At 69.8% G+C, this 91,816-nt stretch carries 80 protein-coding genes, 1 tRNA gene and 1 pseudogene; 38 read left to right on the top strand and 44 right to left on the bottom strand.

Annotated elements, in window-relative coordinates:
* Nucleotides 1–724 (bottom strand): ABC transporter substrate-binding protein (locus VGX25_RS16345; RefSeq protein WP_326918642.1); only part of this gene is annotated, 724 nt, incomplete at its 3' end.
* Nucleotides 725–928: 204 nt separating this feature from the next.
* On the opposite strand from VGX25_RS16345, the gene VGX25_RS16340 reads away from it, so the two are divergent.
* Entirely contained in the window at nt 929–2,227 is a 1,299-nt protein-coding gene (locus tag VGX25_RS16340; protein ID WP_326918641.1) for an NB-ARC domain-containing protein, read from the top strand.
* Here the strand turns inward: VGX25_RS16340 and VGX25_RS16335 are convergent.
* The 12 genes from VGX25_RS16335 to VGX25_RS16280 all read right to left on the bottom strand — a co-directional run bounded on the left by VGX25_RS16335 (nt 2,224) and on the right by VGX25_RS16280 (nt 15,180).
* The gene (locus VGX25_RS16335; RefSeq protein WP_326918640.1) at nt 2,224–3,411 is read right to left on the bottom strand and encodes a GNAT family N-acetyltransferase; all 1,188 of its coding nucleotides are present in this window, start codon (nt 3,409–3,411) and stop codon (nt 2,224–2,226) included. The genes VGX25_RS16340 and VGX25_RS16335 overlap by 4 nt on opposite strands.
* A complete protein-coding gene (locus VGX25_RS16330) occupies nt 3,408–3,935 on the bottom strand; it encodes a flavin reductase family protein (protein WP_326918639.1) in 528 nt (175 codons plus the stop codon). The genes VGX25_RS16335 and VGX25_RS16330 overlap by 4 nt, the downstream gene beginning before the upstream one ends.
* Nucleotides 3,936–3,981: 46 nt before the next feature.
* A complete protein-coding gene (locus VGX25_RS16325; RefSeq protein WP_326918638.1) occupies nt 3,982–5,337 on the bottom strand; it encodes an FAD-binding oxidoreductase in 1,356 nt (451 codons plus the stop codon).
* Nucleotides 5,334–5,696, bottom strand: a complete 363-nt coding sequence (locus tag VGX25_RS16320) for a hypothetical protein (protein WP_326918637.1) — start codon at nt 5,694–5,696, stop codon at nt 5,334–5,336. The genes VGX25_RS16325 and VGX25_RS16320 overlap by 4 nt, the downstream gene beginning before the upstream one ends.
* On the bottom strand, nt 5,693–6,991 hold the full coding sequence (locus tag VGX25_RS16315) for an ATP-grasp domain-containing protein (protein WP_326918636.1): 1,299 nt from the start codon (nt 6,989–6,991) through the stop codon (nt 5,693–5,695). Before VGX25_RS16315 ends, VGX25_RS16320 begins: the two co-directional genes overlap by 4 nt.
* A complete protein-coding gene (locus tag VGX25_RS16310) occupies nt 6,988–8,127 on the bottom strand; it encodes an NAD(P)/FAD-dependent oxidoreductase (protein ID WP_326918635.1) in 1,140 nt (379 codons plus the stop codon). Before VGX25_RS16310 ends, VGX25_RS16315 begins: the two co-directional genes overlap by 4 nt.
* A 1-nt stretch (nt 8,128) precedes the next feature.
* Complete coding sequence (locus VGX25_RS16305; RefSeq protein WP_326918634.1) at nt 8,129–9,670, bottom strand: class I tRNA ligase family protein; 1,542 nt, start codon at nt 9,668–9,670, stop codon at nt 8,129–8,131.
* Nucleotides 9,667–10,038, bottom strand: coding sequence for a cupin domain-containing protein (locus tag VGX25_RS16300; RefSeq protein WP_326918633.1), 372 nt, complete (start codon nt 10,036–10,038; stop codon nt 9,667–9,669). Before VGX25_RS16300 ends, VGX25_RS16305 begins: the two co-directional genes overlap by 4 nt.
* A gap of 5 nt (nt 10,039–10,043) precedes the next feature.
* Nucleotides 10,044–11,303: a lysine N(6)-hydroxylase/L-ornithine N(5)-oxygenase family protein gene (locus VGX25_RS16295; RefSeq protein ID WP_326918650.1), complete on the bottom strand. Its 1,260-nt coding sequence runs from the start codon at nt 11,301–11,303 to the stop codon at nt 10,044–10,046.
* 191 nt (nt 11,304–11,494) lie between these two features.
* Nucleotides 11,495–12,688 carry an acyl-CoA dehydrogenase family protein gene (locus VGX25_RS16290; RefSeq protein ID WP_326918632.1) on the bottom strand — a complete coding sequence of 398 codons (1,194 nt, stop codon included), beginning with the start codon at nt 12,686–12,688 and terminating at the stop codon, nt 11,495–11,497.
* A gap of 162 nt (nt 12,689–12,850) precedes the next feature.
* On the bottom strand, nt 12,851–13,684 hold the full coding sequence (locus tag VGX25_RS16285; RefSeq protein WP_326918631.1) for an isocitrate lyase/phosphoenolpyruvate mutase family protein: 834 nt from the start codon (nt 13,682–13,684) through the stop codon (nt 12,851–12,853).
* Nucleotides 13,685–13,797: 113 nt separating this feature from the next.
* Nucleotides 13,798–15,180 carry an AlkA N-terminal domain-containing protein gene (locus VGX25_RS16280; protein WP_326918630.1) on the bottom strand — a complete coding sequence of 461 codons (1,383 nt, stop codon included), beginning with the start codon at nt 15,178–15,180 and terminating at the stop codon, nt 13,798–13,800.
* A gap of 149 nt (nt 15,181–15,329) precedes the next feature.
* On the opposite strand from VGX25_RS16280, the gene VGX25_RS16275 reads away from it, so the two are divergent.
* The gene (locus VGX25_RS16275; protein WP_326918629.1) at nt 15,330–15,626 is read left to right on the top strand and encodes a putative quinol monooxygenase; all 297 of its coding nucleotides are present in this window, start codon (nt 15,330–15,332) and stop codon (nt 15,624–15,626) included.
* Nucleotides 15,627–16,015: 389 nt separating this feature from the next.
* Nucleotides 16,016–17,383 carry an NB-ARC domain-containing protein gene (locus VGX25_RS16270; RefSeq protein WP_326918628.1) on the top strand — a complete coding sequence of 456 codons (1,368 nt, stop codon included), beginning with the start codon at nt 16,016–16,018 and terminating at the stop codon, nt 17,381–17,383.
* Nucleotides 17,384–17,448: 65 nt separating this feature from the next.
* On the opposite strand, the gene VGX25_RS16265 is transcribed toward VGX25_RS16270, so the two are convergent.
* The gene (locus tag VGX25_RS16265; RefSeq protein WP_326918627.1) at nt 17,449–17,898 is read right to left on the bottom strand and encodes a hypothetical protein; all 450 of its coding nucleotides are present in this window, start codon (nt 17,896–17,898) and stop codon (nt 17,449–17,451) included.
* Nucleotides 17,899–18,051: 153 nt separating this feature from the next.
* Entirely contained in the window at nt 18,052–18,273 is a 222-nt protein-coding gene (locus VGX25_RS16260) for a hypothetical protein (RefSeq protein WP_326918626.1), read from the bottom strand.
* 355 nt (nt 18,274–18,628) lie between these two features.
* On the opposite strand from VGX25_RS16260, the gene VGX25_RS16255 reads away from it, so the two are divergent.
* Nucleotides 18,629–19,849 (top strand): hypothetical protein, encoded by a 1,221-nt coding sequence (locus VGX25_RS16255; RefSeq protein WP_326918625.1) that lies wholly within the window; start codon nt 18,629–18,631, stop codon nt 19,847–19,849.
* 183 nt (nt 19,850–20,032) lie between these two features.
* On the opposite strand, the gene VGX25_RS16250 is transcribed toward VGX25_RS16255, so the two are convergent.
* The gene (locus tag VGX25_RS16250; protein WP_326918624.1) at nt 20,033–21,160 is read right to left on the bottom strand and encodes a hypothetical protein; all 1,128 of its coding nucleotides are present in this window, start codon (nt 21,158–21,160) and stop codon (nt 20,033–20,035) included.
* Between the two features lie 679 nt (nt 21,161–21,839).
* On the opposite strand from VGX25_RS16250, the gene VGX25_RS16245 reads away from it, so the two are divergent.
* Entirely contained in the window at nt 21,840–22,448 is a 609-nt protein-coding gene (locus tag VGX25_RS16245; RefSeq protein WP_326918623.1) for a hypothetical protein, read from the top strand.
* 310 nt (nt 22,449–22,758) lie between these two features.
* On the opposite strand, the gene VGX25_RS16240 is transcribed toward VGX25_RS16245, so the two are convergent.
* Nucleotides 22,759–22,902 (bottom strand): hypothetical protein, encoded by a 144-nt coding sequence (locus VGX25_RS16240; RefSeq protein WP_326918622.1) that lies wholly within the window; start codon nt 22,900–22,902, stop codon nt 22,759–22,761.
* Nucleotides 22,903–23,763: 861 nt separating this feature from the next.
* Here VGX25_RS16240 and VGX25_RS16235 point away from each other — a divergent pair.
* Complete coding sequence (locus tag VGX25_RS16235; protein ID WP_326918621.1) at nt 23,764–25,161, top strand: hypothetical protein; 1,398 nt, start codon at nt 23,764–23,766, stop codon at nt 25,159–25,161.
* A gap of 273 nt (nt 25,162–25,434) precedes the next feature.
* Here the strand turns inward: VGX25_RS16235 and VGX25_RS16230 are convergent, their stop codons facing one another.
* From VGX25_RS16230 to VGX25_RS16215, 4 genes are all read right to left on the bottom strand, one after another.
* Nucleotides 25,435–26,778, bottom strand: a complete 1,344-nt coding sequence (locus VGX25_RS16230; protein WP_326918620.1) for a D-alanyl-D-alanine carboxypeptidase family protein — start codon at nt 26,776–26,778, stop codon at nt 25,435–25,437.
* Nucleotides 26,775–27,599, bottom strand: a complete 825-nt coding sequence (locus tag VGX25_RS16225; protein WP_326918619.1) for a hypothetical protein — start codon at nt 27,597–27,599, stop codon at nt 26,775–26,777. The genes VGX25_RS16230 and VGX25_RS16225 overlap by 4 nt, the downstream gene beginning before the upstream one ends.
* Nucleotides 27,596–27,877: a hypothetical protein gene (locus VGX25_RS16220; protein WP_326918618.1), complete on the bottom strand. Its 282-nt coding sequence runs from the start codon at nt 27,875–27,877 to the stop codon at nt 27,596–27,598. The genes VGX25_RS16225 and VGX25_RS16220 overlap by 4 nt, the downstream gene beginning before the upstream one ends.
* Nucleotides 27,878–28,000: 123 nt before the next feature.
* Entirely contained in the window at nt 28,001–30,505 is a 2,505-nt protein-coding gene (locus VGX25_RS16215) for a hypothetical protein (RefSeq protein WP_326918617.1), read from the bottom strand.
* A 125-nt stretch (nt 30,506–30,630) separates the two neighbouring features.
* Here VGX25_RS16215 and VGX25_RS16210 point away from each other — a divergent pair, with 125 nt between their 5' ends.
* The 9 genes from VGX25_RS16210 (at nt 30,631) to VGX25_RS16170 (ending at nt 45,553) form a co-directional block, all read left to right on the top strand.
* On the top strand, nt 30,631–31,302 hold the full coding sequence (locus VGX25_RS16210; RefSeq protein WP_326918616.1) for an FHA domain-containing protein: 672 nt from the start codon (nt 30,631–30,633) through the stop codon (nt 31,300–31,302).
* 81 nt (nt 31,303–31,383) lie between these two features.
* The gene (locus VGX25_RS16205; RefSeq protein WP_326918615.1) at nt 31,384–31,644 is read left to right on the top strand and encodes a WXG100 family type VII secretion target; all 261 of its coding nucleotides are present in this window, start codon (nt 31,384–31,386) and stop codon (nt 31,642–31,644) included.
* Between the two features lie 5 nt (nt 31,645–31,649).
* Nucleotides 31,650–36,092 (top strand): FtsK/SpoIIIE domain-containing protein, encoded by a 4,443-nt coding sequence (locus VGX25_RS16200; RefSeq protein WP_326918614.1) that lies wholly within the window; start codon nt 31,650–31,652, stop codon nt 36,090–36,092.
* 107 nt (nt 36,093–36,199) lie between these two features.
* Nucleotides 36,200–38,449, top strand: a complete 2,250-nt coding sequence (locus VGX25_RS16195; RefSeq protein WP_326918613.1) for a serine/threonine-protein kinase — start codon at nt 36,200–36,202, stop codon at nt 38,447–38,449.
* 77 nt (nt 38,450–38,526) lie between these two features.
* Nucleotides 38,527–39,471 carry a MoxR family ATPase gene (locus VGX25_RS16190; RefSeq protein ID WP_326918649.1) on the top strand — a complete coding sequence of 315 codons (945 nt, stop codon included), beginning with the start codon at nt 38,527–38,529 and terminating at the stop codon, nt 39,469–39,471.
* Nucleotides 39,472–39,473: 2 nt separating this feature from the next.
* Nucleotides 39,474–40,643 (top strand): DUF58 domain-containing protein, encoded by a 1,170-nt coding sequence (locus VGX25_RS16185; RefSeq protein WP_326918612.1) that lies wholly within the window; start codon nt 39,474–39,476, stop codon nt 40,641–40,643.
* Between the two features lie 317 nt (nt 40,644–40,960).
* Nucleotides 40,961–42,775, top strand: a complete 1,815-nt coding sequence (locus VGX25_RS16180; RefSeq protein ID WP_326918611.1) for a DUF3488 and transglutaminase-like domain-containing protein — start codon at nt 40,961–40,963, stop codon at nt 42,773–42,775.
* Between the two features lie 836 nt (nt 42,776–43,611).
* A complete protein-coding gene (locus tag VGX25_RS16175; protein ID WP_326918610.1) occupies nt 43,612–44,421 on the top strand; it encodes a DinB family protein in 810 nt (269 codons plus the stop codon).
* A gap of 142 nt (nt 44,422–44,563) precedes the next feature.
* Entirely contained in the window at nt 44,564–45,553 is a 990-nt protein-coding gene (locus tag VGX25_RS16170) for an NAD(P)-dependent alcohol dehydrogenase (protein ID WP_326918609.1), read from the top strand.
* On the opposite strand, the gene VGX25_RS16165 is transcribed toward VGX25_RS16170, so the two are convergent.
* The 5 genes from VGX25_RS16165 to VGX25_RS16145 all read right to left on the bottom strand — a co-directional run bounded on the left by VGX25_RS16165 (nt 45,550) and on the right by VGX25_RS16145 (nt 47,182).
* Complete coding sequence (locus VGX25_RS16165) at nt 45,550–45,720, bottom strand: hypothetical protein (protein ID WP_326918608.1); 171 nt, start codon at nt 45,718–45,720, stop codon at nt 45,550–45,552. The genes VGX25_RS16170 and VGX25_RS16165 overlap by 4 nt on opposite strands.
* Nucleotides 45,721–45,916: 196 nt before the next feature.
* Nucleotides 45,917–46,045: a hypothetical protein gene (locus tag VGX25_RS16160; RefSeq protein ID WP_326918607.1), complete on the bottom strand. Its 129-nt coding sequence runs from the start codon at nt 46,043–46,045 to the stop codon at nt 45,917–45,919.
* A gap of 81 nt (nt 46,046–46,126) precedes the next feature.
* Nucleotides 46,127–46,201 (bottom strand) — tRNA-Val (locus VGX25_RS16155).
* A gap of 6 nt (nt 46,202–46,207) precedes the next feature.
* The gene (locus VGX25_RS16150) at nt 46,208–46,672 is read right to left on the bottom strand and encodes a peroxiredoxin (RefSeq protein WP_326918606.1); all 465 of its coding nucleotides are present in this window, start codon (nt 46,670–46,672) and stop codon (nt 46,208–46,210) included.
* Between the two features lie 78 nt (nt 46,673–46,750).
* Nucleotides 46,751–47,182 (bottom strand): DUF3052 domain-containing protein, encoded by a 432-nt coding sequence (locus tag VGX25_RS16145; RefSeq protein WP_326918648.1) that lies wholly within the window; start codon nt 47,180–47,182, stop codon nt 46,751–46,753.
* Between the two features lie 245 nt (nt 47,183–47,427).
* On the opposite strand from VGX25_RS16145, the gene aceE reads away from it, so the two are divergent.
* The 11 genes from aceE (at nt 47,428) to VGX25_RS16090 (ending at nt 60,720) form a co-directional block, all read left to right on the top strand.
* Complete coding sequence (aceE, locus tag VGX25_RS16140; protein WP_326918605.1) at nt 47,428–50,202, top strand: pyruvate dehydrogenase (acetyl-transferring), homodimeric type; 2,775 nt, start codon at nt 47,428–47,430, stop codon at nt 50,200–50,202.
* Nucleotides 50,203–50,214: 12 nt separating this feature from the next.
* Nucleotides 50,215–50,949 carry a phosphotransferase gene (locus VGX25_RS16135; protein ID WP_326918604.1) on the top strand — a complete coding sequence of 245 codons (735 nt, stop codon included), beginning with the start codon at nt 50,215–50,217 and terminating at the stop codon, nt 50,947–50,949.
* Between the two features lie 616 nt (nt 50,950–51,565).
* The gene (locus VGX25_RS16130) at nt 51,566–52,756 is read left to right on the top strand and encodes a PucR family transcriptional regulator (protein ID WP_326918603.1); all 1,191 of its coding nucleotides are present in this window, start codon (nt 51,566–51,568) and stop codon (nt 52,754–52,756) included.
* Between the two features lie 143 nt (nt 52,757–52,899).
* Nucleotides 52,900–53,829 carry an ACP S-malonyltransferase gene (locus tag VGX25_RS16125; RefSeq protein ID WP_326918602.1) on the top strand — a complete coding sequence of 310 codons (930 nt, stop codon included), beginning with the start codon at nt 52,900–52,902 and terminating at the stop codon, nt 53,827–53,829.
* Entirely contained in the window at nt 53,826–54,800 is a 975-nt protein-coding gene (locus VGX25_RS16120) for a beta-ketoacyl-ACP synthase III (RefSeq protein ID WP_326918601.1), read from the top strand. Before VGX25_RS16125 ends, VGX25_RS16120 begins: the two co-directional genes overlap by 4 nt.
* A gap of 76 nt (nt 54,801–54,876) precedes the next feature.
* Entirely contained in the window at nt 54,877–55,143 is a 267-nt protein-coding gene (locus tag VGX25_RS16115; RefSeq protein ID WP_326918600.1) for an acyl carrier protein, read from the top strand.
* Nucleotides 55,144–55,165: 22 nt separating this feature from the next.
* Entirely contained in the window at nt 55,166–56,410 is a 1,245-nt protein-coding gene (locus tag VGX25_RS16110) for a beta-ketoacyl-ACP synthase II (protein WP_326918599.1), read from the top strand.
* Between the two features lie 37 nt (nt 56,411–56,447).
* Complete coding sequence (locus VGX25_RS16105; protein ID WP_326918598.1) at nt 56,448–57,875, top strand: acyl-CoA carboxylase subunit beta; 1,428 nt, start codon at nt 56,448–56,450, stop codon at nt 57,873–57,875.
* 1,017 nt (nt 57,876–58,892) lie between these two features.
* The gene (locus VGX25_RS16100) at nt 58,893–59,567 is read left to right on the top strand and encodes a Crp/Fnr family transcriptional regulator (RefSeq protein WP_326918597.1); all 675 of its coding nucleotides are present in this window, start codon (nt 58,893–58,895) and stop codon (nt 59,565–59,567) included.
* Between the two features lie 7 nt (nt 59,568–59,574).
* A complete protein-coding gene (locus VGX25_RS16095) occupies nt 59,575–60,042 on the top strand; it encodes a hypothetical protein (protein WP_326918596.1) in 468 nt (155 codons plus the stop codon).
* A gap of 90 nt (nt 60,043–60,132) precedes the next feature.
* Entirely contained in the window at nt 60,133–60,720 is a 588-nt protein-coding gene (locus tag VGX25_RS16090; protein ID WP_326918647.1) for a GrpB family protein, read from the top strand.
* Here VGX25_RS16090 and VGX25_RS35690 read toward each other — a convergent pair.
* The 6 genes from VGX25_RS35690 to VGX25_RS16055 form a co-directional block, all read right to left on the bottom strand.
* Nucleotides 60,703–61,245 (bottom strand): ClpX C4-type zinc finger protein, encoded by a 543-nt coding sequence (locus VGX25_RS35690; RefSeq protein ID WP_414635831.1) that lies wholly within the window; start codon nt 61,243–61,245, stop codon nt 60,703–60,705. The two genes, VGX25_RS16090 and VGX25_RS35690, sit on opposite strands and share 18 nt — an antisense overlap.
* A 51-nt stretch (nt 61,246–61,296) precedes the next feature.
* On the bottom strand, nt 61,297–61,500 hold the full coding sequence (locus VGX25_RS16075; protein WP_326918595.1) for a hypothetical protein: 204 nt from the start codon (nt 61,498–61,500) through the stop codon (nt 61,297–61,299).
* Between the two features lie 44 nt (nt 61,501–61,544).
* The gene (locus VGX25_RS16070) at nt 61,545–62,918 is read right to left on the bottom strand and encodes an NAD(P)(+) transhydrogenase (Re/Si-specific) subunit beta (RefSeq protein WP_326918594.1); all 1,374 of its coding nucleotides are present in this window, start codon (nt 62,916–62,918) and stop codon (nt 61,545–61,547) included.
* Nucleotides 62,919–63,009: 91 nt separating this feature from the next.
* The gene (locus VGX25_RS16065) at nt 63,010–63,315 is read right to left on the bottom strand and encodes an NAD(P) transhydrogenase subunit alpha (RefSeq protein ID WP_326918593.1); all 306 of its coding nucleotides are present in this window, start codon (nt 63,313–63,315) and stop codon (nt 63,010–63,012) included.
* A complete protein-coding gene (locus VGX25_RS16060; protein ID WP_326918592.1) occupies nt 63,315–64,442 on the bottom strand; it encodes a Re/Si-specific NAD(P)(+) transhydrogenase subunit alpha in 1,128 nt (375 codons plus the stop codon). Before VGX25_RS16060 ends, VGX25_RS16065 begins: the two co-directional genes overlap by 1 nt.
* 350 nt (nt 64,443–64,792) lie before the next feature.
* Nucleotides 64,793–65,128 (bottom strand): Lsr2 family protein, encoded by a 336-nt coding sequence (locus tag VGX25_RS16055; RefSeq protein ID WP_326918591.1) that lies wholly within the window; start codon nt 65,126–65,128, stop codon nt 64,793–64,795.
* A 116-nt stretch (nt 65,129–65,244) separates the two neighbouring features.
* Between VGX25_RS16055 and VGX25_RS16050 the strand changes: the two genes are divergently transcribed.
* The 3 genes from VGX25_RS16050 to VGX25_RS16040 are packed head-to-tail and all read left to right on the top strand — an operon-like array spanning nt 65,245 to nt 67,116.
* Nucleotides 65,245–65,733, top strand: a complete 489-nt coding sequence (locus VGX25_RS16050; RefSeq protein ID WP_326918590.1) for a CrcB family protein — start codon at nt 65,245–65,247, stop codon at nt 65,731–65,733.
* Entirely contained in the window at nt 65,730–66,098 is a 369-nt protein-coding gene (gene crcB / locus VGX25_RS16045; RefSeq protein ID WP_326918589.1) for a fluoride efflux transporter CrcB, read from the top strand. The genes VGX25_RS16050 and crcB overlap by 4 nt, the downstream gene beginning before the upstream one ends.
* 10 nt (nt 66,099–66,108) lie before the next feature.
* Entirely contained in the window at nt 66,109–67,116 is a 1,008-nt protein-coding gene (locus tag VGX25_RS16040; protein ID WP_326918588.1) for a D-cysteine desulfhydrase family protein, read from the top strand.
* Here the strand turns inward: VGX25_RS16040 and VGX25_RS16035 are convergent.
* Nucleotides 67,113–68,411, bottom strand: coding sequence for a hypothetical protein (locus VGX25_RS16035; protein ID WP_326918587.1), 1,299 nt, complete (start codon nt 68,409–68,411; stop codon nt 67,113–67,115). The two genes, VGX25_RS16040 and VGX25_RS16035, sit on opposite strands and share 4 nt — an antisense overlap.
* 168 nt (nt 68,412–68,579) lie before the next feature.
* Between VGX25_RS16035 and VGX25_RS16030 the strand changes: the two genes are divergently transcribed.
* The 3 genes from VGX25_RS16030 to VGX25_RS16020 all read left to right on the top strand — a co-directional run bounded on the left by VGX25_RS16030 (nt 68,580) and on the right by VGX25_RS16020 (nt 71,238).
* The gene (locus VGX25_RS16030) at nt 68,580–70,055 is read left to right on the top strand and encodes a S8 family peptidase (protein ID WP_326918586.1); all 1,476 of its coding nucleotides are present in this window, start codon (nt 68,580–68,582) and stop codon (nt 70,053–70,055) included.
* Between the two features lie 106 nt (nt 70,056–70,161).
* Nucleotides 70,162–70,665 carry a DUF3145 domain-containing protein gene (locus VGX25_RS16025; RefSeq protein WP_326918585.1) on the top strand — a complete coding sequence of 168 codons (504 nt, stop codon included), beginning with the start codon at nt 70,162–70,164 and terminating at the stop codon, nt 70,663–70,665.
* A 15-nt stretch (nt 70,666–70,680) separates the two neighbouring features.
* Nucleotides 70,681–71,238, top strand: coding sequence for a hypothetical protein (locus VGX25_RS16020; RefSeq protein WP_326918584.1), 558 nt, complete (start codon nt 70,681–70,683; stop codon nt 71,236–71,238).
* A gap of 48 nt (nt 71,239–71,286) precedes the next feature.
* Here the strand turns inward: VGX25_RS16020 and VGX25_RS16015 are convergent, their stop codons facing one another.
* Genes VGX25_RS16015 through VGX25_RS16005 form a run of 3 tightly spaced genes read right to left on the bottom strand, consistent with a single transcriptional unit; the run spans nt 71,287 to nt 73,996 of the window.
* Complete coding sequence (locus VGX25_RS16015) at nt 71,287–72,018, bottom strand: glutamine amidotransferase (RefSeq protein WP_326918583.1); 732 nt, start codon at nt 72,016–72,018, stop codon at nt 71,287–71,289.
* Nucleotides 72,019–72,029: 11 nt separating this feature from the next.
* A complete protein-coding gene (locus VGX25_RS16010) occupies nt 72,030–73,043 on the bottom strand; it encodes a PDR/VanB family oxidoreductase (protein ID WP_326918582.1) in 1,014 nt (337 codons plus the stop codon).
* Nucleotides 73,040–73,996 carry a diiron oxygenase gene (locus VGX25_RS16005; protein ID WP_326918645.1) on the bottom strand — a complete coding sequence of 319 codons (957 nt, stop codon included), beginning with the start codon at nt 73,994–73,996 and terminating at the stop codon, nt 73,040–73,042. Before VGX25_RS16005 ends, VGX25_RS16010 begins: the two co-directional genes overlap by 4 nt.
* 349 nt (nt 73,997–74,345) lie before the next feature.
* Between VGX25_RS16005 and VGX25_RS16000 the strand changes: the two genes are divergently transcribed.
* Entirely contained in the window at nt 74,346–74,957 is a 612-nt protein-coding gene (locus tag VGX25_RS16000; protein WP_326918581.1) for a helix-turn-helix domain-containing protein, read from the top strand.
* A gap of 565 nt (nt 74,958–75,522) precedes the next feature.
* Here the strand turns inward: VGX25_RS16000 and VGX25_RS15995 are convergent.
* The 4 genes from VGX25_RS15995 to VGX25_RS15980 all read right to left on the bottom strand — a co-directional run bounded on the left by VGX25_RS15995 (nt 75,523) and on the right by VGX25_RS15980 (nt 80,090).
* Nucleotides 75,523–77,076 carry an acetolactate synthase large subunit gene (locus VGX25_RS15995; RefSeq protein WP_326918644.1) on the bottom strand — a complete coding sequence of 518 codons (1,554 nt, stop codon included), beginning with the start codon at nt 77,074–77,076 and terminating at the stop codon, nt 75,523–75,525.
* A 22-nt stretch (nt 77,077–77,098) separates the two neighbouring features.
* Complete coding sequence (locus VGX25_RS15990; RefSeq protein WP_326918580.1) at nt 77,099–78,472, bottom strand: FAD-binding oxidoreductase; 1,374 nt, start codon at nt 78,470–78,472, stop codon at nt 77,099–77,101.
* Between the two features lie 66 nt (nt 78,473–78,538).
* Nucleotides 78,539–79,114 (bottom strand): TIGR03086 family metal-binding protein, encoded by a 576-nt coding sequence (locus VGX25_RS15985; protein ID WP_326918579.1) that lies wholly within the window; start codon nt 79,112–79,114, stop codon nt 78,539–78,541.
* A gap of 10 nt (nt 79,115–79,124) precedes the next feature.
* The gene (locus VGX25_RS15980) at nt 79,125–80,090 is read right to left on the bottom strand and encodes a LysR family transcriptional regulator (RefSeq protein ID WP_326918578.1); all 966 of its coding nucleotides are present in this window, start codon (nt 80,088–80,090) and stop codon (nt 79,125–79,127) included.
* A gap of 80 nt (nt 80,091–80,170) precedes the next feature.
* Between VGX25_RS15980 and VGX25_RS15975 the strand changes: the two genes are divergently transcribed.
* The 4 genes from VGX25_RS15975 (at nt 80,171) to VGX25_RS15960 (ending at nt 82,886) form a co-directional block, all read left to right on the top strand.
* Entirely contained in the window at nt 80,171–80,983 is an 813-nt protein-coding gene (locus VGX25_RS15975) for an NAD(P)-dependent oxidoreductase (RefSeq protein WP_326918577.1), read from the top strand.
* A 10-nt stretch (nt 80,984–80,993) separates the two neighbouring features.
* The gene (locus VGX25_RS15970) at nt 80,994–81,401 is read left to right on the top strand and encodes a RidA family protein (RefSeq protein ID WP_326918576.1); all 408 of its coding nucleotides are present in this window, start codon (nt 80,994–80,996) and stop codon (nt 81,399–81,401) included.
* 9 nt (nt 81,402–81,410) lie between these two features.
* A complete protein-coding gene (locus tag VGX25_RS15965) occupies nt 81,411–81,554 on the top strand; it encodes a hypothetical protein (protein ID WP_326918575.1) in 144 nt (47 codons plus the stop codon).
* A gap of 309 nt (nt 81,555–81,863) precedes the next feature.
* Nucleotides 81,864–82,886 (top strand): FAD-binding oxidoreductase, encoded by a 1,023-nt coding sequence (locus VGX25_RS15960; protein ID WP_326918574.1) that lies wholly within the window; start codon nt 81,864–81,866, stop codon nt 82,884–82,886.
* Here the strand turns inward: VGX25_RS15960 and VGX25_RS15955 are convergent.
* The 3 genes and pseudogenes from VGX25_RS15955 to VGX25_RS15945 all read right to left on the bottom strand — a co-directional run.
* Nucleotides 82,883–83,266: pseudogene (locus tag VGX25_RS15955) on the bottom strand (transposase); the annotation flags it as partial. The gene VGX25_RS15960 and the pseudogene VGX25_RS15955 sit on opposite strands and share 4 nt — an antisense overlap.
* A gap of 534 nt (nt 83,267–83,800) precedes the next feature.
* Nucleotides 83,801–86,623: an AfsR/SARP family transcriptional regulator gene (locus VGX25_RS15950; RefSeq protein WP_326918573.1), complete on the bottom strand. Its 2,823-nt coding sequence runs from the start codon at nt 86,621–86,623 to the stop codon at nt 83,801–83,803.
* A 405-nt stretch (nt 86,624–87,028) separates the two neighbouring features.
* Nucleotides 87,029–87,406: a hypothetical protein gene (locus VGX25_RS15945; protein ID WP_326918572.1), complete on the bottom strand. Its 378-nt coding sequence runs from the start codon at nt 87,404–87,406 to the stop codon at nt 87,029–87,031.
* A 558-nt stretch (nt 87,407–87,964) separates the two neighbouring features.
* Between VGX25_RS15945 and VGX25_RS15940 the strand changes: the two genes are divergently transcribed.
* The gene (locus tag VGX25_RS15940) at nt 87,965–90,160 is read left to right on the top strand and encodes an RICIN domain-containing protein (RefSeq protein WP_326918571.1); all 2,196 of its coding nucleotides are present in this window, start codon (nt 87,965–87,967) and stop codon (nt 90,158–90,160) included.
* 281 nt (nt 90,161–90,441) lie between these two features.
* On the opposite strand, the gene VGX25_RS15935 is transcribed toward VGX25_RS15940, so the two are convergent.
* Nucleotides 90,442–91,221 (bottom strand): transposase, encoded by a 780-nt coding sequence (locus tag VGX25_RS15935; protein ID WP_326918643.1) that lies wholly within the window; start codon nt 91,219–91,221, stop codon nt 90,442–90,444.
* Nucleotides 91,222–91,816 lie beyond the last annotated feature (595 nt).

The raw sequence follows: 91,816 nt of genomic DNA, 5'->3' as shown, positions 1-91,816 counted from the left end.
GCGCCCAGAACGGCGTGACATCGAGGTAGTCGAGCCGGTCCGCCATCACGTCGTGGTAGGCGTCTTCCAGGCTGGCGTAGATCCGGAAGTCGACGCCGCCGATGTGGGGTTTGTCGTCCCCGGCGTACTTGTCGTAGCGCTCGAGCAGGATGTTCTTCTCGGGCTCCCGGGAGACGAACCTGAACGCGCCGTTGCCGATCGGGTGTGCCTCGTACGCCGCCCGGTCCTCGAAAAATGCCTTCGGCAACGGGAAGAACGCGCTGCAGCCGAGCGTGACGGGGAACTCGGAGAACGGCGCCGACAGGGTCACCACGAAGGTGTGGTCATCGACCACCTTCAGGCCGGACAGCTCCGTGACCGTCGAGTCGGGGGCGTTCACCTCGCCAAAGCCCTCGATGTGCGACAGGAAACTGGCCGCCTGCATCGCGTTCGGGCCGTATGCGGTGTAGTTCCAGGCGTCGACGAAGCTGTTCGCGGTGACCGGTGTGCCGTCGTGGAATGTCCAGCCGCGCTTCAGCTTGACGGTGAACACCGTGGAGTCGGTGGTCTCGATGGACTCCGCGACCGCGTTCCTCGGGTGGGCGTCGATCGGGTCGTAGGAGACCAGTCCGCGGAACAGGGCGGCGATCACCTTGACCCCGCCGGATTCCGTGGTGTGGCCGGGGATCAGTGCGTTCTCCGGCTCCGTGCCGTGGTAGCTGATGATCGCGCCCGATGATCGCACACTTCCTCCGTAGGCCTTGTCCTGTCGATGACGCCGGATTCGCGCACGGCCGCGGAGCGTGCGCGCCGACCAAGAGTTCAACAGAACGTCGGATTGGCTGCCATCCTCGGGAATCGAAACAATCAACCAGATCAACCGACTCACCTGGCCGCCCGTCAGGAGGTAGCATCCGGTGGGTAGCAGGATCTCTCTGGGGGGCACTAAATGGGGCGACCCGAACGGCCGCTGGACGCGTCCGGCGGGCCGGTCCCGGCATTCGCACACGACCTGCGGGCGCTACGGCACCGGGCGGGCAATCCGAGCTACCGGAGGCTCGCGGGCGACGCCCTGTTCTCGCCGTCGGTGCTGTCGAGCGCGGCGGGCGGATGGCGGCTGCCGACGCTGGCGGTGACCATGGCGTTCGTGTCCGCCTGCGGAGGAGACCGGGTGCAATGGGAACGGCGGTGGCGGGAGATCGCCGAGCGATCGGCGGTCGTCCGGGATGACCGGCCGTACGCACCGGACGCCGGCACCTTCGTCCGTCCGGCCCAGTTGCCGATGGCCGCGGGCAGCTTCGTGGGCCGTGCCGACGTCATCGCCGACGCGGGCCGCCTGATCGGTTCGTCCGCCGACGCGCGGACACCGATCCTCATCAGTGGTCTGGCCGGAGTTGGCAAGTCCGCGCTGGCGCTGCGGCTGGCTGAGCAGCCCGCGAGCCGGTTCCCGGACGGACAGCTCTATGTCGATCTCGCCACCGACAGGTCGGACGGCGCGGCGGTACCGGCGATCGTGCGGGACTTCCTGCTCGCGCTCGGCGTGCCCGCTGAGCACGTGTCCGACAACCCGATGCAGCGAATCGGGCTGTACCGGTCGCTGCTGGCGCAGCGCAAGGTCTTCGTCCTGCTCGCCAACGTGCGACGCGAGGCCCAGGTCCGACCGCTGCTCGCGCAGAGCGCACACAGCCAGGTCGTGCTCACCAGCAGGGCCCGGCTGCTCGGCCTGTGCGGCACGTACCGGGTCCACCTGGACGTGTTCAGCCGTGCGGAGTCCCTGGCCCTGCTCCGCCGGCTGGCCGGGTCGGCGCGGGTGCGGGCCGAGTACGAGGCCGCCGATGCCATCGCCGAGCTGTGTGGGGACCTGCCGCTGGCCGTCAGCATCGTCGGCAGAAGGATCGCCGCGCGTCCACAGAGGACGATCGCGGACACCGCCGGCCAGCTCACCGACCGCCGCCGCCTGCTGGACATCCTGGCCGTCGGCGACATGACGGTGCGGGAGCGGTTCGCCTCGGCATACCAGAGGCTTTCGGCGCCGGCGCGCGCGGTCGTCCGCCGACTGGGTTCGAACGGTGCGCGGTCGACGACGGCGATCGGAGTGGCCACCGCGATGAACGTCCCGGTGGACACCACGGACGAACTGCTTGAGTCGCTGGTGGACGCCGGGTTGGTGCGCCACTCCGCGGTTGCGGGCAGATATGACATCCCGGCGCTGGTCAGCGTGTTCGCCGGCGAGATGCGTCAGATCTAGCCCTTGCCGAAGGCGTGTGGCGTGTGCCGGGGCAGGAGGGCACGCAGCTCGACCGCCGCACCCTCGGAGATCTCACCCAGACCGCGCGCGACGACGTCCACCGGGTCCAGTACGCCGTAGGCCAGCCCCGAAAGCCCGGCGGCGGTGAGGGTGGCCTTCTCCCCGGCCGTCCCGGTGGTGGTGACGTCGATCGTCCCGCCGGTGCCGTCCAGCAGATACCGTCCGGCGAGAAGTTGGTCGTCGACCAGCTCGATCTCCACCCGTCCGGCGCCGCAGCGCACGCCCCGAAGCGCATCCATCGACAGCAGCCGCACCATCATGGCCGGCGACGTGGGAAAAGCCGACTCGGCCTCGGTCCGGACGGTGATGCTGGTCGCCCAGGTCTCGGGGAACTCGTCGGGCGCGACGGTGATCACGATCCGCGAGACGTGGTACGCGTGCTGGGCGAGGAACTGCAGCAGCAGTGCCCGTCCGAGCGCGGTGGTGTAGAGCAGCTCGTCGGCGTGGAGGCGGCCGCCGTAGCCGTCGACGCGGTACGTGAGCAGGCCGACCACTTCCCCGTCGACCGTGGCGGTGGCCAGCCAGCGGTCGGCCGAGTCGCGTGCCCTGGCGGCCCGGAAGTCGGGAGTGAACATGAAACCGTGCCGCTCCGACAGCACGCGCCGCAGGAATGCCCGATAGACCTCGAAACCGTCCCGGATGTTCTGCCAGGACACCTCGCCGGGAAGTGTGACGTCCAGCAGTGGCGCCAGTCCCTCGGGCGGGAATGTCGCCGTGCGGTTGAGCAGCAACCCGACATAGCCGAATTTCTCGTAGAACGACGGGTGAAATGGGTAGAGCGCGGCCAGCAGGTGTCCCTTGTCGAGCATGTCACTGTGCATCTGGTGCATCAGTCGGCGGCTGTGGCCTCGCCGGCGGGCACCGGGATGGGTTGCGACCCAGGCGATGGCCGCCATGCCCAGAACGGTCCCACGCAGGTTCTGTTGCATCGGGATCGCGGCCGCCGTGGCAATCGTCCGGCCGTTTTCCTCGACGATCAGGGTGTGGTTGTCCTCATGAAATGGCAGGGTGTCGCGCAGCTCCTCGGCCGCGCCGGCGGACGGTGTCTCGCCGAAGGCGTACGGATAGAGGGTGAAGGCGGTGTGCAACCGCTCCTCGCCGGAGACCTGGCGGATGTTGCTCATCTGGCCTGACCTTTCGTCCCTGTGGGCCGTGAAATTTGTTCGTCCAGTGCGTGGTAACGACCGTGCAGGAAGACCAGGGCGGGACCACGCCGCTGCTCGCGCGCGGCGACGGCCTCGCCCACGACGAGGGTGTGGTCACCCAGGTCGAAGCTGTCCCACAGGACGCACTCCAGCCAGCTCGCGGAGTCGAGCAACAGCGCGCCGGTGTGCCACCCCGGTGACGCGGGCAGCGCGCGCACCGCGGGGGCCCGGGTCGCCCGGTCCTTGGCGAGCTGCCTTGCGACGTCACGGGCCTCGCTGTCCAGGATGGAAACCGCCCACTTCTTGGTAGCCAGCAGGTCGGCCAGGAACGCCGAGTCCAGCCGCAGGCACAGCGACACCAGCGGCGGGTCGAGCGAGATCGAGGTCAGCGAGTTGACCGTCACCGCGTCGTGGTGCCTGCCGTCCGCTTGTTCGCTGTAGGTCGTCGCCACGCACACGCCGGTGGCGAAGTTCCGCATAAAACCACGCAGGTCGGGTGGCATTCCGATCGCTCCTTCGAGAAGCGTCAGCTCGGGTGGCGGGCACGGGTCAGATCGCCTGGGAGAAGGAGAAGACGCGATCGGGGTCGTAGTGGCGTTTGACCTCCGCCAGCCGCGCGGCGTTGGGGCCGTGGTACGCGGCACGCCAGTCATCGAGGTCCGGATCGGTGAAGTTCACGTAGGACGCGTCCGGGGCGAACTCCCCCATGTCCCGGTGCAGCGCGGTCAGCCAGTCCAGGTTCTCCCGCACGACCTCCGGCGGCTCGTCCGGCTGCCACGAGGTGTCCATCGAGACGAGGAACAGCACGTCCCGGTGGGGGAACGCGGTCTCGGACACCGGCACGTCGTTGATCGCACCGCCCCAGGTGAACAGGGCGGCCCCGGCGCCGTCGGGGTTGGCGCTGCCGGGCCACTTGTCCACCGCGGTCACGATGGTCCGCAGCCCGTCCTCGGCCAGTGGCGCCGGGGTGCACCGGGTGCGCACGGCGAACGCGCCGCCCGCGGTGGTGTGGTGCAGGTAGTCCGCGGCCTCCCAGTAGGTCCGGTCGGCGATGTCCGCCCGGGACGCCGGGGCGGCGGCCAACGCGGGGGCGAGCAGCTCCCGCAGCTCGGCCGCCGGGCCCAGGTGCTGCCCGATCACCGAGACGACACCGTCCTCGCCCGCCGCGCGGCTCACCCCGATCCGGGCGGCGAACCCGTTGGGGGCGCGGCGCATGACCTCCTGCATGGTGGCCAGCACGTCGATCGCGTGCGGCCAGTCCCACAGCACCAGGCAGGTGGACGTGGCCGGGACCGGTCGCGCCTGGAACGTGAACGAGGTGTTCACCCCGAAGTTGCCGCCGCCACCGCCCCGGCACGCCCAGAACAGGTCCGTGTGCTCGGTCTCGCTGCAGGTCACCGTGCTGCCGTCGGCCAGGACGACGTCGGTGGACACGAGCGAGTCGCAGGTGAGCCCCATCGCGCGGGACACCACGGAGACGCCGCCGCCGAGCACGAGGCCGCCGATGCCGACGTCGTCGGAGTTGCCGAGCGGAAAGATCAGGTCGTGCTCGCGCAACACCGCGTAGACCTTCCGCATCTGGGCGCCGCCGCCGACGGTGACCAGCGCGGTCGACGGGTCCACGTGGACACCGTCGATGTCCCGCAGGTCGAGCACCAGGCCCCGGTTGACGGAGTTGCCCGCGTAGCTGTGCCCGCCGCCCCTGGCCACGATGGGCACCCCGGTGTCCCTTGACCAACCGATCGCCCTGCTGACGTCGGCCGATCCGGCCACGGACAGCACCGCGGCCGGCCGCACGTCGCGGAAGCGCTCGTTGAACGGCCTGCTGGCCTCGTCGAACCCGCTGTCGCCAGGCAGTCGCAGCCGCCCGTCGACGAGGCCGCGCAGCCGCTCCCACCCGGTCATGCCCGCACTCCCGGCTGTGCCGCAACCGATGGCTCCGACAGCACCTCTTCCAAATAGGACACCCCGCTGGTGGCATGCTCGCCGTAGCGTTGCCACTCCTCGCGCAGCACCAGCCGCCCGTCTGGCTGCCACTGCGGCACGTTCACGGTGTGCCCGGAGATCACCTCACCGGTGTCCAGCACCATGGTGTACGCGAGTCGCAAGGTGCCGTCCGGTGAGCACGTCCCGGTGACCGTGCCGCGCCGCACCTTCCCGCCGGTGAAGTCCGCCCACACCAGGTCGCCGTCCTGGCGGTAGCGGGCGACGGTGCCGTCGCCCCCGCCCGCCTTGCGGAACAGCCTGCCCTCGTAGCTGATCATTCGTCCACGTCCAGCAGTCCGGCCGGCATCTCCAGCATGGCGCCCCGCGGCTTCGGCGCGACCTGCTCGGCGTCCACCTCGACCATCGCGGCCGCCGCGTCCAGCCGTTCCTCGCAGGTCTGCGGGTCGTCGGCGCGGCACACCACGAAGGAGTGCCGGGCGATGTAACCGCCGGGAGGCAGCCGCAGCGTGGTGCCGGGCTCGACCATCGGGGACGCCGTCACCAGGCCGGGCGCCTCGTCCGGCACCCGCACCGAGCGGACAAGGCAGTCGTGCTCCGGGTAGCCGAACCGGATGCCGACCGCGGCCCGCCTGGTCCGGGTGATGTCGGGCCGCTGTCCCAGCGCGACGTCCACCATGACCTCGCCGGGGTCGATGCCGGTAGCGACCTTGCCGAGGAACGGGATCAGGTCGCCGCCGACCCGGCCGTTGATCTCGATGATCAGCGGGCCGCGCTCGGTCAGCCGCACCTCCGAGTGCGTGATGCCGTCCTCGATGCCGAGCACCCGGTGCGCGCGCGCCAGGGTGTCCATCAGCACCGGGTCGTCCAGCAGCGGGTCGGACGCGTCGACGACGTGCCCGGTCTCCTCGAAGTACGGGTAGCAGCCGGTGCGCTTGCGGGCCACGAACATCGGCAGGTACTCGCCCTTGTGCACGGCGCCGTCGATGCTGATCTCCGGACCGACGGCGTACTCCTCGATGATGGCGCCGCCGCGGAACGGCTCGTCGCCGACCAGGCTGGCGTCGGACGCGACCTGGAAGGCGTCTTCCAGCTCCCGCTCGGTCCTGGCCAGCACCACGCCCATGCTGGCGCCGAGCGCGCGGGGCTTCGCCACGACGGGGTAGCCGATCCGCGCGGCGGCGATCCGTGCCTGCGCCAGGTTGGCCGTCAGCGCGAAGCCGGGCTGCAGCAGACCGCCTTCGGTCAACCGGGTCCGCGCGCTGTACTTGTCCCGGCAGCCGTGCACGCCGGGGATGCTCAGTCCCGGCACGCCGAACTCCACGGCCAGCTCCGCGGCCGGCATCACCAGCGGCTCGTCCCAGCACAGCAGGCCGACGACGGTGTGCCGGGCGGCGATCTCGCGGGCGGTCTTGGCCAGCAGCTCGTGGTCGAACACGTTGACCACGGTGATCTCGTCGAAGTACTCGTGCTGCCAGGTCGGCCGCAGGTTGTTGATCAGCACCAGCTCGTAGCCCGCCCGACGGGCCCTGGCCGAGGCGGAGCGGACCAGGTACTCGCGGTAGAGCTTGAGTCCGCTGCCGATCACCAGCAGCACGCTCTTGGAGCTGCTCATGTCGTGTTCCTTCCGGTTGAAATCCTCAGGGGTGACTGCGTGTGACGCAGCGCGTCCACGATTCGGTCGGCGACAAGGGGCGCGGTGCGGAACCCGTCGCCGCCGCTGGCCGCACGGGCCCAGACGGCCGGGCCGACGCGGACGAGATGTGCGGTGCCGGTGTGCGCGTCCACCGCGTAGTGGCACCGCTTCACCGCGGCGACGGTGTACCGGTCCATGTCGGTCAGGATGTCCGCCGCCATGATCCGCTCGCTCCAGCGGAGCTCGTCCTCGTCGGCCCTGTCGTCTACAGTGGACACTTCGCGGCACGCCGCGTCGGTGCTGATCTTCAGCACCGTTCCACCGCCGGATGGCAGCAGCCAGGCGCGGCCGTCGGCGCCGATGCGGCCCGCGCTGGGCGCGGTGTCCCACCACCGGGTCAGCTCGTCGGGCGAACGCAGGTAGACCATGGTCTGCCGGTGCAGCACGGTCGGCAGGTCCACGAGCGCCCTCGACCACGGACCACCGGCGATCAGGACCAGGTCGCCCCGCTCCACGGTGCCGTCAGCCAGCACCACCCGTCCCGTCTCGGTGTCCACTGAGGACACGGGACACCACGGGCGCAGCCGGGCCTCGGGGTGGCCGGCCAGCCACCGTGCCGCCGTCCACAGCACCCGGTCGGCGAGCAGCACGCCCGCGTCGAGCTCGAGCACACCGCGAAAGCCCACCGGGAACCGGATGTGCGGGAACTCGTCGGGTTCGACGAGCTTGACCGACAGCCCGGCGTGGGCCGCGACGGCGGCGGCCGCCGTGACCTCGTCGCCGGGCCACCCGGTCAGCACGCCGACCCGGCGGTAGAACCCGGTGCCCGGCCGGGACCCGCACAGCAGGGTTTCCAGCTCCAGCCACCGGTGATGGGCCAACGCGGCACGCCGGGTGCGCTCCGGGTCGGCGGGGTCGAGCGCCCGGATGGCCCGGTGCTGGTCGAAGGAGCTCGACCCCGGATGCGGGATCGCGCCCCGGTCCAGCACGGTCACCCGATGCCCGGCGAGCACGCACCGGACGGCGGTGATCAGCCCGGTGACGCCCGCGCCGACGACGACGACCCGCCGGCGCGAGGCCCGCCGCGCCGTTCCCGGCCGGGTGTCGGTGATCACCTCATCCCGCCCATGGGGTCAACCGCGGCAGGGTCACCGGTGTGACGGTCATCCGGTTCGTGCCCACCGGGATGCGCGTCTCCGGCAACGCCGCACCGGCCAGGTCGATCAGAATGGGTGCAGCGCACCGCAGCACCACATCGACCTCGTGGCAGAAGTCGCCCTCCTCGCCGGGGCGCACCGCCCACCGCGCCAGCCGGCCCAGCTGCTCGGTCAGCGTCTCCGCGGCCCGGGTGAGGCTGAAGCAGTCCAACTCGTAACAGGCGGCGAAACGTTCGATGATCCGGGCGGCCGCGGCGCGCGACCGCTCGGACACCGGCAGCGACCCACGGCCGGTGAACCGGTCCACCGTGTCCGCCACCCGGTTCCACGGCTCGACCAAGCGCGAGGTCGTCACCCGTGCCAGTGCGAGTCGGCTGAAGTCGGTGCGCTGGTTCTCCGGGCTGGTCGCGGCCAGGTGGAACCGGACAAGGTCGCGCGGCACCTCGGCGACCAGGTCCCGGCCCCACACCACGTGTCCCCTGCTGGTGGAGAACTTCGAGTTGTCCAGCTCGTAGAACTCGTTGGTGATGAACTCCTCGGGCAGCAGGTACCGCCCGTCGCTGGCCAGCAGCATCGCCACCGCCGCGACGGCGAACGGGTAGGTGTTGTCGAAGCCGAGGAAGTAGACCACCTTCGTGCCCGCCCCGGCGAGCCACAGCTCGTCGTCGGCGGCCAGCTTCATCCCACGGCGCTCGGCCGACAGCGCGGCGCAGTAGATGCTCCACGCCGCGGGCTCGGCGTTCGGGTTGATCGCCTGGCCGGCGACCTCCTGGAACGGCGCCGGAATGCCCCACGAGATCGGGTAGGTGATCGGGTAGTCCGGTAGCGGCCGGGACAGCATCTCCTCGATCGCCTGGACCATGTGCGGACGCATCGCCTTGCCGTGCTCGGCGAAGTGCGCGCGGATCCGCCCGCGGTACCGCTCCATGGGCAGCACGAGCACCTGTGCCTCGCGCAGCTCCACCGGGTCGTCGGGGTTCATCGTCGACTTCGGATCGATCAGGTCACCCGCGGCGATCGGGTTGCCGCAGCTTTCGCACAGTCCGGCGCACCCGTCGGCGAGGCAGAGCGGGCAGCCGCCCCGCGCGTAACCGTCCACAAGGTACTCACCGGTCGCCGGCGAGTACGGGAAGGTCATCGTGCGCAGCTCGAACTTGCCGGCGGCGTGCAACTGCTCCATGAACCCCAGCACCGTCTTGACGAACCGGTCCTCGTCGCCGGTGAACCCGTCGACGCCGACCCCGACCGCGGCCAGGGTCGTCTCGATCTGCTCCGCCGACCTGGCCACGAGCGCCTTCGGCGTCATGCCCAGCCGCCGCGCGGTGGTGACCACGTAGGTCGAGGTGTCCTGGAACCCCGTGGCCAGTAGGACGTTGCGGCCGGTGGCCCGCAGGTAGCGGGTGTGGACGTCGGCTGCGAGGAACGGGCCGGCGATGTGGCCGAGATGCAGATCGCCGTTGGCCGTGGGGGCCGGCGAGATGATCAGCGTCGTCCGGCTCATCTGGACTGCTCCTCGTGCATGGCGAGGAACTTCTCGGACATCTCGGTGTCCCACCAGATGCCGTAGTACTCGAAGTCGGCCGGGCTGTCGTTGACGACCTTGTGCGTGCAGCCCGGGGGCAGGTGCACGATGTCGCCGGCGACGAAGTCATACCGCTGCCCGTCGACGTCCAGTTGGGCGGCGCCCGACATCGCGATGAAGATCTCGTACTCGTGGTGGGAGTGCGGCGTGGACTCGTCGCCGGAGCGCAGGATGCACCACGCACCCTCGAACGGGGCGTTGAGCGCGGGCCAGGGCAACAGGCGCTGGGAGTCCAGGCCGTACGCCTTGGTGAGGTTGGCCCGGTCCAGGTTGCGGATCTCGATCATGTCGGTCACACCTCCACGGCGGCTTCGGCGACCGCCCGCCGGTCGAGCAGGTCCTCGGTGATCTCCTGGGAGCGGTGGGCCAGCACGCTGATCAGCGAGTCGGCGATGCCGTGGGTCTGCTCGTTGACCCCCTGCAGGTAGATCGCACCCCAGGCCGAGTCACCGAGGTCCACCCGGTAGCGCCGGCTGACGTTGATGTCCGCTATCCCGACCCGCTTCGCCAGGTCGGCCACCATGGCGGGCATCCGGGGGGCGTACCCGGTGCCGAGGAACACCACGTCGCAGCGCAGCGGCTCGATCTTGCCGGTCTTGCGGTCGCGCAGGTCGAGCACGACCTCGTCGTGGTCCATCCGGGCGCCGACGACCTCGGTCATGTGCCGCACCGTTGACCGCTGCCGGCCCAGCATCTTCTGCTGGTACAGCATCGAGTAGATCTCATCCAGGAACGGCGGCGCCAGGCCGGCGTAGTTGGTCAGGTGCATCTCGTCGAGCACCTGCATCCGCGTCTCCGGCGGCATGTTGTAGAACTCGTCGACGAACGACGGGTAGAACAGCTCGTTGACGAACTTGCTCGTCTGGTAGTTCTTCAGCCCGACCGACCGCATGATCATCGTGGGCTCGCAGTCCGGGATGTCCTGGTGCAGCGCCATGAACATCTCCGCGGCGCTCTGCGCACCACCGATGACCACCGGGCGCAGCGGCCGCTCGGTCGGCGCCAGCCGGGTGACCCTGCTGGCGTACCGGGTGCTGTGCACGACGCGGTCCGCGGGCACGTCGCGGAAGACCTCCGGGATGTGCACGTCCCTGCCGGTGCCGACGACCAGATCGCGGCAGCCGATGGTGTCGCCGTCGGACAGGGTGACGGTCCACCCGTTGATCGAGCCGTCCTCGGCGTACCGCGGGTCGATCCGCTCGGTGCGGGCATTGAAGCGGATCCGGACGTGCTCAAGGCTCTCGGCGACCCACTGCTGGTAGGCCGACAGCTGCCAGCGGTAGGGGTTGAAGGTGGACAGGTTCACGAAGTCGTCGAGCTGCCCCTGCTGGTGCAGGTAGTTCAGGAATGAGAAGCGGCTCCGCGGGTTCCGCAGGGTCACCAGGTCCTTGAGGAAGGACACCTGGCTGCGCGCCCACGGCAGCAGCAGGTCGCGCTGCCACTTGATGTCCGGATACTGCTCCAGCATCAGGGCGTTCTCAGCCACCTGGAGCGCACCGGACTCCTCGATCGCAACCGCGAGCGCCAGATTCGCCGGCCCTGCTCCGATCATCAGAACATCGACATCTTGCCCAGTCACATTCCCACCTGACTATTTGGTCGGCTCGCCCGCCGGGCGGCGAGCTCGCCGAGATCCTTGTGTCTGTACGGCGATCGCACATCTGTCCATTTGGGACGAACTATCTCGCCGACGATCGCCTTGTACTGAAAGGAATTGCGCGTCCGCCAAGGCGCCGTCCGGCGTCAGCGGCCGGTCGCCCCGGTGATGCCGAGCGACAGCGCGAACGAAGGCTTGCCGCCCAGCAGGTAGGCACCCGCAGACTGCAGGATGCGGTCCTGGGCCACGATGTGCTGGCACATCGTGTTCGTGTCCCGCAGCCACCGGTCCATCGGGGACCGCTGGTAGATCGAGGTGGTCTGGAGCAGGTCGTACAGCCGGGCCACGATCGAACGCGCGGTGCGGAAGGCGTGCCTACGGGACAGCGGGAGCGCGGCCCGCTCGTTCGGGGTGAGGTCCTCAAGCGTGCCGCCCGCGGCCAGCACGTCGTGCTGCCGGCGCATGGCGGCGTACACCGCGTGCCTGGTGGCGGCGAGGTCGGCCTCGCAGTCGGCGATGGTGACCTGGGTGCGGTAGTCGTCGGCCATCGCACCGGTCACCGGGCTCACGCGGGTGGCGGCGATCTCGCGGACGTGGTCCAACGCGGCACGGGCGACACCGAGCGGTACGCCAGGCATGTTGCGCATGTGCACCTCCGGCTGGGCGAGCGGCCCCGCGCCGTTGCGCACGGCGTCGAAGGTGACGGTGCGGCTCTCGGGCACGAACACATCGGTGATGGTGTAGTCGCAACTGCCGCTGCCGGCCAGGCCGGTGCTGTGCCAGGTGTCGATCACCTCGACGTCGGCGCTCGGCACGATGAACAGCTTCGAGTCGTGCGGGTCGCCGTCCGGGCCCGGCTCCGGCTGTCCGTCCCGGTAGATGAACGCCCCGGAGATCACCCAGTCGGCGTGCGTGATGCCGCTGCCGAACTGCCAGCGGCCGGTGAGCCGGTAACCGCCGGGGACCAGCTCGGCCCGGCCGGTGGGGAACAGCAGTCCCGCGGTGACCATGTCCAGGCTGGTGAACATCTCCTTGGCGACCGACTCGTCAAGAAACTGGGCGTACAACCCGGAGTCCGAGCCGATCATCGCGCACCAGCCGGCGGCCGCGTCCCCATAGGACAGTGCCTCGATCACCTCGGTCTGTTCCATCGAGCTCAGCTCGGGACCGCCCCAGCTCCGGCCGAACCCCATCCGGAACACGCCCGTGCCGCGCAGCATCTCCACCACGTCGGCAGGCAACCGCCGCTCGCGCTCGATTTCGGCTGCGCGCTCCCGCAGCAGCGGCGCGACTGCCTTGGCACGGGCCAGGATCTCCGCCGCGGACGAGGCAGGTGCCACCGGATCGGTACCTGCCCCGGCCGGGCTGGGCGGAACATATGTGGCTGTCATTCGATCGCTTTCCCTCGGCTGCGCTGATGTCTTCCGATTCAAGCCACCTGGCCGGTTGGCCGAAAGGATTGACCGAGCCGGACAATCAACCGAGGAAACGCCGTGGGCGGATCAGCGAGCGAAGAAGCCGTTCAGGGTGCCGAAGTCGAGTGCGCCGTCCAGTTCGTCGTACGTGCCCTTGGTCAGCGCCTCGGCGGCCGCGCGCTGGGCGAGGGTGTAGGCCGCCTGGGTGACGGCGGTGCCGAGGCTCACCCGGCGCACCCCCGCAGCCTCGAACTCGGCGACGGTCGGCGCGCCCGGCCACGCCATCACGTTGACCGGCAGGGAAGTCGCGTTCACCAGCGAGGCCAGCGCGTCCAGGTCGATCAGGCCGGGCACGAACAGGCAGTCCGCGCCCGCCTCCGCGTATCCGGCGGCCCTGGCGATCACGTCGTCCAGCCGGCCCGCCGGCTCGCCGATGCCGAACAGAAAGACGTCGGTGCGCACGTTGATCACCAGCTCGGGCAGCCCGGCCCGCCGCGCCGCGGCACGAGCCGCGCGCAGCCGCTCGGCCTGCTCCCGCACCTCGAACAGCGGCCCGCCGGGGGCACGCGAATCCTCGATGTTCACGCCCACCGCGCCGGCCTCGACGACCGCCTCGACGGTCTTGGCCACGTCATCGGGTGTCGGGCCGTACCCGCCCTCGACGTCGGCCGTCACCGGGACGTCCACCGCGCCCGCGATCCGCCGGACCTGCTCGACCATCTCCTCCCTGGTCAGCCCGTGTCCATCGGTGCGGCCCAGCGACCAGGCGACCCCACCGCTCGTCGTGGCGATCGCCTTCGCCCCGGCCGCCGCGATCACCGCCGCACTGCCCGCGTCCCACGCGTTGGGCAGAACGAGAACCCCGCTACCGTGCAGCGACCGCAACGACTCCGCCTTGGCTTGCTGCGCCTTGTCTACCACGCTTCTCTCCTCTGTGTTCTCACTCGACAACGTTCTTGCACGGCAACGCATGTCCGGCCCGTGCCCGGAAAATCGGTGCCATAGCGGCGTTTGGCGACTCTACGCTGGGTTCATCACCTGGCTCCGGCCGCGGCCCCGTAGGCGGTCAGGTGCGCCACCGCGACCGCGCGCCACGGCCGCCACCCCTCGGCGACCAGAACCGGTTCTAGGACGCCGAGTTCCCGCAACGCGCGGCGGACGTACGGAGCGCTGTGCGGGAACGCGTCCCGCTGGCCGAGGCGCAGCGCGATCTGCTCGGCGGCATCCGCGCCGATCCCCTCGATCGCGGACAGGCAGGACACCAGCTCGGCCGTGATGGCGCCGCTGTCAAGCACGACGTCCCCCGCGGCCACGTGCTCGGCCAGCGCCCGGACGGCAACGGCGGTGCGGTAAGGCAGGCCGAGCTCGGTGATGTCCGCACCCGCCAGCACCTCGGCCGACGGGAAAAGGTGGGTCAGCCCGTGGGTCAGGCCGGGCACCGGCTGTCCGAATCGCCGGACCAGCGCGCCCATCCGGCTCCTGGCCATCGGCAGGCCGCAGTGCTGGGCGATGACGGTGTGCACGGCCACCTCGAATTCGCCCCACGCGCCGGGTACCCGCAGCCCCGGCCGGGCGGACACCAGTGGCCCGATCACCGGATCTGCCGACAGAGCAGCCACCGCCGGGCCGTTGTCCACGTCGATCCCGACCATCCGGCTCGCCCGTTCCACGACGTGGATCAGCCCCTCCCAGTACGGCAGGTGCGCCCGCAGAACGAGATTGCCCTGGTCGCCCGGGTGCACCTCCAGCATGCCCGCATCGCCGTCCAGGCTGATCGTCCGCCGGTACCCGCGTCCGTCGACCGACTCGACACCCGGCACTGCCCGATCGGCAAGGTAGCCGAGGATGCCGTCCCAGTCGAATGGCGGTTGGAACGGCAACCGCATCGCCAGCCCGCCGTCGGCGGCCAGCCGGTCGGCCCGGCGCCTGCGCATCCGCAGCTCGCTCGGCGAGGCCAGGAACACTTGGCGCATCTCGCGGTTGAACTGCCGCAGGCTGCCGAACCCCGAGGCGAACGCCACGTCGGCGACGGCGAGGTCGGAGTCGTCCAGCAGCCGGCGGGCAAAGTGCGCGCGGCGCGACCGCGCGAGCTGGTCCGGGGTCACGCCGAGGTGGTCGTTGAACAGCCTGCGCAGGTGGCGCGGGGACACGGCCAGCCGAGCCCCGAGGGTGCCCTCGGTGCCGCCGTCGAGCACCCCGTCGAGGATCAGCCGCACCGCGCGGCAGATCAGTTCCGGCGAATCGGTGCTGACCGGACCGGCGACCCGGTACGGGCGGCAGCGCAGACAGGCGCGGTACCCGGCCGCCTCCGCGGTGGCGGCCAGCTCGAATGTGCGGACGTTCTCGGCGAGCGGCCTGGCCGCGCACCCGGGCCGGCAGTAGATGCCGGTGGTGACCACCGCCCTGAACGTCGCCATGTCGCAGACTTATCAAGGGACCGCCGCCGGCCCGCCAGCCATACCCGGACACCGCCGAGTTGTCCGCATCTGACCAGACACTTCCCTGCGGCTCGGCAATTCTATCGTCGTGTCCACGGCTCGTTGCGCGTCCTACCCAGGAGGATCCTGTGCTCACCAAGGTTCTATCGGTCCCGCTCAAGCCCGGCAAGCAGGCCGAGGCCGAGGAGCTCGTCCGGCAGTTCGCCCGGTGGGGCCCCGAGCAGGAGCCCGCGACGCTGTCCTTTCGGGTGTACCGCGATCCGGCGCGCCCGGATTACCTGCTGTTCGTCGAGAACTTCGCCGACCAGGAGGCCTATGACGTACATACCGGCTCCGCGGCGTACAAAGAGCTCATCGCGGGCCGGTTCGCCGAGCTCGCGGTGGAGATCGTGGAGATCGACCACGAGATGATCATCAACATCTGAGTTCCCGAATCTGTACGCGGTCGTGGTGACGAAAAACGCGACAATTACTCACGGCGATGTTGCGCCCGCCAATCCGCCGCCCGCGGGGTGACCCCGTGTCGCGGGTGGTTGCCGCGTTCCCGTCCTGACAACCACCTACGGTGATAGCGTGGTCGCAGCAACCGCCATGCGGGTGATTTCGTCGCCTTTGACGAGTCCGGCTTGGTTGATTGTTCGGGCCGATCAACCCTGCCGTTCAACGCCCCCATCGACTGGAATAGCCGGCGGTGCAATGATCGACAACAAGCCTGGGGGCAAATTTTTGTCAACTTTCATCCACGGGACCAATGGTATTGGTGGGTCCAGCGTCCGACGAAGCGTAGCCGGGTTGATGTGGAGGGGATTCCGTCATGGCGAGACCGGAGAAGCCTGTTGATGTCACCGGCGGGGTGGTGGCCAGTTTTGCCAACGAGCTGCGCGAACTGCGCGCACGGGCGGGCAACCCGACCTACCGGGACATGGCACGCTCAGCGTTGTTCTCCTCGTCCGTGTTGTCCAGCGCGGCAAGCGGCACACGATTACCGACGTTGCAGGTCACGCTCGGGTTCGTGGCGGCGTGCGGCGGTGACCGCGAGGAATGGCGGCGCCGCTGGATGCGCGCCGCGAGCCTCACCAACTCCGACGCCCCGACCCGCGGCCGATATAGGAACTCGCCTGCCGACCAGGCAATGCCCCGGCCGGCCCAACTACCGTTGCGGCCAAGCGGGTTCGTCGGCAGGCGGACCGAGCTGGACCGGCTCTCCGCACCCGCGCCGACCCCGGTGGTGATCACCGGTCCGGTCGGGATCGGCAAGAGCGACTTCGCACTGCACTACGCGCACCGCATCGCCGCCGACATGGTCGACGGCCAGTTGTACGCCGACCTCGGGCCGCTGACCGGCACCGCGGCGGACGCCGGGTACGTGCTCGACGGGTTCCTGCGCGCCCTGGGTGTGCCCGCCGATCAGCTGCCGGGCATGGTGGACCAGCGCGCCGGGCTGTACCGCTCCCTGTTGGCCGAGCGGAGGCTGCTGGTGCTGCTGGACAACGTTCGCGACGAGCGGCAGGTGCGCCCGCTGCTGGCCGAGTCGCGGCACAGCGTGACCCTGGTGATCAGCCGCAGGCCCCTGCTGGGGTTGGGCGGCGTCCGCCGCATCCGGCTGGACGTGCCGCCGCGGGCCGACTCGATCGCGATGATCACCGCAGCCGTACCCGAGCGGGCCGAGGCCGAGCCGCAGGAGTGCGACCGGCTCGCCGAGCTGTGCGGCGACCTGCCGCTGGCACTGGACATCGCGCTGCGCAAGCTGGTCGCGCGGCCCGACCTGCCGCTGTGCACGGCGACCGCCAAGCTGATGGAACGCGACGGGGCGCTGAACTGGCTACGCATCGGCGACCTGTCCCTGCGCGAGTCGCTGAGATCGGCGTACCAGGAGGTCAGCGACGCCGCCAAGACCCTGCTGAGGCGAGTCGCGCGGCTTCCGTTTCGCTGCGACCCGAACTCGGTCCTGCACGACGAGGGCGAGCTCGCCGACGAGTTGATGGACGCCGGCTTGCTGCGTCGCGGTGACCGGCCGGGCGCCTACCGGGTGGAGCGGCTGGTGCGGGCATTCGCGATCGAGGCCGGCGGGTCCCCGGACGACCACACCGCGATACCGCTGCGGATCAACGTGCCGCTGCAGACGTCGCGACTCGGCACACCGGTGGCCGGGACGCCGTCGTGCGCCGTATGCCGGAACTGACCGAGGGGTCACGGTCCTGATGAGGGCGCCCCTCTGGCGAGGGGCGCCCTCATCTGGCATACCTGCTACGGGCGGCGGGTGCCCATCTGGGCGAGGGCGATGATCCAGCCCGTGATCAGGCCGTATCCCGCACCGCTCAACGCCCACAGCAGCGCCGTGTAGAAACCGGCCTGTACCGAGAGAAAGGCGGTGAGGAAGCCGGCGAGAGCCGCCGCGAAGATCACGGCGCCCCACCCGCTGAACAGGTCGGCGAGAGTCCCGCGGGCCCGCGACAGCTCCGCCCCGGCGAGGAGGCTCACGAACAGGGCGACGAACACGATGAAGAGAATCGCCTTGAGGTCCTGCGCCAACACGTCCCGCACGGGCATGTCGGCGTCGAAGGACCAAGCCGGCCACGCCAGCGTTCGCAGGAACAGCCCGCCGGCGGTGTCGGCTCTGGTGTTGTCGTTGACCCAGTCCACGAAGATGGGGCTACCGAACACCAGAACGAGGAGGAAGGCCACAATCGTGGCCACACCGGTCGCGGTGCGGCGACGCGTTCTAGTGACAACCATGAACACGGGTTCCCGAAAAGCCCACTGTTCAAACGATCAGACGACCGCGGTCGGTGCTGCGGCGGCCCCGGCCGGTACGCATGCTTCGTCCGTACGGCCGGCGACACTCCGGCCTCATACGTAGCCGGATATCGGGGTGGGGCCGGGCCCGGTCCGGTGCGCGAACCGGTAGGCGTAGGTCCGGGTGCGGCCGGCGAGCACCCGGGCGAAGGCGCCGGGGCGCACCGCGGGTGGTCGGGTTGCGGGGCAGCGCCGGCACACCGCCGGTAGCCGCGCCGCGAACCACCCCGCTCTGCGCTGAGCTTGACTCGTCAACGCCTCGTTGATCTTGGGCATGCGGTCAAAGGTGATCGCGCCGGCCGTGGCGGACCGCAGTCACGGTCGATCTCGCCCGGGCGCGCTTCTGTTCGCTGTGCGGGTGACGTCACCCAATCTGGTGCATCTTCCTGGCCAAAAAGTTGCGCTCGTGCCCCTCAGGGGTCGCTGGACCGTGTCGCGGCTCGGGCAACGGCCGGCGCCGCGCGAAGTGTTGATGTTCGCGAGTCGGTCGTACGAGCCCTGACCTGGGAGAATAGACCAAAGGCCGGGATTGGCATCGAGTCCACGACTGGCCTAGCGCGCTTCTACGGAAGGTAGGTTTTCGTGTGACCCCGGTTTTCCGCCATAAATCGGAGTACGCGACGATCTGCGTGTGTTGGATAAGCAGCGGGCGGTGTTCCGCGGGCGACAGTTCTCTCTTGCCGATCGTGACGATCTCCCCGCGGCGGTGCGCCAGCGGAAGGCGTTTCTGCCGGACCCCCTGCCGTCCGGGATTGTCTTGCGGCCCAGCACGTACGGCGAGCTGATGGCGGCCCAGGAGGCGGTGGGGCGGCTGGATGCCGCGATGGCGCAGGTGCCGCATCGGGCGACGGTGTCGCGGATGCTGCAGGCGTTGGATACCCGGTCGTCGGCGGCGATGGATGGGGTGATCGTCGGTCGCCGTGAGGTGTTGGCCGCCGCGATGCCGGGGGCTGTGGCAGCCGATCCCCATCCGCGGTGGCCGGGCTACCAACGAGTGAGCGAGATGATCGTGGAGTTGGCGCGGTCCGACCGGTCTTTGGATCCCACCGTGTGGGCCAGGATGAGCGCGGCAATGTCGGGGTCGGATGTGCCGGACGACGCATTTGCCGAGGAGCTACCGTGGCGCAGGCACATCACCTGGACCAACTCTCCTGCCGGAGAGGATCTCATCGTTCACGCACCGCCGGGGGCGGAGTTGCGGGTGGCGACCGAACAGTGGTGCGTGTGGGTGAGGGAGCAGCGCGAGTTGCCGCCGTTGGTCACGATCATTTTGGCGCAGATCCAGTTCCTCCTCATTTCGCCGTTCCCGGGCAGCGCGCATCTGGCTCGGCAGTTCCCCATCCTGATGTTGATGCGCGCCGGCGTGTTGCGCGATCCGGTGTTGCCCTTGGCGACCTGGTTGCGGCGCCACGAGGAGCGGTACCTCGCGGTCATCCGCGGCGTGCTGGACCGGGGTGATCCCGACGAGTTGATGGTCATCGCGGCCGAGGCGATCCGCGAGGCCTGCTATCAGCAGATCGAGCTTGTCGCCGAGTTGACCGACGTGCACCGCGGTACGGTCGCCAAGGTCGCGCGGAGAACCGCGGCGGTGCGGTTGGCCGAGGCGCTGATCGACCGGCCCATGATCCTGGTCCGGGAGATCCCGGAGCTCTGTGGTGTGACCGGAAATCATGCAGTCGAGGTTGCTCGACGACTCCACAAGGAGGGTCTGGTGGAGTTTGTCGACCTGAAAACGCTGGGGTTTCAGGCAGAGGAGACGATTTCCGGGAAAGCGATCGTGGCCACCGATATCGCGCGCCTGCTCACGCTGGTTCCCTCGCCCGGCCCTGAACGTCAGTCATCAGCCGGCTGACCGTGTCACCGTGACCCATCATGATGAACCGAAAGGGATCGTTGTGACCAGAAGTCCACAAGGACGGCACCGCCGCTACACGAACCGAGGCCGTCGGCGTTTCCGTCGAGAATTCCGTTGGTTTCAGCCGGTCGCCGGCCTGATTCAAGTCGTGGCCGCCATCGTGAGCTTCTTGCGGCATTCCTAGCCGGTTTCGCTGTCTGCGCCAGGTTCTTCGCCGGGCAGAGTGTCAGCGTCGGTGCGGGTGTCGATCAGGGCTTGGACACGTGCGGCCGCCGCGGCGTCGACGTCGGTGAGAAGGTCGAGCGCTCGCTGAAAGCATTTTCGTGCCACAATCCGGTGTCCGAGACGCCATTGCGCCCGTCCCCACTGCTCGAGGATCCGCGCATGCCTCCTTGGCGACACGATATTTGCCGGTTGCTCATTGAGGATCTCGTCCGCTCTGGAGAAGTAGGCCTCGGCTCGGTTCGGCCGGTCAGCAGCCAGCATGATCTCACCGATCTCGGCCAGCGCCGCCGCCTCACCGACCGGGTTGCCGGCACGGTGCTGGGTGTCGCCCAGTTCTTGTAACGTGTCGAGCGCACCTTCCGGCCTCTTCCAGCGGCGATACAGCTCGATCAAGCCGGTCAGGGCCGCCACGATGCGGTCGTGGTCGGCGATTTCGAAGGCCAGCCGGCAGGCGCGCACCCGTTGAATCTCCGCGGCCGGCATGTCACCGGCATCGGCGTAGACGTCCGCGCTGCTGGTCAGCAGCCCGATCAAGGCAACGGTGTCGCCCGCCCTGGTGGCGGCGTCCTCCCCGTGCCGGGCCAACTGGTGCCACCACGCCGGGTTGGCAACCCGATCAGCCACCCGCCAGGCCGAAGCGGCCACCGCGGTCGCGGCCGCGTGCAACCCGGCCCGCACGCCCGCCCGGATCGCCCGGACGATCCCGTCGGCATGCCGGCGCGCCCATTCGACGATGTCGTCCGGTTCATGCCGGCCCGGGTCGAGTCCGGCGCCGACGTACGCCAGGAAACGTCCGGCGATCGCCGCGGCGGTAGGGGCATCGGGCCGCTCGGGCGCGTCATAGGTCAGCCAGATTCGCGCGGCCTCCCGCAACCGCGGGTCCGCGCCGGCCGCCTGCTCCTCGAACCATCCGGCCTGCTGCAACAACGCGACCGCGGCTTCGACGTCAGCCACTGGCACATCCAGTGCCGCGGCCAAGTCCGATGCGCAGACCGTGGTCGTGCCCAGGACGGTCAGAGCGGTGAGGACTTGAACGGGGTGGGCGGAAAGGTCGGCGTAGCGGTGGGCCCAGGACCTAGTCACCCAGCACCGATCCCTCCGGCCAGGCGAAACCCCGAGCAGTCCCGCACGACCCGCTCGTCCGTCCGGTGTTCCACGCACGAGATCGACCCGTCCCGCGCCGGCCCTACCGGCTCCCGCATCGTCCAGGATGGCCCATTCGGCCTAACTCTTGCCACCGCAGCAACCGAGGTATCCCCGTTCGGTCTAGTCACCCGACGCAAACCGCCCTTCCTGTCCACGAGCCCGCGGGACAACAGTTGATCATCGCGGACCCGGTGGCGTCCACACCATCGTGATGACGCCCGGACACGCAACTACCCAACCGAGGTCGTCTCGCCCACGGACGGTGTTTCCCACCCCGGCCCGGCGGGTGCCGCTACGGTCATCGGTGGTTTCTCGCAGCCCGCATCACAGGTCGATGTGTGTGGCGGTGGTTCTGGGACAAGATCCGTGATGCTGGCGCCGTCGCGAGTCCATGCACCAAGCCGGTCGAGCGCCGCCGCGCAGCGGACAGCGCCGTTGGACTCCGGTACTTGTGTTTGCCTATAGGCAGTGCACAAGCCCGCGGTATGCCAATCCGGAGACACCGTCGGCGGTCGGCATGCCGAGCATGGGGCGGTCTGGGTGAGGTCAGCCCTCAACGGCGGTGTGCCACAGGATCTACCCAACCACCGGCCGGGAAACCAGATAACCTGAGCCGATGCCCGGCCGGCTGGGGACAGCGCTCGCGATCGGGGCGGCGGTCGCCGCCGAGCTGGTACTCGGGGTGCTCCTGGTGATCACCGGGGGCGGCGCGCCGGAGGTGGTCAACCCGTGGCGGGTGGGCGACGGGTTTCCCCAGCCGCCACCCTGTTCCATGATCGACCGTTCGCGCGTGGCCGCCCTGCTCGGCGGTGCGGTCGGCGAGACCACACTCGAGGACAGCTACTTCGTCGAGGACAACGATCCCTCCCGGCGGTGCGTGTTCACCACACCCCGGTCACGGTTCACCAGCGTCGAGGTGACGATGCGCAGCCGGCTCGGCAACCACGGGTCGCTGGAGATCACCAACCGCGGCCTGTCCGACCTCACGATGAGCGACAACCTGTCCACCAAGGAGCTCAAGCGAATCAGCGACTACGTCAGTGCCGGCTTCCAGATCGACAACCTGGTGGTGGGCTGCTACCACACCAGACCCGGGATCCCCGGGCGGGAGCTGCCCGACGAGGAGACCGCCCGACGCATGCGCGACGACATGACCGCACTGGTACACGACATCACCGGCAAGCTCACCCCGCGCAACCGCACCACCCCGACAAACACTCGCTAGGACGAGTACGAGCCGCCCTCGTACCGGCCACCGCCATCGTGGCCGAACCGGGTGGGGCCGTCCGCGGGACGGTGGGCGACCCAGGTGTCGGCTCGGACGCCAGCGACATCGACGACGCCGGCATGATCGCTTCCAGCGTGCGGTGGGTGCGGCCCCGATGCCGAGCCCGAGGTCCTCACCGGAGTCCCCGGCGGCGGGCCCGTCACCCTGGCCGTTCAACGACCACCGGCCGCCTTTCTCCCCGGCCCTCGATGTGCGGCCGGGTTACCGACGTGCTGCGCTCGACCAGTCAGGGGTTGGCAGCCGCGGTTCAGAAACTCGAGTGCAGCGGGGCGGTGGGGTCCGGGATGTATGCGCAGCAGGTGCCGGTGTTGATCGCCTGGCGCAGATGCCCACCCAGGACTGGGTCGTGCGCCATGATGTGGGCGATGACCGACCTGATGGCTTTCGTCACGGCTGTGCGCGCTCGCTCGGCGTTCGAACCAAGTGGCTGCGCAGCGACGGTGCCGGCACCCCGGTGGAGCACATCGACTTCCCGGAACCCGGAACGAAAACGGTGCCGACCGGTGGCAGCGATGGGGCCAGCCCGGCGAGACACTCACCGGATGGGAACAAATCACCATTCCCACGCCGAGGAACGTCACCGGTGAGCGCCTCACCTTTCCCACACCTGCCCCAACGCCCCCGGCTGAGCACAGGTCGTCCAACGCTGCTCCCCGCCTGAGCAAGGTCGACGAGCTCCGGTCCGGGTTGCAGGAGCCGACAGTGCGCAGGTGCGGCCGTAGAAGACACAACGCGGCCAACAACCACGCGCCAAGCCTGCAAGTCCTCGTAATCGGCGACCAGAGATGCGGAACACCACGAAGTTGGTATCGGGGCGTTCCAACGTAATCTTCTGCCGCGAGTCACATGCCAGCATTGACGATGGTATAGAACTTGACCATATCTGTGGTCTGCAAGGATGGCCCCGCACTCGTGTGGTCCCGATGCTTGCGCGAACGCGCAATCGCTCTTGCCTTCGTGGCCGGCGGTACGAACATTGCAGGTTTGGACCGGCTGGATTGTCCTCGTAGATGTGGATGTGTCGCGCCGTCGGGAGGCCGGGAACGACTACGCGGGTACGAGACTGGTACGTCACGAATCCAAGGTGCCGATGCACCCTGTCGTGCGGCTTCAGCGAGATGCGGGGAATGCGGCGGTGGCTGGGCTGCTTGCGCCGTCAAGATCGGTGCGGCTCCAACGGGTCCGAGTCGATCTGCCGTCCGGCGGTGGGGTCGGCGACGCGCCCGCCACGAACCATCGTGAGGGTGTCCTGTTGGTGCTGGACCGGATGCATGTGCTGTGGGGCATCGAGAACGCCGACTACGACGCGATTTACCCGGCGGTCGTCGCGCTCGGCCCCGGCACCGCAGTGACCGATCCGGCTCACCTCGCGCTCCTGCGGCGCGCCCTGAGTCGGACCTTGGAGCCGGTGCTGCCCCGCGAGGTGGCCGCCGCGCAGTACGGCGTCAATCTGGGAGCCGCCGTGGGTGCCGGGCAACCGAACAATGCCGCCGACGTGCTCATGGTGCAGGACCTGCTGCATTCCCGGTGGCATCTGACTAATGACGACTACGTCACGGAACGGGCCGCGGCGAGCGGCGGCGGGCCCACACCCGAGACGATGGCGGGGATTTCCCGGCTCAAGGCGGCGACGTTGGCGGGAACCGGGAGGACCGGCTGGGCGCCCCTGATTCGTGCCGACGAGTCAGGCCCGGCCGGTCCGGGCGGCACCGACCGGCTCGCCGACCGGACGTTCACCTACGGTGAGTTCCTGGTTTTCGTGCCGGCCGGTGCGGCCGCCAGCCTTACCAACCATGTGCATGTCTTCTTTTCCGCCGCCGGTGTGATCGGCGGAAGCTCACATGTCGAGCACCACGGCCTACGCGGAGCGGCCGACGCGGGAAGCCAGATTCTCATCGGCGTGCGCGGAGAAGAGGGCCGAGCGTTCACCATCTCGCTTCAGCAGATCGTCGACGCGCTGGCGAGCACGGGACGTCCCGCAACCGTCTCGGCCATCACTATGAGCGCGCACAGCCGCGGCAACGCCGGCCTCGCCGCCACCCTGCGGCGGCGATTGATCCCCGCCTCGTTGATCCACCACATCACCATCCTCGATGCCAACGACCAAGCCCCGACGATCCTCGCCGGGATCCGGGCCAGCGGCGTCCCGCTGAGCAACGTGACCGCGGACATCGTCACCACCGGGCAATTCGGCACGTTCCCGGCTGGTATCCGCACCAGGTCGATGGACCCAGCGGCGATTCGCGCGATCGGCTACGCCCGATTGATCAACGACGCACAGGCGCTCAGCCGGGTAAGCCCCTTCCCACCGGCGATCGCGGCATTGGCCGCCGCACTGCCACTCCCGGCGCGGGGCAGCTTTACCACGGCGAACCCGGCCCCCAGCGGCAAAGTCAACATCAACGCGTTCACCCGAGATCCCACCCACGCCGCGGCGTTACGGGCGCTGAGGACGGGTGAACGCCGAGTGTCCGACGTCGGCGCGCTCGCCGGGTCGGAAGAGAGGTCCGCATACGCCTTCATCGAATGGAACGACCTGCTGAACCTCCGCAATCCCAACGACCCCAGATCTACCTGGCGGTCAGTGTCACCCGGTATCTACTCCCACCATCTGTTCGTGGCGGAGGTGGCCGGCGAGACTTTGGCTTGATGTCATCCAGAGACGATTAGGTGGCGGGGCTCACCCCACGCGAACGTCCGCTCTGGCATGCGGGACTGGTCTCCGACCGCGGTACAGCTCGGTAGCCTGGACTGTCGCTGTGAGGCCAGATGGCTCGGCCTGGCGCCGAATGTCGACGCCACCGCTGTGTGCTCTTGACGGCCGGCGAGATCAGGCGGCTTGAGGGGTTCGACGTCAAGTAGTGGTCATCACGGCGGGTCACCTTAACGGATACCTAGCCCTACCGGCCGTGGTACCCAGGTTTCACCTGTGCTGGTAGGTCCAGTGCCATGGCTCGCTCGCCACGTCGTTGACGAAGCCGTACTTCGCCGCGTTCTCGCGTAGCCAGGCCTGGACTCGTGGATTGGTGACGTTGATGTCGGCGGACAGTCCGAGCCCGTGCGTGCTTCGACCGGGTGGCGCCGCCAGGTTGCCGGTCCCGTTCTGGTAGTCGCGGTACAGCTGCGCTTGTTCGGCATAGCTTCGATATCCGGAATTGACATGGAGATCGAGGCCGGCGGCCCGGGCGGCGGCGTCCATCCGGCGAAACGCCCGGGCGACCGGCTCGAGCAGCTTCTCGCCGTCTCCGACGGAAGCCAGCCTGCTCGCCGGCACGTGGCCGTTACGCAGTCCCGATACGTCGACCCTGGCCGGTGTGCCGTCGCCGGACCGCGGTTCGTGGTCGCGGTCACGGTCACGGTGCAGGTGCTGCCGCAGGTCGCTGCGGCGGCGCACGATGGTGCCCATGATCAGGGCCTCGAGGACTGCCCGCTCGGCCCGGTCCGCGCGGCCCATGCCGGTGGCGAACCGCAGCGCGTCCGACCGGGTCCACTTGCCGTCGGCGCCGTCGGCGCGCTCGGCGAGGCGACGCACCCGCTCGGCGAACCGGGCGTGCCAGTCCATTCGTTCCTCGGCCTTGGGCAACATGGGAGGCGACTGGAGGAAGGCGAAGGCCTGCGTGATCAGGCCGGCCAGCGCGGTGTCGGTGAGCGCGGCCCTGGCCGGCTCCAGATCGCGTTCGATGTCGGCCACCACCCGCCGGACATGCCGGACCCGGTCGGCGCAGCGGTCGAAGAACGTGTGCAGCTCGCGCAGCTCGTGCAGGTCGAGCACGATCCGGTCGCTGGCCGGGCGAGCGTCGCCTCTTGCCGGCCGCCGGCGCCGTTCACCGTCCGACCGCTCACCGCCGGACTGCCCGCCGCCGCTGGAATGTCCGCCGCCGCCGGAGTGCCCGCCGGCAACCTGCTGCGCCGCCGCCCGCGCGGTGTCGAGATACCGCCGGTAGCTGCCGTTGGTGTAGGCCGACCACGGGGTCCAGTTGGTGCCATGATCGGAGATCGACCAGGCGTGCCGGGCGTTGGTGGCGGGGTCGAGGTTGGCCTTGGCGTCGCGCTCGTCGCCGGTGCCGTAGTCGGAGCGCAGCGAGCGGATCTGCCACAGGCCGATCGACGGACCCCATGTGCCGTCGGTGATCGTGGTATCCCCGCGGGCCTTGGGATTGCCGCCGGACTCGGCCAGCGCCACGGCGACCGCGGTGGTCAGCGCCTGACCGCGAAAGCCGGCCGCGTAGGCATGTTCGGCGATCTCACGCGCGGAGAGCCTGCTCATCCCGTCCACTCCGATCCGAGGATTTCCACCACGTCACGCACCTCGTCGCGCAGGGTGCCGGTGCTCACCGGCCGCAGCTTGGTGTGTCCCGCAAGGCCCGTCGGCGGCACGGCGGGGTCGACATCGGCCAGGGGGTCGTCGTCGGGTACGGCGAGCCAGACACCCGTCGAACCGGTCTCCAGCCAGGTGATCGCCGCGCATCGGGTGGTGGATCCGTTACGGTGCGAGGACCGCACGGTCACGGTCGTGCCCAGGTCGCCGAGCACCCGTGCCACGACCTCGGCGGTCCCGGGCGGCAAACCGCGCCGCACCAACATTCCACGCGTGTGCTCGGTGGCCCCGGTCGCCGACCGCCGCTCGGCCTCGGCGAGTAGATCGGTGGGCAGGGTCACGCCGGGGTGGGACGCCTCGGTGTCGGGTAGGTGATCGACCAGGTCGGCCACCAGCCGCTCGACCGGATCCGGGTCGGCTGGTTCGACCTGCCACAGGTCCGGTCCGTGCTCGGCGCAGCTGACCACTCCCGCCGCGCCCTTCGCGATCAGGCGGCGGCCCGGCCGAACCGCGCCATCTCGTTGCACGTCAACGAGAACACGGCCGGTCAGGAATGGTCCGAGGGCCAGCGAGAGGTCATCGGCCAGGCTGACGTCTCCCGCGCCGGAGCTCGCCAGCCCCCTAGCGAGCAGCCCGCGCAACGCGACCAGGTCGGCCACCGGCATGTCCTCTGTGGACCAGTCGGCCCGCAGCGCGGCCGGCACCGGAGCTCCCGCGACCGTGGTCGACACCCGAAGTTCGTCGGTGGTGAGCACGAGCGCCGCGGTCATGGCTGCACCCGCGTCGCGGCGTTGGTTACCTGGGCCGCCCGGATCAGCATCACCCGCAGCGACTCCATCAGTTCGCGGTTGTGCCCGGCCCGCACGGCCTGGTGCACGGCGTGCCGCCGGAAGGAGTCGGCGGAGCGACCGGTCCACCGCAGCTCCCGCAGCCGCCGCCGGACATCGTCACCGATGTCATCGAGGCGGCGGATCTCGGCGGCGATCCGCTCCGCCGCCTCCTCGAACCGCGCCCCCGCGCCATTTCGTGAAGGGTCCTTCTTGACCATCACCAGCCTCCTCGAGCCTCGTTCACCCGAAGTCTGGCCGGCTCGTCAGTACGATGAAACGGGAAAGGCTCCCCAAGAAGAAACCGCCTCGGACCACACGTCCGAGGCGGTCTCACCGAGCGGCTACGGCGCCCAGATACACCCTAGCCATTCTTCATAGTCATCCGGCCAGCCGTCTGGTCGACCTTCGCCGATAAAGTACCTTCGTCCATCATTGGCGTGATACTTGAAGCGGTACATGCGCCGCTGGCCGGGGGCGCATTGACCGTCGGGAGCCTGAATAAAGGCGCCCACGGCGTAGTGCTTGTCGAAGTTCGGAATGACTGGTTGATCATTCTTGGTGTAGTAGTGATTGCGCTCGAAGCCACCGCAGTTGCTGGGTTTGCCCGTACAGTAGAAGTCATTGATCGTCCACGTTCCACCGACCGCCGCGTTGTAGGCCCACCCGATATGGACGGGGTTCGCATAGCCTTCCACCGGGGCGTTGCCCAGCCGGACGATCCACACCGGGTCGTTGTTGGCGGCGCGGAAGCGGTACAGCGGTTGGAGTCCCGCGCCCTGGTTGTTCGAATAGTGCAGGATCACGTTGCCGCCCTGCTGTGGCGTGCCCGGTGGCGGCTCCTGGGACAGAACGACGTTGGGGGTGTTGGACAGCGGCACATCCGCGCGCGCGTCGCAGGTGTAGCCGGCGTTGCTCGCGGCCTGGCACGCCGCGTTGATCTCGGTTCCGACCATAGGTGGGACGCTGGGCGGCGGCGACGCGCCGTAGACGTCCAGCACGATCGAACCCCCGATCCCCACCGGGCTGCCTGGCGGTGGTGACTGCGACGCGACTTGGCCGGCCTGGTCGGGTGTGTGTCGCCCACTAGACAACTGCATGGTGCAAGTGACCCGGTTGCGGGAGGAGGCAATGACTCTCTGGCACTCGCTCTCGCCGTTGCGGCCGGCCAGGTTCTCCATGAGAACCGTGTTCCAGAACCGAATGGTGACCGTGGTGTCGAGCTCGACACGCGTGCCCGCCGCGGGGTTCTGCTCGGCGACGACGTCCAAATCGGACCACGTACGTCCGGTGCCGGGCATGGGTTCCTTGACGCACTTCAGTTGGCCACCGGCGCCGGGTTCCCCCGCGCCGCTCAGAATCTTCGCGCAGGCCGCGTCGGACAGCAGGTTGACGACGCTGGGCACCGAGACCGGCCCGTACACGAAGACCCGCACGACCGAGCCCTCGGGGACCCGGCTTCCGCCGAGCGGTTTGGTGTCGCGGACCGTTCCGGTGGGGCCGCCCGGGCCCACCTCGACGATGTCGCAACGCAAGCCGACGGCCCTGACGCGGTCGCAGGCGACATCCTGTTGAGTCCCACGCGCGATCTCGGGCACGGTGACCCGCGACGGTGGTGGATCGGTTGCCTCGGTGCTGGGTGGCGGAGCCGTCGTGGGGGGCGGCGGGACCGTGCTCGGCGGAGTGTCCTTGGGCGGCGCCTGGTCCTTGTGCTCGCCCTGGGTGGTGTCGCTCTGCACGCCCGGCCGGTCGCCCTTGTCGATCACCGCGGGCCGGCCATCGCGGCCGACCACCACGACACGGCGGTCGAACTGGTCGTTGGCCCACACGCGGTGGTCGCGCACCTCGAGGGTGAACCGCTCGTGCTCGCCGGGGACCGGGACATCGTCGTGCGGGGTGCCGCTCGGCAGCTCACGGACGAAGAGCCGGTGCTTGCGCGGGGCGTACTGCGGGATGTAGGCGCGGTCGTCGAGGATCACCGGCGCGCCGAGGCTGTTGGGCGAGTCGGTCGGCAGCGTGCCGATGTCATGAACGGCACGGGTTCGCGGGTCGACGGCGAACAGCCGGCCGTCCTTGCGATCCAGCACGAGGAGATAGCGGCCCGCCCCACGCGGGGACCCGACCACGACGCTCGGCCCGGACGGTACCGGACGGCTGGCGATCGCGCGCAGCGGCCGGGCGGCGATGTCGAGCGCCTCCCCCTTCGAGGTGATTCCCACCGGGCGCCCGTCGGCCACGCTGAGCTGCCTGATCGGGTCGGGGGCGGTGACCCGGTGGACGATGCGGTCACGCACGACGTGCACGGCCTTCTCGTCGTCGGTCAGCACCCAGATGCCGCCGGCCCCGTCGGGAACGGCGGTCCGGCTGGCGCCGCCGTCGATCTGTACCGGCGGCGGCGCCGGCCCGTCGACGCCGAGCTGCCGGACGGTGTTCCCGGTCGGATCGACGACGTAGCCCGAGTCCTTCCCGGCGACCACCGCGGGCTGCTCCCCCGGCGGTACCGGCTTGTCCTTGCCGGCCTGGGGTGGCGTCACGGTGGAGTCGGTTCCGAGGTCGCGCGGGTACACGCGCACCTCGCCCGTCCGGTTGTTCACCGCGGCGGCCCGGCCGTCCTGCAGCTCGACGACCTCGATCTCCTCCTTGCCGGTCGCCAACGCCCTGGCCTCGTTCTCAACGCGCTGCGTCTCGCTGTTCACCTGCGAGATGCCGTGGCCGTGCGGAACGTGGTTGGTGCCGTCGTTCAGTTCCGGCGTCGTCGCGCTGTAGCCCACCCCGAATGACGCGGCGAGAACGCCGGCGAGAAGCGTTCCGACCAGGACGGTCGACCCGGTCCTGCCTCGTCCGATCATTCTGCGCAGGATGGTCACGTCTTACTCCTGTGCCTCGGCGGCGGAAGACGTCCGGCAGAATACAAAAGCCGTTGCGGGGGTGTAACTAGGGAGCGCTTCCCAACTGGACGAGGAGTAACCGGAGCATGAGCGTGACGGTCCACGCGGAAATGGACAAATATGTCCTCCAGATTGGACACGAGTTCAGTTTCGGCAGGTCCACGCAGTGCACGCACTGCCTGGCCCCGGACGACGCCGCGATTTCCCGCACGGCCGGCATCATCCGGTCCGACAACGGAACGTGGTTTCTGGTGAACGTGAGCTCTACTCGCATGTTGGAAGTGGTCGACACGCACGGGATCCGCAGCGTGCTCGCGCCGGGCCGAAAATTCGCCCTGGAAGGCCGCATGCGTGTTCTGGTGCAGGGCAGCCGGCCCAAGCCGTACCTGCTCCGCGTGGACGCGCCGGAGCGCCGGACACCGCAGGTCGAGCTACCGGTCGACGGCGTGCCCACCACGATCGGCCAGGACGTGACGATCACACAGCAGGACCGGCTGGCGCTGATCGCCCTGTTCGCCGGCTACCTGGAGGAAGGCGACCGGTACGACCCGCACCCGCGCTCGTACGAGGCGGCCGCCAAACGGTTGGGGTGGGCTAGAACCACGCTCGTGAAGCGGATCGAGTACCTGCGCAGCCGGCTCGACAAGGCCGGTGTGCCCGCCATGACGGGCCCGAACGCGCTGAGCAACCTGGCCGAATACGCACTGACTAGCCGGCTGATCAACTCCGGCGATCTCCGGCTGCTGCCGGGCAGGTAGTGGGCAGGGCTTCCCATTTCCATTGCGGCGCAAGCCTCTTAGCGTCGAGCCGACCGGAACGAATCGACCCGAGGAGCTGCCATGATCAAGGCGGAGCTGGCCGAGCTGGAGACGCTGTCCCGCCGCTTGGGCGTGTGCGGTGGGGAGGTCACCGACCTGCAGCGCGCCCTCACCACGCTGATCAACACCACCACCTGGACCGGCGCGGCCGCGGACCGGTTCCGGCAGGCGTGGGAGAGCGAGTTCAACCCGGCGCTGCGCAACCTGGCCGATGAGCTCAGCCGCGCGGCGCAGGAGGTCGACCGGCGCAAGCACCTGATCGACCAGGCCGCCAACCACTGACGGCCATGACCGAGATCGAGCTGGTCTGTGTCGGCCCGGACGGCGTGTCGCGTCCGGTGGTCGTCACGGCCGCACCGTCCCACCGCATCGCGGACCTGACCGCGGCTCTGGCCGAGCACCTCGGCGACCGGGCCGCCGGTCCCCTGTATCTGGGGACCATGCCGGTACCGGGTGACGTGTCGGTGGCGGATTCGGGACTCGCCAACGGCGCCGTGGTCGGGGTCGGCCAACCGCTGCTGACCTCCGGCCACGGCGTGACCAGTGGGGAGATTCCGGAGATCTCGGTCGTCGGCGGCCTGCATGGCGGACCGAGCCGCCTGCTGTATCCCGGCACCGAACTGCGGTTGGGCCGCGGACCGGAGGCCGACCTGGCGATTGCCGATCCGGAGGTCAGCCGTGTCCACGCCACGATCTCGGTCGGCGCGGACGGTGTCGTATGGCTGGCGGATGCCAACTCCCACAACGGAATCCGCTGGCAGGGATGGCGGCTGACCGAACCGGCCCGGCTCGCCGTCGGCGACGTGGCCGGCCTGGGCGAGACGGTGCTCGGCCTGCGCCCGACGGTGCTTGCGGACGCGGACGTCACGGCCGAACCGGGAAACGGTACGCGCTGGTTCAACCGGCCGCCGCGGATCTCCATGCCGGAGCCGCCCCACGCGCTGCTGGTGCCGGTGGAACCGGACAAGCCCAGCGGTTTCCGGTTCCCGTGGATCGCCGTGCTGCTGCCGCTGCTGTTCGGCGGGGGGCTGTACGTCCTGCTGCCCAACGCCGGCTACTTCCTGCTGATCATGCTGCTCAGCCCGGTCATGGTGCTGGCCAACCTGATCGGGGACCGGCGTTCGGGGCGCCGGGAGTACGCGGCGCGGAAGAAGGAGTACGACCTGGCGCTCGAGACGTTCCGCGGCGCACTCGCCGCCGCGTGCGCCGCGGACGAGCGCCGGGCGCGTGCCGTCCACCCCGATCCGTCCTGGGTCGCCGCTGCCGCGTGCGCACCATCCGCACGGCTATGGGAAAGGCGCCCGAGCGATCCCGACTTCCTTCGGCTGCGGCTGGGCTTGCACGACCGGCAGGCCGAGCTGCGGCTGCGGTTCGATCCCCGCTATCCGCAACCCCGCGGTGGCTCGGCCGAGTTGCCCGCGGTGCCCACCGTGCGCGACGTTCCCGCGACGGTCGAGCTGCGCCGGGTCGGAGTCCTCGGCATGGCCGGGGAACGCCGTGGCCTGCTCGCCGCCGCGCGGGCAGTCGTGACCCAGGCGGGCGGGCTGCACGCGCCGCGGGACCTGGGCGTCGTCGTCATCACCGGGCAGGACGAATCCGCTGACTGGGAATGGGCGACCTGGCTGCCGCACACCCGGCCGTCCGGCCCGACGTTCGGCAGCTCTCGCCTGGTCGCCACGGACGGCGCCCAGGCCGAGTCGAGGCTGTCCGAACTGCGCGCACTGGTCGCGGAACGCCTTGTGCGGCAACGCTCCTCGCTGCGCACGGGACGCTCGGCCGGCCGGGAGTTCCTCGTCGTCGTGGACGGCGCCCGGCGGATGCGCGGACTGCCCGGGCTGGCCGAGCTGCTGGCCGACGGGCCCACCGCCGGTGTGTACGCCCTCTGCCTGGATGACGACGAGACGGCGCTGCCGGCGGAATGCGGCGCGACCGCCGTGCTGACCAGCCCGTCCGGAAGCCGGGCCCGGCTGCGTCGCGCCGACCTGCCGGTCATCGAGGACCTCCTGGTGGACGGCCTCGAGCCGGGCCACGCCATGCGGATGGCGCTGGCGCTGGCGCCGCTCGACACGCTCGGCGTGCCCGCGGGTGCGGAGGCGCTGCCGGAGCGGGTCCGGTTCACCGAGCTGGCCGGGCTGGCGATCTCGGGCCGGGAGACCGACGGCGAGCTGGTCCGCGCGGCGTGGGCGGGCTCACCCGAGGGCCGGTCCACCACGGCCGTGCTTGGCGTCGGCCCGTCCGGGCCGCTCACCGTCGACCTTCGCCGGGACGGCCCGCACGCGCTGATCGCCGGCACGTCGGGCGCCGGGAAATCCGAGCTGCTGCAGACCCTGATCGCGTCGCTGGCCGTGCGCAACATGCCCGACGCGCTGACCTTCGTCCTGGTCGACTACAAGGGCGGGAGCGCATTCGCCGCCTGCGCGGAGCTTCCACACTGCGTCGGGTTGATCACCGACCTCGACGGGCACCTGGTCGGCCGCGCGCTGGACTCGCTGTCGGCCGAGCTCCGCCGCCGGGAGAAGCTGCTCGCCGACGCCGAGGCGAAGGACATCGACGACTACTGGGCCCGCACCGGAGACCGGTTGCCCCGGCTGGTGATCGTGGTGGACGAGTTCGCCTCGCTGATCGAGGAGGTCCCGGAGTTCGTTCCGGGCGTGGTGGGCATCGGCATGCGCGGCCGAAGCCTCGGCGTGCACGTGGTGCTCGCCACCCAGCGTCCGGGCGGCGTGGTGACCGCCGACCTGCGGGCCAACCTCAACCTGAGGATCTGCTTGCGGGTCACCGCGGAGAGCGAGTCGGTGGACGTGATCGACGCACCGGATGCCGCCCGCATCACCTCGCGTCAACCGGGCCGGGCATACCTGCGCACCGGCCACGGCGACCTGACTGCCTTCCAGGCCGCCCGGGTCGGCTGGCCCAGGGCCGCCGATGCCGAGTCGCCGGGCCCGGAGCCGGTGTCCGTGCGCCCCCGGCGGACGACGGAGCTCGGCCGCTCGCCCAGGGCGGGCGCGAGCGCGGCCGCCGACGTGGACGCCGATGGGCACACCGATCTGACCGCCCTCGTGGCCGCGAGCCGAGTGGCCGCGCGGCAGCTGGGCCTGAGCAGTCCGCGGCGCCCGTGGCTGCCGCCGCTGCCCGACGTCGTCACCGCGGAACTCTCGCCGGGTTCCCAACGGCCGCCGCTCTGTGTCCTATTAGGACTCGTCGATCGGCCCACCGCGCAGGCACAGGACGCCTTCGAGCTCGATCTCGAGCGGACCGGGCCGATCGCAGTGGGTGGCACGGTGCGGACCGGTCGCTCCACCGCGTTGCGCGCCATCGCCGCCGGCCTGTGCGCGGCCACCGGACCGGACACCGTGCACATCTACGGCCTGGACTGCGGCAATCGGGCCCTGGCGCCGCTCGCCGAGCTGCCGCACAGCGGCGCCATTGTGGATGCCGAGGACTCGATGCGGGTGGCGCGCCTGCTGGACTGGCTGGACGGTGAGGTGCGCCGCCGGCAACGCGTGCTGGCCGGCGGGTACAGCGGTCTTGCCGAGCAACGCCGGGCCGCCGCGCCGGCGGACCGGTTGCCCTACCTGATCCTGCTGCTGGATCGGTTGGAGGGATTCCGATCCGCCTTCGACGAGCACGACGGCGGCCGCCTGGTGGAGCTGCTGGAGGGACTGCTGCGCCGGGGACCGGCCGTCGGGCTGGTGACGGTGCTGAGCACGGACCGCACCGCGTTCGGACCACGGATCGCCACCGCCATCGAGCACCGGTTGGTGCTGCGCCAGGCGGATCGGGACGACGTCGCGGTCTTCGGGCTTTCGCCGCGGGCCGTGCCGGCCCGGATGCCGGCGGGCCGGGCGATCTGGACGGCCGCCGGAGAGGAGGTCCAGCTCCCGCTCCTCGACGCAGACCCGTCCGGGGCCGCACAGATCCGGGCGCTGGCCGGGCTCGCCGCACGCCTGCGCGCCGCTGCGGACGACCTGGACCCGGCGTTGTTGCCGCACCGCATAGATCCGCTGCCGGACCGGATCTCCATCGCCGAGGCCGAGGCGCTCAGGGGAGCCACCCGGTCGCCGGCCGCCACCGTCTGCACTCCGGCCGTCGGCGGAGACCACGCGGGCCCGGTCGACGTCGATCTCGCCGAGGTCGGTGGAACGTTCGTCGTCGCCGGTCCTGGCCGATCGGGACGGTCCAGCACGCTGGCCACCATCGTGCACGGCCTTGCCGGCCGTCCCGACGGCCGGCTTCCGGTCGTGCTGGTGACACCGCGGCCGTCGCCGCTGCGGCAGGTGGCCGACCTGGCCGGTGTGCTCGGCGTGACCACCGGCGCGGCCCCGGCGGAGTTCGACGATCTGGTCCTGTCCGCCGGCGGTCCGGTCGCCGTGGTCGTTGACGACGGCGAGCTGGTCGACGAGCTTGCGCTGGGCGAGGCGTTGGAACGTTTCCTCCTCGAGGCACGGGAGACCGGGTCGGTGCTCGTGGCGGCGGCCACGACCGACGACCTGTTGATCAACCGGTATCGCGGGTGGCTGGCCCAGGCCCGCCGGGCGCGCAGCGGGCTGCTGCTCAACCCGGCGAGCCATCTCGCCGGCGAGGTCTTCGACGTGCGGCTGTCCCGGTCCATGGCGGGCGGCTGGCCACCCGGGCGCGGTCTACTGGTGCTTCGTGGACAGGCTACGTTGGCGCAGGTGCCGCTGCACCTGACCGAGGACCTGGTTGGTGGGCCGGGTGATGCCCGATGACCGCGACGATCGACCACCGGCCGCGGGTACTGTGTAACGGCCCGCACGCCGTGCGTGATGTGTTCGGCGTTGGTAGATCGACGTTTTCTCGTGGGGGTGGCGCAGGAGTGGCCGCCGGACCGCTTGACGGCTACCGCCTGTTGAGCGAACCAACCGACGACGGGTTGTTCGCGGTCGCTCCGGCGATCCGGGACGACGGAACCGAAGTCACCGTGCGAGTCGTCGTGGCCAAGCTGGACCGGACGCAGCTGCGGCGCGTTCGGGACGAGGCCGCGGCACTGGACAATGTGCTCGCCGTCAGCCGCAACCCCTTCGTTCTTCCGCTACTGCACCATGATCGGGATGCCGGCGGCCGCCCGGTTCTGGTCACCGCTCGACGAGGACGGTCGCTCGCCGACGAGCTCGCCGCCCGCGGGCCGCTCCCCGTCGCCGAGGCGCTGCAGGCCGTCCTGGCTGCCGCGAGCGGGCTGGAGTTGTTGCATCGCAACGACACCGTCCATCAGGCGATCAGCCCGGCCGCGCTGCTGCGTCAGCCCACCGGCCACGTCGTGCTGGACTGCCCGCTGCTGCCGGCGCTCGCCGAGATTGCCGCGGCCACCACGGAGGGCACCGGCCACGAGCCACCGGAGCAGCTCGCCGGGCAGGACTGGACGCCGGCCGGCGAGGTCTACGCCTTGGCCTCCACGCTGTGGACCCTGCTCAGCGGCCGGCCACCGTTCTCCGGCAGCCGGGCCGAGCGGGTGCTGTTCGCCGGGCAGAGCCCGGTGGGCCAGTTGCCCGAGGCCGCGGCGAAGTTCACCACCGCGTTGCGGTGGGCGCTGTCCAGCGAACCGGGCTCCCGACCACCGTCGGTGGCCGCTTTCGCCAAGCACCTGCGGGATCCGCAGTCCACAATAGACGTCCGGAGCACCGTGCCCTCGGAGCACCGTGGCGCCGAACTTCCGCGATCGCTGGGCGGCGAGTACGAGCTGCTGGCGAGGATCGGCGAGGGCGGCATGGGCACCGTGTGGCGGGCTCGGCGGCGAGCCGACGGGATGCTCGTGGCCGCCAAGCTGCTGCGTCCGGACCTGGTCACCGATCCCGACAGCCTGATGCGGCTGGTGCGCGAGGCATCGGTGGTGCAGGACCTGGACCACCCGCACCTGGTGCGGGTGCGTGACCTCTACATCGCCAAGGGCAAGGGCGAAGCGGCCGTCATCATGGACCTGGTCGAGGGCACCGACCTGCGGCGGCTGCTGGTGGCCGGGGAGCTCGACCGGGCCGAGGGCCTGCGGCTGCTGTCCGAGGTCGCCTCCGGGCTGACCGCCGTGCACGCGAGCGGCGTCGTCCATCGCGACCTCAAGCCGGCGAACATCCTGGTGTGCGAGCAGAATGGCCGGACTCGGGCACTGCTCACCGATTTCGGTCTGGTGAAGGCGGTCGACGGAGCCCCGGTCACCCAACTCGGCTATCTGCCCGGCTCACCGCCCTACATCGCACCCGAGCTGGTCAACCGGGAGTCGCCGACCCCGGCCAGCGACATCTACGCGCTGGGCATCACCACGTACGAGGTGCTGGCCGGACACCGCCCGTTCGCCGGCAGCACGGAGGACATCCTCCGGCAGCACCAGCTGCGCACGCCGCCCCGCCCGCCGGACCTGCCCGAGGCGGCGTGGTCGTTTCTCGCGGCGTGCCTGGCCAAGGATCCGCGCGGACGCCCCACCGCGCTCGAAGCCTCCGAGGTGCTCAGCGACCTGGCAAGGGAGCTCCTGCTGACGGGACCGGCTCAACCGGTCCCGGTCATCGACGCGGAGAGCACCGTGCGCATCGCCGTGCCGGCGGAACCGCCCTGGCTGAGCTCCCCCGACGTGGCGCCGCAGCCGGTCGACCCGCACGCCACCGTCCACTCCGGAGTGACGCCGACCGAGATCAGCGCCCATCCGCCGCATCCCCGTCCCGCCGAGCCGCCGGACCGCCGGCGGGCCCGGCGGCGCTGGCTGGTGCTGACCGCCATCGCCGGGCTGGTCGCCGCTCTGGGCATCGGCGTGGGAATCTGGGTCGGCCAGCGCGACTCCACCGATCGGATCACCCCGCCCCCCACCACGACCACGCTCCCCGGTACCGACCACAAGGTGCCGGTGCGGATCGACACCGCGGATGGGCGGGTCACGCTGTCCTGGCCGCCCGAATCCCGCGAGCTGCCTGGACTGACCTCGTTCGTCATCCTCCGCAATGGACAGTTGCTCGATTCGGTGCCCAGCGCCATCGTCAGCTTCCCGGACCTCGATCCGCTGCCATCCGCCTGCTACGTCGTGATCGCGCTCGGCGTGACCACTCCCTCCGAACCATCGGCCGGACCGGCCTGCCTGCCGCGCTGAAACCCCAACCAATCCCAAGGAAATCCGTGACCAACCAGCACACCGCGCCCGCCGTGATCCCGGGCGATCCGCAGCAGATGTTCCGCAGCGTGCACGACGCCGTGCTCGCGGAGGTCGAACGTGCCATCCGCGGCAAGACCGCGGCCGTCCGGCTGGCCCTGGCCTGCCTGTTCGCCAACGGCCACCTGCTGATCGAGGACGTGCCCGGCACCGGCAAGACGTCGCTGGCCAAGGCGCTGGCCACCAGCATCGCCGGCAGCTGGCAACGGATCCAGTTCACGCCCGACCTGCTGCCCGGTGACATCACCGGCGTCTCGGTCTGGAATCAGGGCGAGCAGGAGTTCACCTTCCGTCCCGGCCCGGTGTTCGCCAACATCGTGCTGGCCGACGAGATCAACCGGGCCAGTCCGAAGACGCAGTCCGCCCTGCTCGAGGTCATGGAGGAGGGCCAGGTGACGGTGGACGGGCGCGGCCGTCCGGTCCCCACCCCATTTCTCGTCGTCGCCACGCAGAATCCGATCGATCTCGAAGGCACCTACCAGCTCCCCGAGGCGCAGCTGGACCGGTTCCTCATGCGGATCTCGTTGGGCCACCCGAATCTGGACGTCGAAACCGAGATCCTGACCGGCCGCGCGCAGGCCGCCGCGCCCGCCGTGCGGTGCGTCGCCAGCCTCGACCAGATCGCCGCGCTGCAGCACCAGGTGGCCTCGTCGATCTACGCGGCGCCGGAGGTCGTCCGCTACGTGGCGTTGCTGGCGCACGCCACCCGGGAGCACAAGGCCCTGCGGCTGGGCATGAGCACCCGTGGCAGCCTCGCCCTGTTGCGCGCGGCCCAGGCGTTCGCGCTCGGCCTCGGTCGGCACTTCGTCGTGCCGGACGACGTGCGCGCGGTCGCCGCGCCCGTGCTCGCCCACCGGCTCGTGCTCACCGCACAGGCGGAGGTGCACGGCATCAAGACCGGCGACATCCTCGCCGAGATCATGGCCTCGGTCCCGGCCCCGGCGCCGGCGGCGGTCGGCTGATCATGAGCCGCCGGATTCCGCTGACCGGCAGCGGCTGGTGCGTCGTGGCCGCCGCCGTGATCTTGGGGCTGGTCGGTCGGGCCTGGGGGTACCCGGTGCTGGTGACGCTCGGCCTGACCGGCCTTGCCGTCCTCGCACTGGCCGGGGTCACCGTGGTGGTCCGGCCGAGCCTGCGGCTGACCCGAAGCGTGGCGCCGGACCGGATCAGCGTGGGCGAGCCCGCCGCGGGCCGGCTGGTCGTGCGCAACCTGGCCCGGTGGCCGTTGCCCGCCATGGTCGTGGTGGACCGGGTCGATGACCGTCCACATGGGATACAGGTGCCCGTCCTCCGAGCCGGCGGGTCCCGCACCGTGCACTACCCCATCCCCACCGATCGCCGGGGACGGTTGCCCCTGGGACCGTTGAGCGTCGAACGGCAGGATCCGTTCGGCCTGTTCCGCCGCGCGCAGCTGCATCGCGACACGGGCGTGCTCTGGGTGCATCCCCGGGTCCATCCGTCGTATCCCGTACCGGTGGGGACGGTGCCCGACTTCGAAGGCCGGGCCGAGCTGTCGAAGGCCGGCACGACCTGGTTCTCCTCGCTGCGGGAGTACGTCCCCGGCGATGATCCACGCCGGATCCACTGGCGCTCCACCGCCCACACCGGACAACTGATCGTGCGGGAGTCCACGGACACCATGGAGCCGGCGGTCACCATCGTCCTGGACACCCGGTCGTCGGTGCTCGACGCGGCGATGTTCGAACACGCCGTTGAGGTGGCCGCATCGGTGGCGCAGGGCACGGTCGACGGTGGCCGGCCGGCCCGGATCCAGATCCTCGGCGAGGATGTGCCCGCGGTGATCGCCGCCGGCGCGGTGTCGCTCTTGGACAGACTGGCCGCAGCGGTCCGCGAACCGGATGCCGAACCCGTGCACCTGCTGGAAGAGGTGGACCGAGCCGAACCGGGCGGTGCGCTGGTCGTCGTCACCGGAGCGGGCGAGCCGGCCGTGGTCGCCCGGCTGGCCGAACAGCGCCGCCGCTTCGCGCCGGTCGTCGTGATCACGGTCGTGGCCGCGGGCCTGCCGTTGCCGGCGCCGTACCGCCGGCCCGGGATGGTCGTGCTGAGCGGCCGAACCGGCGCCGAGGCGATGGCGGCATGGAACCATTTCGTGCTCGGTGGGGTGGCGGGCTGATGTCAGCGATGCTTGGCGGCCGGGGCATTGCCCTCGTCCGAGTCGTCCTCGCGGCCGGGCTGTCGGCACTGTCCGCCTGGTCATTCCGGGCCACCTTCGGCGACGGCGCGGAACCGCCGCTGCTCCTGGCGATCCTGGCGCCCGTCGCGGTGGCCGCCGGCTGGGGATGCCTTGCGGTGCCGCTCGGCCGGCGTGCCCTTGGCAACGGCCCGGTGGCGCTGGCCGTGCTGTCGGTGGCCATCGCGGTCGCGCTGGCGACCAGGCCGGGTGCGGACGTGCGGCTCGGACCGTCCCGGTTGCTGACCGGGACACTCCCGGTGGATCCATCCGGTCCGGAACTGGCAACCATTTCGACCATCGCCGGCTTCACCGCGCTGATCGCCGTCCGGCTGGCGCTGGGCCCGCGGAATGCCTGGCTGCCGCTGCTCCCCCCGCTGTGCTGCCTGCTGCTCGGTCTCGGGCTGAGCGCGACCGTCGGCGCACCGGCCGCATGGTACGGGCCGGTCTTCGCCGTCGTCGCCATGGCGGTCGTGCTGGCCGGCCGGGAAGCCGCGCTCGCGGGAGCACTCGGGAAAGGGCGACTGGTGACCGGCGCCGCGGTCGTGCTCATCGCGACCGCGTCCGGACTCGTGCTGGGGCCACTCGTCGCCGCCGACCGTCCCCCGACCAGCCTGCAGGCTCTGGTCGATGCGCCCGTGCTGCCCAAAGAGGACACGAATCCGATGGCGCGCTACCTCGCGCTGCGGGACAACCTCCTGCCATTGGAGATCGCCGGCACCGCGAGCGAGCGGCTCGAGCTCATCCGCATGGTGACGCTCGACCGGTTCGACGGCCAGACCTGGACGATCGGAGCCAGCTACCGGCGGGCCGGTACCCGGCTGTCCACTCCCGACTCCGCGGTCCCGACCCGGGACGTCTCACTCGACCTGCAAGTGCTGACGCCCGACAGCGTCGGATGGCTACCCCGCGTTGGCCGGCCGACCCAGATCAGCGTGGCGGACCTCGGATTCGACGCCACCAGCGGTGATGTCGTGGTGCCCGCCGACCGGAACACTCCCGCCGCCTACCGCATCACCGGCCGCGAGCCCATCCTCGAGGCGAACGACGTCGGCATCGACGACCCGGCCACCAGCGAAGCAAGCCGCCTGCCGCTGCCGCCCGAGGTGCTCGCGTTCGTCGACACCGCGACAGCCGGACGTTCCGCCGGTCTGGGTCAGTTGCTCGGCCTGTACCAGGCCATGACGAGCACCAGCGGCTTCAGCTACGACAACTCCCCGCAGGCCCGCGGCGGCCACGGGGTACGCCAGATCACCGACCTGGTGAACACCAAACGAGGCACCAGCGAGCAGTACGCCTCGATGTTCGCGCTGCTGAGTCGCCATCTAGGCTGGGACGCGCGCGTCGTCCTCGGATTCCGCCCGACCTGGGACGGAGACCGCCTACACATCCGTGGCGCGAACGTGTTCGCCTGGGCCGAGGTACGGTTCCAACGGCTGGGCTGGATTCCGGTCAACCCGAGCCCGACCCAATCCATTGATGGGCAAGGCAAGACCGTCCAGCAACCCACACCGGCCGACGCCCTCGACGACATACCATCGCCCGACCAGCAGGTTCCCGAGGAACCACCCGATGCCACCGCCGACGCCCAGGGCGATCTCTCTTCCCAGCCAGCCAACTCCATGTCCGGCTTGGCGACCCTCGCCACGATCGTCGCCATCGCGCTGGTCCTGTGCCTCGGGCTGATTCCGCTCGTCCGGATCGTGCGGCGACGACGGGCCCGTAACAACGGAACCCCGCGCCGCCGCACCATCGCGGCCTGGCGCGACACGATAGACGCTCTGCGTTGGGCCGGAATCCCCGTCGGCCCCCGGTCGACCACCGGCCAGGTGATCGGGGTCGTCCACGGTCCGCTGCAACCCTTTCTGCGGCCACTGGCCGAGATCGTGGACCGGGCTGCCTACTCCCCGGAAGGAATCCTCGACCACGCCGCGGAACTCGCCTGGCAATGCAACGACGCCATTCGCACCGAACTGCACAAGGGCATGAGTTTCGGCCGCCGCCTAAGCCGCCTCCTCGACCCGCGAACCCTGCTGCCAACCCGGACAATGCGCGAGTACCAAACGACTCCCTGATAATGGGATCCTCATCACTCCGGCTCGTCCGGCGCTGCGTCGGCAACCGCCGCACCATGGTGTCCATTCGTGGGATTCCCAGCACGGGTTGTCAACGTTCTCAGCCTCATGGCCGGCCTACATCAATGCTCACCTCGTGGTCGACAGCGGCAAGAACATCCACCGGGTGCCGGGCCGCCGCACAAGCAAACGCCCCGGGATTCTCGTGCGTGTGCCGAGCCGGTCGGAGGACATGTGGTTGCGGCGAAAAGCCTCAGCCGGCGCCCGGCCCGCTGTTCCCTCAGTCGATCGCGGTTCCGAGGACATCGCTGAGCAGCTCGGCAACACCAGGGCGGTGGCCGAGAAGCACTACATCGCACCGCCACGACGACCGAAACAGGCGCCGAGGTACTGGAGATGATCAAACCCCGACCGCGGGAGACGAGTTTCGACGGCAAATCGACGGTCGCGGGCAAGACGGGGCACGAACGGCGGATCCCAAAGGCGCCCACGACCTGCGAAACAGTCGGCCTTCTTATTGCTTGTTCCAACCGCTCCGACCTCCTGCATGAGCTGGGCGAAGCGCTCCGAGGACTTGAACGCGCCAGCGGCGATGAGCAGCCATCGGTACGTAGCGTGCGCTCACCGGAGCGTCGGAGCCAGGCACTGGCCCACCGGCTGAGCGACGCTGAGCAACGCCACGGGAGCGGGTCTGGGCAAGGCGGTAGGGGGTGTGCCGATCTCGATGATGTTGCCGCCGTAGGTGAGCCGGTCGACGATGGCCCGCGCACAAGTGTGGATCGGTGAAGGTCTTGGTCCATCCGCCAGAAGGATTCGTTGGAGGCGATCGCGAAGCTGTGGCGTTCTTCGCGCTCGGTCAGGATCTGGAAGAGGCCGTATCAAGCCGGGAGGCTGACTTGTCGGTGCTCGGACCTAGTATGCGGAGCATGACCCGGTATGTCGACGAGGATCTGTCCGGTGTGGAGTTCCGCGAGTGCGATCTGACCGGGGCACGCCTGATCGGCGTCGTCATGCAGGATGCCGTGATCGACGGGCTCATCACCAATCTCGTGGTGAACGGTGTCGAGGTCACCGAGTACGTCGAGGCGGAGCTCGACCGGCGTCATCCGGTGCGGGTGCTGATCCGCTCCGAGGACCCTGCCGATCTGCGCGAGGCAGCGCGTCAGCTCCATGCCGGCTGGGCCGCCACGATCGAGCGAATCCGCCGTACGCCCGGCATCGAGCGCCGCAGCGTGAACGACGAGTGGTCGGCGGTGCAGACGATGCGCCACCTGGTCTTCGTCCACGACTCGTGGTTCCGCCGCTGCTGCCTGGGCTCGACGGAGCTGTTCACGCCGATGGGCATCGGGACGACCGTCGAGCCCTACCGTGGAGCGCACGGGCTTGACCTCTCGCTCGATCCGGCCCTCGACGAGATCATCAGCGTGCGTGACGCACAGGCCGCCGAGCTCGAGGCCTGGCTCGACGAGGTCACCGCTGTGCAGCTCGCAGCGCCAGCGCCGGTGCCCGACGACGATGTCTGGCCGCCGTACGCCCGGGGCCGCTCGGTGCGGCAGTGCGTCGCCACGGTGCTCAACGAGACCTTCGAGCACCACCGCTTCTGCGTCCGCGACCTCGACCTGATCGAGGCACGGGGCCCTGAGTAGGGCCGGCTACGGACTGGAGCATCGTGCGGATGCGGGCATCGCTGATGCGTCTGCGCGGTGCCGAGCTGCTGGGCCCGAAGCTGGACACGGTACTTCTCGAGCATCCAGCGAGCCTGACCTGGGGCGGCGCTATCGTTGCGCGGTGAAGGCTGCGGTGCATACCAGGTACGGGCCGCCGGAGGTCGTGCGGATTCGGGAGGTGGACCGGCCGGCGGTGGGGGACCGGGACGTGCTCGTCCGGGTGTACGCGACGACGGTGAACCGGACGGACTGCGCCTACCGGGCGGCCAGGCCCTTCTTCATGCGACTACTGACCGGCCTCACCCGACCCCGGCGGACGATCATGGGGACCGAGTTCGCCGGTGTGGTCGAGGCGGTTGGCCGCGATGTCACGTCGTTCGCGGTCGGCGAGCGGGTGTTCGGGTACAACGAGGGAGCGTTCGGCGCGCACGCCGAGTACCTTTCGGTGCCGCAGGACGGTTCGATCGCGACCGTGCCGGAGGGGGTCACCTTCGAGCAGATCGCGCCCGCGACCGAGGGTGCGCACTACGCGCTCGCGTGCATCAGGCACGCGGGAACCCGGGCCGGGCACGACGTCCTCGTCTACGGCGCGACCGGTGGGATCGGTTCGGCGGCCGTGCAGTTGTTGAAGAGTCTCGACGTCACCGTGACCGCGGTGTGTGCCACCGAGAACCTGGCGCTGGTGCGGGGGTTGGGCGCCGACCGGGTCGTCGACTACACCGCCGGGGACTTCACCGCCGACGAGCAGACCTACGACGCGGTGTACGACGCGGTGGGCAAGAGCACGTTCGGCCGCTGCAAACGGCTGCTCAAGCCCGGCGGGGTGTACGTGTCCGCTGAGCTGGGTCCCTGGGCCCAGAACCCGATGCTGGCATTGGTCACCCCGCTGCTGCGCGGTAGGAAGGTCAAGTTCCCGTTCCCGCGGAACGACCAGGCCATCGTGCGCCACCTGCGGGAGCTGATCGAGTCCGGGAAGTTCAAGCCGGTCATCGACCGGCGGTACCCGCTGGACCGGATCGTCGACGCCTACCGGTACGTCGAGACCGGACAGAAGATCGGCAACGTCGTGATCACCGTCGCGCCGGAAAGCCCGGGGAGCCCGAAGAGCTAGGTGCTGGCCGGGCGGGCGGCCGTCGGGAGCGCGGCGAGCTGGTGGAGGTGCGCCGCCTGGAGGTCGGCGATGCGGTCCATCAGTGCGCGATCGGCGGCGATGGTCGTGTCCAGCTCGCGGCGCCGCTCGACGACGCCCTGAGGTAGACCGGGTAGCGCTCCCGTCAACCCTCCAGGTGGGGCCAATCAAACCGTCAGGTGCGGCCAAATCAAGCCGCTAAGCCAGCCATCCCCACAGACACAGGCAGAACCGCTTACCTCAAGCCGATCTTGCTGAGCTCACCTCAATGTACTGGTTATCCGGCCCACTGCGACTCGACTTCCGCCAGCGCGGCTCTGTCTGTTCCATTGTGCTCGCCTTCTTTCATGCCCATCCTCTGATGAAGTCCATGCTGTCGTGCTCGGACATGGCCTGATTTCTCAGCACGGCGAACCGTTCCGTCAGCGTGCCTACCGCCACCGGATCGTCAACCAACCGGTCCGCCAGCGGCATACTCCAGATAGCCAGCGGGCAGGCTGATCTGTCAGGTGTTGGCCCCGGCCCTTGCGGGACGGGGTTGGAGTCACGACGTGATGGTGGGCGCAGCAGGACTTGAACCTGCGACCGCTCGGGTGTAAACCGAGTGCTCTTCCGCTGAGCTATGCGCCCCGGGGGTCAGGGGGTGAGGGAGGCGATGGCGTTCTTCCAGGATTGTTGGTTGCGGGGTTCGCCGGGTGAGGTGGCTTCGGAGTAGCGGACGGTGCCGGTGGTGTCGATCAGGAAGGTGCCGCGCACGGCCAGGCCGGCTTTGTCGTTGAAGACGCCGTAGGTCTTGGCGACGGCGCCGTGCGGCCAGAAGTCGGAGAGCAGCGGGAACTTGTAGCCCTCCTGGTCGGCCCAGGCCTTCAGGGCGAACGGCGAGTCGACCGAGATGCCGAGGACCTGGACGTTGCGGGACGTGTAGTCGGCGAGCTCGTCGCGCACCTGGCAGAGCTCGCCGGTGCAGATGCGGCTGAAGGCGAAGGGGTAGAAGACGAGCAGCACGTTCTGCGCGCCCTGGAACGAGGACAGCGTGACGGGCTGCTTGTTGTAGTCGTTGAGGGTGAAGTCCGGTGCCTTCGTTCCGACCTCGACCGCCATGGCCACGATCCTCCCGCGGTGTCCGCCCCGATTGTCGACCAAACCCAGCCTAGGGCACGGCGCACGACGCGAGTGTGCTCAGCGCCTCGACTTGGCCGACTTGGGAGAGACCAGCCGGGTCGCCGTCCAGTCGTCGCTGATGCTCGTGGTGGAGGTCTGCGCCAGGCCGGCGGTGGGCACGGCCTCGGCGATCTCGCTCGGTTCGACGTGGCCCGGCCGCCCGGTCTTCGGTGTGAGCACCCAGATCACACCGTTCTCCGCCAGCGGGCTGATCGCATCCATCAGGGCGTCCACCAGGTCGCCGTCGTCCTCGCGCCACCAGAGGAGCACGACGTCGACGACCTCGTCGGTGTCCTCGTCGAGGAGGTCACCGCCGATCTTCTCCTCGATCGCGGCGCGCACGTCGTCGTCGACGTCCTCGTCCCAACCGATCTCCTGGACCACCATGTTCGGTTCGATCCCGAGCCTTTCGGCGACACCGATCTTGCCGGCGTCTTCCGCGGCGACCACGGTCTGCTCCTCCATCTGCGCATTGCGAAACAAGGTCTGGCGACAGCGAACACTGGCACAGCCCACCTGCGCAACCGTCCATACGCCGACACGCCGGAACTCGTGACCTACTCGCCGGAACGAGCGCTACTGGCCGGTAGGGATGACGCCCGGACCGATCAAGACGACGATGGAGAGAGACCACGTTGGCATGTCAGGCCGGAGCAGTAGCGTGGTTGTCAACACCGGAGGCAATGGAGATCCCTTTGGCTACCAACAGCAGTGCGAGCGGCGTCGGCAAACCGGAGCGGGTCCGGGTTATCCGCGACGGGCTGGCGGCCTACCTCCCGGACATCGATCCCGAGGAGACGGCCGAGTGGCTGGAGTCCTTCGACGGCGTGCTCGCCAGCGGCGGGCAGCAGCGCGCCAGGTACCTCATGCTCCGGCTGCTCGAGCGGGCCCGGGAGAGCCGGGTCGGCGTACCGGCGCTGACCAGCACGGACTACGTCAACACGATCCCGACCGACAGGGAGCCGTGGTTCCCCGGCGACGAGGAGGTGGAGCGCCGCTACCGGGCGTGGATCCGGTGGAACGCGGCCATGACCGTGCACCGCGCGCAGCGCCCCGGCGTCGGCGTCGGCGGGCACATCTCCACCTACGCCTCCTCCGCCACGCTCTACGAGGTCGGCTTCAACTGGTTCTTCCGCGGCAAGGACCACCCGGGCGGCGGCGACCAGATCTACATCCAGGGGCACGCCTCCCCCGGCATCTACGCTCGCGCCTTCCTTGAGGGCCGGCTGTCCACCGATCAGCTCGACGGGTTCCGCCAGGAGCTGTCGCACGCCGGCCCTGGTGGCGGGCTGCCGTCCTACCCGCATCCCCGGCTGATGCCGGACTTCTGGGAGTTCCCCACCGTGTCGATGGGGCTCGGTCCGATGAACGCGATCTTCCAGGCGCGGTTCAACCGGTACCTGCACGACCGGGGCATCAGGGACACCTCCGACCAGCGCGTCTGGGCCTTCCTCGGCGACGGCGAGATGGACGAGCCGGAGTCCCGCGGGCTGATCCAGGTCGCGGCCAACGAGGACCTGGACAACCTCACGTTCGTGATCAACTGCAACCTGCAGCGGCTCGACGGGCCGGTCCGCGGGAACGGGAAGATCATCCAGGAGCTGGAGTCGTTCTTCCGGGGCGCCGGCTGGAACGTGATCAAGGTGATCTGGGGCCGGGAGTGGGACGCGCTGCTGCACGCCGACCGGGACGGCGCGCTGATCAACCTGATGAACACCACCCCGGACGGCGACTACCAGACCTACAAGGCCAACGACGGCGCGTTCGTCCGCGAGCACTTCTTCGGGCGGGACCCCCGCACCAAGGAGCTGGTCGCGAACATGACCGACCAGGACATCTGGAACCTCAAGCGGGGCGGCCACGACTACCGCAAGGTGTACGCGGCCTACCAGGCGGCCACCGAGCACCACGGCCAGCCGACGGTGATCCTCGCCAAGACCATCAAGGGCTACGGGCTCGGGCCGCACTTCGAGGCGCGCAACGCCACCCACCAGATGAAGAAGATGGCGCTGGACGACCTGAAGCTGTTCCGGGACACGCTGCGCATCCCGATCTCCGACGCCGACCTCGAGCGCGACCCGTACCTGCCGCCGTACTACCACCCGGGCCCGGACGCGCCGGAGATCCAGTACCTGCTGGAGCGGCGCCGCCAGCTCGGCGGGTTCGTGCCGGAGCGCAGGGGCAAGTCCAAGGCGCTGGTGCTGCCCGGCGACAAGGTCTACGACGTGATCCGGCGCGGCTCGGGCAAGCAGGAGGTCGCCACCACGATGGCGTTCGTCCGGCTGGTCCGGGACCTGGCCAAGGACCCGGAGGTCGGCCCGCGGCTGGTGCCGATCATCCCGGACGAGGCGCGCACGTTCGGCATGGACTCCATGTTCCCGACCCAGAAGATCTACAACCCGCTCGGCCAGCTGTACACGTCGGTCGACGCGTCGCTGATGCTGTCCTACAAGGAGAGCGAGCAGGGCCAGATCCTGCACGAGGGGATCAACGAGGCCGGCTCCACGGCGTCGTTCATCGCGGCCGGCAGCGCGTACGCCACGCACGGCGAGCCGATGATCCCGATCTACATCTTCTACTCGATGTTCGGCTTCCAGCGCACCGGCGACGAGCTGTGGGCCGCCGCCGACCAGCAGGCCCGCGGGTTCCTGCTGGGCGCCACCGCCGGGCGGACCACGCTGACCGGCGAGGGGCTGCAGCACAACGACGGCCACTCGCTGCTGCTGGCGGCGTCCAACCCGGCGGTCGTGTCCTACGATCCCGCGTGGTCGTTCGAGATCGCGCACATCGTGCGGGACGGGCTGCGCCGGATGTACGGCGAGCAGGCCGAGGACATCTTCTACTACCTGACCGTCTACAACGAACCGTACGTCCAGCCGGCCGAGCCGGAGAACCTCGACGTGGAAGGGTTGCTGCGCGGGCTCTACCGGTACCGGCCGGCCGCCGACGGCGACGGGCCGCGGGCGCAGATCCTGGTGTCCGGCGTGACCATGCCGTCGGCGCTGAAGGCCCAGGAGCTGCTGGCCGGCGAGTGGGGCGTGCGGGCCGACGTGTGGTCCGCCACGTCGTGGTCGGAGCTGCGCCGGGACGCCGTCGAGGTGGACCGGCACAACCTGCTGCACCCCGAGGCCGAGCCCCGGGTGCCGTACGTGACCAGGACGCTGGCCGGAGCGTCCGGCCCGGTGATCGCGGTGTCGGACTGGATGCGTGCGGTGCCCGACCTGATCCGGCCGTGGGTGCCCACCGACATGGTCACGCTCGGCACCGACGGGTTCGGCTTCTCCGACACCCGCCCGGCGGCCCGGCGGCACTTCCTCGTCGACGCCGAGTCGATCACGGTCGGCACGCTGGCCGCGCTGGCCCGGCGGGGCGAGGTGGACCGGTCGGCGGTGGTGGACGCGGCCCGCCGGTACCGCATCGACGACGTGTCCGCCGCGGGTCCGCAGACCTCCGACCCCGGCGTCGCCTGACCCGCCGCCGCGGTGACCGAGCTTCCGCTGCCCGGTGGCTTCGTCAGCGACGTGGTCCGGGTCGGTGACACGGTGCGCCGCCGGCCGGGGCACCGCGCCGAGTTCGTCCACCGGTTGCTGCGGCATTTCGAGCGGCACGGATGGCCGGGCGCCCCGCGACTGCTCGGTGTGGACGCTCACGGCCGCGAGGTCCTGTCGTTCGTGGACGGCTACGTCGCCTGGCGGTCACCGACGGACGGGGTCTGCTCGACCAGGAGCCTGGTCACCGTCGCCCGGCTGGTCCGCCAGTTCCACGACCTGACGGCCGGGACCTCGCTGGCCGCGCCGCACGAGGTGGTGTGCCACAACGACCTGTCGCCCAAGAACACGGTGTACCGGGACGACGGCGGCCGGGGCCTGATCCCCGTCGCCTTCATCGACTGGGACATCGCCGCGCCCGGCGACCGCGTGCACGACGTGGCGCACATGTGCTGGACCTATCTCGACCTCGGCCCGTCCGTGACCGACCTCGGCGCGACCGTGAGCCGGTTGCGCGCGATGTGCGACGCCTACGGCCCGTTCGACCGGGCCCATCTGGTGGACACCATCCTGTGGTGGCAGGACCGCTGCTGGCGCGGCATCGAGGCCGGCGCGGCCAACGGCGACCCGGCAATGGCGCACCTGCGCGACTCCGGCGCGTCCGCCGCCGTGCACGCCGCCTACGACTGGGTCGCCGCACACCGCGCCCTGCTGCAGGGAGCCCTGTGAGGCAGGCGGAGGCGGCCCTCATCGCCGGGGAAGGCCACCTCCGCTCCCCCGACCCCGGCGGGCGCACAGCCGCCGCAGTCGCTGAATGAACCGTCGACCGCGATTCTTTGGCGGACACCATCCTGTGGTGGCAGGACCGCTGCTGGCGGAATCGAGGCTGGCGCACGCACGCGCCGGCTACGACTGGGTGGCCGCACACCGCGCCCTGCTGCAGGGAGCCCTGTAGGGCAGGCGAAGGCGGCCGCCATCGCAGGGAAGGCCACCTTCGCTCCCCGACCCCGATGCGGGTGCAGCGCAGTCGCAATTGCTGGGGCGTGCCGCCGCCGCGCGCAGCGCGCGGCGGCGCGCTTCAGCTTGGCGAGCTTCTCTCCGGCGCCCCGGGTGGCTCTGCGCCTCCTTGTCCACACTGGACACTCCGCCGAATGCCGGCCGGAACCCGGGGCCGGGCAAGGCGACATGCCACGATCGGGGGACGTGGGTGGCACGGTGATCAATATCCGTCCATAGTGGAGGAACCGGTGGGGACCGGGGAGATGGGCCGCCTGGCATCGAGCGCACCGAGTTCGCCAGGCGGCCTGTTCGGTCTCGACCGGGATGGGCCGCCTACGCTGGCCTTATGAGCGGTTCCGCGGGTGGGCTGTCGGCCGAGACGTTCGGGGCGCTCGATCATGCGTCCGGCAAGCTCGCCTCCGCCGCGGTGGCCGCCATGGACGAGCAGTTTCCGTGGTTCTCCCGGATGCCGGCCGATCAGCGGGCCAGCGTGCTGTTCATCGCGCAGACCGGGGTGGCCGGGTTCACCGCGTGGCTGCGCGATCAGCGTCAGGCGTTGAAGCTGACCGCGGACGCGTTCCGGGGGGCGGACGCCCAGGATCTGTCGCGGTGGATCAGCCTGCGGCAGACCGTGGAGCTGGTCCGGGTGGCGCTGGAGGTGTTCGAGCGCCAGGTGCCCGACCTGGCCGCGGACGAGACCGAGCGGCAGATCCTGTCCGAGGCGGTGCTGCGCTACGGCCGGGAGGTGGCGTTCACCTCGGCCATGTCCTACGCGAGCGCGGCCGAGGCGCGCGGCGCGTGGGACGCCCGGCTGGAGGCCTCGGTGGTCGACGGGATCGTGCGCGGCGACGCCGAGGAGTCGCTGCTGTCCCGGGCGGCCGCGCTGGGCTGGGAGATGGAGGCGGCGGCCACGGTGCTGGTCGGCAACCCGCCGTCGGACGACCCGCCGACGGTGATCTACGAGGTGCGCAGCCGGGCGGCCAGGGTGGGTCGGCCGGTGCTGCTCGGCGTGCAGGGCGCCCGGCTGGTGGTGCTGCTCGCCGGCCCGACCGAGCTGCCGGCCGACGCCAAGGTGCTGGCGAAGATGGGCAACTCGTTCGGCGGCGGGCCGGTGGTGGCCGGCCCGACCGTGTCGAGCATCGCCGACGCGCACCGCAGCGCGGCCGACGCGCTGTCCGGCCTGCGGGCCGTGGTGGCCTGGCCGGCGGCCCCGCGCCCGGTGCGCTCGACCGACCTGCTGCCCGAGCGGGCGCTTGCCGGCGACCCGGAGGCGGAGCGTCAGCTCATCGAGCGCGTCGCCAAACCCCTCGAGCAGGCCGGGGGCGGGCTGCTGGAGACCGTCGAGGCTTACCTTGAGACCGGCGGCGTGCTGGAGAGCTGCGCCCGCACCCTGTTCGTCCACCCGAACACGGTCCGCTACCGGTTGCGCAAGGCCGCGGAGCTGACCGGCTGCAACGCCAGCCAGCCCCGCGACGCGCTGGTGCTCCGCGTGGCGCTGGCGGTCGGGCGGCTGTCGCGGTCCCGCGGGATCTGGTAGCCAGGGGTACGCAGTGAACAACGTTTCTTGGTAAAGAAGGTTCATGCGACGGTAACCTTTGTAGGATACCTACAAGACGCCCGTACTAGATTTCGTACCTGTCGACATGGCTGGGTGCCGGGAGCAGCCGGGAGAGTGGACAGGTGCTCGCGTTGCTCGCGCCCGGTCAGGGCTCCCAGTCTCCCGGCATGCTCTCCCCTTGGCTCGAGCTGGAGGGGGCGCGCGACACGGTCATCAGGTGGTCCGAGCTCACCGGCCTTGACCTGATCCGCCTCGGCACCGAGGCGGACGCCGAGGAGATCAAGGACACCGCCGTCACCCAGCCGCTCGTGGTGGCTCTTGCGCTGCTCGCCTTCGGTGAGCTGGAGCGGCGGGTGACGCTGCCCGCGGACGTCGTCGTCGCCGGCCACTCGGTCGGCGAGCTGGCCGCCGCGGCCATGGCCGGGGTGCTCGGCCAGGACGACGCCGTGGCGCTGGCCGCCGTGCGGGGTCGCGAGATGGCGGCCGCGTGCGCGCTGGAGCCGACCGGGATGGCCGCCGTGATGGGCGGCGACCCGGACGAGGTCCAGGCGTGGCTGGGCGGGTTCGACCTGGTGGCCGCCAACCGCAACGGCGCGGGGCAGATCGTCGCGGCGGGTCCGCTTGACGCGCTTGACAAGATCGCCGAGGCCAAGGAGCGCCCGGCGTCCAAGATCATCAAACTGAAGGTGGCCGGCGCGTTCCACACCCGGTACATGGCGCCGGCGCGGGCCGCCATGGAGAAGCGGGCCAAGGACGTCCGGGTCGCCGATCCGACCAGGACCCTGCTGTCCAACGCCGACGGTCGGCCGGTGACCGGCGGCGCCGAGGTGCTCGGCCGGCTGGTCGCGCAGGTCACCAGCCCGGTGCGGTGGGACGCCTGCATGGCGACCATGGCGGAGCTGGGCGTCGACGCGATCGCCGAGCTGCCGCCCGCGGGCACGCTGACCGGACTGGCCAAGCGCGAGCTGAAGGGAACCCCGACCGTGGCGCTGAAGGTGCCCGATGACCTGGCCAAGGTGGCCGAGCTGACCAGCGAGGGGAGCGGAACGTGAGCACACTGCGGCTGGCGCGCGGGGCGCAGGCGACCAGGATCCTGGGGATCGGCAGCACCCAGCCGGAGCAGGTGGTCACCAACGAGGACCTGTCGAAGGTCATGGACACCACCGACCAGTGGATCCGCGAGCGGGTCGGCATCATCGAGCGCCGGTTCGCCGCCAAGGACGAGAGCGCCGAGGACATGGCCGTGGTCGCCGGTTCCAAGGCGCTCGCCGACGCCGGTCTCTCACCGTCCGATGTGGACACCGTGATCCTGGCCAACTGCACGTCGCTGACACCCATCCCCAACTACGCCGCGCCGGTCGCGGACCGGATCGGCATCAAGCGGGCCGGCGCCTTCGACCTCAACGCCGCCTGCGCCGGCTTCTGCTACGGCCTCGGGGTCGCCTCCGACCTGGTGCGCTGCGGATCGTCCAAGCGGACCCTGGTGATCGGGTCGGAGAAGCTGACCGACGTGGTGGACCCGGTGGATCGCAGCACCGCCATCATCTTCGCCGACGCGGCCGGCGCCGCGGTGGTCGGCCCGGCCGAGGAGCCGGGCATCGGCCCGGTGGTCTGGGGCACCGCGGGCGACCTGGTCGACATGATCTACATGCGGGACGGCAAGTACATCTTCCAGGAAGGCCAGTCGGTCTTCCGCTGGGCCACGACGCAGATCGCGCCGATCGCCCTGCGGGCGCTGGAGGCGGCCGGGCTGCAGCCGTCCGATGTGGACGTTCTGATCCCGCACCAGGCGAACCTGCGGATCGTGGAGGCGATCGCCAAGCGGCTGCGCAAGCAGGGCGCCCGGGACGACATGGTGGTCGCCGACGACATCGTGTACTCGGGCAACACCTCATCGGCATCCATCCCGATGGCCATGGACCACATGCGGGCCGCCGGGCGGATCCACTCCGGCGACGTCACCCTGCTGATCGGGTTCGGCGCCGGGCTGTCCTACGCGGGCCAGGTCGTGATCTGCCCGTAGCGCAACGCCAATGGCTCCGGCGGGTAGCTTACCCCGGTGGACGACCAGTAGTTACAAGCACGGAAGGGAAGACTCGATGGAGAACGAGAGCAGCGCCAAGGGCCTGAGCGAGGACGAGATCCTCGAGGGTCTGGCCGAGATCGTCGAGGAGGTCGCCGGCGTCGCGGTCGAGGACGTGACCGCCGAGAAGTCCTTCGTGGACGACCTGGACATCGACTCGCTGTCGATGGTCGAGATCGCCGTCCAGGCCGAGGACCGGTTCGGCGTGAAGATCCCGGACGACGAGCTCGCCAACCTCAAGACCGTCGGCGATGCGGTGAGTTACGTCTCCAAGAACGCATGAGTTTTCTCGCTACGGAGGGGCAGTGAGCGACGTCGAGGTTGTTGTCACCGGACTGGGCGCCACCACACCGCTCGGTGGGGATGTCCAGTCCACGTGGGACGGCATGCTTGCCGGGCGGAGCGGGGTGACCACTCTGGAAGACGAGTGGATCGACCGCTACGAGCTGCCGGTGCGCATCGCGGCCCGGCTCGCGGTGGAGCCGACAGAGGTCCTGCCGCGGGTCGAGGCACGCCGCCTTGACCGCTGCGAGCAGGTCGCGGTCGTCGCCGCGCGGCAGGCGTGGCGGCACGCCGGGCTCGGCGAGCCGGGCGATGTCGACCAGGTCGACCCCGACCGGCTCGGCGTGGTGATCGGCACCGGCATCGGCGGCGTGCTGACCGTGCTCGCCCAGGACGACCTGCTGGAGAACGCCGGCCTGCGCAAGGTGTCGCCGCTGACCGTGCCGATGCTCATGCCCAACGGGCCCGCCGCGCACGTCGGCCTCGACCTCAAGGCGCGTGCCGGGGTGCACGCCCCGGTGTCGGCCTGCGCGTCCGGGGCCGAGGCCCTCGCCTGGGGCTGGCGGATGATCCGCTCCGGCGAGGCCGACGTGGTGGTGGCCGGTGGCGCGGAGGCGGCCATCACCAGCATCACCCTGGCCGGCTTCGCCCAGGCCAGGACCATGAGCACGCGCAACGAGGAGCCGACGAAGGCGTCCCGGCCGTTCGACGTGCACCGGGACGGCTTCGTGCTCGGCGAGGGCGCGGGCGTCGTGGTGCTCGAGCGGGCCGACCACGCGGCGGCCCGCGGGGCCAAGGTGTACGCCAAGCTCGCCGGCATCGGCACCAGCGCGGACTCCTACCACATCACCGCCCCGGATCCCGAGGGCGTCGGCCAGTCCCGGGCCATCGCGTCGGCGCTGCGCAGCGGCGGGATCGACCCGGCCGACGTCGGCCACGTGAACTGCCACGCCACCGCGACCCCGGTCGGCGACGTGGCCGAGACCGTCGCCATCCGCAAGGCCATCGGCGACCACCCGGTGCTCACCGCGCCGAAGAGCTCGTTCGGGCACCTGCTTGGCGCCGCCGGCGCGGTCGAGGCGATCATCACGGTGCTGTCCATTCACGACGGGGTCGTTCCCGCCACGCTGAACCTGGACAACCTCGATCCGAAGGTGCTGCTCGACGTGGTGGCCGGCGAGCCGCGCAAGCTCGAGCTGTCCGCGGCGGTGAACGACTCGTTCGGCTTCGGCGGCCACAACGTCGCCCTGGCCTTCACCGCCGCCTGATCCGGTTGTGGATGTCCACTTATCCGAGGAGCACTTGATGACCGCAGTGGCCACGCGGCCCGGTGCGCGCCAGCTCGACCCCCGAGAACCGGAGGTCCGGCTCACCGCACTGCTCGACCCCGGCTCGATGGCACCGCTGCACCCGGCCGACTCGTCCGGGGTGTACGCGGTGCGTGGGCGCATCGACGGCACCAAGGTGATCGCCTACTGCACCGACGCCACCAAGATGGGTGGCGCGATGGGCACCGAGGGGTGCCGGCACATCGTCGAGGCGATCGACACCGCGGTGCGGGAGCGCTGCCCCGTGCTCGGGGTCTGGCACTGCGGCGGGGCGCGGCTGGCCGAGGGCGTGGAGTCGCTGGACGCGGTCGGCCAGGTGTTCGCCGCGATGATCCGGGCGTCCGGCCGGATCCCGCAGATCTCGGTGGTGGTCGGCCCGGCCGCCGGGGGCGCCGCCTACGGGCCGGCGCTGACCGACGTGGTGATCATGTCGCCGGAGGGGCGGGTGTTCGTCACCGGGCCGGACGTGGTACGCAGCGTCACCGGTGAGCAGATCGACCAGGAGGGCCTCGGCGGCGCCGAGGCGCACGGCCGGCGCTCCGGCGTGGTGCACGTGCTCGCCACCGACGAGGCTGACGCCTACCGGCGGGCCCGGCGGATCACCTCGCTGTTCGCCCGGCCCGGCCTGTTCGACCTGCACACCGTGCGCAAGGAGGAGAACCTGCGGGTGCTGCTGCCCGAGCAGGCCAACCGCGCATACGACGTCAAGCCGCTGCTGCGCGGCATCCTCGACCACGACGGCGACGTCTCCATGTTCGAGGAGCTGCAGGCCAAGTGGGCGCCCAACATCGTGGTCGGGCTCGGCCGGCTCGGCGGGCGCACCGTCGGCGTGATCGCCAACAACCCGCTGCGCAAGGGCGGCTGCCTCGACTCGCTGTCGGCCGAGAAGGCCGCCCGGTTCGTGCGCATGTGCGACTCGTTCGGCGTGCCACTGCTGGTCGTGGTGGACGTGCCCGGCTACCTTCCCGGCGTCGGCCAGGAGTGGGAAGGTGTGGTCCGGCGCGGCGCCAAGCTCCTGCACGCCTTCGCCGAGGCCGTCGTGCCCCGGGTGACGCTGGTGACCCGCAAGGCTTATGGCGGCGCGTACATCGCGATGAACTCCCGCGCGCTCGGCGCCACCACGGTGTTCGCCTGGCCGGAGGCCGAGGTCGCCGTCATGGGCGCCAAGGCCGCGGTCGGCATCCTGCACCGCAAGAAGCTCGCCGCCGCCCCCGAGGAGGAGCGCGAAGCCCTCCACGCCCGCCTCACCGAGGAGCACGAGATGATCGCCGGCGGCGTCGACCGCGCCATGGCCATCGGCGTCGTCGACGAGGTCATCGACCCCGCCCAAACCCGCCGCAAACTCGCCGAGGCCCTCGCCGCCGCCCCCGCCGGCCGCGGCGCCCACGGCAACATCCCCCTCTAGCCCATCCACACCCCCAGGCCCAACCCCGTTCGCGGCCGTGCGGTTGTTGTCGCGCCGCGCGCCGCGACAACAACCTCTCCCCCGCGGTCCGGGTCGGCAGGACCCGCGACGCCGGCTTTCGCGGTCGACGAGGCCATCAACCCGGCGCCCCTCAACTCGCCGAACCCTCGCCGGCCGCGCTCACGGGAGCATTCCCGGTAGCCATCCACGGGCGCGAACATGTTCGCGATCGTGAGGTTGTTTGCTGCGCCGCGCGCGCAGCGCGCTGCGCAGCACCAACCTCTTCACATGGCCTGGGTCGGCAGGGGGCGCGACGCCGCTCTCGTGGTGGACGAGGTCACCGGCCCGGTCCACACCCGCCGCAAGCTCGCCGCCGCCCACGCCGCCCACGGAACATTCGGCTGTAGCCATCCACACCACGGGCCCGAACCGTTCGCGGTCATGCGGTCGTTGCCGCGCCGCGCGCGGCGTGGCAACAGCCTCTCCCCACGGTCTGGGTCGGCAGGGACTCGACACCGGCTCTTGTGGTGGACGAGGTCATCGGCCCGGTCCACACCCGCCGCAAGTTCGCCGCCGCCTCCGCCGGCCGCGGCGCCCCACGGCAACATCCCCGTCTAGCCCATCCGCATCCCAGGCCCGAAACCGTTCGCGGTCATGAGGGTTGGTGTTGCGCCGCAGTCCGGGTCGGCAGGACCCGCGACGCCGGCTTTCGCGGTCGACGAGGCCATCAACCCGGCGCCCCTCGACTCGCCGAATCCTCGCCCGGCCGCGGTGCCCACTGAACATTCGGCTGTAGAGATTGGACAGTCTCACCCGCGGGGTCTTTCCGTTGCGATGGGGTCGGGCTGGCGGCCGATCGGTGGCGGCGCGTTGCCGATCTGCCCCGGCGGGAGCAAGCCCTGCTCGATCAGCTGGTTCCGCGCGCGTACTGGATTGATCTCTGGGGCGGAGTTCGGCCGCCATGATCCGGAAGCTGGACCTTGGCACCAAGCTAGGTGTAGGAGTACACTTAGCTGCATGGAGGATGTCGCCCATTATCAGCTAGACGTCCGCCTCACGGAGGAGGAAATCTCCACTTTGGAGGCGATAGGGGATGTGATCCGCTTTCCCAAGGGCAACATTCTCATGGGAGAAGGCGAGACGACGACCTTCGTCCTGCTTATTCGCAAGGGGCATGTCAAGGTCGTTGCCGGCTCTCCACGTCGAGTCGTCGCCATACGCGGTCCCGGTGATCTGGTCGGAGAGATGGCCGCAATTCGCAACAAGCCGCGATCGGCCAGTATTTTCGCCCTGGAAGAGGTTGAGGCACTCCATCTCTCGGCGACCAAGTGGTTGACTTTTCTGGAGAGCAATTTCCGCGCGACATTGGCCCTGGTCAACACCTTGCAGGAGCGACTGGCGGAGTCGACCCACATGACGGTCGAGTCGCAACTGGCCGGCGCCCAGAAACTGGCCAAGTCAATAGTCGACCTCTGGACAAGAGGCCTTGGAATTACCACCGGCGGGAAGAAGGTTCTCCGCTTCAGCCAAATCGACCTGGCCGAACTCGCCGGGATTTCAACTGATTCAGTGAAGAAGGTCGTTCGTCCCTTGAAAGCACGAGGCATACTCTCAGTAGGACGTCAGAGCATCACGATTCTTGACTTGGATACCCTGCAGTCAATCGCTCGTGGCGAAACTCCTACCTCTTAATTGAGCGATGAAGGAAGCGGTCATGTCGTCGAGTCGGGTGTCTTTCGATCCTACCGAACACTCCTTGTTCAACCGCCTGATCGAGCTGGATCTCGATCGGGATCACTTCGCCATCTTCGGTAGCGCACCACTCTACGTTCGCGGCATGATTCCGACCATCGGGGATCTGGATATCATTGCCCGGGGCCCCGCCTGGGATCGGGCGCGGCGGCTCGGCGTATCCGTTTTCGGACCCTTGCGTGGTATTCCGCTGATCCAGTTCTGGGGCGGCAAGATAGAAGTGTTCAGCGAGTGGTTACCGCGGTACTGGGAGACCGACCTGCTTATCGACCAGGCCGAGTGGCTGAGTGGATTTCGGTTTGTTCGGCTTGAGTGCGTACTTTACTACAAGTTCCTGCTTCAACGACCCAAGGACCTTGTCCACCTAGATCAGGTACGAAATTGCCTTACTGCCGACAACGGTTCGTCAGGCTAGATCGTGCGTCCTTCCAAGGTGCGACGACGCAGCCATTTGTCCACGCGATGGCCGCTCGTTGTCACCTGGTCAAGGTAGAGTGATGATGTGATGAATGGTCCTACTCCTGCATGGGCATATGAACGGCCTGAGGTGCATCCGCATGATCCTCGGTGGGCGGTCCGGGCGAGGGTGGAATCTGAACGGCTGACCGAGTTGCTGGGGCCATGGCTGGTCGATGGCGTCGAGCACATCGGATCCACGGCGGTCGCGGGGCTCGCCGCCAAGCCGATCATCGACCTGATGGCCTCGGTGGGCGATCTGAATCTGGTGGTTGACCAAGCATCGGAGTTACTCGCGGCGGACGGTTGGTGTTTAATACCTCCAGAACTGGATTGTCGACCGTGGCGGCGCTTCTTCGTCAAGCCGGACGCTTCGAAGCGACGGCGGAAGGCGCATTTGCACCTGGTCCGGGCCGGGGACCCCCAATGGGCGGAGATGGTCAGATTCCGGGACGCGCTACGTCGCGACGGCCAGCTCGCACAGCGGTACGTGGAACTGAAACGTCGGCTCGCTCAGCAGCACGGCGACGACCGAGAAGCGTATACGGCCGGCAAGACGGAGTTCGTGGAGAACGTGCTGAGGCGGCTGAGCATTCCCGAGCTCGACGATCGCCAAGGTTCACGACTGCGGTTCTGACGCGGCGAGGACGTCGTCGCACAGCTGCAGGCATTCGGCGCAAATGCGCACGCCCGGCCCGGCTATCAGGGTGGACGCCTTCGGCGCGGCCTTACCGCAGAACGAGCATTCCAGGCGACTGCCGGCCGGCACCGGATCCAGTCGGGTGCGGGAGGTTTCCACCGAACCGCTGCGGGCCCGGTGCACGAGGCGGACGCACTCGTCGCAGATGAACACGCCCGGTCCGGCGACGAGCTTGGTGACCTCGTCCTTGGGCAGGCCGCAGAAGCTGCACGCCAGGTCGGCGGTGGCCTTCTTGCGCGCCTTCCAGCCGCCGGTGCCGCCGGTCGCCTCGATGATCTGGTGCACCCGCTGGTGGCTGAGCTCGAGCGCGTCGGCGATCTCCCGCATGGACGCGCCGGCGAAGTGGAGCCGCCGCACCGCGTGGTGGTAGTCGGCCTTGGCGAGATCGGTCTGGCGCTGCGCGTCGGCCAGGCGTGCGGCGGCCTCGCGGGCCCGTCGGAGCAGCCCGTCATCGATCACCATGATGTCTAGGCTAACTAGACATCTCACATAATGTCTAGAACTGCTAGACGATTATTCGGGGTCGACGACGGTCTCGTCGGCGCGGCTGCGCTGGGCCGTGTCCCTCGCCTCGAGGATGTCGTTGGCCCAGCTGCCGAGTTCCTGCGCGATGTCCCGGACGGCTCCGGCGATGATCGACGCGATTCGGCCGAGATGGTCCACCGTCACGTCGGTGGCCACCTGGATGGTGTCCTTGACCTCGGACTCGTTCACCATGGATTGCCTGCCTCCCAGTAGCTCCGGATCATTACCGTACCCGCTCAGAGAGCCTTGACCGCGGCGACGAGGTTGGCCAGCGAGTCCTTGGCGTCGCCGAACAGCAGGGTGGTCTTGGGGCCGTGCAGCAGCTCGTTGTCGATGCCGGCGAAACCCGGGCGCAGCGACCGCTTGAGGAACACGATCGCGGCCGCGTCCTCGGCGGCCAGGATGGGCATGCCGTAGATCGGGGAGCCGGGGGTGGTGTGCGCGGCCGGGTTGACCACGTCGTTGGCGCCGACGACGAGCGCGACGTCCGCGGTCCGGAACTCCGGATTGATCACGGACATCTCCTTGAGCTTGTGGTACGGCACGTCGGCCTCGGCCAGCAGCACGTTCATGTGGCCGGGCATCCGGCCGGCGACCGGATGGATCGCGTACTCCACCGTCACCCCGCGCCGCTCCAGCTCGTCGGTGAGGTCCCGCAGGGTGTGCTGGGCCTGTGCGACCGCGAGCCCGTACCCGGGGGCCACGATCACCTTGCGGGCGTACCCGAGCAGGATCGCGATGTCCGCCGGGCCGGCCGAGCGGACCGGCCGGTCGGTCTCCACCGTACTGCCCAAAGTGGACGGTCCGGCGAACGCGCCGAACATGATGTTGACCAGCGACCGCCCCATGGCGTTGGCCATGAGCTTGGTCAGCAGCATGCCGGAGGCGCCGACCAGGGTGCCGGCCACGATCATCAGCACGTTGCCGAGCACGTAGCCGCTCGCGGTCACCGTGATGCCGCTGAACGCGTTCAGCAGTGAGATCACGATGGGCACGTCGGCGCCGCCGACCGGAAGCACCAGCAGCAGCCCGAGCCCGAGGCTGACGAAGGCCAGCAGCACCACCACGACTAGCGGGGTCCCGATCGGGACCAGGATCCCGGCGGCCAGCGCCCCGGCCACGGCCAGCGCGGCCACCGGGCGCATTCCCGGGAAGATCAGCGGCCGGCCGGTGACCAGCTCCTGCAGCTTGGCGAAGGTGAGCACCGAACCGGAGAACGTCACCGAGCCGATCAGCACGGTGAACGCCGCCACTGCCAGCTGGTCGACGTCGCCGCGGCCGCCGGTCTCGGCCAGCTCCAGCAGCGCGACGAGCGCGCCCGCCGCCCCGCCGACGCCGTTGAACAGCGCCACCATCTGCGGCATCGCGGTCATCCGCACGCGCTCGGCGGCGATCACCCCGATCGCCCCGCCCACCAGGATCGCCAGCAGGATCAGCGCCAGCCGGTCCGGCCGCGCGACGAGCGACACCACCACGACGGCGACCAGCGCGCCGGCCGCGCCGATCGCGTTGCCCAGCCGGGCCGACTTCGGCGAGGACAGGCCCTTGAGCGCGACGATGAAGCACACCGAGGCCAGCAGATAGCCCAGCGAGGCCCCGGTGGCGGTCACTCCCTCTCCTCGCAAGCTCGGTGATGGCAACCCCGTCGCCTCGTCCCTCGGCGACGGGGCAGCGTTGAATGGTTCGCTCCGCAAGCTCCGCTCACAGCTTGACGTTCTCCTCCCGGCGTTCCCGGCGGCCGCGGAACATCCGCAGCATCCGGTCGGTCACCACGAAGCCGCCGACCAGGTTCACCGCGGCCAGTGCCACGGCGACGAGCTCGAGCGCGAAGATCAGCTCCGACTCGGTGTGCGCGGCGACCGCGATCGTGCCGACCAGGATGATGCCGCTGATCGCGTTGGATCCGGACATCAGCGGCGTGTGCAGGGTCGACGACACCTTCGAGATGACCTCGTAGCCCACGAAGATCGCCAGCACGAACACGGTCAGCAGGGCGACCCCGTCCATCACTCGGCGTCCTCGCCGAGCAGCTCGCGGGTCGGGCCGTGCCGCACCTCGCCGGCGTGGGTGACGCAGCACCCGGCGAGCACCTCGTCGGACAGGTCGGGCTTGAGCTCACCGTCGGCGTTCATCAGCAGCAGCAGGTTGACCACGTTGGTGGCGTACAACCGGCTGGCCTGCCCCGGCATCTGGCTGGGTACGTTGCGCCCGCCCCAGACCCGGGCGTTGCCGACGGTCAGCTCCTCGCCCGGCTTCGAGCCCTCCACGTTGCCACCCGACTCCGCGGCCAGGTCCACCACGATCGAGCCCGGCTTCATGGCCTCCACCATCTCCCGGGTGACCAGCAGTGGCGCCGGCCGGCCCGGCACCGCGGCCGTGGTGATCAACGCGTCGGCGTCGGCCACGTGCGGCGCGAGCAGCTCCCGCTGCCGCCGAGCCCGCTCCTCGGTCGCCTCCCTGGCGTACCCGCCGGCGCCCTCCAACGTCGGCAGGTCCAGGTCGATGAACTCCGCGCCCACGCTGCGCACCTCCTCGGCCGCCGCCGCGCGCACGTCGTAGGCGCGCACGACCGCGCCGAGCCGGCGCGCGGTGGCGATGGCCTGCAACCCGGCCACGCCCGCGCCCAGCACGAGCACCCGCGCAGGCGGCACGGTGCCCGCGGCGGTCATCAGCAGCGGGAAGAACCGCGGCAGCCGCTCCGCGGCGATGAGAGCGGACCGGTACCCGGCGACGAGCGCCTGGGACGACAGGGCGTCCATCGCCTGCGCCCGCGACACCCTCGGCACCAGCTCCATGGCGAACGCCGTCGTCCCGGCATCGCGCAGCGCCCGCACCAGCTCCAGCTCACGGGCGGTCGGCAGGAACGAGATCGTGATCGCGTCCTTGTCGAGCCGGTGCACCTGCTCGATCGCGGGCGGTTGCACGCACAGCAGGGCCTGCGCCCCGTCCAGCGCGTCGGCTTCGACCGCGGCGCCGGCGGAACGGTAGGCATCATCGGAATAGCGAGCCGCCGCCCCGGCCGCGGGTTCCACCGCGACCTCGAGGCCGGCATCGGTCAGGCGGGAGACGAGCTCCGGCACGAGGGCGACCCGCCGCTCGCCCGGCATCGTCTCGGCAGGTACGGCGATCTTCACAAGGAGCAACCTTAATTCACGGTTTACTCCGCCGGACCCGCCGTCATGCTAAGACGCCCATGATCGCCATTCCGGCGCGAAAATGCCCGAACCGGCAATTCCCCGCCCGAACAGTGAGCACTGCGCCGGACCACGCTGGAACCCCGGCCCGACAACGCCACCAAACCACCCCGGAAACCAAGGGCCCCGGCAAGGTCGGCCACCGGAACGCGTCACACGGCTGCACGAGTGCCGAACCTGCCTGCGGGAAGGCGGACACGCCGGACTCCGCTGAAGCCCAACCCGCAGACGCCACCCGACCACCCCACAAACCAGGGCGCCCCCACCCGCCCCGCGGGGCGAAACCCCAGCTAGTTGCTGTGCGCTTCCTGGAACCGGGTCAGCAGATCGTGTGACAGGCGGCCGCGCTCGGCGACGGTCTCGCCCTGGTTGCGGGCCCACTCCCGGATCGCCTGAACGTCGGGCTTGTCGCCGTTGCGCCGCGTGCCGGCGCGACCCTTCTGGTTGTGGGATCCGACGCGGCGCGCGTGACCCACGTACTCCGCCAGGGTGTCGCGCAGCCGGGCGGCGTTCTCGCTCGACAGGTCGATGCGGAAGTCCACGCCATCGAGGGCGAAGAACACGGTCTCGGCGGCCTGTCCACCGTCGAGATCGTCGACCAGCTCGACAACGGTCTTCTGCGCCACGATGTCCCTCCAGGTGCATCCGGTTCACATGCCGGCACGCAGAATATCGGTCGGGCGGCGGGATGAGGGGCAAATGGCGCGGTGTGGCGGCATGGCCATCACTCGAAGGAGGCGAGTTGCCAGGTGATCACGACTGGGCCGGCGGGCCGGTCGACCCGGACATCGATCTGCACATCCCGGAGCAGCGCCAGGAGCTCGCCCGCACGCACGGCGCCGTGCTGGCCGTCATCTCGCTCGGCGGGGCGCTCGGCGCGCTCGGCCGCTACGCGCTGACCGCCGCGATCGCCGTGCCGCCCGGCGGGTTCCCGCTGGCCACCTTTCTGGTCAACGTGGGCGGCTGCCTGCTGATCGGCGCGCTCATGGTGCTGGTGACCGAGGTGTACCGGACGAGTCTGCTGCTGCGCCCGTTCCTCGGCGTCGGCGTGCTGGGCGGGTTCACCACGTTCTCCACCTATGCGGAGGACGTGCGTGCCCTGCTCCGTCCCGGATCGGAGCTCACCGGCCTCGCCTACCTGGCCGGCACGGTCGCCGCCGCGGTGCTGGCGGTCTGGGTGGGCGTCCACCTGACCCGCCTGGCCACCCGGCGCGCGGCGGTGGCCCGATGATCCTGCTGCTGGTGGCGCTCGGCGGTGCGGTCGGCGCGCCGCTGCGCTACCTGGCCGACCGGTTCGTCCAGCAGCGCCACGACTCGGTGTTTCCGTGGGGCACCACCACGGTCAACGTCGCCGGCGCCGCGCTGCTCGGGGTGCTCGCCGGGATCGGCACCGCGCTGCCCGGCAACCTGGCCGCGTTCCTCGGCACCGGCTTCTGCGGCGCGCTGACCACGTACAGCACCTTCGGCTACGAGACCGTCCGGCTGGCCCAGGAGCGGGCCCGGTTCCTCGCCGTGGCCAACGTGGCGTTCACCGTGGTGGCCGGCATCGGCGCGGCGGTCCTCGGCTACTCGACCACGGCTTCGTTCGCGACGTAAGGAGGTCCGAATGCCGGTCGACCTGTCCCGGTTCGCCCGGATCGCGCTGGGCGCCTGGCCGACCCCGCTCGAGGAGTGCCCGCGCCTGTCCGCGGCGCTGGGCGGGCCGCGGATCCTGGTCAAGCGGGACGACGTGAACGGGCTCGGCGTCGGCGGCAACAAGCTGCGCAAGCTGGAGTTCCTGCTTGGCGAGGCGGTGGAAGGCGGCGCGGACACGGTGATCACCTTCGGTGGGGTGCAGACCAACCACGGCCGGCAGACCGCGGCCGCCTGCGCCCGGCTCGGGCTGCGCTGCGAGCTGGTGCTCACCAGATCCGTGCCGCGTTCCGGGGAGGCCTACGAGCGCTCCGGCAACGTCGCGCTCGACCTGCTGTACGGCGCCGCCGTGCACATCTGCCAGGACGACGAGCAGACCGCGGCCACCTACCGGCGGGTGGTCGCCGAGGCGCGGGCCGCCGGGCGGTCCGTGGTCACGCTGCCGGTCGGCGGGTCCAACGGGGTCGGCGCGCTCGGCTACGTCGCCGCCGCGGCGGAGCTGCGGTCACAGGTGGGAGATCCGGGCCCGGACCGGATCGTGTGCCCGATCGGCAGCGCCGGCACCGCCGCCGGGCTCGCGCTCGGCACCGCGCTGCTGGACTGGCCGGTGCGCCTGGACGCCGCGTCGGTGTCGCACCCGCCAGACGAGTCGCTGGCCGACATCCGCCGCCTGGCCGCCGAATCCGCGGCCCTGCTCGGCGTGCCCGTCCCGGCGCTGGATCACGTGCGGGTGACCGACCGGGCGCTCGGCCCCGGCTACGGCGTGCCGACCGAGGCCGTGTGGGAGGCGATCCGGCTGTTCGGCCGCACGGAGGGCATCACCCTTGATCCGGTCTACACCGGCAAGGCCGCCGCCGCGCTGATCGACGCGGTCCGCTCCGGGGACATCGGCGCGAACGAGACCGTGGTGTTCCTGCACACCGGTGGCCTGCCCGGCCTGTTCGGCTACGCCCCCGAGCTGATCGCCGCGGTGCGCGGCTAGTCCTCCACCGGCAGCTGCAGCGCCCGTGTCGCCAGGCCTTTGAGCGTCTTGTCGTCCGGTGTGGACGGTTGGTCCATCCAGACCGCCTGCACCAGCTTGACGCTGGTGCCCTCCCGGCCGCTGGCGTAGGCGGCCGACTCGAAGAACGGCTTGCCGCCGTCGGGCCACGGGGTGCCCTCGACCGAGACGTCGGACACCGCGCCGCTGCCCGGCTTGTCCGCCACCGCGCGCAGCTCGTCGGCCGACGCGCTGTCCGGGAAGCGCAGCACCGCGACCAGGATCGCGGCCTTGTGGTTGTCCGAAGTGGATTCGTAGCGCAGCCGGATCAGCTGGCTGCACGTGCTGCGCTGCAGCCGGACCTGCAGGTCGCCGTAGGCGTGGTTGGCGCAGTCCTCGGCCCGGCTGCTGCCCTTGGGGTCGAACGACACGCCGTCGACCTGGATCCCGGTGGGCGTCGGCGGGGCCGTTGGCGCCGGTGGGTTGGTGGCGCCGGTCGCGCCCGACCCGGCGGACACCACCGCCACCACGATCCCGGTGAGCAGCAGCAGCGCCACCAGGATCGCCGCGCCCACCGGCAGCCAGCGCAGCTGACCGTTCGGGCGCACGGGACGGACCGGCGGCGGGAGCACCGGCTCGGGGTCGGTGACCTTCGGGATCAGCGTGGTGCTGGCCGCGGTCAGGTCCGGAGCGGCGGCGGTGGAGAAACCCTCCGCGGCCAGCTCGGCCGGATCCAGCTCGGCACCGGCGTCGAGCGCGGCCAGGATCCGCCGCGCCCCGTCGACCGAGCACCGCCCCTGGTACACGGCCAGCTCACGGGCGGCGCCAAGCAGCGTCATCGGCTCCGGGTGCAGAATCCGCACGCCGCGCAGCAGGTCGGCGGTCGGCTGGAACACCTGGGACACGTACGGGCCGACCGCGATCACCGTGCCGACCGGCAGCGGCTCGACCCTGGCCCGCTCCAGGTGGGCCCGGACCGCGTCGGCCACGGCCATGGCCTCGACCCCGGGATTCACCGCGCCGTCGCCGCGGACCAGCGGCCAGCCGTCGGTCTTCCACTGGCCGGACAGCGGAGCGTCCAGCCGGACCGCGGGATCGGGCAGGTCCACGCCGATCACGACGAGGATCCCGCGGGGCAGCACCACGATCGCCTCGACCGGGTGCGGGCAACCGGGCGGCCTGACCCCGGTGAGCGCGATCCCACCGACGACCGGGTCGCCGCGCCCCCACGAGGCCAGCGCCGCCCGCACGTCCACGCCGACGTCCGATGTCGCGTCGCCGAGCCGAATCAGCCGCACCGCGTACCTCCCAGACCCTCGCGTTGCCGGGTGGGCCGGCTCCCACGTTATCGCCGAGCCGCGATGAGTGCCGTATGGATTGGGCCGAATCACCTTCACTTTTCTCCGTCACCGGTCCGGGTGTCACTCGTTGAGTTGGACACCCCGGTTCCCGGTAAGGAGGACCCCATGCGCACCACGGTTGCCGCCCTGGCCACCGCGCTCGTCGCCGCCACGTTCGGCGCCGGCGTGCCCGCATCCGCCGCGCCCGGCCCGCTCGCGCCGGTGTCCGCCTCCCTGTCCGGGCTGCTGGCCACCGCGGCCGACGCCCTGCCGATGACCGTGCTCGTGCACGGCGCCGACCTCGCCGCGGCCGACGCCGCCGTCCGGGCAACCGGCCTGACCCGGGTGACCAGCTTCGACCGGATCGGCGTCGTGGCGGCCGGCGGCACCGCCGCCCAGGTGCGGGCCGCCCGCGCGCGGCCCGGCGTCCGGTACGTCGAGCACAACGACCCACTCCGGTTCTTCGCCAGCCCCGGCACCACGGCGACCAGGAGCCTGGCCGCGCAGCAGACCCTGCTCGGCGCAGACGGCCGCCCGCTGGACGGCCGCGGCGTGTCGGTCGCGGTGATCGACTCCGGCATCGACCCGACCCATCCGGCGTTCCGCGGGGCCGACGGCCAGACCCGCGTGGTGCGCAGCCTCAAGAGCGTCTGCGTCGACGAGAGCAGCACCGGCACCGGCTGCATCCTGGACGTGCCGACCACTGTGGACACCGACCTGCTCGCGCTCGGCGGGCACGGCACCCACGTCAACGGGATCGCCGCGGGCCGCCCGCTCACCCTGACCGACGGGACCAGGGTCGGCGGCTCCGCCCCGGGCGCCAAGATCGTGTCCATCTCCACCGGCGCGGTGATCGTGATCATCGGCGCGGACGCGGCGCTGAACTGGGTGCTGGAGAACCACCGGGCCCCGTGCGGCGCCGGGGTTCCGGCGGCCACCTGCCCGCCGATCAAGGTGATCAACAACTCCTACGGCCCGAGCGGCGGCGGCGAGTTCGACCCCAACTCCGCGACCGCCCGGCTGCAGCGCGCGCTGGCCGCGGAGGGCGTGGTCACCGTGTGGGCGAACGGCAACGACGGCGACAGTGCCCAAGACGGGACGGCCAACCTGTCCAACCCGCCCGGCCAGGACCCGACCCCGGGCATCCTGTCCGTCGCCTCGTACAACGACCTGAGCACCGGGACCCGCGACGGCCAGGTGTCGTCGTTCTCCTCGCGCGGCGACCGCACCCGGCCGCAGACCTGGCCGGACATCTCCGCGCCCGGCGAGAACATCATCTCCGCCTGCCGGCTGTACCTGCCGATCTGCTCGACGGGCCTGGACCCGCGCAACGGTCCGGGGCTGCTGGACATCGGCACGTACAACGTGATCAGCGGCACATCGATGGCCGCCCCGCAGATCACCGGGATCGTGGCGCAGCTGTTCCAGGCCAAGCCGGCGGCCACCCCCGCGGAGATCGAGGACGCGCTGAAGTCCACCGCGTACAAGTTCACCAACGGCGCCGCGTACCAACAGGTCGGGCCGTACACGTCGAGCTTCGACAAGGGGGTGGGGCTGGTCGACACGGTCGCCGCGGCTACCCTGCTCGGCGCACACGCGTGACCAATGTGGCCAAAGTGCAGGGTGGCAGGGCACAATAGGGCCTGACACCACGCCGCTCGTGAGGACGTAGGGGAAGACGATCCTCGTCGAGCAGCGGAGGTCAGCAGTGAGCACCCGTGGCAACACCCGAGGCGTGGTGTACGTCCACTCGTCGCCGGCTGCGGTATGTCCGCACGTCGAGTGGGCTATTTCGGGCACCCTTGGAACCCGGGTCGATCTACAGTGGACCGCCCAGCCGGCGGCCCCCGGCCAGCTGCGCGCCGAGTGCTCCTGGACCGCCGAGCCCGGCACCGCCGGCAAGCTGGTGTCCGCGCTCAAGGCCTGGCCGATGCTGCGCTTCGAGGTCACCGAGGAGCCCAGCCCCGGCGTGGACGGCGAGCGGTACTGCTTCGCGCCCACCCTCGGCCTGTGGCGGGCGCGCACCAGCGCCAACGGCGACATCGTGGTCGGCGAGGATCAGCTGCGCGCCCTTGCCGCGTCCAGCCGCGCCGGCGAGTCGTTCGCGCACAGCGTCGACGAGCTGCTCGGCGCCTCCTGGGACGCCGCGCTCGAGCCGTTCCGCCGGGCCGGCGACGGCGCCCCGGTCACCTGGCTGCACCGCGTCGGCTGACCGTACGCTCGGCCCATGCGCTGGGTGCTTCCCATGGTGCTGCTCGCGCTGCTGGCGGCGGCGGTCGGCGGCCTGGTCGCGCGGCAGGTCTACGCCTCGCCCGAGCCCGCCCCGCCCGCCGCGGCGGTGCCGAGCGCCGGCACGGTCCCGCCGAGCGACCAGCCCGGCAGCCCCACCGTGATGCCCACCGAGGAAGCCGCCGCGCACCCGCGCTACGAGACCGTCCGCGGCCTCCTGCAAACCTACTTCGACGCGATCAACGCCCGGGACTACGCCCGCTGGCGCACCGTGGTCAGCGACCGGCGCGCCGGCAACCAGCCCGAGCTCAAGTGGCGCACCGACTATCGGTCCACAAAGGATGGAAGCATCGCGATCTGGCGGATCGAGACGGGCCCCGCCGATGGCCGCGTGCTGATCAGCTTCACCAGCGTCCAGGACGTCGCCGACGCCCCCCTCGAGCTTCCCGAACCCTGCATCCACTGGCGGGTGGTCATCCCCCTCACCATGGAGGACGGCGCGTGGAAGCTCGACTCCGGCCCCTCCAGCTCCGCCCCCCAGCACGAGAAGTGCTAGCCACCCGGCCGGCCCAGGCACCGAGCGTGGCACGTCCGACACCGGCGCTCATTCCAGAAGCCGAGCATGCGTCAGGCAGTCGAGCCAGCGGCCGAAGAACAGACGGCCCTGCCGCCGCGGGATGCCGGCTTGCTCTCTGGCGGCCGCGCGCAGCCCGATTGCGGTCACCCCGGGGGTGTGTGCGATCTCGTGGGCGTGCCCGACCAGCCAGGGCTCCTGAGCGTCACTGGATACCTCGGGGTGGAACTGCACCCCCAGGACGTGCGGTCCGAGGGCGAAGGCCTGGTTCCGGTAGGCCGGCGTCGAGGCGAGGTGAATCGCCCCCTCGGGGAGGTCGAAGGTGTCGCCGTGCCAGTGCAGCACCGGCCCGGTCAGCTCGCCCAGCGGCGAGCCGGCTCCCGCCTCGGTGAGCTGCACCGGCGCCCAGCCGATCTCCTTCGGCCGCGCCGGGTACACCCGGGCGCCCAGCGCGGACGCGATCACCTGAGCGCCCAGGCAGATTCCCAGCAACGGCCGCCGGCGGGCCACCCGGTCCCGGACGAGTGCCTTCTCCGCCTTGAGGAACGGATAACTCTCGTCCTCATAGGCGCTGACCGGTCCGCCGAGCAGGACCAGCAACGACGGATCGCTCTCCCGGAGCTGCTGCAGGAGGTGATCGCGCGCGACATCCACGTACCTGACCCGAAAGCCGCGTTCGGTCAGCACCTCCTCGAACAGTCCCAGGTCCTCGAAAGCGACGTGCCGGACGGCGATGACCTCCCTCCTCGTCGTGTCCTTCATGAGCCCCTCCGTCAGAGGTCCAGTACCAGCTGTGCGCTCGACGAGCGTGAGACACAGATCATCATCGTCTGGCCGGCCTCCCGTTCGGCCGGGGTGAGCAGCGAGTCGCGGTGTTCCGGACGGCCGTCGACGACGACGGTCTCGCACGTCCCGCAAACGCCTTCGCGGCACACCGACAGGGCCGGGATGCCGGCCGCCTCGGCGACCTCGAGGATGGACCGGCCCGCGGGGACGTGCAGGGTGAGCCCGGAACGGTTGCACACCACGTCGAAGCCCGTGTCCCCCTGCCCGGAGGGATCGCGGCGGGCGGCGAACCGTTCGGTGCGCAGGATGCCGGGCGGCCAACCGGAGCACCAGTCCTCGATCGCCTTGAGCAACGGCTCGGGCCCGCAGCAGTAGACCAGGCAGTCCGGCAGCGCGACGGCAAGCGGGTTCTCGAGCTCAGCGGTGAGATCGAGGAGGAACGTGGCCAGCGGCAGCAGGCCCGCCTCGTCCTCCGGATGCACCCGCACCCGGTCGCCGTAGGCCGCAAGGTCCTCGAGGAAGGCCATCGACCGGCGGCTGCGCCCGCCGTACAGCAGCTCCCACGGCCGGCCGTCGGCCGTCACCGCCGCGATCATCGGCCGGATCGGGGTGATGCCGATGCCGCCGGCGATGAACAGGTAACGCTCGGCCGGGAGCAACGGGAAGTTGTTTCGCGGCCCCCGGACCTCGACGCTCGCGCCGACCTGGAGCGCCTCGTGCACGTACCGCGACCCGCCGCGGCCGTCCGGCTGCTGGAGCACGCCGATCTGCCACTCGGACCGGTCGGCCGGATCACCGCACAGCGAGTACTGCCGGGTCAGGTCGAGGTCCGGGAGGACGAGATCGATGTGTGCGCCCGGCGTCCAGGCGGGCAGGTCCCGCCCGGACGGGTCGGCGAGGGTCAGCAACAGGACACCGTCCGCCGCCGTGCGTCGCTGCCTGACCTCGAGAAGGGCGGTGCGCTCGTGCAGCGCCGTCGCGAACGCCGTGTCCGTCGTCACGGCGATCCCCCGCCGGACGGCCGAGGCGCCGGCACCGGCTGGGCGTCGAGCTCGAGGCCGCGGCGGAGAAACGCTTCACGGCAGGCCGCGTTCTCCAACATGCCCAACTCCCGCGCCATCGAGGTCACACCGGAGTAGTCCAGGGCGGTCAGGTCCACGGCGCCCGCGCCGCGGGTCTCCCGGATCATCTCTTCGGCGTTGGGAAACTCGATCTGCTCGAGCAGCGCCAGCCAGATGTCCAGCTCCCGATCCGCGAACCAGGTCACCGGCTCGGGCAGGAGCTCGGCGAACAGCGCCAGCTCGGCCGGTGTCAGCTCGGCCGTGAAGAGCTCGGTCAGCGACCGGAAGAGGGGGCCGTGCACCATCTCGTCGTGCCGGTGCGCGGCGGTGGTCATCCGGTTGAACGGCTGGATCTCCTCGGCGTCGCTCAGCAGCAGCAGGTAGTCGCTGAAGAAGATCTCCGAAACCGCCGCGGTGGCGAACAGGACCATCCGCTTCTGCCAGGGCTCACTGAACTCGTCCTGCCGCCGCCGCATGTGCCGCACCAGGTTGAATTCCGGAATGACAATGTGTTCCAGCCCGCGGTGCCGGCGGGTGAGCCGGCTCGCGCGCTCGACCAGGTGAATGTGATAGACCTCGTCCACCATGGCCTCGCTGACGGCGAGCTGGGAGCTCTCCTCGTTCAGACCCGGCAACTGCCCGGACATGATGTCGAGACAGGTCGGGTTGACGATCTCGCTCTCGATCTGCAGGGTCTTCGCGTTGTACATCAGCCAACCGCAGCTCAGTACCCGTGATTTGAGTTCGGGCGAGCATGACTGAAAATGCGAAATGTCCCGAAACGGCAACAGGTTCTCCAGGAAGTCCTCCTGACCCGGGACGAAGAGCGGCTCTAGCTCAGCCTTCTTCACCTGGGCCCGGCGAGGCCAGTTCCTGGCGAGCAGGTCAATCATCATCCGGGTGCGCGACATGTCGCCGTTCCCGGCCCGCGCGGATGAGTGGGCGTCGGTGTCCAACATACGATTACTCCAAATAGGTGTTTTGAGGTCCGCCAGCACCCAGCTGATTTGAAGCTGACAGATCGCTCGTATGCAGAATGAGCCAGCCCACTTGGGTCCGACTTAGCTACCACTGAAGCCAAACGCCGTATCCAACTAGTGTCCCGAGTCGGAAATTCGCGCCGTAATTACTAGGATGATTGTCATGGCGCGTACCGGCCGCCCGAAGGCGGAGCTTGCTCTGTCCACTGTAGAGCGTGAGACGCTGCGGCGGTGGTCCCGACGCCGGAAGGCGCCACGAGCCTTGACGTTCCGGTCGAAGATCGTGCTGGCGTGCGCGGAGGGGGCGGCGAACAAGGACGTTGCGGCGACGCTTGGCACCCGGGAACAGACGGTTGCCAAGTGGCGGGGCCGGTTCGTGCGTAGGCGGCTGGACGGGTTGTCGGACGAGCCGCGCCCGGGCGCCCCCCGCAAAATCACCGACGAGCAGGTCGAGAAGGTGATCACCAAGACGCTGGAGCAGGCCCCCGCGCGCGGCGACACACACTGGTCGACGCGCTCGATGGCACAGTCGGTGGGCATGTCCCAGACGACGATCTCGCGGATCTGGCGGGCGTTCGGCTTGAAGCCGCACCTGGTCCAGACCTGGAACCTGCCCACCGATCCCCAGTTCGTGGCGGAGCCCGGCGACCTCGTCGGCCTCTGTCTCGATCCCCCGGACAAGGCGCTGTTGCTGCGCTTGGAACGACAACCCGAACCATTCGTCCGACCAAACCCCGCAGACGAAATCCTCGCTAATAGCACCACAAAGACTCACGACCCTGGAACAGGAAGGGAACCATCGCCTCGACGAGGCGCGGGCCCGGCTCAGCGAGAACCCTGCCGAACTAGCCGGCCTCCTCTGCGACCGCGGTAGCACCGACAACCGAGGCAACAGCCGCCCCGCAGCGCGGCGCACGCAGCGCGGCGGCAATCGCATCGGCTCAACGCTAGAACACAGAGGGGCCACCATCACCTCGACGAGGCGGGAGCCCGGCTCAGCGAAAGCCCCGCCGAACTAGCCGGCCACCTCCGCGACCGCAGCAGCGCCAACAGCCGAGGCAACAGCCGCCCCGCAGCGCGGCGCACGCAGCGCGGCGGCAATCGCATCGGCTCAACGCTAGAACACAGAGGGGCCACCATCACCTCGACGAGGCGCGGGCCCAGCTCGGCGAAAGCCCCGCCGAACTAGCCGGCCACCTCCGCGACCGCAGCAGCACCGACAACTGAGGCGATTGCCGCTGCGCGGCGCGCGGCGGCAATCGCTTTGGCTCAAACCTGGAACAGAGCGGGACCATCGCCTCGATGAGGTGCCGGCCGGCTCAGCGAAAGCCCCGCCGAACTAATCGGCCACCTCCGCGACCGCAGCAGCACCGACAACCGAGGCAACAGCCGCCCCTGCCGCCCGCCGCCCGCGCGGCGGGCGGCAAATCGCTTTGGCGTTAGAACAGGGAGGGGATCATGGCCTCGATGAGGTGGGGGCCGGGTTCGGCGAGGGCCTTGCCGAACTGGTCGGCGAGTTCCTCGGCGGTGGTGGCGCGGGTGGCGGGGACGCCCATGCCCTGAGAGAGTGCCACGAAGTCTAGGTCGGGGCGGCTGATGTCGAGGAGTTCGCCCGCCTTCGGGCCGGCCGCGGCGGCGCCGACGCGTTGCAGCTCCATGCGGAGGATGGCGTAGGAGCGGTTGCTGAGGACGACGGTGGTGACGTCGAGGCTCTCGCGGGCCATGGTCCAGAGTGCCGAGGCGGTGTACATGGCGCTGCCGTCGGCCTCGAGGCAGATGACCGGACGGTCGGGGCAGGCGACGGCGGCGCCGACGGCGACGGGGAGGCCCTGGCCGATGGCGCCGCCGGTGAGGGTGAGGACGTCGTGGCGGGGGGCGCCGGCGGTGGCGGCGGGGAGGAGCAGGCCGGAGGTGTTGGCTTCGTCGGAGATGATGGCGCCGTCGGGCAGCAGGGCGCCGATCACGTCCACCCAGTTCTGCGGGGTGAGGTCGCCGGACGGCAGGGCGGGGCGGGCGGCCTGTTGCAGCACGGGCGTGGCATCGGCGGCCACCAGGTCGGCGAGCTGGTCCAGCGCGTCGGCGGTGTCCTCGCCGAGCACGGCGAGCACGTGGGCCTGGCAGCCTTCGGGGGTGAGCTCGCTTGGCTTGCCGGGGTAGGCGAAGAACGACACCGGGGAGCGGGCGCCGACCAGCACGAGGTGCCGCACACCGGTCAGCTGCCACTGCACCTGCTCGGCGAGGTAGCCGAGGCGCTCCACCGCCGGCAGCCCGGCGCCGCGCTCGAAGCGGGCGGGGAACGTCTCCACGAACAGCTTCGCCCCGGTCGCCGCGGCCACCCGCCCGGCCGCGAGCAGGCCGCGCTCGGCGGTCGCGCCGTGCCCGAGCAGCACCGCGACCGGCTCGCCGGAGCGCAGCACCTTCGCGATCTCGGCCACCCGGTCGCCGTCGACCGTCGCCGGCGCCGGCGCCGGAACCGGGGGCGCCACCACGCCACCGTCCGACCAGGACACGTCGGCCGGGAGCACCAGGTTCGCCTGCTGCCCCGGTGCGGTCATGGCCGCGGCGATCGCGTCGGCGACGTCCTGGCCGACCTCGCCGGGCGACTTCGACGTCCGGCTCCAGCCGTGCAGCCACCCGGTGAGCGCGTCGATGTCGCTCTCCAGCGGCGCGTCGAAACCCTTGTGGTACCGGGCATGGTCGCCGATCACGTTCACGATCGGGGTGTGCGCGCGCCGCGCGTTGTGCAGGTTGGCCAGCCCGTTGGCCATGCCCGGCCCGAGGTGCAGCAGCGTGGCCGCCGGCTTCCCGGCCATCCGCCCGTAGCCGTCTGCCGCGCCGGTCACCGCGCCCTCGAACAGGGCGAGCACGCCGCGCATCTCCGGCACCGAGTCCAGCGCCGCGACGAAGTGCATCTCGGAGGTTCCCGGGTTGGCAAAGCAGACGTCCACCCCGCCGGACACCAGGGTGCGGAGAAGTGCCTGTGCGCCGTTCATCGTCACGTCGAGTCGTCCCTACCTAGTCGAAAAGCACGCCGGGGTTCAGGATTCCGTCGGGGTCGAACGCCTGCTTGATCCGCCGCATCAGGGCGATCTTGTTCGGGTCCTCCAGCTCGAGGAAGTGCCGCTTCTTCTCCCGGCCGATGCCGTGCTCGCCGGAGATCGCGCCGCCGAGGCCGATGCCGGTCTCGAACAGCGCGTGCAGCACCCGGTAGCGGATGTCGGGGTCCTTCTGGAATACCGCGAGGTGCACGTTGCCGTCGCCGGCGTGCCCGCAGCCGACGATCAGGGTCTGGTTGCCCTGCGCGATCTCCAGCACCTTGGCGAAGAACTCGGGCAGGGCGGCGCGCGGCAGCACGGTGTCGATCACGTCGTCGGCGCCTGCGGACTTCGCGGTGAAGAACGCCTTCTCCCGCGCCTCGATCAGCCGGCGCGCGGACGGGCCGGGCAGAACGTAGACGTCGGCCGCGCCCAGCTCCCCCAGCAGCTCGCCGACCGCCTCCACGTCGGCGTCGAGCCGCTCGGTGGTCCGGTTCTCCAGCATGACCACCAGGTACGCCTGGGAGCTGTCCCGCACCTGGTCCGGGATGCCGAGCTGCAGATCGGCGGTGTAGGTGATCGCGCCCATCGTGAGCGCGTCGATGAACTCCAGGATGAGCGGGCCGATCCCGCTGCCCACGACCTTGGGCACCGCGCGCGCCACGGCCGCGAGGTCGGCGAACGGCGCCAGCACCGTGGCCTGGTGCGGCTGGCGCGGCTGCAGCTTCAGCACGGCCTCGGTGACCAGGGCGAGCGTGCCCTCCGAGCCGATGATCAGCTGGGTCAGGTCGTAGCCGGTGCTGGCCTTGACGAACTTGCCGCCGGTGCGGATCACCTCGCCGGTGGCCAGCACGGCCTGCAGACCAAGCACGTTGTTGCGGGTCACGCCATAGCGGACCGCGCGCATGCCGCCGGCGTTGGTCGCGACGTTGCCGCCGAGGCTCGAGCTGAGCTCGCCCGGGTACACCGGGTAGACCAGGCCCGCCTCGGCGGTGCGCTCCTCGAGCTCGCTGAGCGTCACGCCCGGCTGGACCACCGCGACGTGGTTGTCGGTGTCGATCTCCAGGATCCGGTTCATCCGCTCGAACGACACCAGGATCCCGTCCGGGCGCGGGACGGCCGACCCGGACAGGCCGCTGCCGGAGCCGCGCGCGGTGACCGGCGTGCGGGTCTGCGAAGCCACCCCCAGCACCCCGGCGACCTCGTCGGCCGACGCCGGGCGGACCACGTAGGCCGGCAGCACCGGCTCGGCGGTCAGCGCCTCGTCGTGCGCGTAGTCGGCGGACACGGCGTCGCCGGTGAGCACGTGCTCGGCGCCGACGATCTCGCCCAGCCGCGCGCCGATGTCCGTCATGTGTCCCTCCACGTCCGCTTCGACAGGTGCCAGAAGCCGACAATAGAGGGTTTCGCGTTCTCCGGCCTACGGCGTCCAGCTCGGGTCGCGCCCGCTGAGCGCGAGCGCCTTGTCCAGCACGGACGCGGATTCGGGCACCGGCACCGGCTCGCCGAAGATCTTGTACTCCCGGCCCTGCTCGGCGAACTCGACGACGCCGTCGTACACGTGCTCGGCCAGCTCCGGCGACACGGTCAGGCTCTGCCCGGTGGCCCGTGCCAGGTCCCAGCCGTGCACCACCAGCTCGCCGATCATCATCTTGCCGATGAACGGTGCCGGCGACTGCCCGCCGGCCAGCCCGGTGACGCCTTCCCACGCGCCGGGCTCGGCCCACGCGGCGACCGCCTTGTTCAGCTGCCGCTCGAACACTCGCGGCCAGTCGTCGGTGACGTAGTCCACGTCGTTCTCGTTGCCGGGCGGCGGGGTCTGCTTGCGCGCGGCCACCTCGGACCGGAACGCCGTCCAGAACGTGAGGTGGTTGGCCAGGGTCCGGACATCCCAGTCGTGGCACGGGGTGGGCAGCGCGAGCTGGTCGGCCTTGACGTTGCGCACGACCCCGATCGCGGCCCGCGCCGCCTCCTCCATGAGTGGTTGCAGGTCCATGTGGATGACGCTATCCCCGCTCGCCGGCCCCCGCATTGGACAAACGCGCCACCGCGCCCGGCGAGCGCCTGGTCAGCTCGGCCCGCAACTCGCGCACGGTGTCGGTGAGAATGCGGAGAAACCGTTGCACGGCAGGGGGTTGCGTGGTGCGGACCGGGATCGCCGCGTACACCGCGCGCACGTCCGTGTCGTCCCGGTGCAGCCGCTTGATCAGGATGTCGGCCCGTGCGGTGCTGGCGGCAAGGCCGGGCACCAGCGTGATGCCGAGGCCCGCGGCGACCAGGCCGAGCTTGGCCGTCCATCCCGGCACGACGTAGCGGATCTCGGGCCGCAGCCCGCTCGGCAGCGCGGTGGCGATCAGCGTGTCCCGCGGGTCGGGCCAGCCGGCGACCCAGTGATCGTCGAGCAGCTCGGCCAGCCGGACCGTGCGGCGCCGGGCCAGCCGGTGCTCGCGCGGGATCGCCACCATCATCGGATCGTCCAGCAGGTGCACCAGGTCCACATCCTCGGTGTCCAGCGACCGTCCGGGTGGGACGCTGACCACCGCGATGTCCAGCTCCACCGCCCGCAGCCGCGACACCAGCTGCGGGCTGAGGTCCTCTTCCAGCGACAGCACCACGTTGGGGTGCTCGGCGTGGAACGTGGCCATGGCGCGCGGGACCAGCTCGGCGTCCGCGGTGGCGAACGCACCGATGCGCAGCCGCCCGGCGTCCAGGTCGCGGAGCGCGGCCAGGTCACGCCGGGCGGTGTCGAGCCGGCCGAGCACCGCCTCGGCGTGCTCGAGCAGGCAGCGGCCCTCGTCGGTGAGCCGCACCCCGCGCGGCACCCGGTCGAACAGCGTGGCCCCGATGTCCTGCTCCAGCGCCGCGACCTGACGGGAGACCGCGGACTGCGTGTACCGCAGGGCGGTCGCCGCCGCGGTGAACGAGCCCCGCCGCGCCACCTCGCGGAAGACCTCCAGCCACACGATGTCCATTCCAGGTATGCCTTTCCGGCATGCTATCCATGCGAGACATTCACTTGTCGCATGCCTTCGGGCGAGCATAGCGTCGCGGCATGCTTGCGTTTCTCGGACTCGGCCACATGGGTACACCGATGGCCCGCCGGCTGGTGGCCGCGGGCCACGACGTCGTGGTGTGGAACCGGACGCACGAGCGGACCGCGCCGCTGGTGGCCGCCGGCGCCCGCGCCGCGGACACGCCGGCCGCCGCCGCGTCCGGGGCGGACCTCGTGCTCACCATGCTGGCCGACCCGCCCGCGGTCGAGACTGTCCTGTTCGGACCCGACGGCGTGCTGTCGGCGATCCGGCCGGGCGCCTGCCTTGTGGAGATGTCCACGATCGGGCGCGATGCGGTGCGCGGGATCGCCGGCCGGCTGCCCGCCGGCGTTGGCCTGGTCGACGCGCCGGTCGGCGGCGGCGTCGGGCAGGCCGAGGCCGGCCGGCTCAGGATGTTCGCCGGCGGCGCGCCCGCCGACCTCGAACGCGTCGCGCCGGTCCTCGCGGAGCTGGGCACGGTGGTGCGCTGCGGAGGGGTGGGGTCGGGGGCCGCGGTCAAGCTGGTGAACAACACCGCGCTGGTGGCCGGCATGGCGCTGCTCGGCGAGACCGTGCGCCTGGCCGATTCCCTCGACGTGCCAAGGGAGTTGGCGATCGACGTGCTCGCCGCCGGCCCGCTCGGCGGGGTGCTGCAACGCGCCACCGCCCGCGGCGGGCACTTCACCATCGGTCTAGCCGCAAAGGATCTCGGCTTGGCGATGGCGGTGGAGCCGTTGCCGGTCGCGTCCGCCGCGCTGGACACTGTCCGGGACTTGGCGGCCGGGCACGCCAAGGAGGAGCTCCGGCTGCTGGCCCACCTCGACGACGACTGACAGGACAACCGTGACCGTCACCTTTCACAACCCGCCCACCGCGCCGGCCCCGTTCGCCGACCGCTACGCCAACCTCGCCAGCATCGACCTCGGCTCGGCCACCATGCTCGTGCTGTCCGGCCAGGTCGCCCTCGACGAGTCCGGCAACGTCGTCGGCGCCGACATGGGCAGCCAGACCGAGGCGATCTTCCGGTCGATCGGCGCGCTGCTCGCCGCGCACGGCGCCGGCTTCGACGACGTGGTGCACATCCGGACCTACCTCACCGACATGAGCCTGCTGCCCGAGTACGGCGCGGCGCGGCGCAAGTTCATCACCGGCAAGCCCCCGACCAGCACCACGGTCGAGGTCTCCCGGCTGTTCCTGCCCGAGGCCCTGCTGGAGGTGGAGGTCACCGCCGTGGTGGCCAACTCTGGCTGACTTCGGGGCATGGCAACCGAGTTCGAGCTCGACGATCCCGGTCGGATCGATGTGGACTCCGTGCGGGCGTTCCTGTCCACCCGGGCCTACCGGGCCCGCTGGCGAACCCGCGCCGATGGTGGAGCGCCAGCTCGCCGGGTCGTGGCGTGGTGAGGGCGTACGAGGCGGGCACCGGGCGGATGGTCGGCTAGCCAACCTGTGGAACCGGCTCGACCAAGCTTGCGTCCACACCGGCACAACGCTAGGAATCGAACCGGAACAAACCGCAAATCAGCTTGCCTTGCGGCCTGGATTGCACCCAATCCAACCTTGAAATTTCAAGTCCGCCGCACCTAATCAAACGGCGACGGCGAGCTGCTGGTGTTCTGTGTCTGAATCCCGTTCATGGGTAGTTGTCAGTCTGCGGGCGTCGCCCTATTAGGCCGTACGGACGGAGCCGCTGCGGACAGTAGGGTCGTCGACGTGGTGAGCGCACCGGTGGGTGGGCATGTGGTCGTCGTCGGAGCTGGCATTGTCGGCGCGTCGGTGGCTTATCACGCCGCCCGGGCGGGCGGCAGCGTGACGTTGGTCGACGCCGGGCGGCCAGGCGCCGGCGTGACGGCGGACTCGTTCGCGTGGGTCGCAGCGTCTGGCGTGCGTACCGGTCCGGCGGCCGGGATGCGGGCCACCGCGACGCAGGAGTACCGCCGAGTTGAGGCGGAGTTGCCGGGACTGCCGGTGATCTGGTCCGGCTCACTGAGCTGGCGCGCGGAGGACGGCGCGCCGCAGGCCGGGCCCGGGCAGGAGATTGTGGACGCGGCCACCGTGATGACGCTCGAGCCCAACCTTCGGCAGCCCCCGCAGTGGGCCGTATGGGCACGCGGCGACGGCGCCGTCGACGCGGTGGGCGGGACAGAGCGGCTGGTCGCGGGCGCCCGCGCCCATGGCGCCCGGGTACATCTGGACACTGCGGTCACCGCGGTCCGCCGGGACGCTGCGGGCCAGGTTACCGGGGTCGAGACGGCCGCAGGACCCCTCGCCGGTACGACCGTGGTGTTGGCGGCCGGTGTTGCCACGGCCGCGCTGGGCGCGCCGCTCGGCGTGCGTGTCCCGGTCGAGCCGTCGCCGTGCCCGCTGGTGCGGCTTCGCGCGCCGGCCGGTCTGGTCCGCACCGTGGTCAACACTGAGGACTTCGATCTCCGGCAGGTCGCCGCGGACCGGCTGATCGCCGCCGCGGACTCGCCCGAACGGACCCTGGCCGCCGTCCGGTCCACGTTCCGCGGCGCAGGCAGCGTCGAGTTGCTCAGCACCCGACTCGGAGTACGCCCCATGCCGGCCGACGGTGAGCCGATCGTCGGTCCGGTCGCCGAGGTCCCCGGCCTCTACCTGGCGGTGATGCACGCGGCGGTCACGCTTGCCCCGGCCGTGGGCCGCCTTATCGCGCGGGAGTTGGTCGACGGCATCGTCGAGTCGGCGTTGTCGGGCTGCCGCCCCGATCGCTTCTAGTGTCCCGCATCGAAATCTCGTTTACCGGTGGCGTGCGGCAGGATCTCGTCGGCGGTCTTGGTCCAGGTGAAGGGGTCGCATCGGTCGTTGCAGCCGTCGATGAAAGCGCGGACCGCGGCGATGAGTTCCGTGACGTTGTGGAACGACCCGCGCCGGATCGCTTGGCGGGCGATGATGCCGAAGAAGACCTCGACGAGGTTGAGCCAGGATCCGCAGCTTGGGGTGAAGTGCAGGTGCGCCCTGGGATTCTTCTCCAGCCACGTGGTGATCTCGGGGTGCTTGGGGGTGTGGTAGTTGTCCAGCACGACGTGCAGCTGTCAGCGCGGATGGGCCTTGGCGCCCTTGCGCAGCAAGTCGCCGAACTCGGCGTTGTCCTGCCTGATGGCGTGTCCCGACGGCATGGGCAGGTTCACGACGCCGCTTGTTGGTGAGCCGATAGGTCACCACAGCCGCCGTGATCAATGGTGGCTGGTGGCCTGTGGACGCCGGCGGCCGATGCGCGGCAGGAAGCGGCCGGCTCGAAGGACTGACCAGGAGGTCCGGTTGGATTCAACGTTGCGCCGGTGCGGTGCGAGCAGGGTAGCCACCCAGCGGCGCCGAACCGCCAACACGGAGCTGTCATGGGACGATCGTGTTGCCAGCGAGGGGGACCATCCTGTAGCTCGATGGCGATGCGTGAACAGATTCTCACTGATCTGTGTCAGCGTGTGAATCGCATCCTGTCGAAACGTCCTCTTCTGCCGAAGACAGGATGTTCGACAGTTGTCCCCCATCACGTGCTCCGCAGGACAGGGGTTGAGTCCGGCCGCCATGAGGATCCCTCGGAACCCGCGCAGGACGTCGTGCCGGTCCATCTCGGTGCCGAACTCGGAGGCGAACCTCGGTGTACCGCCGGGCGCGGGCGTGTCATCAGCTCACGTCGGCTGGTCGAGGCTGGCGAGTTTGATGCGAATCTGGTCTGCGGTGGGATAGCCGCGGCTTGCTCTCATGTTGTGGCCGAGTTGATCGAGGATGGCCAGGGCCTGTTGCCAGGCGGCACGGGCCGCATCCCAGTCGGTCGTGGCGTGGTAGGTCTCGCCGAGATGTGTGAGAACGGTGGCTTCGCCGTAGTGGTCGCCTAGTTCTCGCTCCAGGGTGAGGGCTTGGTGGTAGTAGGCGATGGCCTGTTGGTGGTGGCCGAGGTGGTAGTGCGCGAAGGCGAGGCTATCGAGTGCGTAGGCTTCGCCGCGGCGGTCGCCGAGCTTCCGGCAGCCGGCAAGAGACTGTTCGCAATGGGTGAGGGCTTGCTGGTGGTCGCCGATCAGCGCGTGGTACCAGCCGAGGTTGTTGAGGGCGTGGGCCTGTCCGTGGCGGTAGCCCGCATTCTGAGACAGGGTGAGAGCCCGCTGGGCGTGGTGAAGCGCCTGCTCGTAGAGGTCGTGATGACCGAGCATCCAACCGCAGTCGAGGTGGGTGTCTGCCTGGCCGGCCAGGTCGCCGAGCTGTTCGAACAGGCTCAGGGCCTGCCTGAAGTGGGCGTGTGCCTCGTCGCGGCGACCGAGCCAGGGATAGGCGCGGCCGAGACCGCTGTGGGCATGGGCCTGCCCGCGCTGATCTTGATGGCGGCGCGCGGTGGCCAGTGCGGTGGCGTGGGTGGCAACCCAGTCGTGCCAGTGGCCCCGCCGCTCGAAGAACTCCACGAGTGTCCAGGGCAGTTGCCAGGCATGGTCATGTCCGGTGGCGACGGCCAGCTTGGTGACGGCGAGCAGTACGGGGTATTCGGTTTCGAACCAGGCCAACGACTGTCCGAGGTCGGCGAGATTCTCCAGCGTCACCCCGGGTTGTGGGGCGGCCAGGGGCTCGCGGTACCAGCGCGGGTGGAGCAGCAGGGCGGCGGCGTGTGCGGTGTGCAGGTAGTGATCTAGAACTCGGTGTGCTGCGCTGTGTCGCTCGGTATCGGTGTGTTGGGTGTGGGCCTGTTCGGCGGCGTAGGCGCGCAGTAGGTCGTGGAATGCGAACCGCCCTGGGGAGCGTTGGGTGACCAGGTGCGCGCGGGTCAGTTCGTCCACTGCTGCACGCGCCGCCCGCAGCTCGACGCCGGCCAGGCTGGCGACGGCCGGCAATGAGATATCCGGGCCGGGGTGCACTCCCAGCAGGCAGAACGTCCGCGCCGCGCTGGTGCTGAGGTGCTGGTAGGACCAGGAGAACACGGTGCGAACGCTGGTGGTGGGGTCGCCAGCGTCCAGCGCGTCCAGGCGGACCTGCTCGTCGCGGAGTTCATCGGCGAGGACTCGTAGGGGTACGCCCGGATTCAGTGCGCCCCGGGCGGCCACGATGGCCAGCGCGAGGGGCAACCGGGCGCAATGGTCGATCAGCTCCGCTACGACGTCCGGCTCGGCGGTGACCCGGTTGTGACCGAGCCGGCTGACCAGCAGGGCGCCCGCCTCGTCGGCATCCAGGACGTCGAGGGTGATCGGGCGGGCGCCTTCCTGGGTGACCAGGCTGGACAGTTGGTTGCGGCTGGTGATCACCACCCGGCAGCTGGCGCTACCGGGTAACAGTGGCCGGACCTGGTCGACGTCGCGCGCGTTGTCCAGGACCACCAACACCCGGCGGACGGCCAGCAGGCTGCGGTACAGCGCCGCCTGAGCGTCCAGGTTGACCGGGATCCGCTCCGGCGGAACGGCGAAGGCATCCAGGAAGCCGCGAATCGCCTCGGCGGGCTGCACGGGAGTGCCGGTGGGGTCAAAGCCCCTGAGATTCACGTACAACTGGCCGTCGGGAAACCAATCGGCGACATGGTGGGCCCAGTGCAACGCCAGGGCGGTCTTGCCGATCCCAGCGGTGCCGTTGACCGCCGAAATCACCACAGGATCGCCGGACCGGGTCGTGGTGTCCAACAGCGCCGTGAGCTGACGAAGCTCCTCGGTGCGGCCCACAAAGCGCGGAGTGTGCGTGGGCAACTGTCGCGGCGGGTTTCGCGGCTCGCTGACGGGGGGCGCCGCGGCCGACAGGTCGATGTCGTGTCGCAGGATCCGGCCGTGTAGCCGTTGGAGCTCCGGACAAGGATCGAGGCCGAGCGAGTCACGGAGTCGGTCCCGCGTCCGCTCGTAGACGATTAATGATTCGGTATGGCGACCGGACCGGTACAACGCCAGCATCAGCGACGCGACCAGCCGTTCCCGAAACGGGAACTCGGCCACCCATGAGGTCAACTCGCCGACAATATCCTGGTGGCGCCCACAGGCAAGCTCGGCTTCGAACATCGTCTCGGCAGCGGTGCTGCGTAACTCCATCAACTCCGCGCCCACCCGTTCACGAAGCCGATCCGATGCCACGTCCAACAGGATCGGTCCTCGCCACAACGCCAGGGCCTGACGAATCAGCCGGGCCCGTTCCTCATGGTCGGTAAGTTTCACCGCGCGGTCAACGAGCAAGCGGAACCGATGGGCGTCGACCTGTTCCCGGTCCACCTGGATCAGGTAGCCACCGTCGGTGTGGGCCAACTGGACCCCGAAACGCCCATCCCCCTCGGGGTCCAGACGGCTTCGCAGCCGCGAGACGTGGCTGTGCAGGCTAGCCCGCGCGGTCCGGGACGGGTTTTCTTCCCAGAGCAGTTCGAGCAGCCGGTCCACCGACACCGTGCGACCGGAGGCGAGCAGCAAAACACCTAGCAGGCAACGCTCTCGACGACGGTCCAGAACCACCCGTCGCCCGCCGTGTTCTACCTCCAGCGCGCCCAACAGCCGGAACTTCAACAGGAAGTCCCGGTGGCCGTCACCGCTCGACAGCTGGCAAGGATCTGGCAAGGCGTCTGTCGAGCCCGCTGCCCCACCCTGTTCGTACGCGTCCGGGAAGGAGGAAGATCATTTGCAGTCATCGATCACCGCCGGGCTGGACAGGTAACGGCACGGGTCATGCTAAGCAAGGCGCCAGCCCGTGTCACGCCTGGGCATCGTGGCCTGGGCCCAGTGGCACTCAATCCGCCACCCCGGAGCCGGCACGGCTGGGGACAACGCGCACAAGTCCACGGGAGGACCAATGTCAATAACGAGCGTAACCGCAAGAGGCAGACCCAACACACGGCGAGCGCGGTTCTGGGCTTTCATGACAACGTGCATGATTGCTTCGACTCTGGCAATCCCGCTCACCCCTGGCACGGCTCATGCCGAGAACGCATTTTGGCACTGCCCGTTCCCGGCACCGTGGATTCCGGTGATCATCCCGGTTGGGAAGACTTGGACGGAGACCCGGTATTCACTGGTCTCCGCCACGCCCACCTTCCAGGTGTCCGAAAGCAAGGTGGTCATCAACGCTACAGATAGCACGATCACTGGGACCTTCACTTCCACCCGGTCAGTGACGTTTTCGCTCCATTTCACCGTCGGAACCGCCATACCGGTGCGCGACTTTCTTACTATCAATGTGAGCACCATGATCGTGGTGAGCAGAACCACCGCAACCGGCGTCTCCGCCACCGGCCCGGTTCCGCCCGGTGGTCGGCTGATCGGCGAATACGGCGTCGATGGCTTCGATGTCACATATGACCTCACGACATACCGGATCCGAATTCTCTTCCCTGGCGTTCCCGGGTGTGACGCAATTGGCGTTCAGCGAGGCTCCGCCAATGCGCCGACTTCCCTTGAAGGATGGCGACTCAGGATGGGCTAACGCAGCTTGTCACGTCGTGCCCGACTGGACATGACGGCTCACGATCGGTCGGCGCCGGGAGGGAGCAGACCGAGGAAAGGAGCAAGTGAATCGCCGAACAGGACGTCAAGGTCCTCGGAGGACAACAGCAGTCCGTCGTAGTTGCTCGAGCTGCCTCGCCCGGGCTCCAGGTGGCGGCATCGACTGGGACGCGTGTGTCCTGGCCGCCAGCGAACTATATAAACGCCCGGCCCGCCACGAGGACACCAACCATGGTGAAGGGACAGAAGATCAAGCTTGAGGACTGGACAAAAGACCGCGTCCTGGCAGGAGTAAGTGTAGTGGATCTCCGGTTTGGGTGGCCGGCTCCGGTCCTGTCACTGCCCGGTGGCCGTTACCACACATGTAGGTTGAGCAAGGGGTTTCTTATGAGACGACGGTTATGCTTAGTGCTGAGTGCAACGCTTGCTGTGCTGGCTGGTTCGACCGGTGTGCCGACCGCGGTGGCTGCGAACACTTTCCGGACTGATCTGCTTCCGGAGCCGTTGATAGTCAAACACTCGGGTAAATGCCTGGATGTTCGCGGCGGTCCGCAAGCGATTCATGACGGTGCGGTGATCGAGCAGTGGCATTGCACTACCGCGTCCAATCAGAACTGGACGTTGCGGGACGTCGGTAACGGCCAGATTCAGTTGATCGCACAGAACAGCGGCAAGTGCGTTCAAACGGTGGGCGGCGGTACTGCTAACAGTACTGGCCTGGAGCAGATGACCTGCAGTAGTACCGCCGCGCAACGGTGGGTGAGACAGAGCACCGCGATTGTAGGCGAGTATCGCTTTGTCCATGTGCCGAGCGGCCGCTGCCTCGACATTCAGCGCAGTGAACTGTCTGATGGTGGGCTGGCGCTCATCTTCGATTGCAAGGGGAGTCCAAATCAGACCTGGACGGTTGGGATGTCCGTGCCTGCACCGCCGACGGTGGAAGTTCGCAATGGCGAGTATTGGGCATTGCCGTCGCGATACCCTGCCCAGAGTCGCTACGGTGGGCTGAATCAGATCTGGGGGCGGGCGATCAACTGGAGTCCGACCACCGATATGCATTGGGTGGGAGCATTCTGGCGTGATCTCAATCCGGCCGAAGGGACCTATCGGTGGGATAGAATCGAGAGCATCAGCGGTACGTTCTCATATAGCTTGAATCAGCTCGCGGCTGTGGGCCAGACCGCGCTCATTTGGACGATATTGGGAACGGTGGACAACAACGGCAACTGGCATGCACCGCAGTGGATACTCGATAAGTGCGCTGCCGCCGGTACACCGGTCACAGTGATTAATAACGGTTCTGAGCGATGGGGCTTGGCGCTGTGGGAGCCATGTCCGCGCGCTGAGGTTAAGCGTTTCATCGTCGAGATGTTCAGTAAATATCGCACCGATGAGCGCGTCAAGTACGCCTACGCGACCACGTTCAACGCTGGCGAGTTCTGGATGCCGGCCGATGTCTACAACGATGCGGCCAATAAGGGCTTGACCCCGGAGATCCTCAGGACCTATGCGAAGGACATCATCGACGCATGGGTCACCGCGCTAGGTGTGAAGAAGGTCGTATGGACGCATGGCGGCACCTGGGACCTGCCCGGCGCCGCCGGATCGGCCGAGACGGACTGGGTCAACGACTACGCGCTTCTGACATTGGGAACACAACTGCGTGAAGGAAACGGTGAGAGCGTGTCAGCGCATTTGAGTCAGCCACGCATCGGTCAGACTCTCGAGGTCGTCCAGCCGACTCCGCTCGGTGCGCAGCCTCCGCAGGTTCACTACTATCTGACGGCCCAGACGATCCATGAGATGGGCCGCGAAGGTATGTCCTATTACGGCAACGAGTTCGAGATCGCTCGTCTCGTCATACCGGATGAGAACAACGATGGTGAGTTCGAAAACTACGAGTACTACCGTATGGCCGTGCTGAACATGCTACGCAGAGGTCACAACTGGGCGATCTTCCCGCATGAGCTGCGGACGGGCACTAATGATGCGGCGAATCCGCGATTCGCGGCGCTGCGTGATTACTTCCGCCAGAGCGCAGGTTATCCGGTTGACGAGTCACCCGATGCCTGGGCCGTGCTGCAGATGTTCTACGACGATTGTTACAATGGCACGCGCCGCTACCACAACTATGAGAAGTTCCTCTTGCAACGAGACGTCGCACCTGGCGGACGAACGATACTGACCGAGCAGCACACGTGGGCTCCGGACCAGTACGGCTTCTGCAGAGTCGGCGAGGGCGGATCCACCCAACCGGCCGTCACTTACTTCGCGCGACGAACCGATCACGCGAGCGGCAACGATTACATCTACTTTGACGTGGACAGCCGATATGCGCCGCCGACCGAACGGATCTTCAAGATCGCCGTCAATTATCGTGACATTGGCACTGCGCAATGGCGCTTGCAATACAGTACGGCAACCACCGCGACGGCCTCCACGCCGACGGTCACGAACACGAACTCCGGTGCGCTGAAGACCGCTATCTTCAGCCTGACAGACGCATCGTTCCGCGGCGCACAGCTAGGAGCAATGGATTTCCGCATCTACAATGGCGGATCAACCGACGTCACTATCCGCAGCGTACGCGTGATCCGTGGCTGAGATGATCACTGACCGCGCGAGGGGGCCACGGCCCACCAGCCTTGGCCCGCCTCTTCACCTATCCTGTTGGCTGCCTCAAGCTCAGTAGGGATCCGCGTCGGGATCTGAATACCAATGAGCCTTCTCACCCGGCGGCGAGCGGTCGAACGCACCGATCGTGGCTCGGTAGGACCGGTCGAGCGAAGAATCCAACTAGTGCGAACTAAAGGTTGTCCGGTAATGATCAAGAGGGTGGTTCAGCGGTGAGATCGGTGGCCATGTTCTGTTGCCGATCGGGTCGATCAGCCGGTCATGGCCAGGTTGCGCATCTGTGCGACGCCTCGGGTGGCGTAGTAGACGCCCTGGCGTTTGCGTCGGCAGTTACGCAGGATGTTCCAGGACTTCAGGTGCGCCAAGGCATGCTCGACCCGGGCACGAACGCTCTTGTGGACGGTGTTGAGATCCTCTTTCCACCGCGGCAGCGACGGTTCACCCTCGCGCGGCTTGCGATAGGGCATGACCACCTCGGGGTTGCCTTGGTAGCCGCCGTCGGCCATCACGTGCGCGCCCAGGCACTGCTGGTCGACACCGGAGTCGGTGTAGGCGCGGCAGTCGTGGCGATTGCCCGGCGTGGGTTTGCCCACCGCTACCGTCAAGCGGGTGTTGGCGTCGATCACGACCTGCAGGTTCACCGAGTACCGATAGTTCTTCGACGAGGCCGACATACTCCGGTCGTGCGTGGGCACCAACGTCCCGTCGACGATCAGCACGGTCTCGGGGCTGTGTTTGCTGGTCACCGGCGCAAGCGCCAGCAGCGGCGCGAGATGATCTACCACCCGGTTCGCCGCGGACTTGGAGATCCCGAACAACAACGCAACCTGCCGAAACGTCAGGTTGGTGCGGTAATACACAGCCACCAGCAGCACTCGATCGGCCAGCGACAGGCCCCACCGGCGACCAGTACCGGTCTGCTCACCACCTCGAGCAGCCACGATCCGCACCAACCTCCGAAACTGCCGAACCGACAGACCCGTGAACACCGGCACCCACTCCGGCCGATCCGCGCTGATCACCTGCTCCACACCATGATCAACGATCAAGCCCCGACACCGTTACGGGACAACCTTTAGTCAAGGTCCTCGTCTTTTCATCGGAAATAGAACGCGGTCGGAATAGTTGCCCTCCGCCGAAAAACCGCTTAGTGAAGCAATTAGAATTTATCCATCAAAACATACCACCAGCCTGACTCTATTCCCCATGGCTCGCCGCCGAATCGAGGAATCAGATCATCTTTCCCGATATCCGCCAACTGGGGCACGGCCGATAAAGCATCAAAACCATTTGGGCGCCGGAGCGTGATGGTGGCTCAAGCCACGTATGGTTTGTCCGTGTGAACTGGATCTGGCCCAATTTTCGTGATCGAAGTTGGCCCTTCGACCTGCGGCGTGTGTCCATACTAGACACTCATGTGGCGAGATGATCTTGGTTATGTAACTCTGGCGGTTGCCAGCATCTGCGGGATGTGTTGCCGCACCTGGGAAATCTGGTGTTGGAGTCGGTCGATGCGAGCGATGCTCGGGTGTGTATTCGGGCCGTGCCGGCGGCGGTGTCGGCGCGGTGCCCGCAGTGTGGTGGCTGTTCGTCGCGGGTGCACAGTCGGTATGAGCGGACGTTGGC

The sequence above is a fragment of the Actinophytocola sp. genome, from assembly GCF_035942955.1.
In the GTDB taxonomy this organism is placed as follows: Bacteria; Actinomycetota; Actinomycetes; order Mycobacteriales; family Pseudonocardiaceae; genus DASYTH01.
This window is presented reverse-complemented; position numbering and strand designations above follow the sequence as displayed.

Excerpts from the sequence above, each read along its gene's own strand:
- VGX25_RS15965 (WP_326918575.1), top strand. The coding sequence starts at position 81,411 with ATGGCAACCGAGTTCGAGCTCGACGATCCCGGTCGGATCGATGTGGAC.
- VGX25_RS16040 (WP_326918588.1), top strand. The coding sequence starts at position 66,109 with ATGCCGGTCGACCTGTCCCGGTTCGCCCGGATCGCGCTGGGCGCCTGG.
- VGX25_RS16320 (WP_326918637.1), bottom strand. The coding sequence starts at position 5,696 with ATGATCAGCTACGAGGGCAGGCTGTTCCGCAAGGCGGGCGGGGGCGAC.
- VGX25_RS16315 (WP_326918636.1), bottom strand. The coding sequence starts at position 6,991 with ATGAGCAGCTCCAAGAGCGTGCTGCTGGTGATCGGCAGCGGACTCAAG.
- VGX25_RS35690 (WP_414635831.1), bottom strand. The coding sequence starts at position 61,245 with ATGGTGATCGATGACGGGCTGCTCCGACGGGCCCGCGAGGCCGCCGCA.
- VGX25_RS16300 (WP_326918633.1), bottom strand. The coding sequence starts at position 10,038 with ATGATCGAGATCCGCAACCTGGACCGGGCCAACCTCACCAAGGCGTAC.
- VGX25_RS16260 (WP_326918626.1), bottom strand. The coding sequence starts at position 18,273 with ATGCCCAAGATCAACGAGGCGTTGACGAGTCAAGCTCAGCGCAGAGCG.
- VGX25_RS16225 (WP_326918619.1), bottom strand. The coding sequence starts at position 27,599 with ATGACCGCGGCGCTCGTGCTCACCACCGACGAACTTCGGGTGTCGACC.
- VGX25_RS16210 (WP_326918616.1), top strand. The coding sequence starts at position 30,631 with ATGAGCGTGACGGTCCACGCGGAAATGGACAAATATGTCCTCCAGATT.
- VGX25_RS16220 (WP_326918618.1), bottom strand. The coding sequence starts at position 27,877 with ATGGTCAAGAAGGACCCTTCACGAAATGGCGCGGGGGCGCGGTTCGAG.
- VGX25_RS16200 (WP_326918614.1), top strand. The coding sequence starts at position 31,650 with ATGACCGAGATCGAGCTGGTCTGTGTCGGCCCGGACGGCGTGTCGCGT.
- VGX25_RS16095 (WP_326918596.1), top strand. The coding sequence starts at position 59,575 with ATGAAGGAAGCGGTCATGTCGTCGAGTCGGGTGTCTTTCGATCCTACC.
- VGX25_RS16160 (WP_326918607.1), bottom strand. The coding sequence starts at position 46,045 with ATGCCGCTGGCGGACCGGTTGGTTGACGATCCGGTGGCGGTAGGCACG.
- VGX25_RS16205 (WP_326918615.1), top strand. The coding sequence starts at position 31,384 with ATGATCAAGGCGGAGCTGGCCGAGCTGGAGACGCTGTCCCGCCGCTTG.
- VGX25_RS16185 (WP_326918612.1), top strand. The coding sequence starts at position 39,474 with ATGAGCCGCCGGATTCCGCTGACCGGCAGCGGCTGGTGCGTCGTGGCC.
- VGX25_RS16215 (WP_326918617.1), bottom strand. The coding sequence starts at position 30,505 with ATGATCGGACGAGGCAGGACCGGGTCGACCGTCCTGGTCGGAACGCTT.
- VGX25_RS15985 (WP_326918579.1), bottom strand. The coding sequence starts at position 79,114 with ATGGACCTGCAACCACTCATGGAGGAGGCGGCGCGGGCCGCGATCGGG.
- VGX25_RS15975 (WP_326918577.1), top strand. The coding sequence starts at position 80,171 with ATGCTTGCGTTTCTCGGACTCGGCCACATGGGTACACCGATGGCCCGC.
- VGX25_RS16305 (WP_326918634.1), bottom strand. The coding sequence starts at position 9,670 with ATGAGCCGGACGACGCTGATCATCTCGCCGGCCCCCACGGCCAACGGC.
- VGX25_RS16105 (WP_326918598.1), top strand. The coding sequence starts at position 56,448 with ATGACCGCAGTGGCCACGCGGCCCGGTGCGCGCCAGCTCGACCCCCGA.
- VGX25_RS16015 (WP_326918583.1), bottom strand. The coding sequence starts at position 72,018 with ATGAAGGACACGACGAGGAGGGAGGTCATCGCCGTCCGGCACGTCGCT.
- VGX25_RS16190 (WP_326918649.1), top strand. The coding sequence starts at position 38,527 with ATGTTCCGCAGCGTGCACGACGCCGTGCTCGCGGAGGTCGAACGTGCC.
- VGX25_RS16130 (WP_326918603.1), top strand. The coding sequence starts at position 51,566 with ATGAGCGGTTCCGCGGGTGGGCTGTCGGCCGAGACGTTCGGGGCGCTC.
- VGX25_RS16330 (WP_326918639.1), bottom strand. The coding sequence starts at position 3,935 with ATGCCACCCGACCTGCGTGGTTTTATGCGGAACTTCGCCACCGGCGTG.
- VGX25_RS16100 (WP_326918597.1), top strand. The coding sequence starts at position 58,893 with ATGGAGGATGTCGCCCATTATCAGCTAGACGTCCGCCTCACGGAGGAG.
- VGX25_RS16230 (WP_326918620.1), bottom strand. The coding sequence starts at position 26,778 with ATGAGCAGGCTCTCCGCGCGTGAGATCGCCGAACATGCCTACGCGGCC.
- VGX25_RS16115 (WP_326918600.1), top strand. The coding sequence starts at position 54,877 with ATGGAGAACGAGAGCAGCGCCAAGGGCCTGAGCGAGGACGAGATCCTC.
- VGX25_RS15990 (WP_326918580.1), bottom strand. The coding sequence starts at position 78,472 with ATGACGGACATCGGCGCGCGGCTGGGCGAGATCGTCGGCGCCGAGCAC.
- VGX25_RS16020 (WP_326918584.1), top strand. The coding sequence starts at position 70,681 with ATGCGCTGGGTGCTTCCCATGGTGCTGCTCGCGCTGCTGGCGGCGGCG.
- VGX25_RS16005 (WP_326918645.1), bottom strand. The coding sequence starts at position 73,996 with ATGATTGACCTGCTCGCCAGGAACTGGCCTCGCCGGGCCCAGGTGAAG.
- VGX25_RS15980 (WP_326918578.1), bottom strand. The coding sequence starts at position 80,090 with ATGGACATCGTGTGGCTGGAGGTCTTCCGCGAGGTGGCGCGGCGGGGC.
- VGX25_RS16335 (WP_326918640.1), bottom strand. The coding sequence starts at position 3,411 with ATGAGCAACATCCGCCAGGTCTCCGGCGAGGAGCGGTTGCACACCGCC.
- VGX25_RS16065 (WP_326918593.1), bottom strand. The coding sequence starts at position 63,315 with ATGGACGGGGTCGCCCTGCTGACCGTGTTCGTGCTGGCGATCTTCGTG.
- VGX25_RS16295 (WP_326918650.1), bottom strand. The coding sequence starts at position 11,303 with ATGATCGGAGCAGGGCCGGCGAATCTGGCGCTCGCGGTTGCGATCGAG.
- VGX25_RS15995 (WP_326918644.1), bottom strand. The coding sequence starts at position 77,076 with ATGAACGGCGCACAGGCACTTCTCCGCACCCTGGTGTCCGGCGGGGTG.
- VGX25_RS16340 (WP_326918641.1), top strand. The coding sequence starts at position 929 with ATGGGGCGACCCGAACGGCCGCTGGACGCGTCCGGCGGGCCGGTCCCG.
- VGX25_RS16245 (WP_326918623.1), top strand. The coding sequence starts at position 21,840 with ATGCCCGGCCGGCTGGGGACAGCGCTCGCGATCGGGGCGGCGGTCGCC.
- VGX25_RS16280 (WP_326918630.1), bottom strand. The coding sequence starts at position 15,180 with ATGGCGACGTTCAGGGCGGTGGTCACCACCGGCATCTACTGCCGGCCC.
- VGX25_RS16325 (WP_326918638.1), bottom strand. The coding sequence starts at position 5,337 with ATGACCGGGTGGGAGCGGCTGCGCGGCCTCGTCGACGGGCGGCTGCGA.
- VGX25_RS16270 (WP_326918628.1), top strand. The coding sequence starts at position 16,016 with ATGGCGAGACCGGAGAAGCCTGTTGATGTCACCGGCGGGGTGGTGGCC.
- VGX25_RS16150 (WP_326918606.1), bottom strand. The coding sequence starts at position 46,672 with ATGGCGGTCGAGGTCGGAACGAAGGCACCGGACTTCACCCTCAACGAC.
- VGX25_RS16090 (WP_326918647.1), top strand. The coding sequence starts at position 60,133 with ATGAATGGTCCTACTCCTGCATGGGCATATGAACGGCCTGAGGTGCAT.
- crcB (WP_326918589.1), top strand. The coding sequence starts at position 65,730 with ATGATCCTGCTGCTGGTGGCGCTCGGCGGTGCGGTCGGCGCGCCGCTG.
- VGX25_RS16075 (WP_326918595.1), bottom strand. The coding sequence starts at position 61,500 with ATGGTGAACGAGTCCGAGGTCAAGGACACCATCCAGGTGGCCACCGAC.
- VGX25_RS16030 (WP_326918586.1), top strand. The coding sequence starts at position 68,580 with ATGCGCACCACGGTTGCCGCCCTGGCCACCGCGCTCGTCGCCGCCACG.